At 44.3% G+C, this 90661-nt stretch carries 79 protein-coding genes, 14 tRNA genes, 9 rRNA genes, 1 other RNA gene and 1 other annotated feature (1 of these 104 cut by a window edge); of the genes, 5 read left to right on the forward strand and 98 right to left on the reverse strand.

The genetic code is table 11. The features are described 5' to 3' along the window. From radA to metG, 67 genes are all read right to left on the reverse strand, one after another. Positions 1 to 488 carry the 5' end (the start) of a DNA repair protein RadA gene (gene radA, locus NST16_RS17550; protein ID WP_010332751.1) on the reverse strand. The gene continues 889 nt to the left of window position 1, outside the view, so the window shows 488 of its 1377 coding nt (coding positions 1-488); the start codon lies at positions 486 to 488; its stop codon lies off the left edge, out of view. A gap of 91 nt (positions 489 to 579) precedes the next feature. Further along, positions 580 to 3012 carry an ATP-dependent protease ATP-binding subunit ClpC gene (gene clpC / locus NST16_RS17555; protein ID WP_010332750.1) on the reverse strand — a complete coding sequence of 811 codons (2433 nt, stop codon included), beginning with the start codon at positions 3010 to 3012 and terminating at the stop codon, positions 580 to 582. After that, entirely contained in the window at positions 3009 to 4100 is a 1092-nt protein-coding gene (locus NST16_RS17560) for a protein arginine kinase (RefSeq protein ID WP_010332749.1), read from the reverse strand. Before NST16_RS17560 ends, clpC begins: the two co-directional genes overlap by 4 nt. Beyond that, complete coding sequence (locus NST16_RS17565; protein WP_095714843.1) at positions 4100 to 4657, reverse strand: UvrB/UvrC motif-containing protein; 558 nt, start codon at positions 4655 to 4657, stop codon at positions 4100 to 4102. The genes NST16_RS17560 and NST16_RS17565 overlap by 1 nt, the downstream gene beginning before the upstream one ends. Positions 4658 to 4670: 13 nt before the next feature. Further along, positions 4671 to 5135: a transcriptional regulator CtsR gene (gene ctsR, locus NST16_RS17570; RefSeq protein WP_010332747.1), complete on the reverse strand. Its 465-nt coding sequence runs from the start codon at positions 5133 to 5135 to the stop codon at positions 4671 to 4673. 243 nt (positions 5136 to 5378) lie between these two features. Beyond that, a 5S ribosomal RNA gene (rrf, locus tag NST16_RS17575) occupies positions 5379 to 5494 on the reverse strand. A 54-nt stretch (positions 5495 to 5548) separates the two neighbouring features. Then, a 23S ribosomal RNA gene (locus NST16_RS17580) occupies positions 5549 to 8476 on the reverse strand. Positions 8477 to 8645: 169 nt separating this feature from the next. Continuing rightward, positions 8646 to 10195 (reverse strand): 16S ribosomal RNA (locus NST16_RS17585). A 173-nt stretch (positions 10196 to 10368) separates the two neighbouring features. After that, positions 10369 to 10444, reverse strand: a tRNA-Ala gene (locus NST16_RS17590). A gap of 7 nt (positions 10445 to 10451) precedes the next feature. Then, positions 10452 to 10528 (reverse strand) — tRNA-Pro (locus tag NST16_RS17595). Between the two features lie 23 nt (positions 10529 to 10551). Beyond that, positions 10552 to 10628 (reverse strand) — tRNA-Arg (locus tag NST16_RS17600). Positions 10629 to 10637: 9 nt separating this feature from the next. After that, positions 10638 to 10723 (reverse strand) — tRNA-Leu (locus tag NST16_RS17605). A 14-nt stretch (positions 10724 to 10737) separates the two neighbouring features. Continuing rightward, a tRNA-Gly gene (locus tag NST16_RS17610) sits at positions 10738 to 10812 on the reverse strand. A 40-nt stretch (positions 10813 to 10852) separates the two neighbouring features. Beyond that, positions 10853 to 10935: transfer RNA gene (locus NST16_RS17615), tRNA-Leu, on the reverse strand. Between the two features lie 7 nt (positions 10936 to 10942). Further along, positions 10943 to 11018 (reverse strand) — tRNA-Lys (locus tag NST16_RS17620). A 37-nt stretch (positions 11019 to 11055) separates the two neighbouring features. Next, positions 11056 to 11131: transfer RNA gene (locus NST16_RS17625), tRNA-Thr, on the reverse strand. Between the two features lie 3 nt (positions 11132 to 11134). Then, positions 11135 to 11210 (reverse strand) — tRNA-Val (locus NST16_RS17630). A gap of 22 nt (positions 11211 to 11232) precedes the next feature. Then, positions 11233 to 11348: ribosomal RNA gene (gene rrf, locus NST16_RS17635) — 5S ribosomal RNA — on the reverse strand. 53 nt (positions 11349 to 11401) lie between these two features. Then, a 23S ribosomal RNA gene (locus NST16_RS17640) occupies positions 11402 to 14329 on the reverse strand. Between the two features lie 169 nt (positions 14330 to 14498). Continuing rightward, positions 14499 to 16048: ribosomal RNA gene (locus NST16_RS17645) — 16S ribosomal RNA — on the reverse strand. The 16S, 23S and 5S rRNA genes sit together here with 9 tRNA genes alongside, the layout of an rRNA operon. A gap of 312 nt (positions 16049 to 16360) precedes the next feature. After that, on the reverse strand, positions 16361 to 17860 hold the full coding sequence (gene lysS / locus NST16_RS17650; protein WP_010332730.1) for a lysine--tRNA ligase: 1500 nt from the start codon (positions 17858 to 17860) through the stop codon (positions 16361 to 16363). A 91-nt stretch (positions 17861 to 17951) separates the two neighbouring features. Beyond that, positions 17952 to 18953: a tRNA dihydrouridine synthase DusB gene (gene dusB / locus NST16_RS17655; RefSeq protein WP_340887766.1), complete on the reverse strand. Its 1002-nt coding sequence runs from the start codon at positions 18951 to 18953 to the stop codon at positions 17952 to 17954. Between the two features lie 13 nt (positions 18954 to 18966). Further along, on the reverse strand, positions 18967 to 19185 hold the full coding sequence (locus NST16_RS17660; protein ID WP_010332728.1) for a helix-turn-helix domain-containing protein: 219 nt from the start codon (positions 19183 to 19185) through the stop codon (positions 18967 to 18969). Further along, positions 19137 to 19640, reverse strand: a complete 504-nt coding sequence (gene folK, locus NST16_RS17665) for a 2-amino-4-hydroxy-6-hydroxymethyldihydropteridine diphosphokinase (protein WP_168746770.1) — start codon at positions 19638 to 19640, stop codon at positions 19137 to 19139. Before folK ends, NST16_RS17660 begins: the two co-directional genes overlap by 49 nt. Beyond that, complete coding sequence (gene folB, locus NST16_RS17670) at positions 19637 to 19999, reverse strand: dihydroneopterin aldolase (protein ID WP_010332726.1); 363 nt, start codon at positions 19997 to 19999, stop codon at positions 19637 to 19639. The genes folK and folB overlap by 4 nt, the downstream gene beginning before the upstream one ends. Next, on the reverse strand, positions 19992 to 20849 hold the full coding sequence (gene folP, locus NST16_RS17675; RefSeq protein ID WP_268506032.1) for a dihydropteroate synthase: 858 nt from the start codon (positions 20847 to 20849) through the stop codon (positions 19992 to 19994). The genes folB and folP overlap by 8 nt, the downstream gene beginning before the upstream one ends. Positions 20850 to 20863: 14 nt before the next feature. Beyond that, the gene (pabC, locus tag NST16_RS17680; RefSeq protein ID WP_340888415.1) at positions 20864 to 21712 is read right to left on the reverse strand and encodes an aminodeoxychorismate lyase; all 849 of its coding nucleotides are present in this window, start codon (positions 21710 to 21712) and stop codon (positions 20864 to 20866) included. Further along, positions 21712 to 22296, reverse strand: a complete 585-nt coding sequence (gene pabA, locus NST16_RS17685; protein ID WP_340887768.1) for an aminodeoxychorismate/anthranilate synthase component II — start codon at positions 22294 to 22296, stop codon at positions 21712 to 21714. The genes pabC and pabA overlap by 1 nt, the downstream gene beginning before the upstream one ends. Before the next feature lie 13 nt (positions 22297 to 22309). Next, positions 22310 to 23719, reverse strand: a complete 1410-nt coding sequence (locus NST16_RS17690; RefSeq protein ID WP_340887770.1) for an anthranilate synthase component I family protein — start codon at positions 23717 to 23719, stop codon at positions 22310 to 22312. A gap of 162 nt (positions 23720 to 23881) precedes the next feature. After that, entirely contained in the window at positions 23882 to 24808 is a 927-nt protein-coding gene (gene cysK / locus NST16_RS17695; protein WP_010332721.1) for a cysteine synthase A, read from the reverse strand. 75 nt (positions 24809 to 24883) lie between these two features. Next, complete coding sequence (locus NST16_RS17700; RefSeq protein WP_010332720.1) at positions 24884 to 25777, reverse strand: peptidyl-prolyl cis-trans isomerase; 894 nt, start codon at positions 25775 to 25777, stop codon at positions 24884 to 24886. A gap of 48 nt (positions 25778 to 25825) precedes the next feature. Continuing rightward, the gene (gene hslO, locus NST16_RS17705; RefSeq protein WP_010332719.1) at positions 25826 to 26701 is read right to left on the reverse strand and encodes a redox-regulated molecular chaperone HslO; all 876 of its coding nucleotides are present in this window, start codon (positions 26699 to 26701) and stop codon (positions 25826 to 25828) included. Positions 26702 to 26712: 11 nt separating this feature from the next. After that, positions 26713 to 27489: a type III pantothenate kinase gene (locus NST16_RS17710; RefSeq protein WP_101865154.1), complete on the reverse strand. Its 777-nt coding sequence runs from the start codon at positions 27487 to 27489 to the stop codon at positions 26713 to 26715. 187 nt (positions 27490 to 27676) lie between these two features. Then, a complete protein-coding gene (ftsH, locus tag NST16_RS17715) occupies positions 27677 to 29590 on the reverse strand; it encodes an ATP-dependent zinc metalloprotease FtsH (protein ID WP_010332717.1) in 1914 nt (637 codons plus the stop codon). Between the two features lie 97 nt (positions 29591 to 29687). After that, positions 29688 to 30230 (reverse strand): hypoxanthine phosphoribosyltransferase, encoded by a 543-nt coding sequence (hpt, locus tag NST16_RS17720; RefSeq protein WP_010332716.1) that lies wholly within the window; start codon positions 30228 to 30230, stop codon positions 29688 to 29690. A 2-nt stretch (positions 30231 to 30232) separates the two neighbouring features. Further along, positions 30233 to 31645, reverse strand: a complete 1413-nt coding sequence (gene tilS / locus NST16_RS17725) for a tRNA lysidine(34) synthetase TilS (protein ID WP_340887773.1) — start codon at positions 31643 to 31645, stop codon at positions 30233 to 30235. A 103-nt stretch (positions 31646 to 31748) separates the two neighbouring features. Further along, on the reverse strand, positions 31749 to 32771 hold the full coding sequence (locus tag NST16_RS17730; RefSeq protein WP_340887775.1) for a protein kinase domain-containing protein: 1023 nt from the start codon (positions 32769 to 32771) through the stop codon (positions 31749 to 31751). Continuing rightward, positions 32737 to 33474 (reverse strand): VWA domain-containing protein, encoded by a 738-nt coding sequence (locus NST16_RS17735; RefSeq protein WP_010332713.1) that lies wholly within the window; start codon positions 33472 to 33474, stop codon positions 32737 to 32739. The genes NST16_RS17730 and NST16_RS17735 overlap by 35 nt, the downstream gene beginning before the upstream one ends. An 84-nt stretch (positions 33475 to 33558) precedes the next feature. After that, positions 33559 to 36042, reverse strand: a complete 2484-nt coding sequence (spoIIE, locus tag NST16_RS17740; RefSeq protein WP_010332712.1) for a stage II sporulation protein E — start codon at positions 36040 to 36042, stop codon at positions 33559 to 33561. Positions 36043 to 36241: 199 nt separating this feature from the next. Further along, a tRNA-Glu gene (locus tag NST16_RS17745) sits at positions 36242 to 36313 on the reverse strand. 9 nt (positions 36314 to 36322) lie between these two features. Continuing rightward, positions 36323 to 36399, reverse strand: a tRNA-Met gene (locus NST16_RS17750). A 167-nt stretch (positions 36400 to 36566) separates the two neighbouring features. Further along, a complete protein-coding gene (locus NST16_RS17755) occupies positions 36567 to 36953 on the reverse strand; it encodes a S1 domain-containing RNA-binding protein (RefSeq protein ID WP_003218379.1) in 387 nt (128 codons plus the stop codon). 80 nt (positions 36954 to 37033) lie between these two features. After that, the gene (divIC, locus tag NST16_RS17760) at positions 37034 to 37411 is read right to left on the reverse strand and encodes a cell division protein DivIC (protein ID WP_010332711.1); all 378 of its coding nucleotides are present in this window, start codon (positions 37409 to 37411) and stop codon (positions 37034 to 37036) included. Between the two features lie 17 nt (positions 37412 to 37428). After that, positions 37429 to 38064: a spore cortex biosynthesis protein YabQ gene (yabQ, locus tag NST16_RS17765; protein WP_010332710.1), complete on the reverse strand. Its 636-nt coding sequence runs from the start codon at positions 38062 to 38064 to the stop codon at positions 37429 to 37431. Then, the gene (gene yabP / locus NST16_RS17770) at positions 38061 to 38363 is read right to left on the reverse strand and encodes a sporulation protein YabP (RefSeq protein ID WP_004264638.1); all 303 of its coding nucleotides are present in this window, start codon (positions 38361 to 38363) and stop codon (positions 38061 to 38063) included. Before yabP ends, yabQ begins: the two co-directional genes overlap by 4 nt. Before the next feature lie 78 nt (positions 38364 to 38441). Further along, complete coding sequence (locus NST16_RS17775) at positions 38442 to 38702, reverse strand: RNA-binding S4 domain-containing protein (RefSeq protein WP_010332709.1); 261 nt, start codon at positions 38700 to 38702, stop codon at positions 38442 to 38444. A 1-nt stretch (position 38703) separates the two neighbouring features. Beyond that, positions 38704 to 40173, reverse strand: coding sequence for a nucleoside triphosphate pyrophosphohydrolase (gene mazG / locus NST16_RS17780; protein ID WP_340887780.1), 1470 nt, complete (start codon positions 40171 to 40173; stop codon positions 38704 to 38706). Further along, positions 40163 to 41761, reverse strand: coding sequence for a putative polysaccharide biosynthesis protein (locus tag NST16_RS17785; RefSeq protein ID WP_340887781.1), 1599 nt, complete (start codon positions 41759 to 41761; stop codon positions 40163 to 40165). The genes mazG and NST16_RS17785 overlap by 11 nt, the downstream gene beginning before the upstream one ends. Positions 41762 to 41942: 181 nt before the next feature. Then, a complete protein-coding gene (gene spoVT, locus NST16_RS17790; RefSeq protein WP_010332706.1) occupies positions 41943 to 42479 on the reverse strand; it encodes a stage V sporulation protein T in 537 nt (178 codons plus the stop codon). Positions 42480 to 42615: 136 nt separating this feature from the next. Next, complete coding sequence (gene mfd, locus NST16_RS17795; protein WP_168746757.1) at positions 42616 to 46149, reverse strand: transcription-repair coupling factor; 3534 nt, start codon at positions 46147 to 46149, stop codon at positions 42616 to 42618. Between the two features lie 69 nt (positions 46150 to 46218). Further along, entirely contained in the window at positions 46219 to 46449 is a 231-nt protein-coding gene (locus NST16_RS17800; RefSeq protein ID WP_010332704.1) for an anti-sigma-F factor Fin family protein, read from the reverse strand. Positions 46450 to 46509: 60 nt separating this feature from the next. Further along, positions 46510 to 47076 (reverse strand): aminoacyl-tRNA hydrolase, encoded by a 567-nt coding sequence (gene pth / locus NST16_RS17805; RefSeq protein ID WP_095714732.1) that lies wholly within the window; start codon positions 47074 to 47076, stop codon positions 46510 to 46512. 105 nt (positions 47077 to 47181) lie between these two features. Further along, a complete protein-coding gene (locus NST16_RS17810) occupies positions 47182 to 47799 on the reverse strand; it encodes a 50S ribosomal protein L25/general stress protein Ctc (protein ID WP_326218799.1) in 618 nt (205 codons plus the stop codon). 86 nt (positions 47800 to 47885) lie between these two features. Further along, positions 47886 to 48839 (reverse strand): ribose-phosphate diphosphokinase, encoded by a 954-nt coding sequence (locus NST16_RS17815; RefSeq protein WP_010332701.1) that lies wholly within the window; start codon positions 48837 to 48839, stop codon positions 47886 to 47888. A gap of 22 nt (positions 48840 to 48861) precedes the next feature. After that, positions 48862 to 50232: a bifunctional UDP-N-acetylglucosamine diphosphorylase/glucosamine-1-phosphate N-acetyltransferase GlmU gene (gene glmU, locus NST16_RS17820; RefSeq protein WP_229150220.1), complete on the reverse strand. Its 1371-nt coding sequence runs from the start codon at positions 50230 to 50232 to the stop codon at positions 48862 to 48864. A gap of 191 nt (positions 50233 to 50423) precedes the next feature. Continuing rightward, positions 50424 to 50717: a septation regulator SpoVG gene (gene spoVG / locus NST16_RS17825; RefSeq protein WP_003218346.1), complete on the reverse strand. Its 294-nt coding sequence runs from the start codon at positions 50715 to 50717 to the stop codon at positions 50424 to 50426. 194 nt (positions 50718 to 50911) lie between these two features. Then, positions 50912 to 51289 carry a 2-iminobutanoate/2-iminopropanoate deaminase gene (gene ridA / locus NST16_RS17830; protein ID WP_003226738.1) on the reverse strand — a complete coding sequence of 126 codons (378 nt, stop codon included), beginning with the start codon at positions 51287 to 51289 and terminating at the stop codon, positions 50912 to 50914. Continuing rightward, entirely contained in the window at positions 51286 to 52143 is an 858-nt protein-coding gene (purR, locus tag NST16_RS17835) for a pur operon repressor (protein WP_168746753.1), read from the reverse strand. The genes ridA and purR overlap by 4 nt, the downstream gene beginning before the upstream one ends. A gap of 55 nt (positions 52144 to 52198) precedes the next feature. Continuing rightward, the gene (gene ispE, locus NST16_RS17840) at positions 52199 to 53068 is read right to left on the reverse strand and encodes a 4-(cytidine 5'-diphospho)-2-C-methyl-D-erythritol kinase (RefSeq protein ID WP_340888416.1); all 870 of its coding nucleotides are present in this window, start codon (positions 53066 to 53068) and stop codon (positions 52199 to 52201) included. Between the two features lie 147 nt (positions 53069 to 53215). Continuing rightward, the gene (locus NST16_RS17845) at positions 53216 to 53401 is read right to left on the reverse strand and encodes a small, acid-soluble spore protein, alpha/beta type (protein ID WP_010332697.1); all 186 of its coding nucleotides are present in this window, start codon (positions 53399 to 53401) and stop codon (positions 53216 to 53218) included. 161 nt (positions 53402 to 53562) lie between these two features. Beyond that, entirely contained in the window at positions 53563 to 53823 is a 261-nt protein-coding gene (gene veg / locus NST16_RS17850; protein WP_010332696.1) for a biofilm formation stimulator Veg, read from the reverse strand. 201 nt (positions 53824 to 54024) lie between these two features. Beyond that, entirely contained in the window at positions 54025 to 54897 is an 873-nt protein-coding gene (gene prtG / locus NST16_RS17855; protein ID WP_010332695.1) for a sporulation-specific protease PrtG, read from the reverse strand. A 160-nt stretch (positions 54898 to 55057) separates the two neighbouring features. Beyond that, complete coding sequence (gene rsmA / locus NST16_RS17860; protein ID WP_340887789.1) at positions 55058 to 55936, reverse strand: 16S rRNA (adenine(1518)-N(6)/adenine(1519)-N(6))-dimethyltransferase RsmA; 879 nt, start codon at positions 55934 to 55936, stop codon at positions 55058 to 55060. Then, a complete protein-coding gene (rnmV, locus tag NST16_RS17865) occupies positions 55929 to 56489 on the reverse strand; it encodes a ribonuclease M5 (protein ID WP_340887791.1) in 561 nt (186 codons plus the stop codon). The genes rsmA and rnmV overlap by 8 nt, the downstream gene beginning before the upstream one ends. 144 nt (positions 56490 to 56633) lie before the next feature. Continuing rightward, positions 56634 to 57857 carry a ubiquitin-like domain-containing protein gene (locus NST16_RS17870; RefSeq protein ID WP_340887792.1) on the reverse strand — a complete coding sequence of 408 codons (1224 nt, stop codon included), beginning with the start codon at positions 57855 to 57857 and terminating at the stop codon, positions 56634 to 56636. Positions 57858 to 58102: 245 nt separating this feature from the next. Further along, complete coding sequence (locus NST16_RS17875) at positions 58103 to 58870, reverse strand: TatD family hydrolase (RefSeq protein ID WP_340887793.1); 768 nt, start codon at positions 58868 to 58870, stop codon at positions 58103 to 58105. Positions 58871 to 58948: 78 nt separating this feature from the next. Beyond that, entirely contained in the window at positions 58949 to 60943 is a 1995-nt protein-coding gene (gene metG, locus NST16_RS17880; protein WP_340887794.1) for a methionine--tRNA ligase, read from the reverse strand. Positions 60944 to 61439: 496 nt separating this feature from the next. Here metG and abrB point away from each other — a divergent pair, with 496 nt between their 5' ends. Further along, entirely contained in the window at positions 61440 to 61730 is a 291-nt protein-coding gene (abrB, locus tag NST16_RS17885; protein WP_003226760.1) for a transition state genes transcriptional regulator AbrB, read from the forward strand. 49 nt (positions 61731 to 61779) lie between these two features. On the opposite strand, the gene rsmI is transcribed toward abrB, so the two are convergent. The 25 genes from rsmI to tadA all read right to left on the reverse strand — a co-directional run bounded on the left by rsmI (position 61780) and on the right by tadA (position 80680). Further along, the gene (rsmI, locus tag NST16_RS17890; protein WP_326227629.1) at positions 61780 to 62658 is read right to left on the reverse strand and encodes a 16S rRNA (cytidine(1402)-2'-O)-methyltransferase; all 879 of its coding nucleotides are present in this window, start codon (positions 62656 to 62658) and stop codon (positions 61780 to 61782) included. Further along, positions 62633 to 62932: a GIY-YIG nuclease family protein gene (locus NST16_RS17895; RefSeq protein ID WP_229150213.1), complete on the reverse strand. Its 300-nt coding sequence runs from the start codon at positions 62930 to 62932 to the stop codon at positions 62633 to 62635. The genes rsmI and NST16_RS17895 overlap by 26 nt, the downstream gene beginning before the upstream one ends. Then, positions 62919 to 63662: a tRNA1(Val) (adenine(37)-N6)-methyltransferase gene (locus tag NST16_RS17900; protein WP_024123608.1), complete on the reverse strand. Its 744-nt coding sequence runs from the start codon at positions 63660 to 63662 to the stop codon at positions 62919 to 62921. The genes NST16_RS17895 and NST16_RS17900 overlap by 14 nt, the downstream gene beginning before the upstream one ends. A 60-nt stretch (positions 63663 to 63722) precedes the next feature. Further along, positions 63723 to 64082: a replication initiation-control protein YabA gene (gene yabA / locus NST16_RS17905; protein ID WP_010332687.1), complete on the reverse strand. Its 360-nt coding sequence runs from the start codon at positions 64080 to 64082 to the stop codon at positions 63723 to 63725. Positions 64083 to 64096: 14 nt separating this feature from the next. Next, positions 64097 to 64924: a competence/sporulation regulator complex protein RicT gene (gene ricT / locus NST16_RS17910; protein WP_010332686.1), complete on the reverse strand. Its 828-nt coding sequence runs from the start codon at positions 64922 to 64924 to the stop codon at positions 64097 to 64099. A 2-nt stretch (positions 64925 to 64926) separates the two neighbouring features. Next, positions 64927 to 65916: a DNA polymerase III subunit delta' gene (gene holB / locus NST16_RS17915; RefSeq protein ID WP_010332685.1), complete on the reverse strand. Its 990-nt coding sequence runs from the start codon at positions 65914 to 65916 to the stop codon at positions 64927 to 64929. Positions 65917 to 65927: 11 nt separating this feature from the next. After that, positions 65928 to 66368: a YaaR family protein gene (locus NST16_RS17920; protein ID WP_010332684.1), complete on the reverse strand. Its 441-nt coding sequence runs from the start codon at positions 66366 to 66368 to the stop codon at positions 65928 to 65930. Between the two features lie 12 nt (positions 66369 to 66380). After that, positions 66381 to 66710: a cyclic di-AMP receptor DarA gene (gene darA, locus NST16_RS17925; RefSeq protein ID WP_003218295.1), complete on the reverse strand. Its 330-nt coding sequence runs from the start codon at positions 66708 to 66710 to the stop codon at positions 66381 to 66383. Positions 66711 to 66784: 74 nt separating this feature from the next. Beyond that, complete coding sequence (gene tmk, locus NST16_RS17930; protein WP_010332683.1) at positions 66785 to 67423, reverse strand: dTMP kinase; 639 nt, start codon at positions 67421 to 67423, stop codon at positions 66785 to 66787. Next, positions 67420 to 68859 (reverse strand): aminotransferase class I/II-fold pyridoxal phosphate-dependent enzyme, encoded by a 1440-nt coding sequence (locus tag NST16_RS17935; RefSeq protein ID WP_340887805.1) that lies wholly within the window; start codon positions 68857 to 68859, stop codon positions 67420 to 67422. Before NST16_RS17935 ends, tmk begins: the two co-directional genes overlap by 4 nt. Before the next feature lie 84 nt (positions 68860 to 68943). Then, positions 68944 to 70101 (reverse strand): toxic anion resistance protein, encoded by a 1158-nt coding sequence (locus NST16_RS17940; RefSeq protein WP_340887807.1) that lies wholly within the window; start codon positions 70099 to 70101, stop codon positions 68944 to 68946. 18 nt (positions 70102 to 70119) lie between these two features. Beyond that, a complete protein-coding gene (locus NST16_RS17945) occupies positions 70120 to 70734 on the reverse strand; it encodes a 5-bromo-4-chloroindolyl phosphate hydrolysis family protein (RefSeq protein WP_339192616.1) in 615 nt (204 codons plus the stop codon). A gap of 143 nt (positions 70735 to 70877) precedes the next feature. Beyond that, positions 70878 to 71072, reverse strand: coding sequence for a sigma factor G inhibitor Gin (locus tag NST16_RS17950; protein ID WP_024123601.1), 195 nt, complete (start codon positions 71070 to 71072; stop codon positions 70878 to 70880). A 180-nt stretch (positions 71073 to 71252) separates the two neighbouring features. Further along, positions 71253 to 71368 (reverse strand): 5S ribosomal RNA (rrf, locus tag NST16_RS17955). Positions 71369 to 71421: 53 nt separating this feature from the next. Next, positions 71422 to 74349: ribosomal RNA gene (locus NST16_RS17960) — 23S ribosomal RNA — on the reverse strand. An 81-nt stretch (positions 74350 to 74430) separates the two neighbouring features. Beyond that, positions 74431 to 74506: transfer RNA gene (locus NST16_RS17965), tRNA-Ala, on the reverse strand. A gap of 12 nt (positions 74507 to 74518) precedes the next feature. Continuing rightward, a tRNA-Ile gene (locus NST16_RS17970) sits at positions 74519 to 74595 on the reverse strand. 101 nt (positions 74596 to 74696) lie between these two features. Then, positions 74697 to 76246, reverse strand: a 16S ribosomal RNA gene (locus NST16_RS17975). 247 nt (positions 76247 to 76493) lie between these two features. Further along, entirely contained in the window at positions 76494 to 76757 is a 264-nt protein-coding gene (bofA, locus tag NST16_RS17980; protein WP_010332746.1) for a sigma-K factor-processing regulator BofA, read from the reverse strand. 66 nt (positions 76758 to 76823) lie between these two features. Next, complete coding sequence (locus NST16_RS17985; RefSeq protein WP_010332745.1) at positions 76824 to 77048, reverse strand: YaaL family protein; 225 nt, start codon at positions 77046 to 77048, stop codon at positions 76824 to 76826. A gap of 18 nt (positions 77049 to 77066) precedes the next feature. Continuing rightward, positions 77067 to 77663, reverse strand: coding sequence for a recombination protein RecR (gene recR, locus NST16_RS17990; protein ID WP_003242386.1), 597 nt, complete (start codon positions 77661 to 77663; stop codon positions 77067 to 77069). A 14-nt stretch (positions 77664 to 77677) separates the two neighbouring features. Then, positions 77678 to 78001: a YbaB/EbfC family nucleoid-associated protein gene (locus NST16_RS17995; RefSeq protein ID WP_010332744.1), complete on the reverse strand. Its 324-nt coding sequence runs from the start codon at positions 77999 to 78001 to the stop codon at positions 77678 to 77680. Positions 78002 to 78024: 23 nt separating this feature from the next. Continuing rightward, positions 78025 to 79719, reverse strand: a complete 1695-nt coding sequence (dnaX, locus tag NST16_RS18000; RefSeq protein WP_168746742.1) for a DNA polymerase III subunit gamma/tau — start codon at positions 79717 to 79719, stop codon at positions 78025 to 78027. Between the two features lie 128 nt (positions 79720 to 79847). Next, positions 79848 to 80112, reverse strand: an RNA gene (gene ffs, locus NST16_RS18005) — signal recognition particle sRNA large type. An 82-nt stretch (positions 80113 to 80194) separates the two neighbouring features. After that, positions 80195 to 80680 (reverse strand): tRNA adenosine(34) deaminase TadA, encoded by a 486-nt coding sequence (gene tadA / locus NST16_RS18010; protein ID WP_286059182.1) that lies wholly within the window; start codon positions 80678 to 80680, stop codon positions 80195 to 80197. 83 nt (positions 80681 to 80763) lie between these two features. On the opposite strand from tadA, the gene NST16_RS18015 reads away from it, so the two are divergent. The 4 genes from NST16_RS18015 (at position 80764) to dck (ending at position 84033) form a co-directional block, all read left to right on the forward strand. Continuing rightward, positions 80764 to 81315 carry an isochorismatase family cysteine hydrolase gene (locus tag NST16_RS18015; RefSeq protein WP_229150282.1) on the forward strand — a complete coding sequence of 184 codons (552 nt, stop codon included), beginning with the start codon at positions 80764 to 80766 and terminating at the stop codon, positions 81313 to 81315. A 56-nt stretch (positions 81316 to 81371) separates the two neighbouring features. Further along, complete coding sequence (locus NST16_RS18020) at positions 81372 to 82661, forward strand: glycoside hydrolase family 18 protein (RefSeq protein ID WP_340888417.1); 1290 nt, start codon at positions 81372 to 81374, stop codon at positions 82659 to 82661. Between the two features lie 98 nt (positions 82662 to 82759). Continuing rightward, positions 82760 to 83383 (forward strand): deoxyguanosine kinase, encoded by a 624-nt coding sequence (dgk, locus tag NST16_RS18025; protein WP_340887814.1) that lies wholly within the window; start codon positions 82760 to 82762, stop codon positions 83381 to 83383. Then, positions 83380 to 84033, forward strand: a complete 654-nt coding sequence (gene dck / locus NST16_RS18030; RefSeq protein WP_029441179.1) for a deoxyadenosine/deoxycytidine kinase — start codon at positions 83380 to 83382, stop codon at positions 84031 to 84033. Before dgk ends, dck begins: the two co-directional genes overlap by 4 nt. Positions 84034 to 84147: 114 nt before the next feature. Here the strand turns inward: dck and NST16_RS18035 are convergent. The 6 genes from NST16_RS18035 to guaB all read right to left on the reverse strand — a co-directional run bounded on the left by NST16_RS18035 (position 84148) and on the right by guaB (position 90626). After that, a tRNA-Ser gene (locus NST16_RS18035) sits at positions 84148 to 84240 on the reverse strand. Positions 84241 to 84372: 132 nt separating this feature from the next. After that, complete coding sequence (gene serS / locus NST16_RS18040; RefSeq protein WP_326197523.1) at positions 84373 to 85650, reverse strand: serine--tRNA ligase; 1278 nt, start codon at positions 85648 to 85650, stop codon at positions 84373 to 84375. Positions 85651 to 85716: 66 nt separating this feature from the next. Next, positions 85717 to 85929: a binding site (T-box leader), on the reverse strand. A 52-nt stretch (positions 85930 to 85981) separates the two neighbouring features. Then, positions 85982 to 86572 (reverse strand): pyridoxal 5'-phosphate synthase glutaminase subunit PdxT, encoded by a 591-nt coding sequence (gene pdxT, locus NST16_RS18045; protein ID WP_168746736.1) that lies wholly within the window; start codon positions 86570 to 86572, stop codon positions 85982 to 85984. 20 nt (positions 86573 to 86592) lie between these two features. Continuing rightward, positions 86593 to 87477 carry a pyridoxal 5'-phosphate synthase lyase subunit PdxS gene (gene pdxS / locus NST16_RS18050; RefSeq protein ID WP_340887823.1) on the reverse strand — a complete coding sequence of 295 codons (885 nt, stop codon included), beginning with the start codon at positions 87475 to 87477 and terminating at the stop codon, positions 86593 to 86595. 196 nt (positions 87478 to 87673) lie between these two features. Beyond that, positions 87674 to 89005 (reverse strand): D-alanyl-D-alanine carboxypeptidase, encoded by a 1332-nt coding sequence (gene dacA / locus NST16_RS18055; protein WP_340887825.1) that lies wholly within the window; start codon positions 89003 to 89005, stop codon positions 87674 to 87676. 154 nt (positions 89006 to 89159) lie between these two features. Next, positions 89160 to 90626, reverse strand: a complete 1467-nt coding sequence (guaB, locus tag NST16_RS18060; protein WP_286059183.1) for an IMP dehydrogenase — start codon at positions 90624 to 90626, stop codon at positions 89160 to 89162. Positions 90627 to 90661 lie beyond the last annotated feature (35 nt).

Raw genomic sequence — 90661 nt, forward strand, 5'->3', positions numbered from 1 at the left:
ATAGCAGACGAAATATACTCCATATCGGTTTCGGATAAAACATGCAGTGAGGGATTATTTATGCCAAGACGGTCTGCTCTTAATTTCGTTTGTTTTACCGATTCTTCTCCTGAAATGTATAGAACATGACGCGATGAACCAGATAGCTGAGCGGATACTTGCAGTAGTAAGGTCGATTTCCCGATACCGGGGTCCCCGCCAATTAAAACAAGTGACCCCTTTACCACTCCGCCGCCGAGCACTCTGTTAAACTCGCCGAGCTGTGTTTTCACCCGAGGTTCTTCTGATGTTTCGATTGATGTTATGGGGGAAGGTTTCTGTACGGTTTGAACAGAATGAGAAAAAGCCGCTCTCCGATTGGCCGGTGCTTTTTTAATCATTTCTTCCACCATTGTATTCCAAGCACCGCAGCCCGGACATTTCCCCATCCATTTTGGAGACTCGTAGCCGCAGGATTGGCAGATGAATTTGGATTTTGTTTTAGCCATAAATAGTGTAAGACCTCTCCCTTGTTCTATTTCTTGATACGAAATTGAGGCATACACTTACATGCTGTATGCCTCATTTTCGTCTTCTATATTAATTCGTTTTAGCAGTCGTTTTTACGACAAATTCGCCATCTTCTACATCAAGAACGATATGGTGCCCTTTATGAATGTTACCCCTGAGGAGCTCTTCGGATAAACGATCCTCCACATGTTTTTGAATGGCTCTTCTGAGCGGGCGGGCACCGTATTCAAGGTCTACGCCCTCTTCCGCGACTTTTGCTTTCGCAGCTTCCGTCAATTCTATAGAAAGATCCTGTTCTTTAAGACGTTTCGTTAATTGATCAGACATCAATGACACGATTTCAGCCAGATGTTTTTTCTCAAGTGAATGGAAGACGATAATTTCATCAATACGGTTGATGAATTCCGGTCTGAACGCACGTTTCAGCTCACCCATCACTTTATCTTTCATGTCTTTATGATTTTGCGTCTCATCCTGAACGTTGAAGCCGACATATTTGTTGCGTTTCAGCTCACTTGCTCCGACGTTTGATGTCATGATCAGAATCGTGTTGCGGAAATCGACTGTACGGCCTTTAGAATCAGTTAATCGTCCGTCTTCAAGAACTTGAAGGAGGATATTGAAGACGTCAGGGTGCGCTTTCTCAATTTCATCAAGAAGCACAACAGAGTATGGTTTTCTTCTTACCTTCTCTGTTAATTGGCCGCCCTCATCGTAACCCACATACCCTGGAGGTGAACCTACAAGTCTAGAAGTCGAGTGTTTTTCCATGTATTCAGACATATCAATTCTGATCATGGCTTCTTCATCACCGAAGATAGACTCAGCAAGCGCCCGTGCAAGCTCCGTTTTACCTACGCCTGTAGGGCCTAAGAAAATGAATGAGCCGATTGGACGTTTAGGATCTTTTAGCCCTGCTCTCGCACGTCTGACCGCTTTAGCAACGGCTACAACAGCTTCATCTTGGCCGATGACACGGGAATGAAGAATGCTCTCCATATTAAGAAGCTTATCTGTTTCAGTTTGAGCGATTTTTGAAACAGGCACCCCAGTCCAGCTGGATACAACCATCGCAATATCATCCACAGAAACCTCTGAGTTTTCCTGCCCCTGCTTCTCTTTCCATGATTTTTTCGTATCCTCCACTTGTTCACGCAAACGCTGTTCCGTATCACGCAGGGAAGCGGCTTTTTCAAATTCTTGGCTTTGCACCGCAGCATCCTTCTCTTTACGAACTTCATCAAGTTTCTGTTCAAGCTCTTTTAAATTAGGAGGCGTTGTAAATGAACGCAATCTGACCTTTGAGCCCGCTTCATCGATCAAGTCAATAGCTTTATCGGGAAGGAAACGGTCAGAAATATATCTGTCAGAAAGCTTAACCGCAGCTTCAATGGCTTCATCTGTGATAGAAACGCGGTGGTGAGCTTCATATCGGTCACGCAAGCCTTTTAAGATTTGAATGCTCTCGTCTACCGACGGCTGATCAACCTGGATTGGCTGAAAACGGCGCTCCAGAGCTGCATCTTTTTCAATATATTTACGATACTCATCAAGAGTTGTCGCACCGATACACTGAAGTTCTCCGCGAGCAAGTGAAGGTTTCAAGATGTTGGATGCGTCAATGGCACCTTCTGCTCCGCCCGCTCCGATTAATGTATGGAGCTCATCAATGAATAGAATGATGTTTCCTGCCTGACGGATTTCATCCATAACTTTTTTCAAACGATCCTCAAATTCACCGCGGTATTTTGTACCGGCAACAACTGTTCCCATGTCTAATGTCATAACGCGTTTATCCCGTAAAATTTCGGGAACTTCATTATTAATAATCTGCTGTGCGAGACCTTCTGCGATAGCTGTTTTACCTACGCCCGGTTCCCCAATCAGAACAGGATTGTTTTTCGTTCTGCGGCTCAGCACTTCAATAACACGCTGAATTTCTTTGCTTCTGCCGATAACCGGATCAAGGCTGTCTTCCTTCGCAATCGCTGTTAAATCTCTTGCCAGGCTATCTAGTGTAGGTGTATTCGCATTGCTGTTTGTTCCAGCCGCTGATGAACCTGTTTCATTACTTCCAAGAAGCTGAAGCACTTGCTGTCTTGCTTTATTTAAGCTGACTCCGAGATTGTTAAGCACTCTCGCAGCAACACCTTCACCTTCGCGAATAAGTCCAAGAAGAATATGCTCTGTTCCCACATAAGAATGGCCGAGTTTTCTGGCCTCATCCATTGATAACTCAATGACTTTTTTAGCTCTCGGAGTATAATGAATCGTTTGAGACATTTCCTGTCCGCGCCCGATTAAGCTCTCAACTTCTTTTTGAATTTTATCTGAACCAAGTCCAAGCGCTTGAAGTGCTTTAGCAGCGATGCCCTCTCCTTCTCGCACCAGTCCTAATAAAATATGTTCAGTGCCGATATTGTTATGACCTAAACGAAGTGCTTCTTCCTGTGCAAGCGCCAGTACCTTTTGAGCTCGTTCTGTAAATCTTCCAAACATCATATCGATTCATCCTCCTGTCTATTCCCATTCATTTCTAAATGAAGCCGTTCTCTGATAAGAGCCGCTCTTCGTATATCTCTTTCGTTCGGACGCAAAGCGCCTCCCGAGTATTGCTGTAAAAATCCCGGCTGTGTTAAAATCATCAGTTCATTAAGTATATTGCTTGAAAGTCCTTTTATAATGCCTAAGTCTATACCTAACCGAACATCTGAAAGGCACTTTGCAGTTTCTTTCGATTCAATCATCCGGCAATTGGACAAGACTCCATAGGATCGATACACACGATCCTCAAGCTCAATCTTAGAGGTTTGGTAAAGCGCTTCTCGAGCAGATCGTTCCTGTTCAATCAGCTGGGCAGCTACGCTGTTAAGGTCATCGACAATATCCTGCTCCGACTTTCCAAGCGTGATTTGATTTGAAATTTGAAAGATATTTCCTACTGCTTCGCTGCCTTCCCCATAAATTCCTCTAACAACTAAGCCTAATTGATTAATAGCCGGTATAATTCGATTTATTTGCCTAGTTAAAACCAGTGCCGGAAGATGCATCATGACTGAAGCCCTTAGGCCCGTACCTACATTTGTAGGACAGCTGGTTAAGTAACCTCTTTGCTCACTAAATGCATAATCAACCTTTTCCTCAATCCAGTCATCAACTTGGTTTGCGGCTTTCATTGCTTGTGGAAGCTGAAATCCTGGGAAAAGACACTGAATTCTAATGTGGTCCTCCTCATTCAACATGACGCTCACTTCCTCATTTTCAGAAAGCAAACAGCCGCCAAAAGGAGACTCTGTCAAATTAGGGCTGATGAGATGCTTTTCAACAAGCACCCGTTTTTCTAAAGGCTGTGCGTCGTTCATTCTGATTAAAAGGAATTTGCCGACACCGGGAATTTCATGTTCTGAAAACTCTTCTTCAAACTGTTGCAAGATGGATGAGGCTTCTTCATTGGAATATCGCGTAGGAAACCGAATATTCTCAAAGTTCCTAGCTAAACGTATGCGGCTGCTGAGTACAATGTCACTTTCAGGGCCTTTCTGCTTCATCCAACTGCTTAATGCGTCCTGAATAAAATGCTTTAGCGACATTACCCCTGTTCCTCCTCACTATCTGTACTTTTGAGTGACTGTTCTAATGAACGAATTTGATCTCTCACATGGGCTGCATTTTCAAATTCTTCTTGTTGTATTAAAGCTTCTAATTCTTTTTTCAGCATTTCGATCTGTCGTCTGACGTGCAGGTTGCCGCCTATACGTTTCGGTATTTTCCCGCCATGCACAGTGTTTCCGCTGTGAACTTTGCGTAAGATCGGTGTAATGTTGCTATGAAATGTTTTATAACATTCGGCACAGCCAAATCGGCCGGTTTTTCTAAATTGCTGAAATGTCATTCCGCACTTCGGACAAGCAGATATTTGCTCGGAATGGCTGAACATTTGAGTTCCAGCATTCTGAAATGAAGAATCCATGTTCAGTAAGCCTGATAGTAAATTATGAATAGAGAAACCATGACTTGCACTTATACCATATGAGTCGCTGTGTTCTTTTGCACATTGTTCGCAGATGTGAACCTCTTTTTTCTCTCCGTTAACAACCTTTGTAAAGTGAAAAGTGGCTGGTCTCTCATTGCACTCTTGACAAATCAATCTTTTCACCCGCTTATTTTAATTTTAAAGCGGTCAGCATAGCTTTCATCATTCTCGCTCTCAATTCATCACGTTCAGGCAAATCAATGTACAGTACTGAGCGATCCATCACGCTGACCATCATTTTTGCTTCTCTCTCAGAGATCACCTTGTCTTCTAATAGCCTTAAAATAATGTCATCAGAGGCTGCTTGAGACAAATGGGTATTAATTTGAGAAATAATATTATTGATTAGGACAACTTCATTATTCATTTTAATTTTAATGATTCTGATGTAACCGCCGCCCCCGCGTTTGCTCTCAACAATATATCCTCTCTCGCTTGTAAATCTGGTGTTGATGACATAATTTATTTGGGAAGGAACACATTGAAATTTATCTGCAATTTCACTCCGTTTAATTTCTAAAATTTCCTTGCCATTTTGATCTAACACTTGTTTCAAGTACTGTTCAATGATGTCAGAAATATTATGTCCCACTCAACCCCCTCCTTTATTGACTTTGACTATATTTGACTTTAATCTTACTATAAGGTGTTTTTCGAGAATTTTCAACTTTATCGCTCTATCTTAAGTATTTCCATTTTCTAAATTCATAAAACCTGATTATTCACTTAAATTTCTCTGTGAAGTTATTATATTATATAACTAAATGAAATTTTATGATACCAATAAAGGAGAACGCAAAAAGGACAGCTCATATGAGCTGTCCTTTTATTAATTGCTTGGCGGCGTCCTACTCTCACAGGGGGAAACCCCCGACTACCATCGGCGCTGAAGAGCTTAACTTCCGTGTTCGGCATGGGAACGGGTGTGACCTCTTCGCTATCGCCACCAAACAATTTGAGAGTGTTCTCTCAAAACTAGATAACAGGTGTGACATCATTAGAAATTAGGTTAAGTCCTCGATCGATTAGTATCTGTCAGCTCCATGTGTCGCCACACTTCCACCTCAGACCTATCAACCTGATCATCTTTCAGGGATCTTACTTCCTTGCGGAATGGGAAATCTCATCTTGAGGGGGGCTTCATGCTTAGATGCTTTCAGCACTTATCCCGTCCGCACATAGCTACCCAGCGATGCCCTTGGCAGAACAACTGGTACACCAGCGGTGCGTCCATCCCGGTCCTCTCGTACTAAGGACAGCTCCTCTCAAATTTCCTGCGCCCGCGACGGATAGGGACCGAACTGTCTCACGACGTTCTGAACCCAGCTCGCGTACCGCTTTAATGGGCGAACAGCCCAACCCTTGGGACCGACTACAGCCCCAGGATGCGATGAGCCGACATCGAGGTGCCAAACCTCCCCGTCGATGTGGACTCTTGGGGGAGATAAGCCTGTTATCCCCGGGGTAGCTTTTATCCGTTGAGCGATGGCCCTTCCATGCGGAACCACCGGATCACTAAGCCCGACTTTCGTCCCTGCTCGACTTGTAGGTCTCGCAGTCAAGCTCCCTTGTGCCTTTACACTCTGCGAATGATTTCCAACCATTCTGAGGGAACCTTTGGGCGCCTCCGTTACCTTTTAGGAGGCGACCGCCCCAGTCAAACTGCCCACCTGACACTGTCTCCCCGCCCGATAAGGGCGGCGGGTTAGAAGGTCAATACAGCCAGGGTAGTATCCCACCGATGCCTCCACCGAAGCTGGCGCTCCGGTTTCCAAGGCTCCTACCTATCCTGTACAAGCTGTACCAACATTCAATATCAGGCTGCAGTAAAGCTCCACGGGGTCTTTCCGTCCTGTCGCGGGTAACCTGCATCTTCACAGGTACTATAATTTCACCGAGTCTCTCGTTGAGACAGTGCCCAGATCGTTGCGCCTTTCGTGCGGGTCGGAACTTACCCGACAAGGAATTTCGCTACCTTAGGACCGTTATAGTTACGGCCGCCGTTTACTGGGGCTTCAATTCGCACCTTCGCTTACGCTAAGCGCTCCTCTTAACCTTCCAGCACCGGGCAGGCGTCAGCCCCTATACTTCGCCTTACGGCTTCGCAGAGACCTGTGTTTTTGCTAAACAGTCGCCTGGGCCTATTCACTGCGGCTCTCTCGGGCTTTCACCCTAACAGAGCACCCCTTCTCCCGAAGTTACGGGGTCATTTTGCCGAGTTCCTTAACGAGAGTTCTCTCGATCACCTTAGGATTCTCTCCTCGCCTACCTGTGTCGGTTTGCGGTACGGGCACCTCTCACCTCGCTAGAGGCTTTTCTTGGCAGTGTGGAATCAGGAACTTCGCTACTAAATTTCGCTCGCCATCACAGCTCAGCCTTATGGGAAACGGATTTGCCTATTTCCCAGCCTAACTGCTTGGACGCGGATATCCAATACCGCGCTTACCCTATCCTCCTGCGTCCCCCCATTGCTCAAATGGTGAGGAGGTGGTACAGGAATATCAACCTGTTGTCCATCGCCTACGCCTTTCGGCCTCGGCTTAGGTCCCGACTAACCCTGAGCGGACGAGCCTTCCTCAGGAAACCTTAGGCATTCGGTGGAGGGGATTCTCACCCCTCTTTCGCTACTCATACCGGCATTCTCACTTCTAAGCGCTCCACCAGTCCTTCCGGTCTGGCTTCACAGCCCTTAGAACGCTCTCCTACCACTGTTCGAAGAACAGTCCGCAGCTTCGGTGATACGTTTAGCCCCGGTACATTTTCGGCGCAGAGTCACTCGACCAGTGAGCTATTACGCACTCTTTAAATGGTGGCTGCTTCTAAGCCAACATCCTGGTTGTCTAAGCAACTCCACATCCTTTTCCACTTAACGTATACTTTGGGACCTTAGCTGGCGGTCTGGGCTGTTTCCCTTTCGACTACGGATCTTATCACTCGCAGTCTGACTCCCAAGGATAAGTCATTGGCATTCGGAGTTTGACTGAATTCGGTAACCCGGTAGGGGCCCCTAGTCCAATCAGTGCTCTACCTCCAAGACTCTTACCTTGAGGCTAGCCCTAAAGCTATTTCGGAGAGAACCAGCTATCTCCAGGTTCGATTGGCATTTCACCCCTACCCACACCTCATCCCCGCACTTTTCAACGTGCGTGGGTTCGGGCCTCCATTCAGTGTTACCTGAACTTCACCCTGGACATGGGTAGATCACCTGGTTTCGGGTCTACGACCACGTACTCATGCGCCCTATTCAGACTCGCTTTCGCTGCGGCTCCGCATCTTCTGCTTAACCTTGCACGGGATCGTAACTCGCCGGTTCATTCTACAAAAGGCACGCCATCACCCGTTAACGGGCTCTGACTACTTGTAGGCACACGGTTTCAGGATCTCTTTCACTCCCCTTCCGGGGTGCTTTTCACCTTTCCCTCACGGTACTGGTTCACTATCGGTCACTAGGGAGTATTTAGCCTTGGGAGATGGTCCTCCCGGATTCCGACGGAATTTCACGTGTTCCGCCGTACTCAGGATCCACTCTGGAGAGAACGAAGTTTTGACTACAGGGCTGTTACCTTCTATGGCGGGCCTTTCCAGACCTCTTCATCTACCTCGTTCCTTTGTAACTCCGTATAGAGTGTCCTACAACCCCAAGAGGCAAGCCTCTTGGTTTGGGCTAATCCCGTTTCGCTCGCCGCTACTCAGGGAATCGCATTTGCTTTCTCTTCCTCCGGGTACTTAGATGTTTCAGTTCCCCGGGTCTGCCTTCTCATATCCTATGAATTCAGATATGGATACCACTCCATTACGAGTGGTGGGTTTCCCCATTCGGAAATCTCCGGATCAAAGCTTGCTTACAGCTCCCCGAAGCATATCGGTGTTCGTCCCGTCCTTCATCGGCTCCTAGTGCCAAGGCATCCACCGTGCGCCCTTTCTAACTTAACCGTTAAAAAGAATCACTATGTGATATCTTGTGTTACTAATTGAATGTGATGTCTACTGTTATCTAGTTTTCAAAGAACACGTTTCGAAGGAATGATCCTTCAAAACTAAACAAGACAGGGAACGTTCTGTTTATAAGACCCAAGGTCTTATATTCCGTAAATATCCTTAGAAAGGAGGTGATCCAGCCGCACCTTCCGATACGGCTACCTTGTTACGACTTCACCCCAATCATCTGTCCCACCTTCGGCGGCTGGCTCCATAAAGGTTACCTCACCGACTTCGGGTGTTACAAACTCTCGTGGTGTGACGGGCGGTGTGTACAAGGCCCGGGAACGTATTCACCGCGGCATGCTGATCCGCGATTACTAGCGATTCCAGCTTCACGCAGTCGAGTTGCAGACTGCGATCCGAACTGAGAACAGATTTGTGGGATTGGCTTAACCTCGCGGTTTTGCTGCCCTTTGTTCTGTCCATTGTAGCACGTGTGTAGCCCAGGTCATAAGGGGCATGATGATTTGACGTCATCCCCACCTTCCTCCGGTTTGTCACCGGCAGTCACCTTAGAGTGCCCAACTGAATGCTGGCAACTAAGATCAAGGGTTGCGCTCGTTGCGGGACTTAACCCAACATCTCACGACACGAGCTGACGACAACCATGCACCACCTGTCACTCTGCCCCCGAAGGGGACGTCCTATCTCTAGGATTGTCAGAGGATGTCAAGACCTGGTAAGGTTCTTCGCGTTGCTTCGAATTAAACCACATGCTCCACCGCTTGTGCGGGCCCCCGTCAATTCCTTTGAGTTTCAGTCTTGCGACCGTACTCCCCAGGCGGAGTGCTTAATGCGTTAGCTGCAGCACTAAGGGGCGGAAACCCCCTAACACTTAGCACTCATCGTTTACGGCGTGGACTACCAGGGTATCTAATCCTGTTCGCTCCCCACGCTTTCGCTCCTCAGCGTCAGTTACAGACCAGAGAGTCGCCTTCGCCACTGGTGTTCCTCCACATCTCTACGCATTTCACCGCTACACGTGGAATTCCACTCTCCTCTTCTGCACTCAAGTTCCCCAGTTTCCAATGACCCTCCCCGGTTGAGCCGGGGGCTTTCACATCAGACTTAAGGAACCGCCTGCGAGCCCTTTACGCCCAATAATTCCGGACAACGCTTGCCACCTACGTATTACCGCGGCTGCTGGCACGTAGTTAGCCGTGGCTTTCTGGTTAGGTACCGTCAAGGTACCGCCCTATTCGAACGGTACTTGTTCTTCCCTAACAACAGAGCTTTACGATCCGAAAACCTTCATCACTCACGCGGCGTTGCTCCGTCAGACTTTCGTCCATTGCGGAAGATTCCCTACTGCTGCCTCCCGTAGGAGTCTGGGCCGTGTCTCAGTCCCAGTGTGGCCGATCACCCTCTCAGGTCGGCTACGCATCGTTGCCTTGGTGAGCCGTTACCTCACCAACTAGCTAATGCGCCGCGGGTCCATCTGTAAGTGGTAGCCGAAGCCACCTTTTATGTTTGAACCATGCGGTTCAAACAAGCATCCGGTATTAGCCCCGGTTTCCCGGAGTTATCCCAGTCTTACAGGCAGGTTACCCACGTGTTACTCACCCGTCCGCCGCTAACATCAGGGAGCAAGCTCCCATCTGTCCGCTCGACTTGCATGTATTAGGCACGCCGCCAGCGTTCGTCCTGAGCCAGGATCAAACTCTCCGATAAAGTAGTTTGACTGACTACGCACATCGCTGTGCGATTTATTTAAAACTTGAATTAACAGGTACGTTTTGTCTTGTTTAGTTTTCAAAGATCATTTTGTTTATCGCTTTGTTAAAGCAACTTTATTAGTATACAACGTCACTTTCTCAAAGTCAACAACTTTTTTGAATCTTTTTTGGTGGAGCCTAGCGGGATCGAACCGCTGACCTCCTGCGTGCAAAGCAGGCGCTCTCCCAGCTGAGCTAAGGCCCCATAAAAATGGTCGGGAAGACAGGATTCGAACCTGCGACCCCATGGTCCCAAACCATGTGCTCTACCAAGCTGAGCTACTTCCCGATTCCTCATATTAAAATAATATATGGCGCGCCCGAGAGGAGTCGAACCCCTAACCTTTTGATCCGTAGTCAAACGCTCTATCCAATTGAGCTACGGGCGCAAATGATAATGCCGAGGGCCGGACTTGAACCGGCACGGTAGTCACCTACCGCAGGATTTTAAGTCCTGTGTGTCTGCCAATTCCACCACCCCGGCGTGGATGGTATAGTTGGAGCGGAAGACGGGATTCGAACCCGCGACCCCCACCTTGGCAAGGTGGTGTTCTACCACTGAACTACTTCCGCAGACAGGATGTCCAGTTTTTATAACTGTCATCCTATATAATGCGGGTGAAGGGACTTGAACCCCCACGTCATAAAGACACTAGATCCTAAGTCTAGCGCGTCTGCCAATTCCGCCACACCCGCTTAAAAATGGTGAGCCATGAAGGACTCGAACCTTCGACCCTCTGATTAAAAGTCAGATGCTCTACCAACTGAGCTAATGGCTCTTCTTACAAGAGACTTGAATATTATATCATATAAAAGTGGTGCCGGCAAGAGGACTTGAACCCCCAACCTACTGATTACAAGTCAGTTGCTCTACCAATTGAGCTACACCGGCAAATGGTGGAGGATGACGGGCTCGAACCGCCGACCCTCTGCTTGTAAGGCAGATGCTCTCCCAGCTGAGCTAATCCTCCATAATTGCACTAACGTGCAATTGCTTGGCGGCGTCCTACTCTCACAGGGGGAAACCCCCGACTACCATCGGCGCTGAAGAGCTTAACTTCCGTGTTCGGCATGGGAACGGGTGTGACCTCTTCGCTATCGCCACCAAACAATTGAGAGTGTTCTCTCAAAACTAGATAACAGGTGTGACATCATTAGAAATTAGGTTAAGTCCTCGATCGATTAGTATCTGTCAGCTCCATGTGTCGCCACACTTCCACCTCAGACCTATCAACCTGATCATCTTTCAGGGATCTTACTTCCTTGCGGAATGGGAAATCTCATCTTGAGGGGGGCTTCATGCTTAGATGCTTTCAGCACTTATCCCGTCCGCACATAGCTACCCAGCGATGCCCTTGGCAGAACAACTGGTACACCAGCGGTGCGTCCATCCCGGTCCTCTCGTACTAAGGACAGCTCCTCTCAAATTTCCTGCGCCCGCGACGGATAGGGACCGAACTGTCTCACGACGTTCTGAACCCAGCTCGCGTACCGCTTTAATGGGCGAACAGCCCAACCCTTGGGACCGACTACAGCCCCAGGATGCGATGAGCCGACATCGAGGTGCCAAACCTCCCCGTCGATGTGGACTCTTGGGGGAGATAAGCCTGTTATCCCCGGGGTAGCTTTTATCCGTTGAGCGATGGCCCTTCCATGCGGAACCACCGGATCACTAAGCCCGACTTTCGTCCCTGCTCGACTTGTAGGTCTCGCAGTCAAGCTCCCTTGTGCCTTTACACTCTGCGAATGATTTCCAACCATTCTGAGGGAACCTTTGGGCGCCTCCGTTACCTTTTAGGAGGCGACCGCCCCAGTCAAACTGCCCACCTGACACTGTCTCCCCGCCCGATAAGGGCGGCGGGTTAGAAGGTCAATACAGCCAGGGTAGTATCCCACCGATGCCTCCACCGAAGCTGGCGCTCCGGTTTCCAAGGCTCCTACCTATCCTGTACAAGCTGTACCAACATTCAATATCAGGCTGCAGTAAAGCTCCACGGGGTCTTTCCGTCCTGTCGCGGGTAACCTGCATCTTCACAGGTACTATAATTTCACCGAGTCTCTCGTTGAGACAGTGCCCAGATCGTTGCGCCTTTCGTGCGGGTCGGAACTTACCCGACAAGGAATTTCGCTACCTTAGGACCGTTATAGTTACGGCCGCCGTTTACTGGGGCTTCAATTCGCACCTTCGCTTACGCTAAGCGCTCCTCTTAACCTTCCAGCACCGGGCAGGCGTCAGCCCCTATACTTCGCCTTACGGCTTCGCAGAGACCTGTGTTTTTGCTAAACAGTCGCCTGGGCCTATTCACTGCGGCTCTCTCGGGCTTGCACCCTAACAGAGCACCCCTTCTCCCGAAGTTACGGGGTCATTTTGCCGAGTTCCTTAACGAGAGTTCTCTCGATCACCTTAGGATTCTCTCCTCGCCTACCTGTGTCGGTTTGCGGTACGGGCACCTCTCACCTCGCTAGAGGCTTTTCTTGGCAGTGTGGAATCAGGAACTTCGCTACTAAATTTCGCTCGCCATCACAGCTCAGCCTTATGGGAAACGGATTTGCCTATTTCCCAGCCTAACTGCTTGGACGCGGATATCCAATACCGCGCTTACCCTATCCTCCTGCGTCCCCCCATTGCTCAAATGGTGAGGAGGTGGTACAGGAATATCAACCTGTTGTCCATCGCCTACGCCTTTCGGCCTCGGCTTAGGTCCCGACTAACCCTGAGCGGACGAGCCTTCCTCAGGAAACCTTAGGCATTCGGTGGAGGGGATTCTCACCCCTCTTTCGCTACTCATACCGGCATTCTCACTTCTAAGCGCTCCACCAGTCCTTCCGGTCTGGCTTCACAGCCCTTAGAACGCTCTCCTACCACTGTTCGAAGAACAGTCCGCAGCTTCGGTGATACGTTTAGCCCCGGTACATTTTCGGCGCAGAGTCACTCGACCAGTGAGCTATTACGCACTCTTTAAATGGTGGCTGCTTCTAAGCCAACATCCTGGTTGTCTAAGCAACTCCACATCCTTTTCCACTTAACGTATACTTTGGGACCTTAGCTGGCGGTCTGGGCTGTTTCCCTTTCGACTACGGATCTTATCACTCGCAGTCTGACTCCCAAGGATAAGTCATTGGCATTCGGAGTTTGACTGAATTCGGTAACCCGGTAGGGGCCCCTAGTCCAATCAGTGCTCTACCTCCAAGACTCTTACCTTGAGGCTAGCCCTAAAGCTATTTCGGAGAGAACCAGCTATCTCCAGGTTCGATTGGCATTTCACCCCTACCCACACCTCATCCCCGCACTTTTCAACGTGCGTGGGTTCGGGCCTCCATTCAGTGTTACCTGAACTTCACCCTGGACATGGGTAGATCACCTGGTTTCGGGTCTACGACCACGTACTCATGCGCCCTATTCAGACTCGCTTTCGCTGCGGCTCCGCATCTTCTGCTTAACCTTGCACGGGATCGTAACTCGCCGGTTCATTCTACAAAAGGCACGCCATCACCCGTTAACGGGCTCTGACTACTTGTAGGCACACGGTTTCAGGATCTCTTTCACTCCCCTTCCGGGGTGCTTTTCACCTTTCCCTCACGGTACTGGTTCACTATCGGTCACTAGGGAGTATTTAGCCTTGGGAGATGGTCCTCCCGGATTCCGACGGAATTTCACGTGTTCCGCCGTACTCAGGATCCACTCTGGAGAGAACGAAGTTTTGACTACAGGGCTGTTACCTTCTATGGCGGGCCTTTCCAGACCTCTTCATCTACCTCGTTCCTTTGTAACTCCGTATAGAGTGTCCTACAACCCCAAGAGGCAAGCCTCTTGGTTTGGGCTAATCCCGTTTCGCTCGCCGCTACTCAGGGAATCGCATTTGCTTTCTCTTCCTCCGGGTACTTAGATGTTTCAGTTCCCCGGGTCTGCCTTCTCATATCCTATGAATTCAGATATGGATACCACTCCATTACGAGTGGTGGGTTTCCCCATTCGGAAATCTCCGGATCAAAGCTTGCTTACAGCTCCCCGAAGCATATCGGTGTTCGTCCCGTCCTTCATCGGCTCCTAGTGCCAAGGCATCCACCGTGCGCCCTTTCTAACTTAACCGTTAAAAAGAATCACTATGTGATATCTTGTGTTACTAATTGAATGTGATGTCTACTGTTATCTAGTTTTCAAAGAACACGTTTCGAAGGAATGATCCTTCAAAACTAAACAAGACAGGGAACGTTCTGTTTATAAGACCCAAGGTCTTATATTCCGTAAATATCCTTAGAAAGGAGGTGATCCAGCCGCACCTTCCGATACGGCTACCTTGTTACGACTTCACCCCAATCATCTGTCCCACCTTCGGCGGCTGGCTCCATAAAGGTTACCTCACCGACTTCGGGTGTTACAAACTCTCGTGGTGTGACGGGCGGTGTGTACAAGGCCCGGGAACGTATTCACCGCGGCATGCTGATCCGCGATTACTAGCGATTCCAGCTTCACGCAGTCGAGTTGCAGACTGCGATCCGAACTGAGAACAGATTTGTGGGATTGGCTTAACCTCGCGGTTTTGCTGCCCTTTGTTCTGTCCATTGTAGCACGTGTGTAGCCCAGGTCATAAGGGGCATGATGATTTGACGTCATCCCCACCTTCCTCCGGTTTGTCACCGGCAGTCACCTTAGAGTGCCCAACTGAATGCTGGCAACTAAGATCAAGGGTTGCGCTCGTTGCGGGACTTAACCCAACATCTCACGACACGAGCTGACGACAACCATGCACCACCTGTCACTCTGCCCCCGAAGGGGACGTCCTATCTCTAGGATTGTCAGAGGATGTCAAGACCTGGTAAGGTTCTTCGCGTTGCTTCGAATTAAACCACATGCTCCACCGCTTGTGCGGGCCCCCGTCAATTCCTTTGAGTTTCAGTCTTGCGACCGTACTCCCCAGGCGGAGTGCTTAATGCGTTAGCTGCAGCACTAAGGGGCGGAAACCCCCTAACACTTAGCACTCATCGTTTACGGCGTGGACTACCAGGGTATCTAATCCTGTTCGCTCCCCACGCTTTCGCTCCTCAGCGTCAGTTACAGACCAGAGAGTCGCCTTCGCCACTGGTGTTCCTCCACATCTCTACGCATTTCACCGCTACACGTGGAATTCCACTCTCCTCTTCTGCACTCAAGTTCCCCAGTTTCCAATGACCCTCCCCGGTTGAGCCGGGGGCTTTCACATCAGACTTAAGGAACCGCCTGCGAGCCCTTTACGCCCAATAATTCCGGACAACGCTTGCCACCTACGTATTACCGCGGCTGCTGGCACGTAGTTAGCCGTGGCTTTCTGGTTAGGTACCGTCAAGGTACCGCCCTATTCGAACGGTACTTGTTCTTCCCTAACAACAGAGCTTTACGATCCGAAAACCTTCATCACTCACGCGGCGTTGCTCCGTCAGACTTTCGTCCATTGCGGAAGATTCCCTACTGCTGCCTCCCGTAGGAGTCTGGGCCGTGTCTCAGTCCCAGTGTGGCCGATCACCCTCTCAGGTCGGCTACGCATCGTTGCCTTGGTGAGCCGTTACCTCACCAACTAGCTAATGCGCCGCGGGTCCATCTGTAAGTGGTAGCCGAAGCCACCTTTTATGTTTGAACCATGCGGTTCAAACAAGCATCCGGTATTAGCCCCGGTTTCCCGGAGTTATCCCAGTCTTACAGGCAGGTTACCCACGTGTTACTCACCCGTCCGCCGCTAACATCAGGGAGCAAGCTCCCATCTGTCCGCTCGACTTGCATGTATTAGGCACGCCGCCAGCGTTCGTCCTGAGCCAGGATCAAACTCTCCGATAAAGTAGTTTGACTGACTACGCACATCGCTGTGCGATTTTATAATAAAACTTGAATTAACAGGTACGTTTTGTCTTGTTTAGTTTTCAAAGATCATTTTGTCACTTCGTTTAAGCGACTTTATTATTATAACTCTTTGTCTTGTTGAAGTCAATAACTTTTTTGAAGTTATTTTTTTGTCATCGCCTTGTTTAGCGGCAACGAATAATAATATACCACCTTGTAAATAATAGTGCAATAGTTTTTTTGAAGAAAAACCAAAGGAATTATAAAAGAGCGTCATCCTTCTATTAGAAAGGTTGACGCTCTTTAACATTAGCGCTGTCTCATTTGCGGGAATAACAGTACATCTCGGATCGAAGGAGCATTCGTAAGCAGCATGACGAGGCGATCGATCCCGATGCCTAAGCCTCCTGTTGGCGGCATGCCATACTCCAGTGCTTCAACGAAGTCTTCATCCATTAAATGAGCTTCATCATTACCCTCTTCTCGTTCTTTTAATTGAGCTTCAAAACGCTCTCTTTGATCAATAGGGTCATTTAGCTCTGTGAATGCATTTGCATGCTCACGGCCTACGATAAACAGTTCAAAACGGTCTGTGAAGCGCGGGTCCTCTGGATTTTTCTTAGCAAGAGGAGAGATTTCTACTGGATGTCCATAAATAAACGTCGGCTGGATAAGCGTTTCCTCGATTTTTTGTTCGAAGAATTCGTTTATAATATGGCCCACTGTCATAGAGTCTTTAATCTCTACACCATGCTCTTTTGCATATTCACGGGCCTGCTCAACAGTTACCTCTTCCCAGAAGTCAACGCCTGTCGCTTCTTTGACTGCGTCAACCATATGGATTCTTTTCCACTCAGGTTTCAGTTCAATTTGTTCTTCGCCGTATTGGATTGTCGTCGTGCCAAGCACTTCTTGTGCGATATGTGCGACAAGGTTTTCAGTTAAGCTCATGATATCTTTATAGTCAGCATACGCTTCATATAATTCAATCATTGTGAATTCTGGGTTATGGCGTGTAGAGACGCCTTCATTACGGAAAACACGGCCGATTTCATATACTTTTTCTAAACCGCCGACAATCAAGCGTTTCAGATGCAGTTCAATCGCAATACGCATGTAGAGCGGAATATCTAAAGCATTATGATGGGTAATGAACGGACGCGCGGAGGCTCCCCCTGGAATGCTGTGCATAGTTGGTGTTTCTACTTCTAAGTATCCGTGATCATCAAGGTATCTTCTCATCGCTTGAATGATCTTGCTTCGTGTGATGAACGTATGTTTGCTGTCCGGATTTACGATAAGATCCAGGTAGCGTTGACGGTAGCGCTGCTCAACGTCTTTTAAACCATGATATTTATCCGGCAGCGGACGAAGCGCTTTTGTCAGCAAATCAAATGATGTTGCTTTTACAGACAGTTCGCCTACATTTGTTTTGAACACTTTTCCGGTTACGCCGATAAGGTCACCAAGGTCGGAAGATTTAAAGATTTCATATTGGTCGTCACCGACACTGTCTTTTCTTACGTAGATTTGAATTTGACCTTCTAAATCCTGAAGGTGCGCGAAGCCGGCTTTTCCTTTACCGCGCTTTGTCATCATACGGCCTGCGATTGTGACTTCAATCGCTTTTTCTTCTAACTCTTCTTTCGTTAGATTTTGATATGCCGCAATAATTTGCTCAGATTGATGAGTTCTTTCAAAACGTGCGCCGAATGGATCTATACCGTTTTCTCTCATCTGATTCATTTTGTCGCGTCTGACTTGCAGCTGGTCGTTTAATTCTTCATGATTATGCTCTTCTTGACTCATCGTTATCACTCCATTACAGATATTGTCTCATGAAAAAAGCAGAAAAACTGCCAGCATAAAACTGGCAGTGAGCAGCAAATAGAGGTGAGTATTATCCTACTTTTGCGTCTTGAAGCCCTTTTGCCTCAACTTCAGCAGTAAATGCATCTAAAAGCTGTACAAGCTCTTCTCTTGTCTCGCAATGATTGATTCCATTCCGAACCTCCGCATTGCCTCTTACGCCTTTCAGATACCACGCAGCATGTTTTCTCATTTCTCTTACCGCTACATTTTCACCTTTTAAGTTAATCAAGCGGTCAAGATGCAGTTTGCATACCGCCATTTTTTCACGTACCTGCGGCTCTTCTTTTAATTCACCTGTTTCAAGGTATTGAACTGTACGGTAAATCATCCACGGATTGCCCAGTGCGGCGCGACCGATCATGACACCGTCCACTCCTGTTTCATCAAGCATACGCTTAGCATCCTGCGGCGTCTTGACATCACCGTTTCCAATGACCGGAATCGATACAGACTGTTTTACTTCTTTGATAATATCCCAGTTTGCAGTTCCTTCGTACATCTGCACTCTTGTACGGCCATGAAGCGCAACTGCTTTTCCGCCCGCACGCTCAACAGCCTGTGCGTTTTTCACGGCGAAAATGTGGTCTTCATCCCAGCCCATTCTCATTTTCACTGTAACTGGTTTATCAACGGCAGCTACTACTGCAGCAACCATTTCGTAAATCTTATCAGGATCCAGAAGCCATTTCGCTCCCGCATCGCATTTTGTAATCTTGGGTACCGGGCATCCCATGTTAATATCAATGATATCAGCAGTTGTGTTCTGGTCTACAAACTTCGCCGCTTCCACAAGGGTTTCCTTTTTTCCTCCGAAGATTTGAAGGCTGAGCGGTTTTTCACGTTCATCAATATAAAGCATACCCATTGTTTTGGCATTGTTGTAAAGGATCGCTTTGTCGCTGACCATTTCAGCGCATACCAATCCGGCTCCGAATTCCTTTACAGTCAATCTGAATGCTGAGTTGCAGACACCAGCCATAGGGGCCAGCACAACCGGATTTTTCAATTGAATATCACCGATTTTAAACATTTTTCCCCTCCTTTCATTTGTTATTATTTTCTGGCGGCGCTAATTCGTCCGCGCTTATATTTAAAACATCTGCTGCGCTGTGAATGATGGCAGCTGACGGCAATCGGTTTCCGCGTTCAATTTCGCCGAGAATGGAAACTGATATACCTAATGCTTTTGCAAATCCTTCTTGAGTATAACCTTTCAGCTTTCTGAATGCACGAATTCGTCTACCCCAGATTTCTGCTTCCATACTCTTACACCTTCTTGGTCGGTTTCCGCGCTTTTTGCCTCTTTTTCAACCCACTTGCATATTTCCGCAAGCGGCGCAAGGACAAATAAACGCTCATACATTCTCGGATGCGGAACAATTAGTTGCTCTGTTTCAATATTTTCACGATTAAACAGTAAAATGTCAAGGTCTGCCGTCCTCGGACCCCATCTGACTTCTCTCGTCCTGCCCAATTCATTTTCTATATGCTGAGTTAGCTCAAGGAGCTGAAACGGATTCAGCGACGTCTCGATTTCAACTGCCATATTTAAAAATTCATCTTGGGCCTCGTATCCGACTGGGTCTGTTTCGTAAATAGAAGACACTTTCGTGACTGTTACTGCCTCATGGTGATGGAGCATCTCCACCGCTCGCCGTAAATACGTTTCTCTATCTCCAATATTAGATCCAAGTGCAATATAAGCGATATTGTTCATGATTTTTTTCTCGTGATTTCTATTGCTACTGATTTATAGTGGCCGGGAATGGGCGGATCTGGCTTAATCACTTTTACAGTACATTGCTGTACCCGATGAAATTTCTTCAGGACAGTGTCCGCAATACGTTCTGCCAGTGTTTCCACCAGTTTCACAGGCTCACCTTCGACGATATCTTTACATACATGGTAAAGCTCGGCATAGTTAATGGTTTGCTCAAGGTCGTCTGTTTGTCCCGCCTTGCTTAAATCCAATTCTGCAGTTAAATCGACTTTAAAACGCTGTCCGAGCTTGTTCTCTTCTTTGAACACACCGTGATAGCCGTAAAACTCCATGCCTTCTACGTAGACTTTATCCATGATGCATCCCTCCCTTGTTCAGCATTGCATCCATCATTTTTGCCATTCTTGCTATTTGTTTTACATCATGGACTCTCACAATGTCACAGCCCTTTTGAATGCCTAGACACACAGTTGCACCTGTGCCCTCAGCCCGCTCCTCAGGAGGAAGATCCAGCACACGGCCGATAAATCTTTTTCGGGAGGTTGCAAGGAGAACCGGATAGCCAAGTCCGCTGAAAACCTCTAGCTTGTTCATGACTGCCAGATTATCGTGATAGTCCTTCGCAAAACCAATACCGGGATCGAGGATAATGTTCTTCTCCTCTACACCTGCTTCAACAGCAATCTTTACACTTTCCATTAAATCTGACAGCATATCCGGTATTAAGTCGTTGTAGTTTCTTTCTTTGCGGTTATGCATGAGAACGATTGGAACATTGTGTTCAGCTGCGACAGACGCCATTTTCGGATCATACTTTGCTCCCCAAATATCATTGATAATCGAAGCGCCGGCTTTAACAGCTTCATCGGCGACAGAAGCCTTGTACGTATCTACAGAGATCGGCACCGCCAGCTCTTTTGTAATCCGCTCAATCACAGGAATTACTCTGGCCATCTCTTCGTCCTCGGACACATATTCGGCGCCGGGTCTTGTCGATTCGCCGCCGATATCAATAATATGTGCACCGTTATCGATCATCTCTTTCGCGTGCAACAGGGCCTTGTCCAGGCTGTCATATTTTCCGCCATCCGAGAAAGAGTCAGGCGTTACGTTTAAAATACCCATCACCAGCGTCTTTTCTTGATATGATAATGCGCTGGGTTTGGTATGGATTACTTGTGTTTGGTCTATCGTTTGCTGCGCCATTCTCTTCCTCCCTGTCATGAATTCATGTTCTTTATTTCTTGATGGTATAGCGTTTGTAAAGCGGAAGTTATTTCTCCGTTTCTGCCCGGATAGGTCACTTCTTCTATTTGAGAGAACGGAATGATCTCAAGAACCGAGTTGGTCATCCATGCTTCATCTGCCGTCAAAAGGGCTTCAAGCTGGTAGCGGCCGGTTTTGACATCCATCCCTATTCTCTTAGCGTTCTCCATGACAAAACGTCTCGTGACGCCGTCAAGAATTCCGGTATCAAGTGATGGTGTATAGATACAGCTGCCTTTTCTCCAGAAGACATTCGAAATGATGCCCTCTGCTACAGCGCAATCCTCCGTTAAAAAGATCCCTTCAAACCGCGGATCATTTCCGATCTCCCGTTTTGCATACATATTATTTAGATAGTGATGAGATTTTAACCGGAACGGCCCCTCCGGTGTGTTTCTCCGTACCGACAAAACCTTCCCTTCCTTTTGCAAAGGAAGACTTTCTGGTTTTAGCTGGTTAACAAAACATAAGACTGTTGGCTTATCGTAAGTTTGAGCAGCGAAGCCTTTATCACTGATGCCGGCTGATATGTTCAGCCTGACGCGGGCATTGCCGTCTTTGATATCATTCAGCCCGAGCAGCTTGTCCAGCATCTCAATAACCTCTTGTTTTGTCACAGTGTACTCGATCTGCAGATCCTTAAGTGCGCGTTCAAGCCGTTCTAAATGCCAATCAAGCAGGAACGGTCGCCCTTCATAAAGCCTGAAAGTCTCAAAAACACCAATCCCATATAAAAAACCATGGTCAAAAGGAGAAAGAACTGCATCTTTCTCCTCTATAAATCGGCCATTTACATATATCATCACGCAATGACTTCCTTGCGGTACGTTTCAATAAAATTTCTGAGCATTTCTTTTCCAAAGGAAGTCATAATAGACTCTGGATGAAATTGAACGCCTTCTATCGGAAGATCATTGTGCCGTATAGCCATGATTTCTCCCTCTTTCGTTTGTGCCGTTACTGTGAAACAGCTTGGCAGCGTATCAGACTTTACGATCAGTGAGTGGTATCGTGTCGCTACAAGCGGGTTTTGCAAACCTTTAAAAATCGTCTTGCCGTCATGCTCGATTTCTGAGGTTTTTCCGTGCATCAGCCGCTCTGCTCTGACCACGTCTCCGCCAAACACCTGTGCAATAGACTGATGTCCGAGACATACCCCAAAAACGGGGATTTTGCCTGCGAAGTGTTTAATTGCTTCAAGGCTGATCCCAGCTTCATCAGGACTGCAGGGTCCGGGTGAAATCATTAAGAAATCCGGTGACAGCTCTTCAATTTGCTCTATTGTAATATCGTCATTGCGTTTTACAATCAGCTCTTCTCCAAGCTCGCCCAAATACTGCACTAAGTTGTACGTGAAAGAATCATAGTTATCAATCATTAAAATCATTTCTCTGCTCACCTCATCTAATTTTTGTCTCTACTTCGCTCAGCTCTAACGCCTTTTGCATCGCAAAAGCTTTTTTGAATGATTCTCTGTATTCATGCTTAGGGACAGAATCAATCACAACTCCTGCTCCGGATTGCATAAACGCCTGTCCTCCGGTTGCATAAATGGTTCGGATCACGATATTAAACTGAAGATCCTGATTATACCCAAACCACCCTATAGATCCAGTATAAAGCCCACGGCGTGTCGGCTCAAGTTCTTCTATAATTTCCATTGTCCTTACTTTAGGCGCACCTGTAATCGTCCCTCCAGGAAATACAGCATTAATAATATCGACAGCGTCGTATCCATCCTGCAGTTCACCTTGGACATTAGACACAATGTGCATGACGTGGGAGTATTTTTCAATTGCCATGAATTCATTAACCCGCACTGATCCGTAACGGGAAACTCTGCCCAGATCATTTCGTTCCAGATCAACCAGCATGACGTGCTCAGCGCGTTCCTTTTCATTATGGATCAATTCGTTTGCGAGCGCTTCATCTTCCTCATCCGTTTTCCCTCTGGAACGAGTGCCTGCGATCGGTCTTGTCTCTAACAGTTTGCCCTTTTTACTGACAAGAAGTTCAGGAGATCCGCAAATAATTTGGAAATCCGGTGTTTCTAAATATGCCATATACGGAGAAGGATTCACTTCTCTCAGCTTTTTGTAGATTTCATACGGGTGAGCAGACAGTGACTGCGACTGCCTGATCGATAGGTTAACTTGAAAAACATCTCCGCTTGCAATGTATTGCTTGATTTTCTCTACAGCCTGAGAAAAGCTTTCTTCAGTAAATGGCGCTGCAAAGGAACCGTCAGCTGTATATGTCATCTCTTGTAACGGCTCACCGGGAAGCTCAGTCAGCCACATATGTTCGAGCTGGGACAGCTTTTCGTCCGCTGATTCGTTCTCGTCATTCACATGGGTGACCAGCCAAAGAGATTGTTCTTCATGGTCATAGACGGCTATATCATCAAAGACAAGAAAATAGATATCAGGTGTCTCCAGGTCATCTAATGAGAGCATTTTGAAGTTTTCAATGTAGCGGGCGTAATCATAGCTGAGAAACCCGATTGCCCCGCCTTGAAAATCTGGGAGCTCGTGATCTGTTTCTGTTTCCAGCGTTTTAAACCAGCTGTGGAAGGCACGTAGTGGATCACCTTCTTCAAACAGCATCTCATCCCCATGCTTAATGGTTGTAATTCCGTCTTTTCCTTTTACAGTCGCAATTGGATCGAGACCGGCTATACTGTATCTGCCGCCTCTTGCACTTTCAAGAAGCACGTGCTGTTTTCTGGATTGTGAAAGTTTCTCATATTGTTGCAAGAATGAATCTTTTTGAAAAGGTACTTTTCTGCCTGCCGGTCTGCGTTGTGCCATTTATATCATTCCTCTGTTTTCTTTTTCTGCTTTTTTTATTGTAAAGCAATATCATGAGTGAAAAAAGTGAATTTCTCTTCCAAGAATAAGATTCGTCGCGGACACGGCATATTTGATGCACAAATAAAAAAACTCCCGGGCACCGGGAGTTTGTCGGATTTTTTAATCGAATTGATACAGCGGCGTACTCAAATAACGTTCGCCGTTACTCGGAATGATAGCTAATACTTTTTTGCCCTTTCCGAGTTTTTTCGCTACTTGAATAGCTGCATAGATGGCCGCACCTGATGAGATGCCTCCGAGGATTCCTTCTTCACGGGCAGCTCTGCGCGCATATTCAAATGCTTCTTCATTCTTCACAGGGAAGATTTCATCGTATACTTCAGTGTTTAAGATGTCAGGCACAAAGCCAGCTCCGATTCCCTGAATTTTGTGGGGGCCTGGTTTTCCTCCTGAAAGCACTGGGGAATCTGACGGTTCAACAGCGTAGATTTTGACGGAAGGATATGCTTCCTTCAGGACTTCACCCGCTCCAGTAATCGTTCCGCCTGTTCCGATTCCGGCTACAAATGCATCAAGCTGGTCATCACCGAATTGCTCAACAATTTCTTTACCTGTTGTTTGGCGATGGATTTCAGGGTTCGATGGATTGTTAAACTGCTGCGGCACGAAGTATCCGTGTTTTTCTGCAAGCTCTTCCGCTTTCTTAATGGCACCTTTCATGCCTTCCGCACCCGGCGTCAGCACAAGCTCAGCACCATATGCGCGAAGAAGGTTGCGGCGCTCCATGCTCATTGTGTCAGGCATAACCAAAATCGCTTTTAAACCTTTAGCTGCAGCAACCATTGCCAGCCCAATTCCTGTATTTCCGCTTGTCGGTTCAATGATTGTATCGCCAGCTTTTAATTTCCCTTCTTTTTCAGCGGCTTCAATCATCGCTAAACCGATACGGTCTTTTACACTGCTTCCAGGGTTCATGTATTCAAGCTTCAAATATACATCCGCACTGTTTTCATCAACAAGGCGATTTAATTTAACGATTGGCGTATTCCCAATTAATTCAGTAATGGAGTTTGCTACACGTACCATTCTTGACACCTCAATTTCCGACTATTTGTATTGGTATTATGTATATAATCTATCAATTTCAAAATTTTTTGTCAATCATTTAGTTCTTTTTTCCCCATAGAACCAAGACACGTCAGCTTCTTTCCAAAGCGATTTTACAGTGGCTTTATCACCTAACTGATCCATGGCGATCTGCCGTTTAATCTGATTCTTCACTTCTTCGTATGAGAACGTTCTCGCATTTAACTTTTCTTTCAGTTGAATAATCGCATAGCCGTTGTTTACCTTGATCGGTTCGTCTGACCATTCATCTTGTTTTAGTGTCTTTGCTTCTTCAATGTATGATGACGGAATGTTGTCTGATGCTTCAGTGACAAACCCTAAATCTCCGCCGTATGGTGACGTATATCTGTCCGTGGATCGTTCCGCCGCAACAGCTTCAAAGCTTGAGCCGCCTTCAAGCTCTTTTAAAACTTGTCTGGCTTCTTCTTCATCCTTTACAACAATATGCCGAATACGATACGAATCATCAAACTGATACAGTTCTTTATTTTGATTATAAAATGATTTCATTTCTGTCTTTGAAATATCAATATCCCTTGTTAATAATTCTTCAAGAAGAATATTATAGCGAATTTGGTCTTTCCACTCTTTTTCAGTTGTATGCTCGTCTTCGTAAAATGAATTGTTTACCGCCTTAATCAGCAGAAATTCCCTATCAATTTCGTTCTTAGATACTTTGAGATCGTTCTTTTTGGCAAGCTGCTCAACCACGCGGACATTGATCATATCTTCGAGTGTTGATTTTCCGTATTCATCTTCCATTTCCTTCAGCCATTCTTCTCTTGTGACGCTTTTGCCTCCAATAGTAGCAATGGACTCGTTGGACGGGGAAGCGCTGGCTTGAGATTTCGTCAGTGTATATGCTACCGCGATACAGCATACCAACAGCGCGCCCCAAATGATTGTCCAGATTGTTCTTGATTTCAAATTTACTGTCAGCCCCTTTTCTTAAATTCAAAAAACCCGCTAAAGAGCTTAGCGGGTCGTTTGGTCTCGAAGCTCTTCCAGCTCTTCTTTTGTAAATAAGTACTTTTCATTACAAAAATGGCATACTGCTTCGGCTTGTCCATCTTCTTCTATCATATCTTGAATTTCTTTTTTGCCTAGTCCTAAAACGGCTGTTTCAAAACGCTCTTTTGAACAAGGGCAATGGAATTTAACAGGCATGTTCTCCAGAATCTCAGGCTTTTCTCCTAAGACTTCTTCCAAAATTTCTTCCGGTGTAAGCCCTTTTTGAATCAGTTTAGAAATAGGTTCTACTACAGATAGACGCTGTTCAATTTTAGTGATGGTTTCATCATCTGTTCCCGGAAGAAGCTGAAGAATAAAACCTCCTGCCGCCAAAATGGTATTGTCTGGGTTAACAAGCACGCCGACACCTACAGATGAAGGAACCTGCTCCGATGATACAAGATAGTACGTGAAATCTTCTCCCAGTTCTCCGGAAACAATTTCTACTTGTCCTGTGAAGAATTCGCGCAGGCCTAAATCTTTTACAACACTTAATGTTCCATCTGTTCCGACAGCGCGTCTGACATCCAGCTTGCCGTGTTCATTCAAGTCAAAATGAACATGCGGGTTTGAGACATATGCCCTTACTTCCCCTTTAGCATTCGCATCAGCAACAATCGCGCCGATTGGCCCGCCGCCTTCCACTTTCACTGTCAGCTTATCATCACCTTTCAACATAGAACCAAGCATGAGTGAAGCTGTCATTGTACGGCCCAGTGCAGCGGATGCTGTCGGCCATGTGTCATGCCGTCTCTGCCCTTCATTCACCATATCAGTTGTCCTTGCAGCATATGCGCGAACTTTTCCGTCATATGCCAGTGCTTTTACTAAATAATCCATTACAAAACCTCCTATACACTTCCCACGCGGTTTCGTTCATAAATCAATTCCAGCCCTTTTAGGGTTAAGAATGGGTCAACGATGTCTATACAATCTGATTCGTTTGCGATTAATGGCGCAAGGCCGCCTGTCGCAATGACTTTCGGTTCTTGCTTTGCCTGCCATTTCATTCGTTTTACGATTCCTTCCACTTGGCCGACATAGCCAAATAAAATTCCTGATTGCATCGCGCTTACAGTGCTTTTTCCGATAATATTGTCAGGACGGGCGATTTCAATACGCGGAAGCTTTGCCGCACGCGAGTACAGCGCCTCTGTCGAAATTGTAATTCCTGGCGCAATCGCTCCGCCCATATATTGTTTGTTTTCATCGATATAACAGTAAGTTGTGGCTGTACCAAAATCAACAACAATCAAAGGATTGCCGTATAAGTGGATTGCCGCAACAGCATTAACGATTCTGTCAGCTCCGACTTCTTTCGGATTGTCGTACTTTATATTTAAGCCGGTTTTCATACCAGGACCGACAATTTGCGGTTCGATATGAAAGTATTTTGTGCACATTCTCTCTAACGAAAACATGATTGGCGGCACAACTGAAGAAATGATAATGCCTTCTATTTGTTCAAACATGAGACCGGAGTGATCAAATAAAGAGCGCAGAATCATCCCAAACTCATCTTCTGTTTTATGCCTGCTTGTTTCTATACGCCAGTGATATTCTAATTCACCATCATGATATACACCAAGTACAGTATTGGTGTTCCCCACATCAATAACAAGTAACAACCTCTATCACCACTTTTGAATAGTTTCTCTATCATTACTTTTACAAACATTCTACAATACCATACACGATCGGCGGCTCATTTGTAAACAAATCGATACCATGATTGGCTGATTGAAAAGACGGCAGCAGAGGCTGATTCACATAAAAAAACTGCCAGCGTCAGCCGGCAGTTTTTATCAGAAAGCGTTACTCTTTTGTATCGTCTTTCTTTTCTTCTGTTTTTGACAGAATGTTTACTTTCACATCATCGTTCTTCTCATCATCTGAGAACTTACGCTCAGGCAATGTTCCGTGATCGACAAGGTGTTTGATTTGTTCGGCATCCAGTGTTTCAACTTCCAGAAGCGTCTGAGCAATCAATTCAAGCTTGTCACGATTTTCTGTCAGGATTGTTTTCGCACGCTCGTAACACTCTTTGATAATGCGCTGAATTTCCTGATCAATTTCGTAGGCAATTTGATCACTGTAGTTTTGTTCGTTGTTGAAATCACGGCCTAAGAATACCTGGCCACCCTGAGACTGTCCAAATTGCAGCGGTCCCAGTTTCTCTGACATACCGAATTCTGTAACCATTCGTCTTGCAATATTCGTTGCACGCTGGAAGTCATTGTGTGCTCCTGTGCTGACTTCGCCAAAGATAATTTCTTCAGCAACACGTCCGCCCAAGAGACCGACAATTTTATCAAGCAGCTCCGGCTTTGTCTGGAAGTAACGGTCTTCTCTTGGAAGCATAACGGCATAACCGCCAGCCTGACCCCGAGGAACAATCGTTACTTTATGAACCATATCAGCCTCATCTAAAACGAGTCCGATAACGGTGTGTCCGCCTTCATGATATGCCACGATATTGCGTTCTTTCTTCGAAATGACGCGGCTTTTCTTAGCTGGTCCGGCAATAACCCGGTCCGTAGCTTCATCAATGTCGCGAGCATCGATTTTTTTCTTATTTTGACGAGCCGCCACAAGAGCAGCTTCATTCAATAGGTTTTCTAAGTCAGCGCCTGAGAAACCAGGTGTTCTCATGGCAATCGATTTCAGGTTTACCGTTTCATCCAGCGGTTTGTTTCTCGCATGGACTTTCAATACAGCTTCACGTCCGATTACATCTGGGCGGTCCACTGTGATTTGACGGTCAAAACGTCCCGGACGGAGTAAGGCTGGGTCCAAGATGTCCGCACGGTTCGTTGCGGCAATGATGATAATTCCTTCATTGGCACTGAATCCGTCCATTTCAACAAGCAATTGGTTGAGCGTCTGTTCACGTTCATCGTGTCCGCCGCCGAGACCCGCTCCACGCTGGCGTCCAACTGCGTCAATCTCATCAATGAAGATCAAACAAGGCGCATTCTTTTTCGCGTTTTCGAACAAGTCACGCACACGGGAAGCACCGACACCTACAAACATTTCAACGAAATCAGATCCGCTGATGCTGAAGAATGGCACACCGGCTTCACCGGCTGATGCTCTTGCAAGAAGTGTTTTACCGGTACCCGGAGGTCCGACTAAAAGCACACCTTTAGGAATTCTTGCGCCAAGCTCGGCAAACTTGCGGGGATCTTTCAGAAATTCAACAACTTCCACGAGTTCTTGTTTCTCCTCGTCTGCCCCTGCAACGTCTTTAAATTTGACGCGTTTCTTTTCCTCTGTATATAGCTTCGCCTTACTCTTACCAAAGTTCATGACACGGCTGCCGCCGCCTTGAGCTTGATTGAGCAGGAAGAAGAACAGAATAAAGATAATGACAAATGGAATGATGGTCGTCAGGAACGTTACCCATCCGCTTGTTTCTTGAGCGGGATCAACCTTTACATCTGTCTTTTTTAAAGCATTAAAGATCTGGTCTGCTCCCTTTCCTTCAGGAACATGAGTCAAAAAGTATTGATCCTTGTCGTAATTTTTCAGCTGTCCTTTTACCTCATAAACACCTCTGACAGGCTGAACCGACACGCTATCAACTTTCCCGTCATCCAGGTTTTTGATGAACGTGCTGTACGACATATTTTCTGTTTTCGGATTTGAGGTCTGGAAGTAGCTCACAACCCCGATTACTACTAATAAAATAAGTAAATAAAAAATGGTATTACGGAAGACCCGATTCATTCCTTACCTCCTCCCACAGTAAGCACAACTATGTTCAATAGTACCATAGAAAATCATTCCAATACAACCAATAACCATCTCGGAAGCAGGCTGCCGATCAGCTTTCATAAACTGCCGGTTTTAACACTCCGATATAAGGCAGATTGCGATAGCGCTCAGCATAATCAAGTCCGTAACCCACTACAAACGCGTCTGGAACTTTAAAGCCGACGAAGTCTGCTTTAATGTCCGCTTTTCTTCCGCTTGGTTTATCCAAAAGGGTAACAATCTTAATTGATTTTGCTTTACGGTATCGGAAGAGCTCTACTAGATAACTTAAGGTTAACCCACTGTCGATAATATCTTCAATAATTAAGATGTCCCGGCCCTCTACAGATGTATCCAAATCTTTAATGATTTTTACTTCTCCAGATGAGACCGTGGAATTTCCGTAGCTTGATACATCCATGAAATCCATTTCCAAATATGTATCAATGTGTTTCAGAAGATCCGCCATAAAAGGAAGAGCTCCTTTTAATACACCAATTGCCAACGGAAATTTATCTTGATACTCGCTTGTTAAGTCTGCACCTAACTCTTTTACTTTCTCTTGTATCTCTTCCTCTGAGATCAGAACTGTTTCAATATCATGTTTCATCATGATTATGCTTGCCCCCTACACTTTTCATGCTGTCTATATTGTAATACAATGCGGTCACTGTTTGGAATCACAAGATCTTCAAAAATGGATTTTTTCAAGCCCGGTATCCAGATAATTTCACCGCTTGCATCCGTCACAACCGGCCAGTTGTCTCTTTCTTGCAGAGGCAGTTTTTTATCAATAAATATATCCTTTACCTTTTTCGAGCCGTTCATCCCTTTTAGTTTTATCCGATCGCCGGCTTTTCTTGTCCGGATCGTTAAGGGAAATCTCACCTTATCTTGACTTGTAATAAAAACTGAATTCCCGTGTCCTTCAAGAGATTCAGCGTTACGCTTTGCCTCTATCAGAAATCCGTTTGGAAGCAATGCCGTCTCATCGGCAGCTCCGCTTATTTGATATTCAAAGGGAACATTTTTGCACTGCCATTGTTCAAATGTAAACAAACATGTCTGATATGATTTGACCACCTTCAGTCCTTTCGGAAAGTCCAGTACTCCTGAAGGACCGCCCTTATCCGCCCAATTCAAGAACTGCTGAATATGATGAGCTGAAAAGGATGATGGAACGTTTTCATAAAGATAGTTTAATATTAGTTGAACTCCTCTTCTTTGTAAAGGCATCGGGAGGGCAAGCAATTGAGAGGAATTGATTTCAACTGATATTTTAGACTGGCTTGTGATTACTTTATTCATTTCTTCTTTCGTTAATGACTGTAAGAATTGCTCATCTTCAGTCAGTGCTTCGCTTACTTTCTGAAACCTTTTATGCACATCCGGTGATTCTTGTTTCAAAAAAGGGAGCACTGCTTTTCTGAATCTGTTTCTAGTGTAATCATCTTTGGCGTTGCTTTCGTCCGTCCGGTAGCTCAAAGCGTTTTCATGGCAATAATGAAGGATCTCTTCTTTTGTAATGGCTAGAAATGGTCTGATAATCCGTCCCGTTTCAAACCGCCTTACCGGCTGCATGCCGGCTAGTCCAGCTCCGAGTGTGCCTTTGGCCAGTCTCATAAGCATTGTTTCAACCTGATCATCTCCATGATGAGCAAGTGCAAGATAATCCGCTTGATGCTTGGACATCACTTCCTTTAAAAACTGATATCGGCAATCACGGGCAGCTGCCTGCTTATTGAGACCGTTTTTCTCAGCATACGCAGTTACATTGATTTGAGCCGTTTCACATTTGATCTGTTCAGCCTCACAATACGCTTGGACAAAACGCATGTCTTCCTCAGATTGCGCCCCTCTGAACCGGTGGTCAACGTGAGCTGCAACCACATTGGCTGAACGGCCGTATAACGCATGAAGCACGTGAAGGAGAGCCATCGAATCCGGACCGCCGGAAACGCCTACAATAATTGTCGCCCCTTTTAACGTAAGATTGTGTTTGATAAAAAAATCTTTGACACTGTTCACAATGTCCTCCTCACAATGAGCAGGTATTTTAAAGATATTCATATCCTATCACTTTCAATCCTTCCAAGCAAAGAAGAAGCATGGGTATTGCAGATTGCGGCTATCAAATAAGGAAAAAGATAATGTAAGCGAAATAAAGCGCCAAAACACTGATTACGATAAGAGCCGTTTCGAATAACCCTCCGGACTTCGAGCCTTTCTTTTTAGGTGCATATCTCGTCTGTGTAACTTTTCCCTGACGCATGTTTTGCTGTCTTTGTCTTGAGATAGATTGCGTCGGAGTTGGGTTTTTTCCAGCTTGTTTTCTTTGCACTGCCTTTTGCCCTGCTGCGAGCATCTCTCTTTTCATTTCGTCAGCGGAATCATAATGGCCATTTAGAGCAGCACCAAGCACTTTTTTATACTTTCGCAGCACCGGACTGCCTTCGATTAAAGATTGCAGCTGTTCCTTTGGCTGGCTTGTTTTTTTGAATTCCTTTTTATGTACGCAGTTGATCATAATCATAGCAACCGCAAACAAGTCGTAAGAGGGCTCTGCTTTTCTTGTCCCATACCCCCAATATCCTCTGTCGTAAAACTCGGTATACTCTTTTATTGCCCGGCCCTCCTTGGTTGTTCCGCCTACATCTATGCAGCGGATTCTTGCCGGCGGGCCAGTGACAATCAGATTATCCGGCTTAAGGTCGCCGAATATCCATCCTTGCTGATGAAGCACGGATAAGCTGCTTAACAGCTGAATCATCAAAACCGGAATCCATTCTGCTCCTTTGTCACTGACGAATTGTAAAAGCAACGGGCCTTTTATGTATTCCATTGCATAAAACGAAACCTTTGTATTAGCGCTGGGAATAAAGGCATCATCAGTGTCAAAAAAAGAAGGCCCCATCGTTACGGACTGGGCCTTTGAAAAAGATTTTAAGACATTCACTTCAGAAGTAATAGACAGGCTGTCATCACTTACCTTTAAGGCAACATGTCCATCTGATGCTTCTGCCAAATACACAATTCCATTGGCCCCTTTTCCAAGCTGTTTACGCAATGTGTAAGTATTTCCATTCCACTTGCCTTTCACTCTCGTTCCCGGCTTGAGGCTACATGCCAAACTCGTCAAAGTGTCGTTCATCATCTGCCAGCATGCTCCTTCTTGAGCGGATTTTTTCGAATTGCTGTGTTGCTTCACGAATCGCCGGACCTGTCGGCGTGATGCCGCCTGTCGATAGCTTCGCAAAGAGTGTGGAAAGAGATTGCAGCTTCGGTGTCCAATTTAGCACAAGCTCGACCTCTTGTTTTTTCCCGGGAAATATACACATCGCAAATTCGTTATTCCCTATTCGGGAGTTAAGACTCACGGACAAGTCAATCAGTGCTTCTTTCACTGTAGGGAGCTTTGGCGCCATACTAGCGCTTGTATCAACGAGAACCAAAACCTGAAGGTGCACCGTTTCTCCCAGTTCATCTACCACTTCCATGACTTCGCCGCGTTTTTCCGGAGAAAGCTCCTCCATTTCCACATTCTTTCCCAGGATTTGCTTCAGTTCTTGATTCACCACCCCTTGCAGGGTTTGCGTCATTGCTTTTTTTGTTACCATCTGAACCGTTTGCGAAAGCTGTGACGCGTAGACGACCTGATGCACGCCGCCTCCAGCAAGCGCAATCCCTTCGACTTCTTTCATAGCCTCTTGGTCAATTTTGTTTTCTTCCATTATACCTATGACATTTACTGTAATCCCTTGCTCTTTAGCAAAAGCAGCCATAGCAAGCGGGTCTTCACCGTGATTTGAGCAGCCATCCGTTATCAGCAGAATTTGATTCAAACGTCCGTTGTTCACATTCATTCCTCCTGGAGAATACGATGATTCTCAGATTCATATAGTTCCATCATCGCCAGAAGAAAATTGATTTATACGGAAGCGTTATGAAATTTCTTGTTTGCTTTGAAAGATGGCCGGAACTGGAATAGACGCCCACTTTGGTGTATTGTGATCAATTCGGACGACAACAACTGTCATATCATCATCAATTTGGCCTGACCTTGTACGAATCACTTCCTCCATAAGTAAGTCAGCAATTTCCTGCGGATCATCCGTTTTTAACCCTTTCATTTTGCGCTTCATCCATAAATCATGATTTTCCACATGTTTAGGGCCTTCGAAAATACCGTCACTCATCATGATCAGGAGGTCTCCCGCCTTCAGCTGTTCACTCACAACCTCAACATCGAACTCGTTAATAATGCCGATTGGCAGATTGCTCGCTTGGACTTTCATCACCTGCTCACCCCGTTTGATAAAGCTCGGTGTTGATCCAACCTTTAAAAACTTACAGCTCGCATCCTGCAGATCGATAATAGAAAGATCGAGCGTGGAATATATCTCATCCGTTGTCCGCAGAGACAGTATGCTGTTGATTGTTTTGATTGCTATTTTTTCATCTATTCCTGATTCAAGGATCTTTTCAAGAAGTTTAATCGTTTCATTGCTTTCAAAGTGAGCCCTCGCGCCATTGCCCATCCCGTCACTGATAGCAGCTGCATATTTTCTTGCGCCCAGCTCCATCATGCTGTAGCTGTCGCCGGAGACAAGGCCGCCGCCCTTCGCTGCATGAGCCGCACCGGTAGACACTCTGTACGATTTGGTTGAGCCAAACGCGACATGGCTGTATCCATTTGGATGAGGAGAATGCTGCTCGGCTTTCACGAGAACCTGCTCTTCCAAAATGTCAGAAAGCATAGGCGCTATGATTTTTTCACTTTCTCCATGTCCGCTGAATGGGATTGTCATTTCGATATCAATGTTCCCCTGTTCAAGGCTGTAAATCTCCACCTGCTGAATCTCTATTCCAAAATGCTGAAGCGCATCAATAATTTGTTCTTCTTGGATAAAGTGCTGCTCCCTCTCCCTTTTTATTTCCCGAGAAAAGTCTGCCATGACCTCTGAAACACCTAAAAGCTGTTCAGCCACAAGCCGCCTGCTGTCCTGCACTTTCTTCTTAAGGGTTAAATGCGCATGATGATAGGCAAGTTCATCCTCTATCAGCTCTTCAACCTGACGCGATTTAGAGCAATACTGGTGAAACTCTTTTTTCAGCCTTCGGTTTGAAGCATACTGTTTTTCCTCTGTTTCAAGCATAACTTGTTTCATTAAATCATATGTTTTATCAAAGTTCTGAACCCAGCACCTGTTTTTCTTGTAGCACGTTTGACAGGAATGCTCTGTAATTTTGCTTAAAAACAGATCGACCTCGCTGTCATCTGTTTGTTCGTCAGACGCTTGATAAAAGGTTGCAAAGCTTTCTGACAATGCATGAAATACATTGGAGAACTGGTCCACCTTTTGAGCAGTGACATCTCTGATTTTTCTCGCGTATTGCTGCTGCTCCTGAAGATGTTCCACAGTGCCCGGAATATATCTCGCCACTTTTCTTGTAATGGACTGAGGCGTAAGCAGGAACAGGCCGACCGCTATTAATGACTCATAGAGCGTTGTCATCAGACCGGCAGAGCCTTCTCCATATAAAGAAATAAGAAGCGATCCGATAATCAGCCCGATTGCCGCACCTGCTTTTTTTCCTTCTTTCAGCAAACCGCCTAATAAGCCCGAAAAAGCGAGCAGACTCATTTGATAGAGATTTCCGATATTGGCCAAGCCGAGAATCAGGCCTGTTACGACACCCACTGTACAGCCGATGCTTGCACCGCCGATGAAGGAAAAGCTTAATACAACATAACGGGCCAGTATATGTTCTGCCTGCATCCCTTGATAGGACAAGCCTGCTAGTCCAGTCAGCACCGAAGCAATCAAAATCATAAAGCAAATGATTTCTTCTATTTTTAAGGATTGTTTTACTTTCTTCACTGTAAAAATCGGAAGGCTCTGGAGGAAAATCAGCGTTAAAATAAAGGAAAGCCCCGCTTCTACAACAGCCATCACATAATCATAGGTTGTAAACGCGCCATTCTGGGCGTAAACAAACCCGAATCTTGCCGCCGCCATGGAGAAGAACACGACAATCGGAAGTGCTTTCACACGATCATCTGTGATAAAGGATGCTACTTTAGAAAACACGAAGAATGCAAGCAACGCCGCTAATATCAGTAATGAGTGCTTTGGAGAAATTGTCATTGCACCTGCAAGCACAGCCAGCACTGCATACAGCGCCTTGTCTCTTCTGATCAGAAGCATTGCCCCAAAGAAAGGAAGGGCGAAAGGAAGGACCTCGGATAATATGAAAGCTCGTCCAAGCAAAAATCCGATGACGACATAAATGAATCCTTTATAGAAAAACAGTGAATGCAAATGATGAGTCACCAGCTTCGCTCCCCTGTTAAAAAACGATTGGAGTTTTTCAAAAGCTTGTCCCGCCATTGGCCCGTTCACTCTTCTTTCTGCTTTTTCCATTTCTCTCATCTCCCACCTGTTATATTCGTTGCCTGTCATTATAGCGAAAGCACAGATAGGATTTTGTCAAAAGAAGGTAAGTATACCAAAGAAGTCTTCGACGGTTTCTGCCCTGAAATTCGTTTATGCGGAGAATTTCCAGAAAGATGTCTAAAAATGAAAAAAATCGGCTTCTGTAACAGAAACCGATTTTTCAGTATGACCCGTACGGGATTCGAACCCGTGTTACCGCCGTGAAAGGGCGGTGTCTTAACCGCTTGACCAACGGGCCTAACAAATATGGTAGCGGCGGAGGGGATCGAACCCCCGACCTCACGGGTATGAACCGTACGCTCTAGCCAGCTGAGCTACACCGCCATAATGTTTGGTGCTTCTAAGCACAAGTTATATAATACAAAGGTTTGTCCTTTTCGTCAACAGAAACTTTAATGTTATAATTTTCTGACTCTTACCTTGAAAGAGCATATAAAAAAAGCACCCGTTGGGAAGAACGGATGCTTCATTTATTTATAGAAAGCAGCAAGTTATCCTCTTCTTGCTCCGCGCCCTCCACGTTTTGATTCCGTATTGCGTTTTAAAGATGACAAGCGATCTTCGCTATCTTTTAAAAACTTGTTCATTTTCTGTTCAAAAGATTCTTTCGGACGGAAATCATTTCTAGGTCTGGCTTGCGGACGGTCTTTAGCTTTTTTAATAGATAAACCAATTTTCCCGTCTTTTTCAACGTTGATGACTTTCACTTCAACTTGGTCGCCGACTTTTAAGTGATCATTAATGTCTTTAACATAATTATCGGCTACCTCACTGATATGAACGAGACCGGTTGAGCCTCCAGGCAATTCAACAAATGCTCCAAAATTTGTAATACCTGTAATTTTCCCTTGCAACTTGCTGCCCACTTCAATCGACATAAAAAAAGTGCTCCTCCTTAGGCTTATAAAAAGATCGTTTGCTTAATTATACCTAAATAAAAATTTAAGTGTCAACAAGGCTACTTGTTCTTCTTCTCCACATTAAAGATTATTTCACCGTCTCCAGACATGAATAAGTCCCTTCTGGCAAGCTCTGTGACGTAATCTTCATCTTTTAATTTGGATATTTCTTCTTTTAAATCTGTTTGCTTTGTCTTTAAATTCTTCAGTTCTTTTTCAAGCTGTTCTTTCTTTTCTTCTTTTGCGCTAAGGGAAGATGTTTGGCTCCATACTGAGCTTGCCAGTACAATTGCCGTCAGAAATACGAGGGCGCCGAATACAGTCAACCGTCTGTACAGCCCTTTTCTTCTTCTTTTCTTCAGCTGATTTTGCCGCTCTACTTTTTCTTTATAGTCGTTTTGTATTTCAGTTATCGTTCGTTCCCTGGAAAAATTCAAATCAGACGGTCCTCCTTTCATCTCTTCAAAAAACGTGTAATGGTCGTTCTTATGGTTACCAATAGTTTCTTCTTCTTTTTTAGAAATCCTGCACCTTTTTGAAAATATCGTCTGAAAGTTAGACGCAGTTTTTCAGGAAGAAGTTTCATACATTGTTTAACGATAAAGCGGATCGGAAAACACAGAACCATGACTATTTTATAAAGACATAACAAGAGAAACACGATCAGGCGGTATGTTCTCTGAAAGAGAAACGTGACCAGCCAAATGATGACTCCGCATGTCCACACAATAGGACGAAATAACACGTGCTGAATGAGCTTTTTAAAGAATTGATAAACAGAAACAACAAGATAAATGACGAATTTCAGTATTTTTATATAGATTCGTTTGCAAAGGCTTTGATACGTCGCAACGCCCAGCAGAACCGCCAAAAAAATGTACAGCCTGAATTCTCCCTCATTTACATGAAGCAAGACATAAAAGAAGAGCAGCCCTTGCACAATCCAGAAAAGAATATCATGAATAAATAAAAGCCATCTGGCTGTTCTGGCACGAATAACAAAGAGCCTGTACGTATCAAGCGACGCGCCAAGCCAGAGGCCCATACCGGACATCGCCAGCATTGTATAGAATTGTGTCGTCAGCGTCATTTAAACAACTTGCTAAAAAACCCTTTAGCTTTATCCCCTTGTTGCTCGTCTAAATACACTAAATCAAATACCCTGCCTTTGATCGAAACAATCCCTTTTTCTACATCTAGATTTTTCATTTGAAGGTTTTCGCCTCTGACTGAGAGCATTCCCATCACTGTTTCCAGCAGGAATTCTTCGTTATCAAAGCTTTCAACATGCTTAACCCCAGAAATATCTAAATGTTTCCGGCCTTTCATTGTCACATCATGCTGTTCCGGAACAGACGAAGAACCTTTTTGCTCATAATATGAATTCATCTATTCAGCCCCCATATCCTCGATACTTTTAGCATTATTACTGCATTGTATGAGGCGGGGGATTCTTTTAGAACAAGCCTATTCGCCGAGTTTTTCTTCCTTTAGCACTGTATACATGTTTGCGGCTTCTTCTTTTTTCGTTGTGTCTTTAAGCTCATTTATTTGAACCGTTACAAGCTTTTGGCCGAAGCGGACCGTTAATTCATCTCCAGGTTTTACGTCTGAACTTGCTTTAGCCTGATTTCCGTTAATGGAGATTCTGCCTTGATCAGCTACTTCCTTCGCTAGTGTACGTCGTTTAATCAGCCGTGATACTTTTAAAAATTTATCTAATCTCATTTTATGATCCCCTCTCAGTTTCTTTTGCTTCATTCCACAGGTTGTCCATGTCCTCAAGAGACATATTAGCCAGCTCGATTCCCTTTTCCTTCGCTGTTTGCTCAATATAAGAGAAACGTCTCCTGAATTTATCGTTCGTCATCGCCAATGCTTCCTCCGGTTCTATCTTGTAGAAGCGGGCTACATTCACCAAGGCGAAGAGAACATCGCCAAATTCAGCCTTGAGATTGTGTTCATGAGGGTCTTCAGTAGCCTCTGAAGAAAATTCCTTTATCTCCTCATTCACCTTTTCCCACATATCACTCACATCTTCCCAGTCAAAACCGACTTTTGCCGCTTTTTTCTGCAATTTAGCGGCTTTAGAAAGCGCAGGAAGGGTTTTCGGGACGGTGTCTAACAAGGATGCATCAGATGTATGTTTTTCGGCTTTTTTAATATCTTCCCAATTTGCTAAAACATCGTTTTCATCCTGAACCTTAACATCTTTAAACACATGGGGATGTCTTCGGACCATTTTTTCACTGATCCCTTTAATTACATCATCTATTGTGAAATAACCATCATCTTCACCAATTTGCGCGTGAAGCAGGACCTGAAGCAAAACGTCGCCAAGCTCTTCGATCATATGGTCTGTGTCTTCTTCGTCAATTGCTTCGAGAAGTTCATAACACTCTTCAATCATGTATTGTTTTAATGACTGATGCGTCTGCTTTTTATCCCACGGACAGCCGTTGGGCCCGCGAAGCTCTCTAATGATGCGCCGAAACGCGGAGAACTCCTGGTACAGCAGCTTCTCTTCTTTAATCGGCGGAATATACACACTTGTTAAGTTATTCATGGCGACATTGCGGTCCAGTTCAAATAAGGGCACTCTCCGAATATCCTCATCACGGCTTCCGGCTGCTGTTACAATCACAACTTCATAATCATCCGGCAGCTTCTCCATTAATGTCAGCTTCACTTCGGATGCAGTTATTTGATCGTATACCTGACAAATGATCAGGTGATGTCTGAGCTCAAGCTCATCCGCGCTCAATGTCCCGGCATCCACAAATTGAAAGCCTTCAATGGGATCAATTTGCAAGGCATTAAAAGTGGCATCAAGAAAGCTTTGTCCTCCCGCGACTTTCACCTGAATGTTTTTTTCTTCCTGCCGCTCCGTCAGCAGCTGTACTGTTTTTTCTGCTACAAATGGATGCCCCGGAACAGCATAAACAACGTCCTGATGCTTCGCTTCTTCAAAGAGAATATCAGTAATTTCCTCGTATACCGCATCAAACTGGTCGTATTTCTCATATATATCATCAAAATAACGAATGTTCTGCGTTTCGCTTTCTAGCTCTTGAATTAAAGGATGGTCTTTGGTTCTGACAAACAGCGTGTCCGCCTTTGTCAGCAGCTTATGTATGCCAATTGTCAACTGGTCCATGTCTCCGGCGCCAAGCCCGACGACTGTAATATTACCTGCCATTTTGTTCTCTCCTTCTGGTGAGTTTGCTTAACTTGCTGCCAAAAGGCACACTGTTAAGCTCTTCATTCGTAAATATTCCCAACTTCATCATACAATAAATAAACACCGCGCCTCCAATGGCGACAGCCGAAACACTTTCAACTGCCGCATATCCTCTTCCTTCCGCATCAAACAGAAAAGACCAAAGGCGTAAATAAGCAAGCAAGACAGCCGACATTAATATAGCGGATCCAATAATTGGAAGCATAGTGCTCTTTAGCTTGTCCATCCATTCTTTTTGCCGCAAGCGATAGAGATTGAGGCCTGCGACAGTTGCAAAAGAAGCCGCTGTTGCAAATGCCGCCCCTTCAATTCCATAGTGCGGAACCAAAAAGGTATTTAACACCCATTTCACAGCCACACCTGCGCCTACTGCTATTGCAGGGAACACCGTGTTTCCCGCTCCCTGTAAGACAGCGGCAGCCGTGACCGCCAAAGACGCAAACAAAATGGAGCAGCTAAATATCTGCAACGCAGCTGTTCCTTCGCCATTTTGAAACAGCATAATGTTGACCGGCTTGAGGATGCAGATGAGGCCAGCAGACGCCGCAACGCCAATCGCAAGACACAGCTTTAAGGAAGACGTCACTTTTTGTTTCATCACCTGCACCTGATTCTCCTTTACCGCCTTTGAAATCAACGGGACGAGTGAGGTCCCGATGCTCATTGCGAAAACAGAACCGAGCTGCAACAAAGGCTGCCCCCGGTCATAAATTCCTTTCAGCCGCTTTGCCTCTTCACTCACCTCACCGCCAGACAGCAAAGAATATAAATTCAGTGCATCGACAAGCTGGATAAACAAAAGCAGCAGGCTGCTTACACAGATCGTTACTGAATATAAAAGCAGTTTCTTAATTAATTGATTTGTTGTAATGTAATTTTCTTTTTCTATTTCCGCTTTTTCAGGCTTTTTCGTTTTGAACCAAAAAAAGACGAGGATGATAAGTGCAATCAAACTCCCGGCAAGAGAACCAGAAGCAGCTGCCGCTCCCGCAGCATAAAGCGAGGCACCTTTTTTGATGAGCCAAAAAGATAACCCTAAGAGCACCGCCACCCGCAGAAACTGTTCCATAATTTGCGATAAAGCGGATGGGAGCATATTGTGCCTCCCTTGAAAAACGCCCCTGAGCAGCGCGACAAATGGAAACAGAAGAAACGCATATGCAGTTACTTGAATTAACTGGGCGAGATGCGAGTCACCCATAAACAGAGCGATCGGAACAGCTCCCATATATAAACACAGAAATAAAAAAACACCTATTACCGATAAAACCAGCGCTGAAATTTTCATTATGGTGTTATGGTTTTTTTCACTATAATCATTCATCAGTTTAGAAATAATCACCGGAAATCCTGATGTTGAAAGCATGACGGCAATACCAAGAAAAGGGTATACCTGCTGATATATATAAAATCCAACATCGCCGACAATGTTTTGAAATGGGACTCTGTAAACGGCGCTTAATATTTTTGAAATAACGCCTGCCAGAATTAAAACAAAAGCCCCCTGCCACATCCAATGCCGTTTGACGCGTATTGAATCATCCATCCAAAAGCTCCTTCCCAACGTCAGGGGCAATGCAAAGTTTGCAATGACCTTGGTACACATAAAAACGTGGTTATTATACCATATCCCAACCCTTGGAATCCTTTTTCGGCCTGCACAAAAAAGAACAGCATCCCAAGGAGAGCTGTTCTTTCTATACCTATTTTGATAATTGTAATAAGACCTACTGTTCCATTTGACGAGCCAAAAACCCAGCTGCTGTTTCAACGGCTTTATGCTCAACTTCGCCCATCGTCTGATCCTTTGAAAAAATCACGACAGCACCTATCGGGTCGCCATTCGCGACAATCGGGCCGACAGTATACGAACTCATATCTTCATCTATGCCATTTACAAGCTGCACGGATTTTGTATCACTCTCAAGCACAGAACTTCTCTGATCCATTGTTCTTTCCAGCATTTCGCTGATCGGCTTGTTTAAGTAGTCTTTTTTGGAACTTCCGGAGACGGCAATGTAGACATCTCGGTCACAGATAAGCACTGAATGGCCAAGACTGTCATAAAGCGCGTCTGCATACTCCTTTGCAAAGTCTCCAAGCTCACTTATCGGAGAGTATTTTTTCAAAATGACTTCTCCGTCACGATCTACAAAAATCTCAAGCGGATCTCCTTCCCTGATCCTCAGCGTTCTGCGAATTTCTTTAGGAATCACGACCCGTCCTAAGTCATCAATACGACGTACGATACCGGTTGCTTTCATCTCTGGTGCCTCTCTTTCATTTGATGGTATATACAATGTGGGAAAGACCTAAAGCAGTTACTTTATGTACCTTCCGCCTCGCTTGAAATTAGTATCCGTCACATCAAATGTAATATACACCAGAGAGTAACAAAATTTACGTTGATGAAATGGTTTGTTTTTTCACATCTTTAAGGCCCTTCAGCATGCCCAGCACGGTTTCGAGCCACTCATCCGTACTCTTGCCTTTCGTTTGAACGGAAATTTTGAGCTTTTTCCCTTCCATTCCCAGTCCGATTTGTCTGCCGTATTTGTTGCCAAGCTCAAACAGTTTCTGGCCGTCAATATCAGCACTAGCCTCTTCAGAAATGGTCATCCTGACTGCATCTTTATCTTGCTTAATCAATTCGACCCGTTCATTTCTCGCATAGACCTTCATTTCTGCTACGGTAAACAAGTATTCAACTTCTTTTGGATAATTCCCAAATCTGTCAATCATCTCATCTTGGAGTTCATTTTTTTCGTCAATTGCAGCCACAGATCTGAAGCGTTTATACATATCAATTTTCTGTTTGCCGTCTTGAATGTAGGTTTCAGGAATGTACGCATCAAGCTCAAGATCAATTTCTGTTTCAAATTGCTCCGTTTTCGCTGTATCGCCTTTCCGCTCTTCAATGGCCTCCTTCAGCATTTGCGAGTAGAGGTCAAATCCGACCGAATCGATAAAGCCGTGCTGCTGAGCGCCAAGAAGGTTTCCGGCTCCGCGAATCGTTAAGTCACGCATGGCGATTTTAAAACCAGATCCCAGTTCCGTAAATTCTTTAATTGCCTGCAGCCTTTTTTCAGCTACTTCAGTAAGCACTTTATCCCTGCGATACGTGAAATACGCATACGCTACACGGTTAGAACGGCCGACACGTCCCCGCAGCTGATAAAGCTGAGAAAGACCCATCTTGTCGGCGTCAAACACGATGAGCGTATTCACGTTTGGAATATCTACACCCGTTTCAATAATTGTTGTGCTGACGAGAACGTCTGATTCCCCTTCTAGGAAGCTCAGCATGACAGCTTCTAATTCATTTTCTGTCATTTTTCCGTGTGCATACGCAACCTTCGCATCAGGGACAAGCATTGAAATCTCATCTGCTTTCCGTTCGATATCCTCTACCCTGTTGTATAAGAAATAGACTTGGCCTCCGCGCGCAAGCTCGCGCTCAATTGCCTCTCTGACAAGGGCACCATTGTATTCCACAACATACGTCTGTACAGGGAAGCGGTTTTCCGGCGGAGTCTCGATCACCGAGAGATCCCTTACGCCAAGCATAGACATATGCAGCGTACGGGGAATCGGCGTCGCTGTTAATGTTAATACATCCACATTGGCTTTTATCTGTTTGATCTTTTCTTTATGGGTGACCCCAAAACGCTGCTCCTCATCAATGATGAGCAGCCCTAAGTCTTTATAAACAACATCTTTTGATAACAATCGGTGCGTCCCGATGACGATATCAACTGTTCCGTTTTTCAATCCTTTAATCGTTTCGTTTGCTTCTTTTCTTGTTCTGAATCGGCTAAGCAGGCCGATATTCATCGGGTAGTCCTGAAAGCGCTCTGTAATGGTCTCATAGTGCTGCTGAGCCAAAATGGTTGTCGGGACAAGCAGTGCGACCTGTTTTCCATCAGCAATTGCCTTAAACGCCGCACGGATGGCAACCTCTGTTTTACCGTAACCTACGTCTCCGCAAAGCAGGCGATCCATCGGCCGCTCTCTTTCCATGTCTTTTTTGATTTCGTGAATAGAGCGGAGCTGATCTTCCGTCTCTTGATAAGGAAACGCCGATTCAAATTCACGCTGCATTTCATGATCAGGAGAAAACGCGTAGCCCTTGCTCGCTTCCCTTTCGGCATACAATTTAATTAAATCATCAGCGATGTCTTGAACCGATGTTTCTACTTTTTTCTTAACCCGCTTCCATTCGCTGCCGCCTAATTTATACAGCTTCGGTTCTTTTCCTTCAGAGCCGACATACTTCTGTACCTGGTCAATTTGTTCAACCGGCACATAAAGCTTGTCGCTTCCCTGATAGTGAATGTTCAAATAGTCTTTGTGAATTCCATTGATTTCAAGGGTTTCGATCCCTAAATACTTTCCGATCCCGTGATTAATATGAACGACATAATCACCGATTTGAAGCTCAGAATAGCTTTTGATGCGCTCTGCATTCGTAAGCTTCTGTTTTCGAGGCTTCTTTTTCACGCGGTTTTTAAATAATTCCTCTTCAGTAATGACAGCAAGCTTCATTAACGGCAGCTCAAATCCTGATTGAAGCTCGCCCTCCATGATATAAACCTGTCCCTGAACAAGCGCTTTTTTGCTGTCCGTCACGGCAGCTTCGATTTCATAATCAGCCAGAACAGATGATAATTTTTGTGTACGTTCCTTGTTTGCTCCTAAGAATACAACGGTGAAATTTGATTTTTTAAAGCGCTCCATTTCACCCGAAAGCACGTTCATTTGGCCATGAAAACTCTGCATTTGTCTGCTTGACACATTGACGATATTTTGCGGACTCGTATGCTGTACGTGCCGCAAAAACAAAGAATAGTACAGCAGAGGCCGTTTTTGCTCAGCCACTATTTTTTGGAAGCTGAATGACAAACTGATGTCATGCAAAATCTTCCCTTCCTCGAGAAGGTTTGTTATGAACTCCGCTTCTTCTTTCTGCAGCTGATCTTCCATCTCATGAATCCGGCTGACCTCATCCAAAATCAGAAGTGTGTTATCAGGTGTATAATCTAGTAAACTAGCGGGCTTTTCATAGAAATATGAGAGATACTTCACCAGTTCTTGATCTGTCTGGCCTTCAGATAAACGCTCTTTATCATGAGAAATATTCATATGCAGGATTTCTTTTTGCTTGTCGAGCTTTAATTTTTTCAAGCTATCGGCAAGACCTTTATCCATCTTCTCTATTGCACGTGCTTTTTCTTCAGCTCTGATAATCAGTTCCTTTGCCGGACCGATACGGATAGAGGTCAAGGTCTCAATTGACCGCTGATCATCGGAGTTAAAGCTGCGGATGGAATCAACCTCGGTGTCGAATAATTCGATTCTGACCGGATGCTCAGAGGTCAGCGGATAAATGTCGATAATTCCGCCGCGAATACTGAATTCACCGGGTGCAGAAACCATATCAGACCGCTCGTATCCCACCTCTACCAGTCGGGATGCCAGCTGATCCGGTTCGATATCATGACCCACCTGAATGAGCATTTGGCTGTTTTTCCACACCTCTACCGGCGGCAGCATTCTTCTGACAGCCGCCACCGGAGCAACAACTATAGGCGTTTCTCCGTTTGTTAATCTATTAATGACATCTAAGCGCTGCGCCCGCAGTTCAGGGCTAGCCACCGCGATTTCTGATGATATGAGTTCATTGACGGGGTACAGAAGGACAGACCGATCCTCAAGAAGTGAAGTCAGATCATCCGTTACTTTTTGAGCTTGGTATAAATTATGGGTGATTAGAAAGATAGGCTTATTCGTTTCATTAGCCAGAGCAGAAGTAAAAACAGAACGCGCGGAACCTGAAAGACCCGCGAGCAGCTGCTCCTTCAGCCCCTCGTTTAAACCGTTGACGATGGATTTGAAGTCATCGCTTTCTTTAATAAAGGTTTGAATGTTGTCCATATGGCCCCTCCTCTCTGTTTTCTGTAAGAACAGAAAAACGCTTTGGTCTAGTGTCTACACCAAAGCTTTTTATTGAATAAATGTGTGATGTTCGTGGTAATGCGGATTTCGTTCAAGTGCCTCTTGGCAATCTTCACATATTGTATGAACATGGACATCTCCATTGTCTTTATATGAAATCATATCGTTTCTTTCCTCGTTTGTTAAGTGGTGAAACCCAAGTGAATTTGTCGATACCATGGAAGATTCCAGACTTCCAACTTTTACTCCGCAATGACGACAATAATAATGCAAAGCCATACAAGGGACCCTCCTGATGAAAAAGTCATTTTGGTGTAGTATGGACTCTGATTATGTATTTTATACCTTCGCGTTGAATTCGTTCATAACCTCTAAAAACGGTTTGCTGAGAGAAGCCTCACAAGCCTTAACGGACCTTTCAATCGCTTCTTCAATTGCTGGTGTTTCATCCTTTGAAAAAGTGCCTAAAACATAATCAACCACCTTCATCCCGTTCACAGGCCGCCCGATTCCGATGCGGATGCGATCAAACTCAGGCGTTCCGAGATGCTGGATCAGTGATTTGATGCCATTATGCCCGCCCGCACTGCCTTTCGTTCTTAGACGGATCTTGCCAGTCGGCAGATCAAGGTCATCATAAATAACTTTTAAATCTTCGTTGTCTACATCATAATAATCCATTAAAGGCCGCAAACATTCTCCTGATAAATTCATATATGTAAGCGGTTTAACAAGTAGAACCTTTTTGCCGGAAACAAATCCGGTTCCATATAATCCGTTAAATTTGCTCTGGTTCAGCTCAATATTCCATTCCTTCGAAAGTTGGTCTATTGCCATAAATCCGACATTATGCCGTGTATTTTCATAGTTCTTTCCCGGGTTTCCGAGGCCGGCAATTACAAGCATGGAAAATCCTCCCTTAGTCACATAAGCTCCCGCTCTAATACGGGCTATAATTCTTCTCATTCTAGCACAAAAGACGTAACCGCGGGAGGGTTACGCCTTAAGCTATTATTGATCTTTGTTTTCACCTTCAGGCTGAGCATCGGCAGTTTCCTCAGCATCTGTTTCTGCAGCATCCTGCTGCTGCGGAGGAAGAATGGAAGCCACAACCTCATCTGATTCGTGATTAAAGGAGTAGTCACCGCCAGCAGGCAAGTCCTCAATCGTGAGTACATCATTTACATCAAGACCAGAAATGTCTGCCTCGATTGATTGCGGAATTGCTTTTGGCTTAGCCTTCACAGTAAGAGCGTAAAGCGGCTGCTGCAATACGCCTCCATTTTTCACTCCAATTGCTTCTCCAGTCAGATGAATCGGCACTTCCACTTCAATTTCCTCACTCATATTAACGACTTGGAAGTCAGCATGAGTGACCTCATTTTTCAGCGGGTCCGTTTGCAGCTCTGTTACCATGACAGCGTGCTTCTTTCCGTTGACGTCAAGAGTAAGGACTGTATTCTTGCCTTCGTCCCTCAGTGTTTTAATAAGTTCCACACTGTCTAAGGATACCGGTTTGTTTTCCGTGTCTTTTCCATATATGATACCTGGAACATGTCCTGAAGTACGGATATCCCGAAGAGACGAACGGGTGAAACCTGTTCTTTCTTTTGCCGTTAACGTTGCCATATTCAGCACCATCCTATTATCGTTTTATTGTCTTATTAGAAACAATACCCAAAACGATAAAGGTTTAAACCTTTTAAAACATCGGTTTAGCTGAACAGGTAGCTGACAGATTGCTGCTCATGAACGCGAATAATCGCTTCAGCCAGAAGCGGTCCGACTGAAAGCTGCTTAAACCGTTCAATTTTCTTTTCTTCAGGGAGCTTGATGCTGTTTGTCACAACAAGCTCTTTAATTGTTGAGTTATTAATTCGTTCTACAGCAGGTCCTGATAGTACCGGATGTGTACAGCATGCATATACTTCTTTTGCTCCATTTTCAACAAGCGCATTAGCTGCAAGTGTAATGGTGCCGGCTGTATCAATGATATCATCGATAAGAATAGCGATCTTCCCTTCGATATTACCGACAATATTCATGACTTCTGCCACATTCGGTCTCGGACGGCGCTTATCAATGATCGCAATCGGCGCTTTTAGTCTGTCAGCCAGCTTGCGGGCGCGTGTCACACCGCCGTGGTCTGGTGAAACAATGACGATATCTTCAAGGTTTTTACCTTCAAAATATTCTCCTAAAATCGGAACACCCATTAAGTGGTCAATCGGTATATCAAAGAATCCTTGAATTTGCGGTGCGTGCAGATCAAGCGCGATGACACGAGTCGCACCAGCAGTCTCAAGCAGGTTTGCGAAAAGTTTTGCTGTGATTGGCTCACGGGATCTAGCTTTTCTGTCTTGACGCGCATAACCGTAATAAGGAATCACAATGTTAATGGTTTTTGCTGAAGCGCGTTTCAGCGCATCTACCATAATCAACAGTTCCATAATATGCTCGTTAACGGGGTCACTTGTAGACTGGATGATGTAACAGTCACATCCGCGAATACTTTCTTCGATATTAATTTGGACTTCCCCATCACTAAATCTTGTGACAGAACACTTCCCTAATTGAACTCCAACTATATCTGCGATTTCTTTTGCAAGCTCTGGATTAGAATTCAAAGAAAAAATCTTTAAATTCTTATCTCCGTATTGATTAGACATGGATAAACCTCCGAATTTAGGATTATTTTTTATGAATTTTTTTCACATAATCGTCTTTATTTACTTGTCTCGCTCTGGCGATAGCAAGTGCTTTTCCAGGTACATCTTCCGTAACAGTTGAGCCTGCCGCTACATAAGCGCCTTCTCCGACTGTGACAGGGGCAACCAAATTGGAGTTGCAGCCGATAAATGCGCCGTCTTCAATTTTCGTTAAATATTTATTCTTTCCATCATAATTAACAGTAATTGAACCGCAGCCCAAGTTGACGTCTGTGCCTACTTCGGCATCCCCGACATAGCTTAAATGTGAAGCCTTGCTTCGGTCTCCGAATTGCGTCTTTTTGATTTCAACAAAATTCCCGATCTTCACTTCATTCCCGATGACAGAATCAGGTCTGATGTGAGCAAAAGGTCCTATGTTTACATCATTCCCCACTTTACTGTTGTTGACTACCGATTGTTTAATCACAGTACGGCTTCCAATGGAACTATTCATAATCTCAGTATGAGGGCCGATAATCGTATCTTCTCCGATTTGCACCTCACCTTTAATCACAGTTCCAGGATAAATCACAGTATCGCTTCCGATGACAGCTTCAGGAGAAATATACGTATTCATCGGGTCAATCAGCGTAACACCATTTTGCATATGCCGTTTATTAATCCGCTCTTTCATAAACAATTCAGCCTGAGAAAGAGCAACTCTATCATTAACTCCGAGCGTTTCTTGGAAGTTACCAGTCTGGTAAGCGGCAACAGTTTCGCCTTCATTTTTGAGGATCTCTATCACATCCGGTAAATAATACTCGCCTTGAACATTATCGTTCGATACAAGGTCAATGGCCCGGAATAGAGCTTCATTATCAAAACAATACGTTCCAGTATTAATTTCAGTCACAAGACGTTCTTCTTCTGAAGCGTCCTTGTGCTCCACGATTTTTTGAACCGCTCCGCTCTCACCGCGAATGATTCGGCCGTATCCAGTCGGATCTTCTGCAACAGCAGTCAAGATTGTAGCTTTTGCTTCTTTTTGTGTATGTTCTTTCAGCATAGCTTCCATTGTCTCCGCTGTTAAAAGCGGCGTATCTCCGCAAATGACAATCGTTACACCTTTTTCGTCAGCAAGAAATGGCTGTGCCTGTTTTACAGCATGAGCAGTGCCAAGCTGTTCTGCTTGAAGCGCATACTCGCTTTTATCACCAAGCTGCTTTTTCACTTCTTCCGCACCATGTCCGACAATCGTGACAAGCTTCGTTAAAGATAGCTTTAAAGCTTCGTCTACGACGTGCTCTACCATAGGCTTACCACAAACTGGATGAAGGACTTTATAAAGCTTTGATTTCATTCTCGTTCCTTGTCCAGCCGCTAAAACAACTGCAAACCGCTTATCCATTTAATGGCCTCCAATATCCCTTTTATCCATAGAAAAATATATCCTAAATATCAGTTGATTTCAAGGAGACTTCATGAAGTGCAAGAATTTTCTATTGGTGCATTTTAGTTTGAAAAATTAGAATTAAAAAAGGACTGCCGGAAAAAGGCTTGTCTCAGCCCCATCAGCAGTCCTTGCTTTTTGGTTATTTTTTAAGAAGCTCCAGCTTCTTCGAATTCTAATGCTTCAGTGTCACCCAGACGATGATACTCATTTAACACGGCATCTTGAATCTTTCCACGCGTGCTTGAATTAATAGGATGAGCAATATCGCGGAACTCTCCATCAGGGGTGCGTTTACTCGGCATCGCAACGAAAAGACCATTGTTTCCATCAATCACACGAATATCATGTACAACAAATTCGTGATCCAGCGTGATGGATGCAATCGCTCTCATGCGACCATCGGTATTCACGCGGCGTAATCTTACGTCAGTAACTTCCACAGTAGTTCACCACCTTTTCCCTATATAAAAGCATTAGTGTATCAATTCCACGATTTTTTCTGAATTCCTGCTGTTTTTTAAAATATTTTTTGAAAAAATAGGATATAAATACACAATTAGGTCATAACGCTTTTATTTTAGGCATAAGGTAAATAAAAAAGTGATTCCGAGCAAACCCAGAATCACTTTTCTTATTATTTTACTAACGCAATCACTTCGATTTCGACTAATGCATCCTTTGGAAGTCTCGCAACTTCAACGCAAGATCTCGCCGGTTTGTGCGTGTCAAAATATTGCCCGTACACTTCGTTCACTTCCGCAAACTGTTCCATGTCCGCGATAAACACAGTTGCCTTTACGACTGTTTCAAAAGAAGCACCTGCTTCTTCCAACACCGCTTTTAAGTTGCTGAACACTTGATGCGTCTGCTCCTTAATATCACCGTTCACCATTTCACCTGAAGGCGTCAAAGGAATTTGGCCTGAGCTGTAAAACATATTATTGACGATGATCCCTTGTGAGTAAGGTCCGATTGCCGCTGGGGCATGTTTTGTGTGGACTGCTTTTGTCATGATTCTGTCTCTCCATTCTTCAAAAGATTGTCTTTAAAAAAACGTAGAAAATTGCCATTCTGGATTTCAATGGACTTATCTTTCATGTTGATCGTTGAAAGAGTTAGAAGTGACATATACTCATCAACAAGACGTTCATTTACTCCTTCGGCTTCGACCAAGACGCCGATCCCCGCTACATTCGCATTAAACTCATCCAACAGGCTAATCATACCATTAATTGTGCCGCCTGCTTTCATAAAGTCATCAATAATGAGTACGTTTGAACCCGTCTTCATGCTTCTTTTTGCAAGTGACATCGTTTGAATGCGGTTTGAGGAGCCTGACACGTAATTAATGCTGACCGTGGAGCCCTCAGTTACCTTGTTATCCTTGCGCACAATGACGACAGGCACATTCAGATAACTCGCAGCTGCATACGCGAGAGGGATGCCTTTCGTGGCAACGGTCATGACAACGTCAATTTCGCGGTCCGCAAATACAGAAGCAAACAGCTTTCCAACCTTGGAGAGTACAGATGGCTTTCCTAAGATATCCGTTAAATACACATAACCGCCCGGAAGGATACGCTCAGGATTTGCCAATGACTGTCCAAGGGTCTGAACGAATTCTTCAGCTTCAGCCTGCTTCATTTTCGGAATATATTTGACACCTCCGGCAGCGCCGGGAACAGTAAGCAAAGTACCGATCCCTTGCTGCTCAAAGGTCTGCTTTATAATTGTTAAATCTTCACTGATCGATGATTTTGCAGATTCATACCGCTCAGAAAAAAAGGTTAACGGTATTAACTCGTGCGGATGGGTTAACAAATAATTTGTTAAGTCCACCAATCTGCCGCTGCGACGAAACTTCATGAACTTACCCCCAAAATCCGAATATTTTAAGATCAATATAACTTAACATACGGATTTAATCAAGAGCGTTCTGTTCGCCGATCATTCTCACCGCATATACCTGATCGCAGAAGCCTCTTAACCCGTTATAAATCCTCTGTACCTTAGACTCATATTGAACCAGTCCAAACACAGTCGGACCGCTTCCGCTCATTAACACGGCATCTGCGCCAAAGCGTTTCATCTGGTTTTTGATCATCGCGACTTCTGGATGCATATCAAGCGTTACAGACTCAAGCACATTCCCCAAACGGCTGCACATGTGTTGAAAGCTCTTTTCCTCAATCGCGTCAATCATACCGTTTACATCCGGGTGTTCCACCTCATCAAGCTTTAGCTGTCTGTAGACCTCGGCCGTAGAAACTCCAATTGTTGGCTTCGCCAAAATGACCCAGCAATGCGGAGGCGGGCTGATGTGTTTAATCTTTTCACCGCGTCCAGTGGCAAGCGCAGTTCCGCCATAGACGCAAAACGAGACGTCTGAGCCAATTTCCGCTCCCAGCTCCGCCAGCGTTTCTGCAGAAAGATTTAAATTCCACAGTCTGTTCAGTCCTCTGAGCGTTGCGGCCGCATCACTGCTTCCGCCGGCAAGGCCGGCAGCCACGGGAATCACCTTCGTGATCATGATGGAAACTCCCTTTTTCACGTTGTATCTGTCTTTGACGAGCTTGGCAGCCTGATAAGCTAAGTTTCTCTGATCATCGGGCACAAAGCGGTTGTGGGATGAAACCCTTACTACATCTTCTGCCAGCTCCGTCAATTCAATCCGATCCGCTAAATCAATTGTCGTCATAATCATTTCGACTTCATGATAACCATCCGGGCGTTTTCGGGTAACGTCAAGTGACAGATTGATCTTGGCTGGCGCTTTTTCTAAAATACGCATAGCTTTCACCTACTTCTCCATCTAAACATAAGTATGAACATTGTATCACATTTGAAGTGCGGGATGAACATATCCATATTGGAGCTATTATGTATTTACAACCAAAATCAAAAACCGGGGAACCATACGTCCCCCGGGTCACATTCCTTATCGGTTATTCTGATTCTGAGCCATCTGCTGTTCGGCGATTTCAATTGCCCGTTTTACCATGTTACCGGCATCGCGGGCACGAATGCCTCCCCAACCTTCATTTTTTACAGTGTCATAAAAACCAAGGTCCTTAGCCAGCTCATATTTAAACTCATCTGACATAACTCCACGACGTCTGCCCAAACGAAACAACCCCTTTTTTAGAGATGATAACGATTCGTGCACGTCACGATAAAATGTGACCGTTTTTATCTTTTGTTTAAAGACAGTGAAAGTATCGAGAGAATTAATGGAAATCAAAAAAAGACAAAACAAAAAGCAGTAAACAAAAAGTTCACTGCCCGTTAAAATGCTACTGAGCTTGCTGCGTCATCATTAAATGTCAGTTCAACAGTCTCAGTCAAAATATCAGCATAACTGTATGAAACTCTTTCAAACGAGTTCTCGTCTTGATCTAGTTGTATCACAAAAACAGCAGGGTACGTCTCAGCTAAAATGCCCGAACGCTCAATCGTTTTTCGGCGGCCACCGTTTGCTTTTAACGTCAGCCTTCTACCTAAATTCCCGTCAAGCGACCTTTTAATATCGGACAACGTCTTCGCCATTGCATCCACCTCACTACATTTATTGTACAACACGAGCCTATTTTTGTCAAATAAAATTTAAATTATATCAACGTTAATAAGACGTTGTCAACAAAATTATTTTGACAAAATTCTATGATTCCTTAAATATTTTCCGCAAGTTTCGGTAAATTATGTATCATTATGTAAAATAAAAACCCCGAATAAATCATCTATCCGGGGCTAATTGGACTTATAAGGCATTCCGACCCTCAATACTCCTCTTGTTTCAATGCCTCCAAGTCCTTTCTCTCTTGTCAGTGTATTCCGGAGCACTTCCCATACGTTGACTCTTTCCATAAAAGGCGTAAAGCTGATTTTCGCCACGATATATACAGGATCAAGAGCATGAATGTTTACTCTTGAAGGAGAACTCGCGAAATTGGCTCCCGCTCTTATAAGTGATTCAAAATGGGATTGGCAAGCCCCCGCAAAAATAACTAGCTGATCTAAGTGAGGTATTTTTTTTCGGGCTTTCTGAACTGTTTCGACAAAGTGTTTCGAATGTCTGTATGCGCTCAAATCATCAATGCCGCCCTTTTGCTTCGAGTATGCATCATGGCCGGTAATCACCAGGATGTCAGGTCGATATTTGTCGAGCAATTCTTCTATAGAAGCAGACATTTTCTTTTCGTGACAATGAATGCCGTAAACCGGCACACCGATCTTTTTATAGACACTCAGGCATTTTTTCAAATACGCCTCATCACCGTCCATATGAAGCACCTTGCCCGGCATATGAAAATAATGCTCCTGATGCTGGTACTGGCTTGTTGCATAGTACTCCTGTTTCTCTCTCAGCAGCTTATAATCCTGACGGAGCAGCTCAAGTGATTCATTCATTCTGCTCTCATCTTTCTTTTTTCGCATCAGCTGCTCATCTTTTTGCACAGCCACCAAATCAGAAAAATCCGCATCAGCAATCAGCCTGACTTCGTCACCATGCAAAATGGCGATTGAATTCCCTGTACTTGTTTGTTCTATCGCTAATATGCGAAACAAAACATCCATTTGATAGGATTTTCTGGCTACCATATCCCCTATTTTAAATTGCACGTTCCTCACTCCACACATAGACTAAGCCTCATCATGAAAGAAAGAGCCTTGAGAAAAGCGCCTTTTTTCGCTGAGTGCAAGTTTTTCTTATCATTGAATTTAAGGTCCTTCTCTAGCCTATGTAGCGGCAGTCCATGTGGTGCGAAAACAAAAAGCCCTTTTAGAAAAGGGCTTTGCACAATCCGTTAGACAGCGCAGCGAATTCCTCAATAGACAAGGATTCACCTCGGCGCTTGCCGTCAATATTCGTTTCTTCCAGTACTTGCTCAATCATTGGTTTTTTTGCTTTACCATCAGGCAGATTGTTCACTAAGTTATTAAGCAACGTTTTGCGGCGCTGAGCAAAGCTCGCCTTAATTAACTGAAAGAAAAAGGCTTCGTTTTCTACATCCACTGCCGGGCCGTCGCGGCGAATCAGCCGAATGACTGCTGAATCTACATTAGGCTGAGGAACAAATACCGTTTTCGGAACGATCATCACCGTTTTGGCTTCTGTATAAAATTGCACAGCAATAGAAAGTGAACCGTACTCCTTAGATGAAGGATCAGCAGCCATACGTTCAGCTACTTCCTTTTGCAGCATAACGACAATCCCTTTCAGCGGGAGGTTTTCTTCAAGCAGCTTCATGATAATCGGCGTTGTCACATAATAAGGAAGGTTGGCTACAACCATTACCTCATCACAGTCTTTAAATTGCTCTTCAATGACCGATTTCACGTCTGCCTTAAGTACGTCTTGATGAATGACAGTGACATTGTCATAAGGGGAGAGCGTGTCTTTAAGGATCGGCAATAAACGCTGGTCAATTTCAAATGCCGCGACCTTTTTCGCCCGCTTGGCAAGCTGTTCAGTCAGAGCCCCGATCCCCGGGCCGATTTCAATGACACCGGTTTTCTCCGTCACTTCGGCGTGGTCGACAATTCTGTCTAAAATGTTCGTATCAATTAAGAAATTCTGCCCCAAACTCTTTTTAAAAGAAAAACCGTATTTTTTTAGTATCTCTTTCGTTCTTATCGGTGTCGCAATATCTTTATTCATCCTGTTCCTCCCGCATGACGGTATCGAGCGCACTCATAAAATCACTTTTTTTAATTTGAAACATTTGCAGCCGTTTTTGAAGCTGTTTGCCATTTGTATATCCGATTTTCAGCAGATCACCAAGACGTTCACGGCGGCGTTTTGCTTCAGATCCGCCAATCAGCCCGGCGTGAATTAGGTCTTCAGCAGAAATTTCACTCGGCTGCGCTTCCATTTCTTCATGCACGTTTTCTAAACATGCCCTGATGCTTTCAATTGATGCGTGTTCTACGCCAATTCCCCGTTTGTTTTTAGGTTTCGCAAGGTGCTTTGGCAAAAATGCATGCTTACAGCCGGGTACAGCCTCGGAAATGGTTTTGCGTATTTTTTCTCCCGGGAAATCCGGGTCCGTTAAGATGATAACGCCTCTGGTTTCCTGAGCCAAACGGATTTGTTCAATCACATGATTACCGATGGCTGAACCATTTGTTTCAATTGTGTCTGCATCAACAGCCAATTTGATGCGGGCCGTATCGTCACGCCCCTCGACCACAATGATCTCTTTAATTTTCATTATTTCCTCCAAGACAAAATAAAAACTTTTGTATATTGATGAAACTTTTTCATATGTCGAGCGTCTAATAAGCAGAAAATACACTTCGTCTATTATAACGAAAAAAACAGAGGGCGCAAAACCCTCTGTATAGATAAGTATATATTAATTCAAGATTTTAATTTTGACTGTTTTATTTCCCCATCGGTAAGCCGATGATTTCTCAGGGAAAAAGACGTCTATTTTATTCCCTTTAATCGCTGAGCCCGTATCAGCAGCAACGGCGTATCCATATCCTTCAACGTGGACTTTTGAGCCTAGCGGAATGACATTTGGATCTACTGCGATGACTTTTGCATTAGGATTATTTTTCAGATTAACGCCTGTAGCCGTATGTCCTGAACATCCGCTGCAGCTTGCCGTATAAGCTGTAGATGATACTGTCATGACTTTACCTGTTGATTCATTGCTCCGAGACACAACTGGTTTTGAATCGCCGGAAGCACTGACCTTTTCAATCTTCGGACTGCTTTGCTTTGTGCCGATCGCAACCACTTTATCTTTGCTTTGCTCGGCTGTTTCTTCTTTTACAAGCTCTCTGGAAACTTCTTCGCCGTTTTCCTTTACGACTTCATAATGTTTTTTGAGCTTGCCTTCTTTTCCTTTTTGGACGACCTTTTCTTGCCCTTTTTCAAGAGAAGCGTCTTCTTGTTTTTTCACATCAAACGCTATTTTCTCTTCAACTACATCGGTGACCTTTTCGATACGAGTTATTGTAATATCAGCCTTTCCTTTCGTTAGCTTTTCGTCTAACGCAGGCTTGATTTTATCTTCGTCTTTTATGTTCATCTTTTGCTGTTTTAAAAAGTCAGCGACCGTAGTCGAAGTCGTCCAGATCTTCTTTTCTTTCCCTGCATCATTCACAGTGACTTGGAACGCAGGTTCTATGTTAATTTTCATGTCTTTCGAAACTTCTGTATCTATTGCGGGATCAATCTGATCGTATTCTTTTACATCAACATCTTGTTCGTCCAGTAATGCACCGACCGTTTTTGCTGTTGACCATAATGTCTTTTCTTTCCCGTTTAAAGTAAGCTTCACAGGTTTTGCAGCCTCATACACAACATTCATATCTGCTGTTATCTGTGTCTGTTTAGCAGGTGTGATCTTGTCTTCATCTCTTGTCTTTATATCAAGTGCTTCTAAAAGATCACCGACTGTTTTTGCATGTGTGCGTATATTTTTCTTTTTGCCGTTGATAGAAACTGAGACTGATTGTTTCGTCAGCTCATGAGCTGCGTACGCAGTCCCGCCTCCCGCCAGCAGCAAACAAGCAGCAACCAGAATGACTTTGCTTTTGCTAAGCTTTACGGAAAACAGCTTTTTCATTTTTTGTGTGATGAAAAACGCCTCCTTCTCCTCGGAGAGATTATATAGAGTATCTAAAAGGCTGTCAACCCTCCCTTCTCGTTCCCCTAAAAGCTCAGTGTCTTCTTCATTATCCTGAAACACACCGAGAAACGGAAGAAAGACTTGTCGACAAACCTATCCTATGAGGAGAAGAAAGCATGTAGAACATTTATGGAAAAACACCGGAACGGACAAGCTCTTACAAAACCCGCTAGCGTTTTTTGTCAGTTTATACGGAAAAGTCTTTTTGCATTTTCAGTCGTAATTGATGCAATTTCTTCAAAGGTTGTTCCTCTTAATTCAGCAATCTGTTCTGCCACATATTTCACATAGCTTGGCTCATTTCTTTTCCCTCGAAAAGGAGTTGGGGTAAGAAACGGACAGTCAGTTTCAATCAGCAGCCTATCATTCGGAATTTCCTTTACAACTTCCTTTGGTTTCTTCGCATTTTTGAAGGTGACAGGACCGCCAAATGACAAATAAAAATTCATCTTCATACATTCTCTTGCCACTTCAATACTGCCCGTAAAACAATGCATGATGCCGCCGACTTCGTCTGCGCCTTCCTCTTTCAAAATGGTAACGACATCCTCTGTTGCATCACGGTTGTGGATAATAATAGGGAGATTGACCTCTTTTGCGAGGGCAATTTGTTTTCTAAATACTTCTTTTTGAACTTCTTTAGGAGATTTATCCCAATGATAATCCAGACCCATTTCACCTATCGCTACCAATTTTTCATGAGCAGAAAGCTCTTTAATCCAAGCCAAATCTTCCTCTGTCATGTCAATGGCGTCAACTGGGTGCCAGCCGATGGCAGCATATATAAAATCATATTCCTCAATCATTTCCATCGCCCGGGTAATGGTCGGCCGGTCAAAACCGACGACTACAATCCGGTCCACTTTTTCAGCTTTCGCCCGCTCAATAACCTCTTCTAGATCTGTATTGTATTGTTCTGCATTTAAATGCGCATGTGTGTCAAATAACATAAATGAAAAACTCCTTTCTTGTCGAAACACAAAAGGTGTTCGACGAATTGTTACACGTGAAACACCTTTTGTTTATCATTATTTAATTCTTGTGCCCTTCGGTAAGGACTGATCGATGGATACGACTTTTAATACGCCGTCTGCTTCTCCTGCAAGGATCATTCCTTGAGAGAGCTCTCCTCTCAGCTTAACCGGTTTTAGATTTGTTACACATACGAGTTTTGTTCCAATAAGCTGTTCAGGTTTATAATGTTTTGCAATACCGGAAACGACTTGGCGTTTCTCAAAGTCAAGGTCAAGCTGGAGTTTCAGTAAACGATCTGCTTTTTTCACCGGCTCTGCTTCTATAACCTCTGCCACACGAAGTTCTACATTCATGAACTGATCAATCGTAATTTCAGGTAAACGGTCGACCTCTTGCGGCTCTTCTTCTATTTTCTCTTCTTTAGCTGGAGCTGAGCCCTGCATTTTCCCTTTAATGTACGCAATTTCTTCTTCTGCTTCTAAACGCGGGAATAAAGGTTCGCCTTTTTGTACTTTTGTGTCTTTAAGCTGACCGAAAGCTGTAATGCTGTCCCAGGCTTTTAAAGCATCATCCGTGATGCCCAGCTGCTCAAACATTTTTACCGGTGTTTTTGTCAGGAACGGCTGAAGCAGTACGGCTGAAATACGCAATGATTCAGCAAGGTGATACATAACCGACTGCAGTTCTTTTTCTTTTTCAGGATCTTTGGCAAGAACCCATGGAGCCGTTTCGTCAATGTATTTATTAGTTCGGCTGATCAACTGCCATAATGTTGAAAGAGCGACCGAGAATTCCATCTTTTCCATTGCTTTTTCATAGGATTTCACTGTTTCCTCAGCCACGGAAGAAAGCGTCTGGTCAAATTCCGTTACGGCACCTTTATAAGAACCGATTTGCCCGTCAAAGTATTTATTGATCATGGCCACAGTACGATTCAAAAGGTTACCTAAATCATTCGCTAAGTCATAGTTAATTCGTTCAACAAAACCTTCCGGCGTGAAAACACCGTCAGATCCAAATGGCACTTCGCGAAGCAGGTAATAACGAAGCTCGTCTAAACCGTAGCGTTCGATGAGCGTGACTGGATCAACAACATTCCCTTTGGATTTCGACATTTTTCCATCTTTCATCAAAAGCCAGCCATGCGCAAATACTTGCTTCGGCAACGGAAGGTCCAGAGCCATTAGCATGATCGGCCAATAAATGGTATGGAACCGTACAATTTCCTTACCAACTAAATGAACATCGGCTGGCCAATATTTTTGATAAAGCTCATCATTTTCTGTATCATAACCGAGTGCTGTTAAATAGTTGAATAGTGCGTCGATCCAAACATATACAACATGTTTTGGATTTTCCGGCACCTTCACACCCCAGTCAAATGTGGTGCGTGAAACAGCTAAATCCTCAAGGCCGGGTTTGATGAAGTTGTTAATCATCTCGTTTTTACGTGACTCCGGCTGAATGAAGGTTGGATTTTCTTCATAGAATTTCAAAAGACGGTCAGCATATTTCCCCATACGGAAGAAATAGGATTCCTCTTTGATCAATTCGACAGGGTGGCCGCTGTCAGGGCTTTTCCCGCCAATAACCTCACCCTTTTCATTTCGTTCAATATCTACAAGCTGAGTTTCCGTGTAGTATGTTTCATCAGGAATACTGTACCAGCCCTCGTATTCATCAAGATAGATGTCCCCGTTTTCAAGAAGTTTTTGGAACACCTTTTCTATGACAACTTTATGCCGTTTTTCAGTTGTGCGGATAAAGTCATCGTTTGAGATTTCAAGCTGTTTCCACAGTTTCTGAATATCTGCCGCTGCGCGATCCACATACTCTTGAGGCGTAATGTTTTCCTGTTCAGCTTTTTGTTGGATCTTCTGCCCATGCTCATCCGTTCCCGTTAAATAGCGCACATCAAAGCCTTTTAATCGTTTGTAGCGAGCCATTGCGTCACCAGCGACTGTTGTATACGCATGGCCGATATGTAATTTTCCGCTCGGATAATAAATCGGTGTTGTAATGTAAAATGTATTGTTTTCTTGCGGCATCTTGAAACCTCCCAATCAGAATGTCAAAAAGCTCCCGCCCAAAGGACGAGAGCGGCGAAAAGTGCAAAACATATATGATTACCTATTTTTATATTTATCCTTTATCTATGATACCATCTTAGCCTTTAAGATCAAGGATATATACGTATGCCCCTAAAAAGAATAATTAAAATTAAAAACCTTTAATAAAAATAAAAAAAGTCTGTTCATGTCGAATTTTGTCGTATATAATCATACGGTATAAAAAACCTTGGTTCGAAAGTCTTGATTTAAAAGGATTTTTCATAGGATAATAGCTTTATTAGAAAATTATAAAATGCTGTTAATCCGGTAGTTTCAAAGCCATTACTGACTATAAGAACTAAATCTTACAATCAATAGTAAACAAAAGGATTGACGATTATTGGAAACCTTGTTATGCTATGAAGGTAAGGATTTTGTCGAATAATGACGAAGAAAAATATAACTTAAACAATAATTATCTCTTGGGAGGAGAATGTTTATGAAATCTACTGGTATTGTACGTAAAGTTGATGAATTAGGACGTGTAGTGATTCCTATCGAATTGCGTCGTACTCTTGGAATCGCAGAAAAAGATGCTCTTGAAATTTATGTTGATGATGAAAAAATCATCCTTAAAAAATATAAACCAAACATGACTTGCCAAGTAACTGGTGAAGTTTCTGACGATAACCTTAAACTTGCCGGCGGCAAATTGGTACTAAGCAAAGAAGGCGCTGAGCAAATCATCAGCGAAATCCAAAACCAGCTTCAAAACCTTAAATAATCATTTTTTACACAAAAAACGTTCTTGTTATGACACAAGAACGTTTTTTTTATTGCTGTATATGGTATGCATCATACATTTCACGTTTTGGGACGTTACGATCTACGGCCGCTTTTTTAATGGCTTCTTTTGAGGTTGCTCCCTTTGAGATGTAATGCTCGACATGTTCTTTTGCAGAGAGGTTCTCCCACCAATGTGTTTCTTCATCTTGTTCCTCAGAGTTATTGCCCTCGACCACAAGACAAAACTCTCCGCGGATCTGATCCTCATTTGCCCAGTCTATCACTTCTGATATCGTTCCTCTTATAAACTCTTCATATTTCTTAGTAAGTTCACGCGTCACTGCAATGTCCCGATCTCCTAATATCTCTAACATCACAGACAAGGTTTCCTTCAATCGGTGAGGTGCTTCATAAAAAATAATCGTTTCTTGTCGTTTTTTGAGGACATCGAGTTCTTTTTTCTTTTCTTTTTTCTGCCTGTTGAGAAATCCGTAGAAAAAGAAAGGCTGCGGTACAATTCCTGAAGCAATAAGCGCTGTTAATGCGGCATTGGCCCCCGGCAGAGGAACAACATAACCGCCCAATTCTGTAAAGTCCTTGACGATTTCCGCTCCCGGATCAGAAATTGTCGGCAGCCCAGCGTCACTGACCAGCGCTATGTTCTTCCCGGACTTCAGCCATTCAATGATTTTGTGGCCGCTGCTTTCTTTATTGTGTTCGTGATAACTGACAAGCGGGGTTTCAATTTCATATACATGGCAAAGCTTTTTTGTTTGCCTCGTATCCTCTGCAGCAATCGCATCCACTGATTTCAGCGTTTCGATCGCTCGAAACGTCATATCCTCTAAATTTCCGATAGGTGTCGGAACCAAATAAAGAATCCCCATATCCGACTTACCATTAAAGCTCATCTGGCGCCTTAACATATACAGCCTCCTTGCTGTTCCGTTTTTCTTCTATATAATGCTCTTTTTTTCTGCGAGTCAGTTTTTTAAAGTAATATTCCGCCTGCATAGCTTCCCGCTTCGTTGCAAATGCCTCAGCAAAAATTAAATCAACCGGGCGTCTCGCTTTTGTATACTTTGCGCCCTTTCCATCGTTGTGAGTTTTCAGCCGTTTCTGCAGATCGTTGGTATACCCTGCATACCAGCTGTTATCTTTGCACTGTACAACATAAAAGAAATGGTTATTTGTCTCCATATAAAATGGTCCTGATTTCTTTTGTGTATTCGTTTTGTTCGTTATACACGAACAGCGGAGGAAGTATTTTCAAATCTGGCCGCCCGCCTTTTATGCCTTCAACCAAAATAGTATTGGCTTCCTTCCCTTGTTTCGGATAGACAAACTGAACACGCTTCGGCTCAATTTGATAAGCCTTCATCAATTCAAAAATTTCGAGAAGCCGGCCCGGCCGGTGAACGAGCGCTGCCTTTCCGCCTTGCTTTAGCAATTTACTGCTGACAGAAATGACATCTTCCAATGTACAGTGAATTTCATGTCTTGCGATACGGAGGTGCTCATTCAAATTTTGTTCGGCCTGTTTCGGTGTTTTAAAATAAGGCGGGTTGCAGGTAACAACATCATATCTATTATGCCCCAGCTTTTCAGGCATGTTTTTCAGATCATCATGTATGATTTGAATTTGATCCTGCAGCTCATTATACGCCACACTGCGGACAGCCATATCATGGAGTCTTTCCTGAATTTCAACTCCAAGGATATCTGCTTTTGACCTTGTACTCAGCAGCAGCGGCACAATGCCGTTGCCAGTGCACAAATCAACAATTTTTCCTTTTTGAATCGGAACATAAGCAAATTTGGAGAGAAGCACAGCGTCCAACGAAAAAGCAAACACCGTTGGACTTTGTATGATCTTCATGTCCTCTGCCAGCAAATAGTCTAATCTTTCATCGTCATGTAATGAAACCATTTTCTTATCCTTTCCAGCACCTTTGAAAAAGGCTTCCGTCTGATGCGGAAGCCTTTTTCCTTATTTTTTATTTAAGAATGACAGACAGAAGAGACAATCTTCTTTTCTGACGCTTCCATAGTGGACGTTACAGATATGGAACCCTTCCTGATACAGACGTGCCAGATTATCATATCCTTCCCCTATATCAGCTTGCTCTGTCTTCTGTGTTTTTGATTCTTTTTTATCAGCTTTAAACTTTTCAATCTGTTGCGTCGTATCGTCCAGCCGTTTACGCAAATGCTTATTTTCAAGCTGTAGATGATGATTTTCTTCAATCATCTCACCGATATGCTGCTTTAAGTCCCCCAGCTGCCGGTAAAGCGAGCCGATTTGTTCTTCTAAGTTAATGACGGTATCAAATAACTCTTTTTTATCCAAGGTTCCACACCTCGTTAATCTGTGGTTTGTGCGGATACGACGCCCTCTTCCAAGAGCTCTTCCCAAGTATATTCTATCACTTTTTCACGGTTCATCAGTTCCACCTGAAGCACCCGTTCCAGAATATTCAGCCCGACGACTTTCGCAGGCCCGTTTGCTGTCGTAATCATTTCCCCTATATCCGGAAGCTGTTCCTTTGCAGTCTCATACTCATCGTTTTCGTATTTCAGACAGCACATCAGACGTCCGCAAAGACCAGAAATCTTTGTTGGATTTAAAGATAAGTTCTGATCCTTCGCCATCTTAATAGACACAGGTTCAAAATCCCCGAGGAATGTTGAACAGCAAAGCATTCTGCCGCAAGGGCCGATTCCTCCGAGCATTTTTGCCTCATCTCTCACTCCAATTTGGCGAAGCTCAATCCTTGTTTTGAAGATGGAGGCTAAATCCTTTACAAGTTCTCTAAAGTCTACTCGGCCGTCAGCAGTGAAGTAAAAAATCACTTTATTGCGGTCGAACGTAAACTCCACATCGACCAGCTTCATATCCAAGCCGTGATCTATTACTTTCTTTTGGCATATTTCAAATGCTGATAAAGCTTCTTGTTTATTTTCTTCTACAATGAGAAGATCGCGCTCGTCAGCCACGCGTATCACTTTACGGAGCGGAAGCACAACATCATGCTCATCCACCTGTTTATTCGCGACAACAACCTGGCCGTACTCAACGCCTCTGACAGTTTCTACAATGACGCAGCTGTCTTGTTCTATATGAAATCCATTCGGATCGAAATAATATATTTTACCCGCTTTCTTAAAGCGGACGCCAATTACATTGTACAAGCTTATCCCTCCTGCAACATTAACACCAAGTGCTCCATTAATCCCTGCACATTCACATTGGAATGAAGCCGTTTCTTTGCTTCTAAAACAGCAAGTATCTGGTTCGTAACGCTTTGTTGTGTTGATTGTAGCGCATGCTGTTTTATTGATTGGAATAAGTCTTGATAAATCAATTTATCTTCATTTCCTATTTGGATGGACAACACATCGCGATATATCAATAAGAGCATATCAAGACCCATTTCTTGATGGGTTTTTTCTTTGAAAAAGGGCATCCATTGATCTTGAATAAAGAAAAAGGCATGTCCTTTCCGCTGGTGTAAGACTTCATACAATTTTATCACTTTCGCTCTAGACTCTGCAAACTCATCATTTCGACTTAATTCGACTGCTTCTGCTACATTGTTGGTCATGTTCGCCAGAAGCCTCGCCATATAAGGCGAGACGTCCTGTTCTATCAGTCGGTCTTCAATTGCTTTGGGCTGCAAAGGCTGAAAAGGAAGGGTTTGGCATCTTGAAATGATGGTATCCAATAACCTTTGAGGCTGCTCAGTGATAAGGATGGCCATTGTGTCTCTGTTCGGTTCCTCTAAAAACTTCAGCAGGCTGTTTGCCGCATTAGCCGTCATTTGATCTGCATGTGATATGATATACAGCTTTTTATGCGATTCAAGCCCTGTTTTTGAAAACTCTTCTTGCAGCGCTTGAATTTGCGCCTTTTTAATCGATAACCCATCAGGCTGGACCAGATGGAGATCAGGGTGGTTCCCCGACTCAATCCGCTTACAATTTCTGCAGTTCTCACAAGGCTCTGCTCCGGCTTCCAGACAAAAAAAGCTTTTCGCAAGAAGCATTGCGGCCTCCAGCTTGCCTGTTCCTTTTTTGCCCTCAAATAAATAAGCGTGTGATAATCTGTCCTTCTCAATACTATTATATAAAAGCTTCATTACTCTGGGCTGAAGCTCGGTCATTTCCTTCCAGGATATTGCCATTGTATCACTCTCTATGTGTAAAGGTTAATTAATAAACCTTTTATTTCGCCAATACGCTCCAGCAAATCAATTGCCGGTTTTTCCAGATCCATCATCTCTTCTGTAAGCTTTATCAATTTCTCGTCTATTTCTTTCACAAGTCCCAGTGTTCTGCTGTTTCCGTAAAGGTCAAAGCTTTTCGACGTTTCATGTGAAAGACCGCTGTCAACAGCTTCTTTGACAAAACGTTTCACAAGCCCTTTAAATCTTGCCAAGTCTTTAAAATTCCGTGATTTCGTCAGTCTTTTCCCAAATGCTTCTATGTCTGTTAACAGCCTGGTCAGCTGATCAAACTTTAATTTGCTGCTTTGGTTCTCCATTGATGTTTTAAAAGATGCTGAAATCTCAGCTGTTTTCATAGAAGGAAGCTGCTTATTATCTATAAATGTGCGTATATCTTTATTGATTTTCACAGTTTCAAATCCTTAAAATTGATGAAATTCATCGACTGGAAGGACAAATACTGTCGCTCCGCCAACTTCAACTTCGACTGGATAAGGGACATATGAATCAGCATTTCCGCCCATTGGAGATACAGGAGCAATCATCTGATCACGTTTCTGTCCGTTTTCTTTAATGAGACTCAATGCTTTATCGACGCGTATATCCTCGACACCAATCATAAACGTTGTATTGCCTGATTTAAGAAATCCTCCTGTCGTCGCAAGCTTTGTGACTCTAAAGTTGTGATCTGTTAAAGTTTTCAAAAGTCTGTTGCTGTCCTGATCTTGTACAACTGCCACTATTAATTTCATCTGTAAAGGCCTCCTTTAGATTGGAAACAACAATGATCTCGTTTACATTATTATATCAACTAATGAGAAACAGGTCACAATTGAATTTTTTTCAACGCTTCATTGATAACCTTTTGAACGTCCTGAACAACGAGGTCTTTCGATTGAGCGGCATCAACTGAATGGAATCTTTCTGGAAAACGTTTCATCAGCTCCCGATAACCTTCCTGAACTTTTGTATGAAAGCTCAACTTTTCCAGATCGAGCCGGTTTTTCTCCCGAGAGCCGTTCGCATCAATACGCTTCAGGCCCTCTTCCGGATCAATTGAAAAATATATTGTGACATGAGGCATCATATCCCCAATGGCGAATTGGTTAATCGATAGAACCTCATCAATCCCAAGGCCTCTTGCATATCCTTGGTATGCAAGTGAACTGTCAATGAATCTGTCACAAAGTACAATATTCCCCTGCTCTAAAGCAGGTTTTACTTTTTCAACTAAATGCTGACGTCTTGCAGCTGCATATAAGAGAGCTTCTGTTTTCGGATCCATTAACGTGTTGTTCTCGTTTAGAATAACTTCTCGAATTTGTTCTGCGATATCTATGCCGCCTGGTTCCCGTGTTGCTGTAACCTGAAGGCCCTCTGCTGTCAGTATCTTTTTCATTTCCTGTAATACTGTTGTTTTTCCCGCGCCTTCAGGACCTTCAAATGTAATAAATAAACCGCTCATGATTTCTCCTCTTCTATATAAACAAGTAATTGCTTCTCATTGATTTTCATATTCCCTTGAACATGCGTTTTCATGCTGATCAAGCGGCTGAGCTTTTGCACGCTTTCTCTTGTGATTCTTTCGCCTGCCATAATCATCGGAATTCCCGGCGGATAAGGTATAACATCCTCTGCATTAAGCCGCCCTGCCGCTTCATTAAAATTCACGTATTCTTTCTGTAACGTGTTTAAAACCTTTTTTTGATAAGGCAAAACAGTAATAGGCTGTGCTATCCATTCTGCTGAAACATTTATCTGATCAGATGGAGTCTTTTCAATCTCATGATCAATGTTCTTAATTGTTTCCGCATCGATTCTCCGTTTTCCTCCCAAAGGGAGAACAAGCAAAACCTGATTTTCATCGGCAAGCTCTGTGAATATGTTGACACGCTCTAATATTTTTTGCAGTGTAAAACCTGAATGGCCGCATTTGGAACGAATGGTGAGCTTCAGCGGATCAGTGGAAAGCCGTTGATTGGCCGGTTCAACCGTTTCAGCATATGCAAGTGAATCAAACGTTTGTTTAATCGATTGAATATGCTGCAGAACGTCAGAAAGCTTATGTTCCTCTATCATATGCTGCACATAAGCGCGGGCAAGATCCAATGAAGCCATTATCGGATAAGACGGGCTGCTGCTTTGTAAACGATTCAAGTAATCCGCTACCCTGTTTCGTTCAATCCTGTTGCTATTGAGGTGCAAATAAGACCCCATCGTCATGGCAGGCAGCGTTTTGTGCGCCGACTGGACAACAATATCTGCTCCCATTTGCAACGCTGAAGCCGGAAAAGGCTCCCCTAAAACAAAGTGCGCGCCATGCGCTTCATCCACCAGCACAGGAATCCCGTATTGATGGGCCTCTGAAATGATTTCAGTCAAATCCGCGCTATGTCCATAATAAGTCGGATTGGTCAGCACCAGTCCCTTCGCATCTGGATATGCCTTTAGAGCTTCTTTTATCGTATCAAGCGGAACATGAGTAGGCACATGCATGAATTCATCAATGTCAGGTGCAAGATAAACCGGCTCAGCTCCAGCCAAATCAACAGCATGAAAGACAGACTTATGGCAGTTTCTTTGGATCAGGATCGTATCTCCAGGATCACAAACTGATAAAATCATCGCTAAGTTGCCGACAGTCGTGCCGTTTACAAGAAAAAAACTTTCTGCCGCTCCATACAATTGGCGGACAAGATCTTGGGCTTCCTTAATTACTCCTGAAGGATGATGCAAATCATCAAGCCCCGATAGCTCAGTCAGATCAATTGTAAGAAGCGGGTTGTATATGGTCTTAGCCTCATCAAAAAAGACATCTCCATTGTGATGTCCCGGAACGTGAAATGAATGAGAATTCCTTCTCGCATGTTGAATCAGTGCATGATATAAAGGTGTGTTCATTAAAACAATCCTTTTGAATGTGTATTCTTACTCTTTATTATATCGTTCCTATGACAGAACTTAAAGCTAAGTCTTACTGGTAAACTACCTTTCCTTTATCGCAAGTAGCTTTTGCTTCAAATCGCCTTCCATCATCATGAGCTCTTCTTCAGCCTGTCGGCGTTTGATCCGCCCTTCTTCTTGAATCGTCAGCGTTTCTTCAAGCGTACTGATTAAGCTTTCCTGTACCTTCTTTAAGGTATCAATATCAACAAGCCCTCGTTCATTTGCTTTCACTGTTTCAATCGTATTGGTTTTTAAAAGCTCCGCGTTTTTTAGCAAAAGTTCATTGGTTGTATCGGATACTTTTTGCTGTGCATCCACAGCGTTTCGCTGCCGTAAAAGTGTCAATGCAATCGCTACTTGGTTTTTCCAAAGGGGGATTGCAGTTACTATGGATGACTGAATTTTTTCAGCTAATGCCTGATTCGTATTTTGAATTAACCTGATTTGCGGAGCGCTTTGTATAGTAATTTGCCTGCTCAATAGCAAGTCGTGCACCCTTTTATCCAATCGGTCAGCAAACTGGATCAAATCGTTTACTTCTTGAACGGCCATTTGATTATGATCGCTTGATTCGGCCTGTCGTTTCAGTTCAGGAATTGTTTTCGTTCTTAATTCATCCAGCTTCAATTCACCAGCAGCAATATAAACATTCAGTGCAGAAAAATATTCTTTATTTTTATCATATAACTGCTCTAACAGCTTATTATCACTGAGTAATGCATGTTTTGAATGTTCAAGTTTTAAACTGATTCTGTCTATCTGCACGCTGGTCTTTTGATACTTTGACAGAACCTCCTGAAGAGAATGAGACACTTTCCCAAACATGCGTGCCAAGAAACCTTTTTTCTTAGTCTGCAGTTCATCTGGGTTTACTTGTTCAAGCTTTTTCATCAGTTCACCAAGGATTTCACCGATTTCGCCGACGTCCTTCTTTTGAACATGATCAATCATCGTATGAGAAAAATTCAGCAGCTTAGACTGGGCTTGTGAGCCGTACAAGACAATACTGTTCATATTGTTATGATCGATCTGTTTAGACAACTGGTATGCTTTTTCTTTGTTTTCTTCAGGCAGAACATCGACAAGACGCACTGGCTGCTTCTCTGATTCAACAGCCTCCCCCTTTGGTATTTTGATATCTCCAAAAGGGTCTGCCAACACTCCGTCTATTTGAAGGTCACTTCGATCTTTATTCACCGTCCTTGCTCCCTTCCACTATTTTTTCAAAGAATGCTTTGCTGCATCTAATTCAAATTGCAGTTCACCAATTTCGTCGCCCATTAATTGAGTTAAATCTTCTTCTAAACGCTTCGTCAATTCAGCAAGTGTGATACGTGCTTCACTCAAAGACATCGACAGTTCTTTGTTTTTTTTCGGATGAGAAGAAAGAAAAGCATATTTCTCCGTCAGTTCCACAACAGAATCTAGAGTCTGATAAAAGAAACGCTCAGCCCGATAAAACCGTTTTGGCTCTTTTTTGGTTAACATATAGATCCTTCTCACAAGTCTAAGCATTTCTGCATTTTGCTTAAACATCTGGATATTTTTCGCTTGAAATAAGGCTTTTCTTAGACGGATTATCTTTTGTCTTGCTTCCTCAAGATTTTTCTTAATGTACGCATATTCTCTTCCCGTCAGTTCATGTCTTTTAAGAAATAACCGCCTAGAATTCCACAAACCCGCTGTGTATACGAGAGCTGCTGATGAGACGCCATATACAAAAGATAAAAAAAGTGTTTGGTTAAAACCAAAAAAACTCAAAAACCCTATGAAAACAAAAGTCGCACTGCTTGTGAAACTCCATATCAAAAATTGAAGAATTCTATGCATCAACATCATCGACTCCTGTGAGTATTTCATATTTAACATTATTATCTACTACGTTCAGTCCCTAAACAAGTTTCATGTTCTTTTATCGTATCCATTGCCTTTATATAAAGTGAAAAATGGTACAAAAAAAGACCTTCTCAGGTCTAAGAGTATAATGGCGGTGTATGAATGCTCTTTAGTTTCTTGACATAAAAGGCATAGTCAGGATCGGAAGTTGCTGTAGAAATTACTTTTCTCTCACAATCTAAGCATATGAATTTTGTATAAAGATGAATCCCTCTGCTTTTCTCTTGTTCGCATATTATACATGTTTGATGGTGTTTAACCGTTTCGTCCATCGTCCCCACCTCCGTACAATTAGCCTTTCCTGAAACCTGATATTGTATACATTATTTAGATCTTTTGGAATCTTGAGATCAGTATATGGGCTATATAAGCTGTCGGTGTTTGTATAGTTTCGATTTCACTTGTACATGGACAAACAAAAAACCCAGCTCAAAGAGCTGGGTTTTACCCTTGCTTGGCGGCGTCCTACTCTCACAGGGGGAAACCCCCGACTACCATCGGCGCTGAAGAGCTTAACTTCCGTGTTCGGCATGGGAACGGGTGTGACCTCTTCGCTATCGCCACCAAACAATTGAGAGTGTTCTCTCAAAACTAGATAACAGGTGTGACATCATTAGAAATTAGGTTAAGTCCTCGATCGATTAGTATCTGTCAGCTCCATGTGTCGCCACACTTCCACCTCAGACCTATCAACCTGATCATCTTTCAGGGATCTTACTTCCTTGCGGAATGGGAAATCTCATCTTGAGGGGGGCTTCATGCTTAGATGCTTTCAGCACTTATCCCGTCCGCACATAGCTACCCAGCGATGCCCTTGGCAGAACAACTGGTACACCAGCGGTGCGTCCATCCCGGTCCTCTCGTACTAAGGACAGCTCCTCTCAAATTTCCTGCGCCCGCGACGGATAGGGACCGAACTGTCTCACGACGTTCTGAACCCAGCTCGCGTACCGCTTTAATGGGCGAACAGCCCAACCCTTGGGACCGACTACAGCCCCAGGATGCGATGAGCCGACATCGAGGTGCCAAACCTCCCCGTCGATGTGGACTCTTGGGGGAGATAAGCCTGTTATCCCCGGGGTAGCTTTTATCCGTTGAGCGATGGCCCTTCCATGCGGAACCACCGGATCACTAAGCCCGACTTTCGTCCCTGCTCGACTTGTAGGTCTCGCAGTCAAGCTCCCTTGTGCCTTTACACTCTGCGAATGATTTCCAACCATTCTGAGGGAACCTTTGGGCGCCTCCGTTACCTTTTAGGAGGCGACCGCCCCAGTCAAACTGCCCACCTGACACTGTCTCCCCGCCCGATAAGGGCGGCGGGTTAGAAGGTCAATACAGCCAGGGTAGTATCCCACCGATGCCTCCACCGAAGCTGGCGCTCCGGTTTCCAAGGCTCCTACCTATCCTGTACAAGCTGTACCAACATTCAATATCAGGCTGCAGTAAAGCTCCACGGGGTCTTTCCGTCCTGTCGCGGGTAACCTGCATCTTCACAGGTACTATAATTTCACCGAGTCTCTCGTTGAGACAGTGCCCAGATCGTTGCGCCTTTCGTGCGGGTCGGAACTTACCCGACAAGGAATTTCGCTACCTTAGGACCGTTATAGTTACGGCCGCCGTTTACTGGGGCTTCAATTCGCACCTTCGCTTACGCTAAGCGCTCCTCTTAACCTTCCAGCACCGGGCAGGCGTCAGCCCCTATACTTCGCCTTACGGCTTCGCAGAGACCTGTGTTTTTGCTAAACAGTCGCCTGGGCCTATTCACTGCGGCTCTCTCGGGCTTGCACCCTAACAGAGCACCCCTTCTCCCGAAGTTACGGGGTCATTTTGCCGAGTTCCTTAACGAGAGTTCTCTCGATCACCTTAGGATTCTCTCCTCGCCTACCTGTGTCGGTTTGCGGTACGGGCACCTCTCACCTCGCTAGAGGCTTTTCTTGGCAGTGTGGAATCAGGAACTTCGCTACTAAATTTCGCTCGCCATCACAGCTCAGCCTTATGGGAAACGGATTTGCCTATTTCCCAGCCTAACTGCTTGGACGCGGATATCCAATACCGCGCTTACCCTATCCTCCTGCGTCCCCCCATTGCTCAAATGGTGAGGAGGTGGTACAGGAATATCAACCTGTTGTCCATCGCCTACGCCTTTCGGCCTCGGCTTAGGTCCCGACTAACCCTGAGCGGACGAGCCTTCCTCAGGAAACCTTAGGCATTCGGTGGAGGGGATTCTCACCCCTCTTTCGCTACTCATACCGGCATTCTCACTTCTAAGCGCTCCACCAGTCCTTCCGGTCTGGCTTCACAGCCCTTAGAACGCTCTCCTACCACTGTTCGAAGAACAGTCCGCAGCTTCGGTGATACGTTTAGCCCCGGTACATTTTCGGCGCAGAGTCACTCGACCAGTGAGCTATTACGCACTCTTTAAATGGTGGCTGCTTCTAAGCCAACATCCTGGTTGTCTAAGCAACTCCACATCCTTTTCCACTTAACGTATACTTTGGGACCTTAGCTGGCGGTCTGGGCTGTTTCCCTTTCGACTACGGATCTTATCACTCGCAGTCTGACTCCCAAGGATAAGTCATTGGCATTCGGAGTTTGACTGAATTCGGTAACCCGGTAGGGGCCCCTAGTCCAATCAGTGCTCTACCTCCAAGACTCTTACCTTGAGGCTAGCCCTAAAGCTATTTCGGAGAGAACCAGCTATCTCCAGGTTCGATTGGCATTTCACCCCTACCCACACCTCATCCCCGCACTTTTCAACGTGCGTGGGTTCGGGCCTCCATTCAGTGTTACCTGAACTTCACCCTGGACATGGGTAGATCACCTGGTTTCGGGTCTACGACCACGTACTCATGCGCCCTATTCAGACTCGCTTTCGCTGCGGCTCCGCATCTTCTGCTTAACCTTGCACGGGATCGTAACTCGCCGGTTCATTCTACAAAAGGCACGCCATCACCCGTTAACGGGCTCTGACTACTTGTAGGCACACGGTTTCAGGATCTCTTTCACTCCCCTTCCGGGGTGCTTTTCACCTTTCCCTCACGGTACTGGTTCACTATCGGTCACTAGGGAGTATTTAGCCTTGGGAGATGGTCCTCCCGGATTCCGACGGAATTTCACGTGTTCCGCCGTACTCAGGATCCACTCTGGAGAGAACGAAGTTTTGACTACAGGGCTGTTACCTTCTATGGCGGGCCTTTCCAGACCTCTTCATCTACCTCGTTCCTTTGTAACTCCGTATAGAGTGTCCTACAACCCCAAGAGGCAAGCCTCTTGGTTTGGGCTAATCCCGTTTCGCTCGCCGCTACTCAGGGAATCGCATTTGCTTTCTCTTCCTCCGGGTACTTAGATGTTTCAGTTCCCCGGGTCTGCCTTCTCATATCCTATGAATTCAGATATGGATACCACTCCATTACGAGTGGTGGGTTTCCCCATTCGGAAATCTCCGGATCAAAGCTTGCTTACAGCTCCCCGAAGCATATCGGTGTTCGTCCCGTCCTTCATCGGCTCCTAGTGCCAAGGCATCCACCGTGCGCCCTTTCTAACTTAACCGTTAAAAAGAATCACTATGTGATATCTTGTGTTACTAATTGAATGTGATGTCTACTGTTATCTAGTTTTCAAAGAACACGTTGGTGGAGCCTAGCGGGATCGAACCGCTGACCTCCTGCGTGCAAAGCAGGCGCTCTCCCAGCTGAGCTAAGGCCCCATTTGTATAAGATGGTGGGCCTGAGTGGACTCGAACCACCGACCTCACGCTTATCAGGCGTGCGCTCTAACCAGCTGAGCTACAGGCCCATCTTAACTTATTCAAGGAACAAAGTTCCTTCAAAACTAAACAAGACAGGGAACGTTCTGTTTATAAGACCCAAGGTCTTATATTCCGTAAATATCCTTAGAAAGGAGGTGATCCAGCCGCACCTTCCGATACGGCTACCTTGTTACGACTTCACCCCAATCATCTGTCCCACCTTCGGCGGCTGGCTCCATAAAGGTTACCTCACCGACTTCGGGTGTTACAAACTCTCGTGGTGTGACGGGCGGTGTGTACAAGGCCCGGGAACGTATTCACCGCGGCATGCTGATCCGCGATTACTAGCGATTCCAGCTTCACGCAGTCGAGTTGCAGACTGCGATCCGAACTGAGAACAGATTTGTGGGATTGGCTTAACCTCGCGGTTTCGCTGCCCTTTGTTCTGTCCATTGTAGCACGTGTGTAGCCCAGGTCATAAGGGGCATGATGATTTGACGTCATCCCCACCTTCCTCCGGTTTGTCACCGGCAGTCACCTTAGAGTGCCCAACTGAATGCTGGCAACTAAGATCAAGGGTTGCGCTCGTTGCGGGACTTAACCCAACATCTCACGACACGAGCTGACGACAACCATGCACCACCTGTCACTCTGCCCCCGAAGGGGACGTCCTATCTCTAGGATTGTCAGAGGATGTCAAGACCTGGTAAGGTTCTTCGCGTTGCTTCGAATTAAACCACATGCTCCACCGCTTGTGCGGGCCCCCGTCAATTCCTTTGAGTTTCAGTCTTGCGACCGTACTCCCCAGGCGGAGTGCTTAATGCGTTAGCTGCAGCACTAAGGGGCGGAAACCCCCTAACACTTAGCACTCATCGTTTACGGCGTGGACTACCAGGGTATCTAATCCTGTTCGCTCCCCACGCTTTCGCTCCTCAGCGTCAGTTACAGACCAGAGAGTCGCCTTCGCCACTGGTGTTCCTCCACATCTCTACGCATTTCACCGCTACACGTGGAATTCCACTCTCCTCTTCTGCACTCAAGTTCCCCAGTTTCCAATGACCCTCCCCGGTTGAGCCGGGGGCTTTCACATCAGACTTAAGGAACCGCCTGCGAGCCCTTTACGCCCAATAATTCCGGACAACGCTTGCCACCTACGTATTACCGCGGCTGCTGGCACGTAGTTAGCCGTGGCTTTCTGGTTAGGTACCGTCAAGGTACCGCCCTATTCGAACGGTACTTGTTCTTCCCTAACAACAGAGCTTTACGATCCGAAAACCTTCATCACTCACGCGGCGTTGCTCCGTCAGACTTTCGTCCATTGCGGAAGATTCCCTACTGCTGCCTCCCGTAGGAGTCTGGGCCGTGTCTCAGTCCCAGTGTGGCCGATCACCCTCTCAGGTCGGCTACGCATCGTTGCCTTGGTGAGCCGTTACCTCACCAACTAGCTAATGCGCCGCGGGTCCATCTGTAAGTGGTAGCCGAAGCCACCTTTTATGTTTGAACCATGCGGTTCAAACAAGCATCCGGTATTAGCCCCGGTTTCCCGGAGTTATCCCAGTCTTACAGGCAGGTTACCCACGTGTTACTCACCCGTCCGCCGCTAACATCAGGGAGCAAGCTCCCATCTGTCCGCTCGACTTGCATGTATTAGGCACGCCGCCAGCGTTCGTCCTGAGCCAGGATCAAACTCTCCGATAAAGTAGTTTGACTGACTACGCACATCGCTGTGCGATTTTATAATAAAACTTGAATTAACAGGTACGTTTTGTCTTGTTTAGTTTTCAAAGAACTTTGCAATCGCTCTTTAAGCGACTTTATTATCATAACATTTTTTGCTGTTTCCGTCAACAACTTTTTTTCGTAATTTCTTTAAAAAGCTTATCCGTCATCAGCGACGTATATTAGAATAACACCCTTACGTCTTAAAGTCAACATATAATATGAATTAAACAATAAAATGCTTAATCACTACTAACGCTGCTATTCCCGGTATGCCCAAAATTCCGCTTATGGCTGTTGTGACAATATTAATCGGCACATGGATGCCAAGGCTGCCTCCGAACATGTTCACACATACCAACAACAAAGCACCCGCTACACATTTAACAGCAGTTATACCAATCCACTTTAGCGGCTTTGCAGGTGAACCTGATAAAAACAGAAGAATAACTAGTCCTAAAATAATCCCTATAATGAAAATAGGCTCCATGAATCTTCTCATCCCCTTCGCTTGTTCTAGTACAAGCTTATGAGAAGATCCAGGAGTTTAGACCACTTACTTCCACCGGCTGATTGTCAAATTTCGCTGTTTCGCTTCCCTCAAGTAAAAAAAATACTTCGCTTCAGCTACTTTCAGCTCGCATAAAACCTCAGCTGATGGCTCAAGGCTTTTTTCGACCAGCTTCTTTTGCCTATTCCACTCTTCCTTTTGCTTAAAAAGCTGCTCGATTAGTTTTTCATCAAACTCTCTTCTCAATGTTTTCTTGCGAAGAAAACCCATGGATCGCTTTTTCCTCCCTTACAATTCACGTCTTCCTTCAAGTGCTTTAGAAAGAGTGACCTCATCAGCATATTCCAAGTCACCGCCGACGGGCAGTCCGTGGGCAATACGGGAGAGCTTAATACCAGATGGCTTCAAGAGCCTTGATATATACATCGCTGTTGCTTCCCCTTCTATATTAGGGTTTGTTGCGAGAATCACTTCTGTCACTTGATCATCCTGTAATCGTTTTAACAATTCTGGTATCTTTATATCCTCTGGTCCGATGCCGTCCATTGGGGAAATGGCGCCGTGGAGAACATGATACTGTCCGTTGTATTCTTTCATTTTCTCCATAGCAATAACATCCTTAGGGTCTTGCACAACACAGATAATGGACTTATCCCTTCTTGTATCTTCACATATATAACAAGGGTCCTGATCTGTAATATGCCCGCAAACTGAACAATATGTCAGATTGCGTTTCGCATTTACCAATGCCTTCGCAAAATCTAATACCACATCTTCTTTCATACCTAGAACAAAAAAAGCCAGACGAACCGCTGTTTTCGGTCCGATCCCTGGCAATTTCATAAAGCTGTCGATCAGCTTTGATATTGGTTCAGGATATTGCATTTTCTTTTATCCCCCTAGAACAAACCTGGCATGTTCATTCCTTTTGTAAATTGACCCATTGTTTCGTTTGTGATCTCGTCAACTTTTTTCAAGGCTTCATTTGTTGCAGCAAGCACTAAATCCTGAAGCATTTCGATATCTTCCGGGTCAACTACATCTTCATTAATGATGACATCCAGAATTTCTTTTTGCCCGTTTGCTTTTACTGTTACCATACCGCCGCCTGCAGTTCCTTCAACTACCTTTTCTGCAAGCTCTTCTTGAGCTTTGGCCATATCCTTTTGCATTTTTTGCATTTGCTTCATCATTTTTTGCATATTTCCCATTCCGCCACGCATAGCATTCACTCTCTTTCATATTGTTAGTCTTTTATTTCAATTAAATCCGCTCCGACAAGCTTTTTCGCCTCGGCAATAAGTGGGTCTTCTTCAGCCGGTTCATTTGATCCTTCATTTTCCTGCTGATGATCTACTAAAAATTCTTCTCTTATTTTACCCCATTGTGCTTCTGGAACGCCAATCAAATCTATTCTTTTACCGAGCATTGATTCTAAAATCTGTTCAAGATTAGTCCGGACTCCGTTGTTATCCTCCGCGACCATTTTACAATGTATTTCATATTTGAATTTCAGTACAAATGCTGTAGAAGCTGCAGCCACAGGTTCACTGTCATTCAGCAGCGCAGCATGAGATACTTTGTTTTGCTGTTTCAAATGAGCCAGAAGCTTGCCCCAGCTGCTTTTGAGCTGATCAAGGTCCGTCCTCGTTGCTTCCTTTAAAATCTCATGAATTCTGCCTACCGGCGCTTTGTAATTGGATTTTCCGCCTTTTGGCGCACGCGGTCCCTCTTTTTTCGGACTTTCCGCCGCTGCTTTTACGCCGGTGGTTTTGAGCCGTTCTACTTCTTGCTCAAGCTGCTGGATCTTTTTCATCAGCATATCAACTTCAGGCAGATCCGCAGCAGCTGGTTGATGAGACGTCTGACAAATCTTCACCACAGCCACCTCAAAGAAGATACGGGGATGGTTCGTCCATTTCATTTCCTGGTGGCTCTTGTTCAGGATATCGATCATTTCATATATCGCCTGAGTCGGAATTTGTTCACTCAATTCTCGGAACGTTTCATCGACTTTTACTTTTTCCAGTACACCCTCTAAGCCAGGAGCTGTTTTGAACAGCAGCATGTCTCTGAAATAGAAAATCATATCCTCTATCAGCTTCGCCGGGTCTTTCCCTTGCTGAAGCAGCTCATTCAATGTTTCCAAAGCTTCAGAAACATGTTTTTCATGCAGAGATTGCGCAAGCTTTCCTATATATAACTGAGAAACGGCTCCGGTAATCAGAAGCGCATCATCAACTTTTAGCTCGTCACCGCTGAATGAGACTGCCTGATCAAGAAGGCTCAAAGCATCCCTCATACCGCCATCTGCAGCACTCGCAATAATGTCGAGCGCTCCTTCTTCAACCTGCAGCTCTTCAGCATCAACTATTTTGTTCATACGTCCGACAATCGCTTGGGATGTAATTCGCTTGAAGTCAAAACGCTGACATCTGGATATAATGGTTAAAGGAATTTTGTGCGGTTCTGTTGTTGCTAAAATGAAAATACAATGCTCAGGCGGCTCTTCTAACGTTTTTAATAACGCGTTAAAGGCGCCGATAGACAGCATATGCACCTCATCTATGATATATACCTTATATGTGACGGCCGACGGGGCAAACTTCACTTTGTCGCGGATGTCACGAATTTCATCAACACCGTTGTTAGAAGCGGCATCAATTTCTATGACATCGGATATGGACCCGTTTGTTATCCCTTTACAGGCTGCACATTCGTTACATGGCTCATCAACAGGAGCGTGTTCACAGTTGACAGCTTTGGCAAATATTTTGGCCGCACTGGTTTTTCCCGTACCCCTCGGCCCGGAAAACAGATAAGCATGAGAAAATTTCTTTTGCAAAAGGGCATTTTGCAGCGTTTTTGTAATGTGCTCTTGTCCAACCACATCTTCAAAGCGCTGAGGCCTGAATACTCGATATAAAGCTTGGTAACTCACGGGTGCGCCCTCCTCCGTTATTCATCATTCCCATTATACATGAACCGTGTATCGATTCCAAAAGCTCTTTTACATAACAAAAAACTCACCTAATATTAGGTGAGTTTGAAAATTTGATGATTGATTTACCGTGCACCTTCTGTCGATTCGCTACCCTAAGCGTTACTTAAGCAGTTAGCTCGGCCCAGGCAACCCTGCGGCACATGAGAGGTTTCACTTAATGCTGCTTCCTTCCGGACCTGACATGGTTCATGAATTCCCATTGCGCAGGACCCAAACGTCAACACCACTTACTTAAGGCAGACCTTAAAGTAAACGAACCTCGAGAAGGGATTCGGCCCCGCTAGAGCGGATTGCGGGTACAGGGCACCGCTACCTCCCCGCTTAGCACGGCAAAATAAATATCAAATTTTTTGTCGCATCTATGACGATGCACACATAAGTATATCCTTTTCCCCTAAAAATTGCAACCTTACTACTCAGACAAGTTTTTCCTAGTAGCTTTCTTCTTTTTTCTCAACTCTCTGAAAAACGCACTAAGCATTCCTCCGCATTCTTCCTCTAGCACACCGCTCACCACTTCAGCCTGATGATTAAAGCGTTCTTCCTGAAGAAGGTTCATTAACGTGCCTGAACAGCCTCCTTTTGGATCAAAAGCACCAAACACCACTTTTTCCACGCGTGAAAGCACGACAGCTCCAGCACACATCGGACAAGGCTCAAGGGTAACGTAAAGAGTTGCCCCCTCCAGTCTCCATGTTCCAAGTGACTTGCACGCTTCATCAATCACAAGCATTTCCGCATGAGCGATAGACCGCTGCTCTGTTTCTCTTAAATTGTGCGCACGTGCCACGATTTCATCATTCACGACAAGCACGGCGCCGATCGGCACCTCGCCTTTCGCTTCAGCTTTTTTCGCTTCTTTTATTGCTTCTTTCATATAAAGTTCATCTTGATTCATAAGGTTAGCTCTCTTTTCAAAGTTTTTTCCTTACCTAAAAAGGCTACATATTAACTATAACTTAAACAGAAAGGAGACTGTCGATGTCTAAAGCAGACACAGCTCTTCTCATTGTCGACATGATCAATAATTTTGAATTCGATATGGGAGAAAGCCTCGCCAACAAAACAGAAAAAATCGTTCCTCACATTTTATCATTAAAAAAGCACGCGAGACAAAATGACTGGCCGATTATATACATTAATGATCATTACGGGCTTTGGCAAGCGGATATCCAAAATATCCAGCAAGAATGTGAAAACGAGAAGAGCAAGGCCATTATTGAAAAGATATCACCCGAGGATGAAGACTATTTTCTAATCAAACCGAAACACTCCGCTTTTTATGAAACAGCCCTCCATACCCTCCTTACTGAATTACAGGTGAAACGCATTGTCTTAACAGGTATAGCGGGGAATATATGCGTACTATTTACTGCTAATGATGCTTACATGAGAGAATACAGCATTACGATACCTAAGGACTGCATTGCTTCTAACAGCGATAAGGATAATGAATTTGCCCTAACTATGATGGAAAATGTTCTTTTCGCAGAAATTACAACGGAAGAACAAATTACTGAAAAACAAACATGATTAGCGCTTTCCTTTCATACATTGTAGCGATATGAAAGGAGGCGTTTTTCATTCAAATTTATGTAGTGAAACAAGGTGACACTCTTACTGCTATCGCTTCACAATACAGAACAACTGTAAATGAAATTACAGAGACGAATGAAATACCGAATCCCGGCAGCCTTGTTGTCGGACAAACCATTGTCATTCCAATAGCTGGCCAGTTTTATGATGTTCAACAAGGCGATACCCTGACATCCATCGCACGGCAATTCAATACGACAGCAGCCGAGCTTGCCAGGGTGAACCGAATCCAGTTAAATACCGTACTGCAGATTGGTTTCCGTTTATACATTCCTCCAGTTCCTAAACGAGACATCGAATCAAGTGCTTATTTGGAGCCCCGCGGAAATCAAGTCAGCGAAAATCTCCAGCAGGCGGCCAGAGAAGCGTCGCCCTACTTAACGTACCTTGGCGCATTCAGTTTCCAGGCACAGCGTGATGGAACCTTAGTCGCACCGCCTTTAACGAATTTAAGAAGCATTGCAGAGAATCAAGACACGACAATGATGATGATTATAACAAACCTAGAAAACCAGGCATTCAGCGATGAGCTCGGCCGGATCCTTTTGAACGACAATACTGTGAAAAGAAGACTTTTGAATGAAATAGTCGAGAATGCCAGAAGATATGGCTTCCGTGCTATTCATTTTGACTTTGAATACTTACGGCCCCAGGATAGAGAGGCATATAATCAATTTCTCCGCGAGGCAAGGGATCTTTTCCATCGAGAAGGCTTAGAAATTTCTACGGCGCTTGCCCCTAAAACAAGTGCAACACAGCAGGGGAGATGGTATGAAGCTCATGATTACAGAGCCCATGGCCAAATTGTCGACTTTGTTGTCCTCATGACATATGAATGGGGCTATAGCGGCGGGCCAGCTCAAGCTGTTTCTCCAATTGAGCCTGTTCGAGACGTCATAGAATATGCTTTGACAGAAATGCCTGCGAATAAAATTGTCATGGGACAGAATTTATATGGGTATGACTGGACACTGCCTTATACAGCAGGAGGAAATCCGGCAAGAGCGATAAGCCCTCAGCAAGCCATTGTCATAGCTGATCAAAACAATGCCGACATCCAGTATGACGAAACCGCTCAAGCCCCTTTCTTTCGCTATACTGATGCAGAAAACAGAAGGCATGAGGTATGGTTTGAGGATGCCCGATCGATCCAAGCCAAATTCAATCTGATTAAAGAGCTGAATTTAAGAGGCATTAGTTATTGGAAGCTGGGACTTTCCTTTCCTCAAAACTGGCTGCTGCTTTCTGATCAATTTCAAGTTGTCAAAAAGACGTTCCGTTAATTTGGAAACGTCTTTTTTTCATAGGGGAATCCAAGGGTTGTGATACAATATGAAGGTCAGCAATTGACGGACGTTTTTTAGAAATAAGGAGGATTCCAATGAATACAGCCCCTTTTATCGCAGTTGAAGGTCCTATCGGGGCAGGAAAAACAACGCTCGCGACGATGCTTTCACAAGAGCTTGGATTCCCTATGATTAGTGAGATCGTTGAGGATAACCCATACCTTGATAAGTTTTATGACAATATAGAGGAATGGAGCTTCCAGCTTGAGATGTTTTTTCTTTGTCACAGATACAAACAGCTTGAGGATACCAGCCTTCACTTTTTAAATGAAGGACAGCCTGTGATAGCTGATTATCACATTTATAAAAATGTGATTTTTGCGGAACGAACGCTGTCTGAACAGCAGCTCAACAAATACAGAAAGATTTATCATCTTCTTACCGATGATCTTCCAAAGCCAAATATCATCATTTACATAAAGGCAAGTCTGCCCACATTGTTACACCGCATTGAAAAACGCGGGCGCCCCTTTGAGAAAAAAATTGAAACCAGCTATTTGGAACAGCTGATCGCAGATTATGACATCGCCATCAAGCAGCTGCAGGAAGCAGACCCAGGTCTTACGGTGTTAACAATAGATGGCGATTCAAAGGATTTCGTTTTGAATAAGAGCGATTTTGAACGTATTGCCGCCCATGTAAAGGAGCTTATAAAATGAAAGAACATCATATCCCTAAGAATTCAATCATTACAGTAGCAGGAACAGTAGGTGTCGGTAAATCAACTTTAACAAGAGCATTGGCTAAACGGCTTGGCTTTAAAACCTCTCTTGAAGAAGTCGATCATAACCCATACTTAGAAAAATTCTATCATGATTTTGAACGCTGGAGCTTCCATCTGCAAATCTATTTCTTAGCTGAACGGTTCAAAGAACAGAAAAATATTTTTGAAGCTGGCGGAGGGTTTGTACAGGATCGTTCTATTTATGAGGATACTGGGATTTTCGCAAAAATGCACGCTGACAAAGGGACGATGTCAAAGATTGATTATAAAACGTATACAAGCCTGTTTGAAGCAATGGTCATGACACCGTATTTCCCGCATCCTGATGTGCTGATCTACTTAGAAGGCGATCTGGAAAACATATTAGCCCGGATTGAGGAACGCGGACGTGAAATGGAGCTTCAAACAGACCGGTCTTATTGGGAAGAAATGCACACACGTTACGAAAACTGGATCAGCGGTTTTAACGCCTGTCCTGTCTTGAAAATCCGTATTGAGGATTATGACCTGAAGAATGATGAAAGTTCTATCGAGAACATTGTTGATCAAATTGCAACTGTCATTCATGAAACGAAAAAAAAGTGAATCTCATGACCTGAGATTCACTTTTTTATGATATTAAAAAATCCGTTGCAAACGGTGCAACGGACAAAACAATCTCCAATATATGCTTGAGTTTCATTAGAATTAAAATCAATATGGCGGAGGAAGAGGGATTCGAACCCCCGCGGGCTTTGACACCCCTGTCGGTTTTCAAGACCGATCCCTTCAGCCGGACTTGGGTATTCCTCCGTATCGACAAGACTTACTATATCATGAATGTTCTGTGATGGTCAAGCATTTTTAAAAACTTTTTTTGTTTTTATAAAAATGTTCAATTTAAATAGCGAAAAGGCGTGCCTTATCAGGCACACCTTTTCAGCATTACGCTTTGATGACTTCTCTACTTCCCATATAAGGGCGAAGCACTTTTGGTATAATGACGCTTCCGTCTTCCTGCTGATAATTTTCTAAAATAGCAGCAACTGTTCTTCCGACTGCCAGACCTGAGCCGTTCAATGTGTGTACATGCTCTGGTTTGCCTTTCGCTTCACGTCTGAAACGAATGTTCGCACGTCTGGCTTGGAACGCTTCGAAGTTGCTGCAAGAAGAAATTTCACGATAAGTGTCTTGGCTCGGAATCCATACTTCTATATCGTATTTTTTCGCAGCTGTAAATCCTAAATCACCCGTACACATGCTCATTACACGGTATGGGAGTTCCAACAGCTGAAGCACACGCTCAGCTTGGTTTGTTAGCTTTTCTAACTCATCATAAGAATCTTCCGGCTTTACAAACTTCACAAGCTCCACTTTATTAAACTGGTGCTGACGGATTAATCCCCGTGTATCGCGCCCTGCTGAACCAGCTTCTGAGCGGAAGCAGGCACTGAATGCCGCATAATTAATCGGCAGGCTGTCTCCTGACAGAATTTCATCCCGATGCATGTTTGTGATCGGCACTTCAGCAGTCGGAATCAAGAAGTAATCCTCTTCTCTGATCTTAAACGCATCCTCTTCGAACTTTGGAAGCTGGCCTGTTCCCGTCATGCTTGCGCGGTTTACCATATAAGGCGGGATGACCTCAGTATAGTTATACTCATCCACATGAAGGTCTAGCATAAAATTATAAAGCGCACGCTCCAAGCGAGCACCTAAGCCTTTATAAAACACGAAGCGGCTTCCTGTCACCTTCGCAGCACGTTCAAAATCAAGAATGCCAAGCTCATCAGCAATATCCCAATGCGGTTTTGGCTCGTATGCAAATGAAGGTGTTTCACCCCATTTCCGGATTTCCACGTTATCATCTTCTGTTTCACCGACTGGCACTGATTCGTGAGGAATATTCGGGATTGAGAGAAGAATGGTTTCAAGGGCAGATTCCACTGTTCTTAATTCTTCATCAAGTTTTTTAATTTCCTCGCCGACTTCACGCATTTCTTTAATGATATGATCCGCGTCTTTTTTCTCGCGTTTTAAAACAGCTACCTGCTGGGATACTTCATTCCGTTTTCCTTTTAGCTCTTCTACTTTTCCGATAAGCTCTCGTCTTTTATCATCAAGCTCCTCGAACTTATCAAAATCTGTTAAGTCTTCGCCTTTGTGTACAAGCTTTGCTTTAATTTCTTGAAAATTCGCTCTCAGCATTTTCGTATCAAGCATGCGAAACACTCCTTTTTTCATTAAATTCATTGAATTATCGAAAATAAAAAGAGCCCTCATCCCCATGAAAGGGACGAGAGCTCTCGCGTTGCCACCCTGATTGAAAACAAGCCATAGACTTGTTTTCCGCTTTCACACATAACGGTTATCCCGTAAATGCCTACTTCATTCAGCATTTCGCTCAAGGATGGATTCAGACAGCATCTTTCACCGATTCGCACCAACCATCGGTTCTCTTAGAAAGAGAGGCTTCCTACTAGTTCCTATCAACGCTTTTCGATCTTTATTTGTGTTTATAATGTACTATAAGTTTCCACAGCTTTCAACTGTTTTATACAAGGGCTTTCTGCTTGTATTCCTCAACCATTTGAACGAACAGCTTTGTCACCCGATGATCCTCTGTCAGCTCCGGATGGAACGAACAGCCCAAGAAATTATCCTGTTTAGCCGCAACAATGCGTCCGTTATGCTCAGAAATCACTTCAACATTTTCACCGGCTTCCAAGATATGCGGCGCACGGATGAATACGCCAGTAAAAGGTTCGTCCAGCCCTTTAATGGTTAAATCAGCCTCAAAGCTATCGACCTGCCGGCCAAACGAATTCCGTTCAACAACTACATTCAGCAAACCTAAATGAGCGTTATCTGAACCAGCAATTTCTTTTGCCAATATAATTAACCCGGCACATGTCCCAAACATCGGTTTTCCCTGAGCAGCAAACTCACGCAATGGCTCCATGAATTGATACGTATCAATTAAACGGCGCATTGTCGTGCTTTCTCCGCCCGGCAAAATTAAACCATCGATTTCGTTTAGCTGCTCTGGGCGTTTAATAACAAGTCCAGCTGCACCGCATGCTTCAATTGCATGGATATGCTCTCTTACTGCTCCTTGAAGTCCTAGTACACCTATTGTTAACATATCGCAGCTCTCCTATATTCTTACCAGCCGCGTTCTTGCATACGCTGTTCTGGAAGTAAATTTGAGATTTCAATCCCTTTCATTGCAGTTCCAAGCTCTTTTGAAAGCTCAGCGATCAATTTGTAATCAGTGTAGTGAGTTGTTGCTTCCACAATTGCTTTCGCAAACTTTGCAGGGTTGTCTGATTTGAAAATACCAGAACCAACAAATACTCCGTCAGCGCCAAGCTGCATCATAAGTGCTGCATCTGCAGGAGTCGCTACGCCGCCAGCCGCAAAGTTAACGACAGGAAGTTTACCGTCTCTTTTAATTTGTTGAAGCAGCTCATAAGGCGCTCCCAAATTTTTCGCTTCAGTCATTAGCTCATCATCGCTCATTGCAGCCACTTTGCGTACTTGAGCGTTTACCTTGCGCATATGGCGAACAGCTTCGACGATATTACCTGTTCCAGGCTCCCCTTTTGTACGAAGCATAGAAGCGCCTTCAGCAATACGGCGTGTTGCTTCGCCAAGATCACGGCAGCCGCACACGAAAGGAACTGTATATTCATTTTTATTCAAATGAAATTCTTCGTCAGCCGGAGTCAGAACTTCACTTTCATCAATATAGTCAACACCCATAGCCTCAAGCACACGCGCTTCAACAATATGTCCGATACGCGCTTTTGCCATTACAGGGATGGATACAGCATTCATTACTTCTTCCACGATAGTAGGGTCTGCCATACGGGCAACTCCTCCAGCCGCACGAATATCAGCTGGTACACGTTCTAGCGCCATTACAGCGACAGCTCCAGCCTCTTCAGCAATCTTCGCTTGTTCTGCATTGATGACGTCCATGATGACGCCGCCTTTTTGCATTTCTGCCATTCCGCGTTTTACTCGTTCAGTACCTGTTTGAGCCATTTTTTGGTCCCCCTAATCAAGGTATAGTTATATGATTTCTACTTCTTATTGTATCCTAGAAATCCAATAATTCATATGGATATTACTTATTTTATTCGGTTTTTAGGGCTTTGAAAATCATTTTTTATTAAAAATTGGGTTTTTTCAGTATATTAAGCGAAAGAGCCCTAACATTAATCAGAGCTCTTTCCATTCATTAAAACCAGCCAGTTACTGTATCAACAATGCTTCCCCAGATACCAGCAAAAAATCCGCCGATGCTGCGCATTGTTAAAACAAACCAGTTTGCTTTATCTACATTTTCTTTTGTCACAAGGTCTACCCCTGCCAGGCTGCTGTTAAGGAATCCATAGTCCTTTTCATCACCTGTATATTCTGCAGTCAGTTTCCCAACCTTCGTCCCTTTTTTCACAGGGGCAGTCAAGGTGTCTTTGTTTAAAGTGACTTTTGCTTTGTAATTCTTTTCTTCACCATTTTTGACAGGAAGAGAAAATGCCTTGCTTGTCACAATGCCTACTTCTTTCTCTTTACCTTTATCTACAGAAACGGTTTTATGGCCTTTTATCTGATCGCCTTCAGCATAAATTTCTTTCATAGAGAAATTGTTGAAAGCATAATCAAACATCTTTTTCGTTTCATCGAAACGGCCAGTGTGAATGTTGCCTTTTGCGTTTAACACTACAGTGATGACACGCATACCGTTTCTTTCAGCTGTTCCTGTAAAACATGAACCCGCAGAGTCAGTAGAACCTGTTTTCAGTCCATCTACAGTTGCACCTTTATACTCACTGACAAGACCCTTCAGCATAAAGTTCCAGTTCGGCATGTCCATTTCATCATCTGTGCCTTTTCTGAACTTCATTTTTGAGATGCTGGAAGTTTCTAAAATCTCAGGGTAGTCAGTAATCAGGTGATCTGCAAGAATAGCCATGTCCTTAGCAGAAACTTCACTTTCTTCATCTACGCTTGTCCCTTCAGGCTGCTTGCCGTGGAGATCCTTGTTTTCAAGACCTGTTGCATTAACAAATTTGTAATTTGTTAATCCCAGTTCTTTTGCTTTTGCATTCATTTTTTCAACGAACTTTGTTTCAGAGCCTGCAATAACTTCTGCAATGGCAATCGCAGCTGCATTTGCAGAATAGATTGCTGTCGCTTGATAAAGTTCTTTTACTGTGTATTTTCCGTCTTTCCGAAGAGGAACGTTTGATAAACTGTTATCTTGGGAAATCTCATACACATAGTCATCAGGCGTATAGGTTTGATCCCATTTTACTTTGCCTTCATCAATTGCTTCTAATAACAGATACTCTGTCATCATTTTTGTCATACTTGCAATTGGCAGTCTTTTCTCTGCATTTTTGCTGTAAAGAATTTTACCTGAAGAAGCTTCGATCATAATAGCAGCTGATGCGTTGATATCAATTGGATCGCTGGCAGCCTTTGCTTTTGACATTGGAGTCAGGCAAGTTACGGCCAGTGTTAAAACAACCAATGACATCAATAGCTGTTTACATTTCTTGATGTTCAATCGTACGACCTCCGTATTTCATTTTTCTTCATCTATAATTAAGCCGTTAAGGACATTTTCAATGCACAACAGTATAAATTTTATCATAATCAGTATAAAAAAAATAGACAGAGTCAGAGACCCTGTCAAATGTTTTTAATTTGTAACAATTTATTTATGAAATTGTATAGTTAGGTGATTCTTTTGTAATCTGTACATCATGCGGATGACTTTCACGAAGGCCTGCACCAGTCATACGAATGAACTGAGCTTCTTCTCTTAAAGCACGAAGATCTTTAGATCCGCAATATCCCATACCAGAACGAAGACCACCGACTAGCTGATAAACTGTTTCTTCAACCGGTCCTTTGTAAGGTGTGCGTCCTTCAATTCCTTCTGGAACGAATTTTTTGTTTTCTTCTTGGAAGTAACGGTCTTTACTTCCTTTTTCCATTGCAGCAACAGATCCCATACCGCGGTATACTTTGAATCTTCTGCCTTGGTAGATTTCAGTTTCACCAGGGCTTTCTGACGTACCTGCCAGCAAGCTTCCAAGCATAACAGCATGTCCGCCGGCTGCCAATGCTTTTGCAATATCGCCAGAGAATTTAATTCCGCCGTCTGCGATAATTGTTTTGCCATGTTTTCTTGCTTCAGTCGCACAGTCATAAATCGCTGTGATTTGAGGTACACCAACACCCGCTACAACACGAGTAGTACAAATGGAACCCGGTCCGATTCCTACTTTGACTACATCAGCACCAGCTTCGAAGAGTGCCTTTGTTGCTTCAGCAGTTGCTACGTTTCCAGCGATAATATTTAATTCAGGATACGTTTCACGGATCTTTGTCACTGTGTTTAACACGCCTTGAGAATGCCCGTGTGCTGTGTCGATCACAATGACATCCACATTGGCTTCTACAAGCTTTTTCACCCGTGTCATCGTGTCGCCAGTTACGCCAACTGCCGCACCAACGATCAGACGTCCGTGAACGTCTTTAGATGAGTTAGGGAATTCGATAACTTTTTCAATGTCTTTAATGGTGATAAGACCTTTTAATTTATTTTGATCGTCAACGAGTGGAAGCTTTTCAATTTTATGTTTCTGCAAAATCTTTTCAGCTTCGTCTAAAGTCGTTCCAACCGGTGCAGTGACAAGTTCTTCTTTTGTCATGACATCGCTGATTTTCATTGAGTAATCAGAAATAAAGCGAAGGTCGCGGTTCGTGATAATTCCGACAAGCTTTTGGTCTTCTTCGTTATCTACAATCGGAACACCGGAAATTCTGTATTTCCCCATCAAATGCTCCGCATCATAAACTTGGTGATCAGGAGTTAAAAAGAAGGGATTTGTAATAACGCCTCGTTCAGAGCGTTTTACTTTATCAACTTGTTCAGCCTGCTGCTCGATCGACATATTTTTATGAATAATGCCCAAGCCGCCCTGTCTAGCCATTGCAATTGCCATTGCTGATTCTGTTACAGTATCCATACCTGCGCTGATGACAGGAATATTCAGCTTTAACGTCTTTGTAAGTTCAACAGATAAATCCACATCACGCGGAAGTACCTCTGACTTAGCTGGTACAAGCAGTACATCGTCGAACGTTAAGCCTTCTTTTGAAAATTTACTTTCCCACATTAGTAAATCCCCCTCTTTTCGGCAAAATATTATAT

The sequence above is a fragment of the Bacillus sp. FSL K6-1005 genome, from assembly GCF_038000225.1.
GTDB classification, from domain to species: domain Bacteria; phylum Bacillota; class Bacilli; order Bacillales; family Bacillaceae; genus Bacillus; species Bacillus mojavensis.

What these genes read in the sequence shown, in the direction of transcription:
- clpC (WP_010332750.1), bottom strand. Translation starts at nt 3,012, where the DNA reads ATGATGTTTGGAAGATTTACAGAACGAGCTCAAAAGGTACTGGCGCTT.
- NST16_RS17560 (WP_010332749.1), bottom strand. Translation starts at nt 4,100, where the DNA reads ATGTCGCTAAAGCATTTTATTCAGGACGCATTAAGCAGTTGGATGAAG.
- lysS (WP_010332730.1), bottom strand. Translation starts at nt 17,860, where the DNA reads ATGAGTCAAGAAGAGCATAATCATGAAGAATTAAACGACCAGCTGCAA.
- dusB (WP_340887766.1), bottom strand. Translation starts at nt 18,953, where the DNA reads ATGTTTAAAATCGGTGATATTCAATTGAAAAATCCGGTTGTGCTGGCC.
- NST16_RS17660 (WP_010332728.1), bottom strand. Translation starts at nt 19,185, where the DNA reads ATGGAAGCAGAAATCTGGGGTAGACGAATTCGTGCATTCAGAAAGCTG.
- folK (WP_168746770.1), bottom strand. Translation starts at nt 19,640, where the DNA reads ATGAACAATATCGCTTATATTGCACTTGGATCTAATATTGGAGATAGA.
- folB (WP_010332726.1), bottom strand. Translation starts at nt 19,999, where the DNA reads ATGGATAAAGTCTACGTAGAAGGCATGGAGTTTTACGGCTATCACGGT.
- folP (WP_268506032.1), bottom strand. Translation starts at nt 20,849, where the DNA reads ATGGCGCAGCAAACGATAGACCAAACACAAGTAATCCATACCAAACCC.
- pabC (WP_340888415.1), bottom strand. Translation starts at nt 21,712, where the DNA reads ATGATATATGTAAATGGCCGATTTATAGAGGAGAAAGATGCAGTTCTT.
- pabA (WP_340887768.1), bottom strand. Translation starts at nt 22,296, where the DNA reads ATGATTTTAATGATTGATAACTATGATTCTTTCACGTACAACTTAGTG.
- NST16_RS17690 (WP_340887770.1), bottom strand. Translation starts at nt 23,719, where the DNA reads ATGGCACAACGCAGACCGGCAGGCAGAAAAGTACCTTTTCAAAAAGAT.
- cysK (WP_010332721.1), bottom strand. Translation starts at nt 24,808, where the DNA reads ATGGTACGTGTAGCAAACTCCATTACTGAATTAATTGGGAATACGCCA.
- hslO (WP_010332719.1), bottom strand. Translation starts at nt 26,701, where the DNA reads ATGGATTATTTAGTAAAAGCACTGGCATATGACGGAAAAGTTCGCGCA.
- ftsH (WP_010332717.1), bottom strand. Translation starts at nt 29,590, where the DNA reads ATGAATCGGGTCTTCCGTAATACCATTTTTTATTTACTTATTTTATTA.
- hpt (WP_010332716.1), bottom strand. Translation starts at nt 30,230, where the DNA reads ATGATGAAACATGATATTGAAACAGTTCTGATCTCAGAGGAAGAGATA.
- NST16_RS17730 (WP_340887775.1), bottom strand. Translation starts at nt 32,771, where the DNA reads ATGATGAACGACACTTTGACGAGTTTGGCATGTAGCCTCAAGCCGGGA.
- spoIIE (WP_010332712.1), bottom strand. Translation starts at nt 36,042, where the DNA reads ATGGAAAAAGCAGAAAGAAGAGTGAACGGGCCAATGGCGGGACAAGCT.
- NST16_RS17755 (WP_003218379.1), bottom strand. Translation starts at nt 36,953, where the DNA reads ATGTCGATTGAAGTGGGCAGCAAGTTGCAAGGGAAAATTACAGGTATT.
- yabQ (WP_010332710.1), bottom strand. Translation starts at nt 38,064, where the DNA reads ATGACGCTGACGACACAATTCTATACAATGCTGGCGATGTCCGGTATG.
- yabP (WP_004264638.1), bottom strand. Translation starts at nt 38,363, where the DNA reads ATGAATTCATATTATGAGCAAAAAGGTTCTTCGTCTGTTCCGGAACAG.
- NST16_RS17775 (WP_010332709.1), bottom strand. Translation starts at nt 38,702, where the DNA reads ATGAGATTAGATAAATTTTTAAAAGTATCACGGCTGATTAAACGACGT.
- mazG (WP_340887780.1), bottom strand. Translation starts at nt 40,173, where the DNA reads ATGGCAGGTAATATTACAGTCGTCGGGCTTGGCGCCGGAGACATGGAC.
- NST16_RS17785 (WP_340887781.1), bottom strand. Translation starts at nt 41,761, where the DNA reads ATGGATGATTCAATACGCGTCAAACGGCATTGGATGTGGCAGGGGGCT.
- spoVT (WP_010332706.1), bottom strand. Translation starts at nt 42,479, where the DNA reads ATGAAAGCAACCGGTATCGTACGTCGTATTGATGACTTAGGACGGGTC.
- mfd (WP_168746757.1), bottom strand. Translation starts at nt 46,149, where the DNA reads ATGGACAACATTCAAACCTTTATTAAAGAAAGCGATGACTTCAAATCC.
- NST16_RS17800 (WP_010332704.1), bottom strand. Translation starts at nt 46,449, where the DNA reads ATGGCTTTGCATTATTATTGTCGTCATTGCGGAGTAAAAGTTGGAAGT.
- pth (WP_095714732.1), bottom strand. Translation starts at nt 47,076, where the DNA reads ATGCTTGTAATTGCCGGCCTCGGAAACCCGGGAAAGAACTATGAAAAT.
- NST16_RS17810 (WP_326218799.1), bottom strand. Translation starts at nt 47,799, where the DNA reads ATGGCAACGTTAACGGCAAAAGAAAGAACAGGTTTCACCCGTTCGTCT.
- NST16_RS17815 (WP_010332701.1), bottom strand. Translation starts at nt 48,839, where the DNA reads ATGTCTAATCAATACGGAGATAAGAATTTAAAGATTTTTTCTTTGAAT.
- glmU (WP_229150220.1), bottom strand. Translation starts at nt 50,232, where the DNA reads ATGGATAAGCGGTTTGCAGTTGTTTTAGCGGCTGGACAAGGAACGAGA.
- ridA (WP_003226738.1), bottom strand. Translation starts at nt 51,289, where the DNA reads ATGACAAAAGCAGTCCACACAAAACATGCCCCAGCGGCAATCGGACCT.
- purR (WP_168746753.1), bottom strand. Translation starts at nt 52,143, where the DNA reads ATGAAGTTTCGTCGCAGCGGCAGATTGGTGGACTTAACAAATTATTTG.
- ispE (WP_340888416.1), bottom strand. Translation starts at nt 53,068, where the DNA reads ATGCGTATTTTAGAAAAAGCGCCAGCCAAGATCAATCTGTCACTTGAC.
- veg (WP_010332696.1), bottom strand. Translation starts at nt 53,823, where the DNA reads ATGGCGAAGACGTTGTCCGATATTAAAAGGTCGCTTGACGGGAATTTA.
- rsmA (WP_340887789.1), bottom strand. Translation starts at nt 55,936, where the DNA reads ATGAATAAAGATATTGCGACACCGATAAGAACGAAAGAGATACTAAAA.
- rnmV (WP_340887791.1), bottom strand. Translation starts at nt 56,489, where the DNA reads ATGAAAATTAAAGAGATCATTGTGGTCGAGGGGCGTGACGATACGGCC.
- NST16_RS17870 (WP_340887792.1), bottom strand. Translation starts at nt 57,857, where the DNA reads ATGAAAAAGCTGTTTTCCGTAAAGCTTAGCAAAAGCAAAGTCATTCTG.
- NST16_RS17875 (WP_340887793.1), bottom strand. Translation starts at nt 58,870, where the DNA reads ATGTTATTTGACACACATGCGCATTTAAATGCAGAACAATACAATACA.
- metG (WP_340887794.1), bottom strand. Translation starts at nt 60,943, where the DNA reads ATGCCGCAAGAAAACAATACATTTTACATTACAACACCGATTTATTAT.
- abrB (WP_003226760.1), top strand. Translation starts at nt 61,440, where the DNA reads ATGTTTATGAAATCTACTGGTATTGTACGTAAAGTTGATGAATTAGGA.
- rsmI (WP_326227629.1), bottom strand. Translation starts at nt 62,658, where the DNA reads ATGTTAAGGCGCCAGATGAGCTTTAATGGTAAGTCGGATATGGGGATT.
- NST16_RS17895 (WP_229150213.1), bottom strand. Translation starts at nt 62,932, where the DNA reads ATGGAGACAAATAACCATTTCTTTTATGTTGTACAGTGCAAAGATAAC.
- NST16_RS17900 (WP_024123608.1), bottom strand. Translation starts at nt 63,662, where the DNA reads ATGGTTTCATTACATGACGATGAAAGATTAGACTATTTGCTGGCAGAG.
- holB (WP_010332685.1), bottom strand. Translation starts at nt 65,916, where the DNA reads ATGGCAATATCCTGGAAGGAAATGACCGAGCTTCAGCCCAGAGTAATG.
- darA (WP_003218295.1), bottom strand. Translation starts at nt 66,710, where the DNA reads ATGAAATTAATAGTGGCAGTTGTACAAGATCAGGACAGCAACAGACTT.
- tmk (WP_010332683.1), bottom strand. Translation starts at nt 67,423, where the DNA reads ATGAGCGGTTTATTTATTACATTTGAAGGTCCTGAAGGCGCGGGAAAA.
- NST16_RS17935 (WP_340887805.1), bottom strand. Translation starts at nt 68,859, where the DNA reads ATGAACACACCTTTATATCATGCACTGATTCAACATGCGAGAAGGAAT.
- NST16_RS17945 (WP_339192616.1), bottom strand. Translation starts at nt 70,734, where the DNA reads ATGCATAGAATTCTTCAATTTTTGATATGGAGTTTCACAAGCAGTGCG.
- NST16_RS17950 (WP_024123601.1), bottom strand. Translation starts at nt 71,072, where the DNA reads ATGGACGAAACGGTTAAACACCATCAAACATGTATAATATGCGAACAA.
- bofA (WP_010332746.1), bottom strand. Translation starts at nt 76,757, where the DNA reads ATGGAGCCTATTTTCATTATAGGGATTATTTTAGGACTAGTTATTCTT.
- NST16_RS17985 (WP_010332745.1), bottom strand. Translation starts at nt 77,048, where the DNA reads ATGGGTTTTCTTCGCAAGAAAACATTGAGAAGAGAGTTTGATGAAAAA.
- recR (WP_003242386.1), bottom strand. Translation starts at nt 77,663, where the DNA reads ATGCAATATCCTGAACCAATATCAAAGCTGATCGACAGCTTTATGAAA.
- NST16_RS17995 (WP_010332744.1), bottom strand. Translation starts at nt 78,001, where the DNA reads ATGCGTGGCGGAATGGGAAATATGCAAAAAATGATGAAGCAAATGCAA.
- tadA (WP_286059182.1), bottom strand. Translation starts at nt 80,680, where the DNA reads ATGAATCAAGATGAACTTTATATGAAAGAAGCAATAAAAGAAGCGAAA.
- NST16_RS18015 (WP_229150282.1), top strand. Translation starts at nt 80,764, where the DNA reads ATGTCTAAAGCAGACACAGCTCTTCTCATTGTCGACATGATCAATAAT.
- dgk (WP_340887814.1), top strand. Translation starts at nt 82,760, where the DNA reads ATGAATACAGCCCCTTTTATCGCAGTTGAAGGTCCTATCGGGGCAGGA.
- dck (WP_029441179.1), top strand. Translation starts at nt 83,380, where the DNA reads ATGAAAGAACATCATATCCCTAAGAATTCAATCATTACAGTAGCAGGA.
- serS (WP_326197523.1), bottom strand. Translation starts at nt 85,650, where the DNA reads ATGCTTGATACGAAAATGCTGAGAGCGAATTTTCAAGAAATTAAAGCA.
- pdxT (WP_168746736.1), bottom strand. Translation starts at nt 86,572, where the DNA reads ATGTTAACAATAGGTGTACTAGGACTTCAAGGAGCAGTAAGAGAGCAT.
- pdxS (WP_340887823.1), bottom strand. Translation starts at nt 87,477, where the DNA reads ATGGCTCAAACAGGTACTGAACGAGTAAAACGCGGAATGGCAGAAATG.
- guaB (WP_286059183.1), bottom strand. Translation starts at nt 90,626, where the DNA reads ATGTGGGAAAGTAAATTTTCAAAAGAAGGCTTAACGTTCGACGATGTA.